Annotated in this window: 87 protein-coding genes, 4 tRNA genes, 1 pseudogene and 1 riboswitch; of the genes and pseudogenes, 47 read left to right on the top strand and 45 right to left on the bottom strand. The window is 64.4% G+C overall.

What is annotated here, in order from left to right:
* Window positions 1-1,392 (top strand): alpha-glucan family phosphorylase (gene glgP / locus L0B83_RS12570; RefSeq protein ID WP_234758797.1); only part of this gene is annotated, 1,392 nt, incomplete at its 5' end.
* A 44-nt stretch (window positions 1,393-1,436) separates the two neighbouring features.
* Here glgP and L0B83_RS12575 read toward each other — a convergent pair.
* Window positions 1,437-1,796: a barstar family protein gene (locus L0B83_RS12575; protein ID WP_234758798.1), complete on the bottom strand. Its 360-nt coding sequence runs from the start codon at window positions 1,794-1,796 to the stop codon at window positions 1,437-1,439.
* Window positions 1,797-1,801: 5 nt separating this feature from the next.
* Window positions 1,802-3,907: a glycogen debranching protein GlgX gene (glgX, locus tag L0B83_RS12580; RefSeq protein WP_234758799.1), complete on the bottom strand. Its 2,106-nt coding sequence runs from the start codon at window positions 3,905-3,907 to the stop codon at window positions 1,802-1,804.
* Window positions 3,908-4,189: 282 nt separating this feature from the next.
* Here glgX and L0B83_RS12585 point away from each other — a divergent pair, with 282 nt between their 5' ends.
* Entirely contained in the window at window positions 4,190-5,002 is an 813-nt protein-coding gene (locus tag L0B83_RS12585) for a carbon-nitrogen hydrolase family protein (protein ID WP_234758800.1), read from the top strand.
* Window positions 5,003-5,058: 56 nt separating this feature from the next.
* Here the strand turns inward: L0B83_RS12585 and rlmB are convergent, their stop codons facing one another.
* From rlmB to L0B83_RS12610, 5 genes are all read right to left on the bottom strand, one after another.
* Window positions 5,059-6,054 (bottom strand): 23S rRNA (guanosine(2251)-2'-O)-methyltransferase RlmB, encoded by a 996-nt coding sequence (gene rlmB / locus L0B83_RS12590; protein ID WP_234758801.1) that lies wholly within the window; start codon window positions 6,052-6,054, stop codon window positions 5,059-5,061.
* A 79-nt stretch (window positions 6,055-6,133) separates the two neighbouring features.
* A complete protein-coding gene (gene cysS, locus L0B83_RS12595; protein ID WP_234758802.1) occupies window positions 6,134-7,597 on the bottom strand; it encodes a cysteine--tRNA ligase in 1,464 nt (487 codons plus the stop codon).
* A gap of 57 nt (window positions 7,598-7,654) precedes the next feature.
* On the bottom strand, window positions 7,655-8,191 hold the full coding sequence (ispF, locus tag L0B83_RS12600; RefSeq protein WP_372461193.1) for a 2-C-methyl-D-erythritol 2,4-cyclodiphosphate synthase: 537 nt from the start codon (window positions 8,189-8,191) through the stop codon (window positions 7,655-7,657).
* Window positions 8,191-8,973: a 2-C-methyl-D-erythritol 4-phosphate cytidylyltransferase gene (gene ispD / locus L0B83_RS12605; protein WP_234758803.1), complete on the bottom strand. Its 783-nt coding sequence runs from the start codon at window positions 8,971-8,973 to the stop codon at window positions 8,191-8,193. The genes ispF and ispD overlap by 1 nt, the downstream gene beginning before the upstream one ends.
* Before the next feature lie 139 nt (window positions 8,974-9,112).
* Entirely contained in the window at window positions 9,113-9,595 is a 483-nt protein-coding gene (locus L0B83_RS12610) for a CarD family transcriptional regulator (protein WP_011690592.1), read from the bottom strand.
* 296 nt (window positions 9,596-9,891) lie between these two features.
* Between L0B83_RS12610 and L0B83_RS12615 the strand changes: the two genes are divergently transcribed.
* A complete protein-coding gene (locus tag L0B83_RS12615) occupies window positions 9,892-10,488 on the top strand; it encodes a hypothetical protein (RefSeq protein WP_234758873.1) in 597 nt (198 codons plus the stop codon).
* 117 nt (window positions 10,489-10,605) lie between these two features.
* On the opposite strand, the gene L0B83_RS12620 is transcribed toward L0B83_RS12615, so the two are convergent.
* Both L0B83_RS12620 and L0B83_RS12625 read right to left on the bottom strand, forming a co-directional pair.
* On the bottom strand, window positions 10,606-11,286 hold the full coding sequence (locus tag L0B83_RS12620; protein WP_059388662.1) for a winged helix-turn-helix domain-containing protein: 681 nt from the start codon (window positions 11,284-11,286) through the stop codon (window positions 10,606-10,608).
* Window positions 11,283-12,488 (bottom strand): sensor histidine kinase, encoded by a 1,206-nt coding sequence (locus L0B83_RS12625; protein ID WP_234758874.1) that lies wholly within the window; start codon window positions 12,486-12,488, stop codon window positions 11,283-11,285. The genes L0B83_RS12620 and L0B83_RS12625 overlap by 4 nt, the downstream gene beginning before the upstream one ends.
* Window positions 12,489-12,695: 207 nt before the next feature.
* On the opposite strand from L0B83_RS12625, the gene phoU reads away from it, so the two are divergent.
* Window positions 12,696-13,349, top strand: coding sequence for a phosphate signaling complex protein PhoU (gene phoU, locus L0B83_RS12630; protein WP_234758804.1), 654 nt, complete (start codon window positions 12,696-12,698; stop codon window positions 13,347-13,349).
* 164 nt (window positions 13,350-13,513) lie between these two features.
* Here phoU and L0B83_RS12635 read toward each other — a convergent pair whose 3' ends face one another.
* Window positions 13,514-14,260, bottom strand: a complete 747-nt coding sequence (locus tag L0B83_RS12635; protein WP_234758805.1) for a phosphoglyceromutase — start codon at window positions 14,258-14,260, stop codon at window positions 13,514-13,516.
* Window positions 14,261-14,388: 128 nt separating this feature from the next.
* Between L0B83_RS12635 and L0B83_RS12640 the strand changes: the two genes are divergently transcribed.
* Complete coding sequence (locus L0B83_RS12640) at window positions 14,389-15,201, top strand: class I SAM-dependent methyltransferase (RefSeq protein WP_372461194.1); 813 nt, start codon at window positions 14,389-14,391, stop codon at window positions 15,199-15,201.
* An 8-nt stretch (window positions 15,202-15,209) separates the two neighbouring features.
* On the opposite strand, the gene L0B83_RS12645 is transcribed toward L0B83_RS12640, so the two are convergent.
* Both L0B83_RS12645 and L0B83_RS12650 read right to left on the bottom strand, forming a co-directional pair.
* Complete coding sequence (locus L0B83_RS12645) at window positions 15,210-15,548, bottom strand: DUF2516 family protein (RefSeq protein WP_234758806.1); 339 nt, start codon at window positions 15,546-15,548, stop codon at window positions 15,210-15,212.
* Between the two features lie 10 nt (window positions 15,549-15,558).
* On the bottom strand, window positions 15,559-16,743 hold the full coding sequence (locus L0B83_RS12650; RefSeq protein ID WP_234758807.1) for a trans-sulfuration enzyme family protein: 1,185 nt from the start codon (window positions 16,741-16,743) through the stop codon (window positions 15,559-15,561).
* Window positions 16,744-16,942: 199 nt separating this feature from the next.
* Between L0B83_RS12650 and tmk the strand changes: the two genes are divergently transcribed.
* The 3 genes from tmk to L0B83_RS12665 are packed head-to-tail and all read left to right on the top strand — an operon-like array spanning window position 16,943 to window position 20,383.
* Window positions 16,943-17,587 carry a dTMP kinase gene (tmk, locus tag L0B83_RS12655; RefSeq protein ID WP_234758876.1) on the top strand — a complete coding sequence of 215 codons (645 nt, stop codon included), beginning with the start codon at window positions 16,943-16,945 and terminating at the stop codon, window positions 17,585-17,587.
* Window positions 17,584-18,732 (top strand): DNA polymerase III subunit delta', encoded by a 1,149-nt coding sequence (locus L0B83_RS12660; RefSeq protein WP_234758808.1) that lies wholly within the window; start codon window positions 17,584-17,586, stop codon window positions 18,730-18,732. The genes tmk and L0B83_RS12660 overlap by 4 nt, the downstream gene beginning before the upstream one ends.
* A gap of 49 nt (window positions 18,733-18,781) precedes the next feature.
* Window positions 18,782-20,383 carry an alpha/beta hydrolase gene (locus L0B83_RS12665; protein WP_234758809.1) on the top strand — a complete coding sequence of 534 codons (1,602 nt, stop codon included), beginning with the start codon at window positions 18,782-18,784 and terminating at the stop codon, window positions 20,381-20,383.
* A 223-nt stretch (window positions 20,384-20,606) separates the two neighbouring features.
* Here the strand turns inward: L0B83_RS12665 and L0B83_RS12670 are convergent, their stop codons facing one another.
* Entirely contained in the window at window positions 20,607-21,344 is a 738-nt protein-coding gene (locus tag L0B83_RS12670; protein ID WP_372461196.1) for an HAD-IA family hydrolase, read from the bottom strand.
* A 228-nt stretch (window positions 21,345-21,572) separates the two neighbouring features.
* Between L0B83_RS12670 and L0B83_RS12675 the strand changes: the two genes are divergently transcribed.
* The 5 genes from L0B83_RS12675 (at window position 21,573) to L0B83_RS12695 (ending at window position 25,144) form a co-directional block, all read left to right on the top strand.
* A tRNA-Thr gene (locus tag L0B83_RS12675) sits at window positions 21,573-21,645 on the top strand.
* Window positions 21,646-21,923: 278 nt separating this feature from the next.
* Entirely contained in the window at window positions 21,924-22,490 is a 567-nt protein-coding gene (locus L0B83_RS12680) for a hypothetical protein (protein ID WP_234758811.1), read from the top strand.
* Between the two features lie 355 nt (window positions 22,491-22,845).
* Window positions 22,846-23,328, top strand: coding sequence for a hypothetical protein (locus tag L0B83_RS12685; RefSeq protein ID WP_234758812.1), 483 nt, complete (start codon window positions 22,846-22,848; stop codon window positions 23,326-23,328).
* Window positions 23,325-24,290, top strand: coding sequence for a hypothetical protein (locus tag L0B83_RS12690; protein WP_234758813.1), 966 nt, complete (start codon window positions 23,325-23,327; stop codon window positions 24,288-24,290). Before L0B83_RS12685 ends, L0B83_RS12690 begins: the two co-directional genes overlap by 4 nt.
* Window positions 24,291-24,328: 38 nt before the next feature.
* Window positions 24,329-25,144 (top strand): oxygenase MpaB family protein, encoded by an 816-nt coding sequence (locus L0B83_RS12695; protein ID WP_234758814.1) that lies wholly within the window; start codon window positions 24,329-24,331, stop codon window positions 25,142-25,144.
* Between the two features lie 42 nt (window positions 25,145-25,186).
* Here L0B83_RS12695 and L0B83_RS12700 read toward each other — a convergent pair whose 3' ends face one another.
* Window positions 25,187-25,534, bottom strand: a complete 348-nt coding sequence (locus L0B83_RS12700; protein ID WP_234758815.1) for a hypothetical protein — start codon at window positions 25,532-25,534, stop codon at window positions 25,187-25,189.
* A 223-nt stretch (window positions 25,535-25,757) separates the two neighbouring features.
* Between L0B83_RS12700 and L0B83_RS12705 the strand changes: the two genes are divergently transcribed.
* The gene (locus tag L0B83_RS12705; protein WP_234758816.1) at window positions 25,758-26,471 is read left to right on the top strand and encodes a hypothetical protein; all 714 of its coding nucleotides are present in this window, start codon (window positions 25,758-25,760) and stop codon (window positions 26,469-26,471) included.
* A 39-nt stretch (window positions 26,472-26,510) separates the two neighbouring features.
* On the opposite strand, the gene L0B83_RS12710 is transcribed toward L0B83_RS12705, so the two are convergent.
* Window positions 26,511-27,062: a hypothetical protein gene (locus L0B83_RS12710; RefSeq protein WP_234758817.1), complete on the bottom strand. Its 552-nt coding sequence runs from the start codon at window positions 27,060-27,062 to the stop codon at window positions 26,511-26,513.
* Window positions 27,063-27,247: 185 nt separating this feature from the next.
* Here L0B83_RS12710 and L0B83_RS12715 point away from each other — a divergent pair, with 185 nt between their 5' ends.
* Both L0B83_RS12715 and L0B83_RS12720 read left to right on the top strand, forming a co-directional pair.
* The gene (locus tag L0B83_RS12715) at window positions 27,248-27,424 is read left to right on the top strand and encodes a CsbD family protein (protein ID WP_234758818.1); all 177 of its coding nucleotides are present in this window, start codon (window positions 27,248-27,250) and stop codon (window positions 27,422-27,424) included.
* 166 nt (window positions 27,425-27,590) lie between these two features.
* A complete protein-coding gene (locus tag L0B83_RS12720; protein WP_234758819.1) occupies window positions 27,591-28,082 on the top strand; it encodes a DUF7793 family protein in 492 nt (163 codons plus the stop codon).
* A 70-nt stretch (window positions 28,083-28,152) separates the two neighbouring features.
* On the opposite strand, the gene L0B83_RS12725 is transcribed toward L0B83_RS12720, so the two are convergent.
* From L0B83_RS12725 to L0B83_RS12745, 5 genes are all read right to left on the bottom strand, one after another.
* On the bottom strand, window positions 28,153-29,328 hold the full coding sequence (locus L0B83_RS12725) for a Gfo/Idh/MocA family protein (protein ID WP_234758820.1): 1,176 nt from the start codon (window positions 29,326-29,328) through the stop codon (window positions 28,153-28,155).
* Entirely contained in the window at window positions 29,325-30,170 is an 846-nt protein-coding gene (locus L0B83_RS12730; protein WP_234758821.1) for a sugar phosphate isomerase/epimerase family protein, read from the bottom strand. The genes L0B83_RS12725 and L0B83_RS12730 overlap by 4 nt, the downstream gene beginning before the upstream one ends.
* A 50-nt stretch (window positions 30,171-30,220) precedes the next feature.
* Window positions 30,221-31,009 carry a carbohydrate ABC transporter permease gene (locus L0B83_RS12735; RefSeq protein WP_234758877.1) on the bottom strand — a complete coding sequence of 263 codons (789 nt, stop codon included), beginning with the start codon at window positions 31,007-31,009 and terminating at the stop codon, window positions 30,221-30,223.
* Between the two features lie 161 nt (window positions 31,010-31,170).
* Window positions 31,171-32,142 (bottom strand): carbohydrate ABC transporter permease, encoded by a 972-nt coding sequence (locus tag L0B83_RS12740; RefSeq protein ID WP_308193990.1) that lies wholly within the window; start codon window positions 32,140-32,142, stop codon window positions 31,171-31,173.
* Window positions 32,139-33,506, bottom strand: coding sequence for an ABC transporter substrate-binding protein (locus L0B83_RS12745; protein WP_234758822.1), 1,368 nt, complete (start codon window positions 33,504-33,506; stop codon window positions 32,139-32,141). Before L0B83_RS12745 ends, L0B83_RS12740 begins: the two co-directional genes overlap by 4 nt.
* 229 nt (window positions 33,507-33,735) lie before the next feature.
* Here L0B83_RS12745 and L0B83_RS12750 point away from each other — a divergent pair, with 229 nt between their 5' ends.
* Window positions 33,736-34,773, top strand: a complete 1,038-nt coding sequence (locus L0B83_RS12750; protein ID WP_234758823.1) for a LacI family DNA-binding transcriptional regulator — start codon at window positions 33,736-33,738, stop codon at window positions 34,771-34,773.
* 140 nt (window positions 34,774-34,913) lie between these two features.
* Here L0B83_RS12750 and L0B83_RS12755 read toward each other — a convergent pair whose 3' ends face one another.
* The 5 genes from L0B83_RS12755 to L0B83_RS12775 all read right to left on the bottom strand — a co-directional run bounded on the left by L0B83_RS12755 (window position 34,914) and on the right by L0B83_RS12775 (window position 38,656).
* Window positions 34,914-35,753, bottom strand: coding sequence for an aldo/keto reductase (locus tag L0B83_RS12755; RefSeq protein ID WP_234758824.1), 840 nt, complete (start codon window positions 35,751-35,753; stop codon window positions 34,914-34,916).
* Window positions 35,754-35,865: 112 nt separating this feature from the next.
* A complete protein-coding gene (locus L0B83_RS12760; RefSeq protein ID WP_234758825.1) occupies window positions 35,866-36,318 on the bottom strand; it encodes a hypothetical protein in 453 nt (150 codons plus the stop codon).
* Between the two features lie 8 nt (window positions 36,319-36,326).
* Window positions 36,327-36,977: a bacterial proteasome activator family protein gene (locus L0B83_RS12765; protein ID WP_234758826.1), complete on the bottom strand. Its 651-nt coding sequence runs from the start codon at window positions 36,975-36,977 to the stop codon at window positions 36,327-36,329.
* 95 nt (window positions 36,978-37,072) lie between these two features.
* Entirely contained in the window at window positions 37,073-37,636 is a 564-nt protein-coding gene (locus tag L0B83_RS12770; protein WP_234758827.1) for a PadR family transcriptional regulator, read from the bottom strand.
* Window positions 37,637-37,672: 36 nt separating this feature from the next.
* Window positions 37,673-38,656: an NAD(P)H-quinone oxidoreductase gene (locus tag L0B83_RS12775; protein ID WP_234758828.1), complete on the bottom strand. Its 984-nt coding sequence runs from the start codon at window positions 38,654-38,656 to the stop codon at window positions 37,673-37,675.
* A gap of 112 nt (window positions 38,657-38,768) precedes the next feature.
* On the opposite strand from L0B83_RS12775, the gene L0B83_RS12780 reads away from it, so the two are divergent.
* From L0B83_RS12780 to L0B83_RS12790, 3 genes are all read left to right on the top strand, one after another.
* Window positions 38,769-38,859: transfer RNA gene (locus L0B83_RS12780), tRNA-Ser, on the top strand.
* Window positions 38,860-38,985: 126 nt separating this feature from the next.
* Window positions 38,986-39,417: a hypothetical protein gene (locus L0B83_RS12785; RefSeq protein ID WP_234758829.1), complete on the top strand. Its 432-nt coding sequence runs from the start codon at window positions 38,986-38,988 to the stop codon at window positions 39,415-39,417.
* A 23-nt stretch (window positions 39,418-39,440) separates the two neighbouring features.
* Complete coding sequence (locus L0B83_RS12790) at window positions 39,441-39,878, top strand: hypothetical protein (protein ID WP_234758830.1); 438 nt, start codon at window positions 39,441-39,443, stop codon at window positions 39,876-39,878.
* A gap of 15 nt (window positions 39,879-39,893) precedes the next feature.
* On the opposite strand, the gene L0B83_RS12795 is transcribed toward L0B83_RS12790, so the two are convergent.
* Complete coding sequence (locus L0B83_RS12795) at window positions 39,894-40,667, bottom strand: potassium channel family protein (RefSeq protein WP_234758831.1); 774 nt, start codon at window positions 40,665-40,667, stop codon at window positions 39,894-39,896.
* 109 nt (window positions 40,668-40,776) lie between these two features.
* On the opposite strand from L0B83_RS12795, the gene L0B83_RS12800 reads away from it, so the two are divergent.
* Window positions 40,777-41,661 (top strand): undecaprenyl-diphosphate phosphatase, encoded by an 885-nt coding sequence (locus L0B83_RS12800; RefSeq protein ID WP_234758832.1) that lies wholly within the window; start codon window positions 40,777-40,779, stop codon window positions 41,659-41,661.
* Window positions 41,662-41,773: 112 nt separating this feature from the next.
* A complete protein-coding gene (locus L0B83_RS12805) occupies window positions 41,774-42,553 on the top strand; it encodes a VOC family protein (RefSeq protein ID WP_234758833.1) in 780 nt (259 codons plus the stop codon).
* Between the two features lie 276 nt (window positions 42,554-42,829).
* Here L0B83_RS12805 and L0B83_RS12810 read toward each other — a convergent pair whose 3' ends face one another.
* Window positions 42,830-44,827 carry an FAD/NAD(P)-binding protein gene (locus L0B83_RS12810; protein ID WP_234758834.1) on the bottom strand — a complete coding sequence of 666 codons (1,998 nt, stop codon included), beginning with the start codon at window positions 44,825-44,827 and terminating at the stop codon, window positions 42,830-42,832.
* 59 nt (window positions 44,828-44,886) lie between these two features.
* Between L0B83_RS12810 and L0B83_RS12815 the strand changes: the two genes are divergently transcribed.
* Window positions 44,887-47,148, top strand: coding sequence for a prolyl oligopeptidase family serine peptidase (locus tag L0B83_RS12815; protein WP_234758835.1), 2,262 nt, complete (start codon window positions 44,887-44,889; stop codon window positions 47,146-47,148).
* A 97-nt stretch (window positions 47,149-47,245) separates the two neighbouring features.
* Window positions 47,246-47,333, top strand: a tRNA-Ser gene (locus L0B83_RS12820).
* Window positions 47,334-47,406: 73 nt separating this feature from the next.
* Here the strand turns inward: L0B83_RS12820 and L0B83_RS12825 are convergent.
* Both L0B83_RS12825 and L0B83_RS12830 read right to left on the bottom strand, forming a co-directional pair.
* Window positions 47,407-48,831: an MFS transporter gene (locus tag L0B83_RS12825; protein WP_234758836.1), complete on the bottom strand. Its 1,425-nt coding sequence runs from the start codon at window positions 48,829-48,831 to the stop codon at window positions 47,407-47,409.
* The gene (locus L0B83_RS12830; RefSeq protein ID WP_234758837.1) at window positions 48,828-50,999 is read right to left on the bottom strand and encodes a RecQ family ATP-dependent DNA helicase; all 2,172 of its coding nucleotides are present in this window, start codon (window positions 50,997-50,999) and stop codon (window positions 48,828-48,830) included. The genes L0B83_RS12825 and L0B83_RS12830 overlap by 4 nt, the downstream gene beginning before the upstream one ends.
* 125 nt (window positions 51,000-51,124) lie before the next feature.
* Between L0B83_RS12830 and L0B83_RS12835 the strand changes: the two genes are divergently transcribed.
* Genes L0B83_RS12835 through L0B83_RS12845 form a run of 3 tightly spaced genes read left to right on the top strand, consistent with a single transcriptional unit; the run spans window position 51,125 to window position 53,497 of the window.
* Entirely contained in the window at window positions 51,125-52,543 is a 1,419-nt protein-coding gene (locus tag L0B83_RS12835; RefSeq protein ID WP_234758838.1) for a phosphomannomutase/phosphoglucomutase, read from the top strand.
* A 27-nt stretch (window positions 52,544-52,570) separates the two neighbouring features.
* Complete coding sequence (locus L0B83_RS12840) at window positions 52,571-53,023, top strand: hypothetical protein (RefSeq protein ID WP_234758839.1); 453 nt, start codon at window positions 52,571-52,573, stop codon at window positions 53,021-53,023.
* Between the two features lie 24 nt (window positions 53,024-53,047).
* Complete coding sequence (locus L0B83_RS12845; protein WP_234758840.1) at window positions 53,048-53,497, top strand: RrF2 family transcriptional regulator; 450 nt, start codon at window positions 53,048-53,050, stop codon at window positions 53,495-53,497.
* Window positions 53,498-53,504: 7 nt separating this feature from the next.
* On the opposite strand, the gene L0B83_RS12850 is transcribed toward L0B83_RS12845, so the two are convergent.
* Window positions 53,505-56,108: a PEP/pyruvate-binding domain-containing protein gene (locus L0B83_RS12850; protein WP_234758841.1), complete on the bottom strand. Its 2,604-nt coding sequence runs from the start codon at window positions 56,106-56,108 to the stop codon at window positions 53,505-53,507.
* Between the two features lie 65 nt (window positions 56,109-56,173).
* Entirely contained in the window at window positions 56,174-58,000 is a 1,827-nt protein-coding gene (locus L0B83_RS12855) for a phosphoenolpyruvate carboxykinase (GTP) (protein WP_234758842.1), read from the bottom strand.
* A 283-nt stretch (window positions 58,001-58,283) separates the two neighbouring features.
* Here L0B83_RS12855 and L0B83_RS12860 point away from each other — a divergent pair.
* Window positions 58,284-58,357 (top strand) — tRNA-Arg (locus tag L0B83_RS12860).
* Window positions 58,358-58,909: 552 nt separating this feature from the next.
* Here L0B83_RS12860 and L0B83_RS12865 read toward each other — a convergent pair.
* Window positions 58,910-59,638 carry a FadR/GntR family transcriptional regulator gene (locus tag L0B83_RS12865; RefSeq protein WP_234758843.1) on the bottom strand — a complete coding sequence of 243 codons (729 nt, stop codon included), beginning with the start codon at window positions 59,636-59,638 and terminating at the stop codon, window positions 58,910-58,912.
* Between the two features lie 403 nt (window positions 59,639-60,041).
* Here L0B83_RS12865 and L0B83_RS12870 point away from each other — a divergent pair, with 403 nt between their 5' ends.
* The 7 genes and pseudogenes from L0B83_RS12870 (at window position 60,042) to L0B83_RS12900 (ending at window position 67,506) form a co-directional block, all read left to right on the top strand.
* Window positions 60,042-61,667: an ABC transporter substrate-binding protein gene (locus L0B83_RS12870; protein ID WP_234758844.1), complete on the top strand. Its 1,626-nt coding sequence runs from the start codon at window positions 60,042-60,044 to the stop codon at window positions 61,665-61,667.
* Window positions 61,667-61,795, top strand: a pseudogene (locus L0B83_RS12875) (N-acetylmannosamine-6-phosphate 2-epimerase); the annotation flags it as partial. The gene L0B83_RS12870 and the pseudogene L0B83_RS12875, both read left to right, overlap by 1 nt.
* 60 nt (window positions 61,796-61,855) lie before the next feature.
* Window positions 61,856-63,316 (top strand): dihydrolipoyl dehydrogenase family protein, encoded by a 1,461-nt coding sequence (locus L0B83_RS12880; protein WP_234758845.1) that lies wholly within the window; start codon window positions 61,856-61,858, stop codon window positions 63,314-63,316.
* A gap of 75 nt (window positions 63,317-63,391) precedes the next feature.
* The gene (locus L0B83_RS12885; protein ID WP_234758846.1) at window positions 63,392-64,126 is read left to right on the top strand and encodes a sugar ABC transporter ATP-binding protein; all 735 of its coding nucleotides are present in this window, start codon (window positions 63,392-63,394) and stop codon (window positions 64,124-64,126) included.
* Window positions 64,123-66,159, top strand: coding sequence for a YhgE/Pip domain-containing protein (locus L0B83_RS12890; RefSeq protein ID WP_234758847.1), 2,037 nt, complete (start codon window positions 64,123-64,125; stop codon window positions 66,157-66,159). The genes L0B83_RS12885 and L0B83_RS12890 overlap by 4 nt, the downstream gene beginning before the upstream one ends.
* A complete protein-coding gene (locus L0B83_RS12895) occupies window positions 66,156-66,806 on the top strand; it encodes a TetR/AcrR family transcriptional regulator (protein ID WP_372461195.1) in 651 nt (216 codons plus the stop codon). Before L0B83_RS12890 ends, L0B83_RS12895 begins: the two co-directional genes overlap by 4 nt.
* 73 nt (window positions 66,807-66,879) lie before the next feature.
* A complete protein-coding gene (locus L0B83_RS12900; RefSeq protein WP_234758848.1) occupies window positions 66,880-67,506 on the top strand; it encodes a hypothetical protein in 627 nt (208 codons plus the stop codon).
* Here the strand turns inward: L0B83_RS12900 and L0B83_RS12905 are convergent.
* Window positions 67,479-68,426 (bottom strand): EamA family transporter, encoded by a 948-nt coding sequence (locus tag L0B83_RS12905; RefSeq protein WP_234758849.1) that lies wholly within the window; start codon window positions 68,424-68,426, stop codon window positions 67,479-67,481. The two genes, L0B83_RS12900 and L0B83_RS12905, sit on opposite strands and share 28 nt — an antisense overlap.
* A gap of 72 nt (window positions 68,427-68,498) precedes the next feature.
* On the opposite strand from L0B83_RS12905, the gene L0B83_RS12910 reads away from it, so the two are divergent.
* Window positions 68,499-69,416, top strand: coding sequence for a LysR family transcriptional regulator (locus tag L0B83_RS12910; RefSeq protein WP_234758880.1), 918 nt, complete (start codon window positions 68,499-68,501; stop codon window positions 69,414-69,416).
* An 86-nt stretch (window positions 69,417-69,502) separates the two neighbouring features.
* Here L0B83_RS12910 and L0B83_RS12915 read toward each other — a convergent pair whose 3' ends face one another.
* The 5 genes from L0B83_RS12915 to L0B83_RS12935 all read right to left on the bottom strand — a co-directional run bounded on the left by L0B83_RS12915 (window position 69,503) and on the right by L0B83_RS12935 (window position 74,683).
* Entirely contained in the window at window positions 69,503-70,030 is a 528-nt protein-coding gene (locus L0B83_RS12915) for a SixA phosphatase family protein (protein WP_234758850.1), read from the bottom strand.
* Window positions 70,031-70,394: 364 nt separating this feature from the next.
* On the bottom strand, window positions 70,395-71,264 hold the full coding sequence (locus L0B83_RS12920; protein ID WP_234758851.1) for a winged helix-turn-helix domain-containing protein: 870 nt from the start codon (window positions 71,262-71,264) through the stop codon (window positions 70,395-70,397).
* 547 nt (window positions 71,265-71,811) lie between these two features.
* Window positions 71,812-72,804 (bottom strand): diguanylate cyclase domain-containing protein, encoded by a 993-nt coding sequence (locus L0B83_RS12925; protein ID WP_234758852.1) that lies wholly within the window; start codon window positions 72,802-72,804, stop codon window positions 71,812-71,814.
* Window positions 72,801-73,619: an alpha/beta fold hydrolase gene (locus L0B83_RS12930; protein ID WP_234758853.1), complete on the bottom strand. Its 819-nt coding sequence runs from the start codon at window positions 73,617-73,619 to the stop codon at window positions 72,801-72,803. The genes L0B83_RS12925 and L0B83_RS12930 overlap by 4 nt, the downstream gene beginning before the upstream one ends.
* A 245-nt stretch (window positions 73,620-73,864) precedes the next feature.
* Entirely contained in the window at window positions 73,865-74,683 is an 819-nt protein-coding gene (locus tag L0B83_RS12935) for a hypothetical protein (RefSeq protein ID WP_234758854.1), read from the bottom strand.
* 215 nt (window positions 74,684-74,898) lie between these two features.
* Between L0B83_RS12935 and L0B83_RS12940 the strand changes: the two genes are divergently transcribed.
* The 6 genes from L0B83_RS12940 (at window position 74,899) to L0B83_RS12965 (ending at window position 83,964) form a co-directional block, all read left to right on the top strand.
* Window positions 74,899-75,639, top strand: coding sequence for a response regulator transcription factor (locus tag L0B83_RS12940; protein WP_234758855.1), 741 nt, complete (start codon window positions 74,899-74,901; stop codon window positions 75,637-75,639).
* A gap of 13 nt (window positions 75,640-75,652) precedes the next feature.
* Window positions 75,653-77,131: a sensor histidine kinase gene (locus tag L0B83_RS12945; protein ID WP_234758856.1), complete on the top strand. Its 1,479-nt coding sequence runs from the start codon at window positions 75,653-75,655 to the stop codon at window positions 77,129-77,131.
* 179 nt (window positions 77,132-77,310) lie between these two features.
* Window positions 77,311-77,484: riboswitch (cyclic di-AMP (ydaO/yuaA leader) on the top strand.
* 2 nt (window positions 77,485-77,486) lie between these two features.
* Window positions 77,487-78,239 carry an aggregation-promoting factor C-terminal-like domain-containing protein gene (locus L0B83_RS12950; RefSeq protein ID WP_234758857.1) on the top strand — a complete coding sequence of 251 codons (753 nt, stop codon included), beginning with the start codon at window positions 77,487-77,489 and terminating at the stop codon, window positions 78,237-78,239.
* A 146-nt stretch (window positions 78,240-78,385) separates the two neighbouring features.
* Entirely contained in the window at window positions 78,386-79,771 is a 1,386-nt protein-coding gene (locus L0B83_RS12955) for a bifunctional glycosyltransferase family 2/GtrA family protein (RefSeq protein WP_234758858.1), read from the top strand.
* On the top strand, window positions 79,768-81,891 hold the full coding sequence (locus L0B83_RS19760; RefSeq protein WP_268820868.1) for a glycosyltransferase family 39 protein: 2,124 nt from the start codon (window positions 79,768-79,770) through the stop codon (window positions 81,889-81,891). Before L0B83_RS12955 ends, L0B83_RS19760 begins: the two co-directional genes overlap by 4 nt.
* Before the next feature lie 6 nt (window positions 81,892-81,897).
* A complete protein-coding gene (locus tag L0B83_RS12965) occupies window positions 81,898-83,964 on the top strand; it encodes an ArnT family glycosyltransferase (protein WP_234758859.1) in 2,067 nt (688 codons plus the stop codon).
* 24 nt (window positions 83,965-83,988) lie between these two features.
* Here L0B83_RS12965 and L0B83_RS12970 read toward each other — a convergent pair whose 3' ends face one another.
* Genes L0B83_RS12970 through L0B83_RS12980 form a run of 3 tightly spaced genes read right to left on the bottom strand, consistent with a single transcriptional unit; the run spans window position 83,989 to window position 86,625 of the window.
* Window positions 83,989-84,666, bottom strand: coding sequence for an HAD-IA family hydrolase (locus L0B83_RS12970; RefSeq protein WP_234758860.1), 678 nt, complete (start codon window positions 84,664-84,666; stop codon window positions 83,989-83,991).
* Between the two features lie 54 nt (window positions 84,667-84,720).
* Window positions 84,721-85,098, bottom strand: coding sequence for a VOC family protein (locus L0B83_RS12975; protein WP_234758861.1), 378 nt, complete (start codon window positions 85,096-85,098; stop codon window positions 84,721-84,723).
* 54 nt (window positions 85,099-85,152) lie between these two features.
* Window positions 85,153-86,625, bottom strand: coding sequence for an MFS transporter (locus L0B83_RS12980; RefSeq protein WP_234758862.1), 1,473 nt, complete (start codon window positions 86,623-86,625; stop codon window positions 85,153-85,155).
* Window positions 86,626-86,724: 99 nt separating this feature from the next.
* Between L0B83_RS12980 and L0B83_RS12985 the strand changes: the two genes are divergently transcribed.
* Together L0B83_RS12985 and L0B83_RS12990 are read left to right on the top strand one after the other, a co-directional pair.
* Entirely contained in the window at window positions 86,725-87,432 is a 708-nt protein-coding gene (locus L0B83_RS12985) for a TetR/AcrR family transcriptional regulator (protein ID WP_234758863.1), read from the top strand.
* 112 nt (window positions 87,433-87,544) lie between these two features.
* Window positions 87,545-87,775, top strand: a complete 231-nt coding sequence (locus tag L0B83_RS12990) for a hypothetical protein (RefSeq protein ID WP_234758864.1) — start codon at window positions 87,545-87,547, stop codon at window positions 87,773-87,775.
* A gap of 1 nt (window position 87,776) precedes the next feature.
* Here L0B83_RS12990 and upp read toward each other — a convergent pair whose 3' ends face one another.
* Window positions 87,777-88,412 carry a uracil phosphoribosyltransferase gene (upp, locus tag L0B83_RS12995; RefSeq protein ID WP_234758865.1) on the bottom strand — a complete coding sequence of 212 codons (636 nt, stop codon included), beginning with the start codon at window positions 88,410-88,412 and terminating at the stop codon, window positions 87,777-87,779.
* Window positions 88,413-88,435: 23 nt separating this feature from the next.
* On the opposite strand from upp, the gene tadA reads away from it, so the two are divergent.
* The 3 genes from tadA to L0B83_RS13010 all read left to right on the top strand — a co-directional run bounded on the left by tadA (window position 88,436) and on the right by L0B83_RS13010 (window position 89,787).
* Complete coding sequence (gene tadA, locus L0B83_RS13000; protein WP_234758866.1) at window positions 88,436-88,945, top strand: tRNA adenosine(34) deaminase TadA; 510 nt, start codon at window positions 88,436-88,438, stop codon at window positions 88,943-88,945.
* A gap of 183 nt (window positions 88,946-89,128) precedes the next feature.
* Window positions 89,129-89,515, top strand: a complete 387-nt coding sequence (locus tag L0B83_RS13005) for a VOC family protein (RefSeq protein WP_234758867.1) — start codon at window positions 89,129-89,131, stop codon at window positions 89,513-89,515.
* A complete protein-coding gene (locus L0B83_RS13010; RefSeq protein WP_234758868.1) occupies window positions 89,512-89,787 on the top strand; it encodes an acylphosphatase in 276 nt (91 codons plus the stop codon). The genes L0B83_RS13005 and L0B83_RS13010 overlap by 4 nt, the downstream gene beginning before the upstream one ends.
* A gap of 25 nt (window positions 89,788-89,812) precedes the next feature.
* Here L0B83_RS13010 and L0B83_RS13015 read toward each other — a convergent pair whose 3' ends face one another.
* The 3 genes from L0B83_RS13015 to L0B83_RS13025 form a co-directional block, all read right to left on the bottom strand.
* The gene (locus L0B83_RS13015; protein ID WP_234758869.1) at window positions 89,813-91,042 is read right to left on the bottom strand and encodes a DNA glycosylase AlkZ-like family protein; all 1,230 of its coding nucleotides are present in this window, start codon (window positions 91,040-91,042) and stop codon (window positions 89,813-89,815) included.
* Between the two features lie 48 nt (window positions 91,043-91,090).
* A complete protein-coding gene (locus L0B83_RS13020; RefSeq protein ID WP_234758870.1) occupies window positions 91,091-91,486 on the bottom strand; it encodes a 6-pyruvoyl trahydropterin synthase family protein in 396 nt (131 codons plus the stop codon).
* Window positions 91,487-91,488: 2 nt separating this feature from the next.
* Window positions 91,489-92,140, bottom strand: a 652-nt coding sequence (locus L0B83_RS13025) for a zinc-dependent alcohol dehydrogenase (RefSeq protein ID WP_234758871.1), incomplete at its 5' end; no start/stop codon positions are given.

Here is a 92,140-nt window from a genome sequence, read left to right on the forward strand (position 1 = left end):
TCCGAAGTCCCCATCACCTCCGTCACCAACGGCGTCCACGTGCCGACATGGGTGGATCCGCGTATTTCGGCCCTGGCACGCCAACAGTTTGGAACCGAGGCAGAAGCCTCGGGCCGTTGGGATCTTGCCTACAACGTCAGCGACGAGGACGTCTGGGCGCTCCGGCGGCAACTCCGCGTGTCCCTGGTTGAGGACGTCCGGCGCCGCCTCCGGGCGTCGTGGAAGATGCGCGGAGCGGCTGATGCGGAGCTGGGCTGGACTGATACGGTGCTGGACCCGGACGTGCTCACGATCGGGTTCGCCCGGCGCGTACCGACCTACAAGCGGCTGACCCTGATGCTGCGGGACCCCGCCCGGCTCAAGGCGCTGCTGCTGCACCCGAAGCACCCCATCCAGCTGGTCATCGCCGGCAAGTCCCACCCGGCCGATGACGCGGGCAAAAAAATGATCCAGGATCTGGTGAAGTTCACCGATGATCCCGCCGTGCGGCACCGGATCGTGTTCCTGCCCAATTACGACATTGCGATGGCCCGCACCCTGTTCCCGGGCTGCGACGTGTGGCTGAACAACCCGCTCCGGCCCCTGGAAGCCTGCGGGACCTCGGGGATGAAGGCGGCCATCAACGGGTCCCTGAACCTTTCGGTCCTGGATGGCTGGTGGGATGAGATGTACGACGGCGAGAACGGTTGGGCGATCCCGACTGCGAACAACGACGCGACCGCGACCGAACGCGATGACATCGAAGCCGCCGCGCTCTATGAGCTCCTGGAAACCCAGGTGGCTCCGCGTTTCTACGGCTCCACGGTCTCCGCGGACGCCGGCGCGGCCGGGCCCTCGCAGTCCGGCCCGGAAGCCGTACCGACGCACTGGGTGTCCATGATCAAGCACACCCTGGCCCACCTCGGCCCGGCCGTCTCGGCCGAGCGGATGCTCCAGGACTACGTCAACACCCTCTACCGCCCGGCGGCGGAGTCGGGACGGCGCGCCGAAGCTGGCTCGTTCAAGGAAGCCAAGGAACTGGCGGCCTGGATCACGAAGGTCCGCGACGCCTGGCCGCAACTGATGGTGGAACACGTCGATTCCATCGGCGTCTCCGAGGAACCGCAGATCGGCGACACCCTCCAGGTCAACGCCTACATCGCACTCCACACGCTGACACCGGACGATGTCTCGGTTGAGGTGGCCTACGGGCGGGCCGAAGAAAGCGATGAGCTGGAGGACATCACCAAGGCCGAGCTGAGCGCCTTCGAGGACCTCGGCAACGGCCGCCACCTGTTCACCGGGACCATCCTGATCAACCGCTCCGGATCCTTCGGCTACACCGTCCGGGTCTTCCCGAAGCACCCGGCCCTCGCCTCGAAGGCCGAACTCGGGCTGATCGTCAACGCGTAGCGGCAGGCTGGCCGGGCGGGCGATGCCCGGCCGGCCAATCCGCGCTACTGCTGGAACACTGCGATGACGGCGAGGTCCCGCCCTGAGTAGGACTCTGCGTCCTGGAGGATCTCGCACACCACTCCGAAAGACCGGTCCGTCCGGTACGCCGCCGGGACCTGCCAGATCAGGGTGACGGGTGGCTGGTCATCCTCGGACACGCTGTCTGCGAAATCGTGCAGTGAATCGTTGAGCGCATCCAGGTCCACCCCGTAGTACTCGGGGAAATCGAGCACCTGTCCGAACACTTCCAAGACGGCCTTCTTGCTTGCCGCCGGCGGCACCATCACGGTGCGGCGGCCGGCGTCGGACACCTGATCCTGCAATTCTTCCAGTGTCCACGTGTCTGCGGAATAGATCTTCATGGTTCCTAGGTGCGGTAGATGTTGAGGGTGTTGCCTTGGATGATTTCCCGCTCGCCTGCCGCGACCAGCGCGCCCTGCCTGCGGTCGTTGAGCTCGGAGGTCGTCAGGCGAAGCTCGAACATCCGGTGACCGGCACCGGAGTCGGCGAGAAGTTTGGGCAGGACGACCTTCTGGTCATCCTTCTTCCCGTTGATCACGACCAAGCCGCGGTAGGCGCCGCCCTCGGAACTCAGCAAGAGTTGCACGACCCGCAGCGAGGGATCGTTCCAACGGGCCGCCGTCATGGGCTTGCCTTCTTCATCAAACCAGTCCAGGCCCGTCCCCTTGTCCGGGAAGCCCGCGTCCTGGGCCTGCAGGAAGTCCTTCCGGAGCCGGATCACCCTTTTGGTGCTCCGGAGCATGTCATGCGATTCGGGTGTCTGGGTCCAGTCGATCCACGTCAGGGGGTTGTCTTGGCAGTAGGCGTTGTTGTTTCCCTGTTGCGTGCGCCCAAGCTCGTCGCCGGCGGTGATCATGGGCACGCCGATGGAGATCATCAACGTGGTCATGAGGTTCCGTTTCGACAGGGCACGGGCCGCGAGAATCCTCTCGTTCTCCGTTCGCCCTTCGAATCCGTGGTTGTAGCTGCAGTTGTCGCCGTGGCCGTCGCGGTTTTGTTCGCCGTTGGCCTCGTTGTGCTTACGGTCGTAGGACACCAAGTCGGCAAGCGTGAAACCGTCGTGGGCGGTGATGAAGTTGAGGGAGGCGAGCCTTGAGCGCCCCGAGGGTTCAAAGACCCGGGCGGAGCCGGTCAAAGCTTCCGCCAGCGCCCCCACGTTGCCTCCGGACTGCCCGGCGTCGGCAGCGCCCCGGTCCGAAAGCCAGAAACGGCGCACCCCGTCACGGAAGTGATCGTTCCAATCCACCCAGCCCTTGGGGAACCGCCCCGTCTGCCAGCCGCCATAGCCCACATCCCACGGCTCGGCAATGAGCTTGGTCTTGGAGATGACCGGGTCCTCCGCGATGCGCTTCAGGAAAGGATGCCCTGGATCGAACTCGTTGCCCGCATTGCGGCACAGGGTCACGGCAAGGTCGAAACGGAAACCGTCGATGTGGAATTCTTCAACCCAATAACGGAGCGACTCAATGGCCAGGTCCACCACCCTCGGCTCCGCGAAGTTGAGGGTATTGCCGCAGCCCGTCGTATCGAGGTACCGGCCGTGGGCATCGTGGCGGTAGTACCGCTCCTCGCCCAGGCCCCTGAAACTGAAGGTGTCGCCGTCGGGGCCGCCTTCAGCCGTGTGGTTGTAGACGACGTCGAGGATCACTTCGATCCCGGCGGCATGCAGGAGCTTCACCATGCCTTTGAATTCATCTTGGACGGCGTGGGGCCCGGCCTGCTGGGCGGCCTGGGTGGCGTAGTCCGAGTGGGGCGCAAAAAAGGCTGCCGTGTTGTAACCCCAATAGTTGGTCAGGCCCAGATTCTGCAGGTGCTGCTCGTCGACATGGAAGTGGACGGGAAGCAATTGGACAGCCGTGACTCCCAAGGACTGGAAGTGTTCGATCATGGCGGGGTGGGCCATGCCCGCGTAGGTGCCGCGAAGGTGTTCCGGAATATCCGGATGCAGCATGCTCTGGCCGCGGACGTGGGCCTCGTAAACAATGGTGTCCCGCCACGGTGTGCGCAGCGGACGGTCCCCGCCCCAATCGAAAGCCGAGTCCATCCGCACGGACGTCAGTAGTTCTCCGCGCTGGTGCACCGCGCGACCGTAAGGATCCAGCAACAGCTGCTCAGCGCCGTCGGTGTCGAAGTCCGGAGCAGGAACCGACAGCGGAAGCGCGTCCTCGTGGACTGCCGCCCGGAAGCCGTACCGGGTGCCGACCGGCAGCCCGTCCACGATCCCGTGGTGCACGCCGTCCTCAAGTTTGGGGAGGGTGTGGACTTTCCAGGAGTCGCCGGGGGCTTTATAGGCGATCTCGACCCGGGCGAGTCCTGGTGCCCATACAGCGACGTTGACCCGGTCCGGTGCGGACGTTTCGCGGTTCGATTTCCCGGGCAGCGGGACACTCAGCCCGAGCGGCGACGGCCGCGAGGCCACTGTGGACGCTGTGTCAAAAATCGGCATAACCATTAGTTGAGAGTTTAGTCTCCGGCGCCAATTCTCCCCTGCCCGCGGCCCATATGACAGTGCCCGCGCGCTGCGGCCGGACGCACACCGCCGGCCACAAGGGGCGCATACAAGGCGCTCACCTGCTGAAACGTCGCATCCCCGGGCTCGTTGCCCTTTTCGGGAAACCGGTTGTTCGGACGGATTATTTCGGTGGCGCCGAGGACGCCCGGACGCATGCGGATGAGTTCGTATCCTCGGCGCGGTCGTTGCATACTTTGGCTATACACCAATGCGGAGGTAATTGTGCGAATCGCTCTTGCTCAACTCATCAGTGGCCGCGAGCTGGAAGACAACCTGACCCTGTTGGAAGACTATGCGCGCCGGGCCAAGGAGGGTGGCGCAGACCTCGTGGTGTTCCCAGAAGCGACCATGCGTGCATTCGGAAATTCCCTGCTCGACATCGCCGAGCCCCTCGACGGCCCATGGGCCAGCAGGGTGCGGACGATTGCCCAGGATCTTGGGATCGTGATCGTGGCGGGAATGTTCACCCCCGGGGTGGCTTCCGACGGCAGCAGCAACGGCAAGGTCCGGAACACCCTGATCGCTACCGGGCCCGGGGTGGACACCAGCTACGACAAGATCCACCTCTTCGACGCATTCGGGTTTGCGGAATCGGACACCGTCGATGCCGGCACCGATCCGGTGACGTTCGACGCCGGAGGCCTCACCTTTGGCCTGGCCACGTGCTACGATATCCGCTTCCCGGCCCTCTTCACGGCCAACGCCGAGCGCGGAGCCGAGGTGAATATCGTGGCCGCATCGTGGGGAGCCGGACCCGGGAAGGCGGAGCAGTGGAAGCTGCTCGCGCGGGCCAGGGCGATCGACACAACAACCTTCGTGTTGGCGTGCGGCCAAGGCGATCCCGCCACCCAGGGGCGTGAACCCAGGGGCGCGGCGCCTACCGGAGTGGGGCACTCCGTGGTCGTGTCCCCCTTGGGAAGCGTGCTGGAGGAGCTCGACGCCGAACCCGGCCTTTTGTTCGCGGAACTGGACGCCGCAGCGGTCGAGGACGCAAGAGCCAAGCTCCCGGTCCTCGCCAACCGCCGCGATTTCTAAGCTGCGAGGTTAGCGGGACGGCGCCGAGGATGGCGGCTGCGCCGCCACCCTCTTTGCTATTTCGCCGCGCGCTGCCTTGAGACTTCATACAGGGAGATGCCCACGGCCATGGAGGCGTTGAGGGATTCCATGGCGGAGTCGATCGGGATGGAGATGATCTGGTCGCAGTTTTCGCGGACAAGGCGGCTCAGGCCCTTGCCCTCGGAACCCACAACAATGCACACCGGATCGGTGGCCAGGGAAAGATCCGGCAGCGAGACATCGCCGTCGCCGTCCAAGCCCAGAACGAAGATCCCCATCTGCTTGAACTGCTTGAGGGCGTTGTTCAGGTTGGCTGCGCGGGCCACGGGGACGCGGACTGCCGCGCCTGCGCTGGTCTTCCACGCCGAAGCGGTGACGCCGACGGAGCGGCGTTCCGGGACGATCACGCCGTGTCCGCTGAATGCCGACACCGAGCGGATGATGGCGCCCAGGTTGCGGGGATCGGTGATGCCGTCGAGGGCAACGAAGAGGGGCGCGTTGGCGATGTGGCCCTTCTTCCACTTCTCCACCGTTTCCTCGGCGAGCTCGTAGGCGTCCTCGTATTCGTACGGCGGAATCTGCAGCACGAGTCCTTGGTGGACGGCGTCGTCGGTCATGCGGTCCAGCTCGGGCTTGCCGGTTTCCAGCAGCGGGATGCCACGCTCAGCGGCGATCTTGAGGGACTCCTTGACGCGGTCATCCATCTCGATCCGGATGGCGACGTGCAGCGCCTTCGCGGGGATTCCGGCGCGGAGCGCCTCCACCACGGAGTTGCGTCCGGTGACTACTTCCTCGGTTGCCCGGCCCTTCGGGCCGGAGCGGGCACCCGTGGTAGAGCGGACGGCGCCGCCGGCGGCGCGCTTGGCCGCGGCGCGTTCAGCGAGCTGCTTGTTCTTGTAAGCCTTGTGGTACTCGCGGTCCTCGGCTTTGGGGGTCGGACCCCGGCCTTCCAGGGCCTTTCGACCGTGGCCACCAGTTCCGGTGGTGGGGCCCTTCTTCTTTTTGACAGCCCGGCGACCGTTGTTGGCCATGAATTCCACCCTTGATTGTGTTGAGTAAGTCTGCAATCAAGTCTACTGAATCAACTTAAACCGGTACGACGGCGCCAGTTCAGTCCCGCTTGAAGCTCCAGCTTGCGCCGTCAGAGCCATCCTCGACGGCGATACCGGCCGCCGCGAGAATGTCGCGGATCGCGTCGGACGCAGCCCAGTCCTTCTTGGCACGCGCCTCGGCGCGCGCCTGCAACTGTGCTTCCACGAGGACTTCCAGGGCCTGGGCAGTCCCGGAATTCTCCTGGACTTCGCCGCGGGCATCGTTCAGTCCGAGCACGGTGGTCATGGCCATCACGGCCTGCAGCGCGTTCCGGGCGGCTGCGTCATCCCCGGAGGCCAGCGCCGTATTTCCGGCGCGGACAGTTTCGTGCAGGGCGCCAAGTGCCTGCGGGACGTTGAGATCGTCATCCATGGCTGCGGCGAAAGCGTCCGGCACGGGACTCGACTCAGGATGTGCGGTGAACTCGCCACCGAACTTCTTCGAGGCTTTGGCAATGAATCCGTAGATGCGCTCCACGGCGGCCGCGGCCTCCTGGAGCGACGTGGGCCTGTAGTCCAGGACGGAGCGGTACTGCGCCTGGCCAAGGTAGTACCGGACGACCCGCGGGCTCGCGAGCTCCAGCATTTCCGCAGGGCTCACCGTGTTGCCCACCGACTTGGACATCTTTTCGCCCGCGTAGGTGACCATGCCGTTGTGCAGCCAGAAGTTGGCGAACCCGTCGCCCGCGGCCTGCGACTGTGCCATTTCGTTTTCGTGGTGCGGGAAGCGGAGGTCCAATCCGCCGCCGTGGATGTCGAACTGCTGGCCCAGGTATTTCGTTGCCATCGCGGAGCATTCAAGGTGCCAACCCGGCCGGCCGGTTCCCCACGGCGAAACCCAGCTCGCCGTCGTCGGCTCCCCTTCCTTGTAGCCCTTCCACAACGCAAAGTCGCGGGGATCGCGCTTCCTGTTGCTGAATTGCGGCTCGACGTCGGCGGCGCCCTGCATGTCGTCGATGTTCTGGCGCGTCAGGGAGCCGTATTTGCTCCAGGAGCGGACGTCGAAGTACACATCGCCGGAGTCGTCCTGCGCGGGGTAGGCGTGGCCGCGGTCGATGAGCCTTTGGATGAGCGCGTGCATCTCCGGGATGTGGCCGGTAGCGCGGGGTTCGTAGGTGGGGCGGGAGACGCCCAGGATGTCGTAGGCCTGTTCGAATTCCTGCTCGTAGCGGTAGGCCAGGGCCCACCATTCTTCCTCGGCTTTGGCGGTGGGTTCCTCGGCCCAATCCGGGCCGAACGACTGCGCCGACTTGGCCAGGATCTTGTCGTCGATGTCCGTGACGTTGCGGACAACGGTCACACGCAGGCCACGGTATTCGAGCCAACGCGTCAACTGGTCAAAGGCGATCGCGGAACGGACGTGTCCGACGTGCGGCATTCCCTGCACGGTGGCACCGCAGTAGTAGACGCTGGCCTTGCCGGCTTCAAGGGGAACGAAGTCGCGGACTTCGGCGGATGCGGTGTCGTAAAAGCGCAGGGTCACCGCTCCAGATTAGCGGATGCGGACCGCCTGCCTCCGTTGTGCGCCGTCCGTCCCGGCTCAGTCGCCGTCGCTTGGGGGCGCGGCCGGCACGGCATAGACAAGGGCCGTGGCGACGGCGGAAATGCCCTCACCTCGTCCCGTGAAGCCCAGGCCATCGCTGGTGGTCGCCGTCACGCTGACGGGAGCCCCCGCCGCGGCACTGAGGACACGCTGCGATTCTTCACGCCGCGGCCCGAACTTTGGCCGGTTGGCAACAAACTGCACCGCCACGTTTCCGATTTCAAAACCGGCGGCACGGACGATCCTGGCAGCCTCCCCCAGGAGTTTCACCCCGGATGCGCCCGCGAATTCGGGCCGGTCCGTGCCAAAGTGCGTGCCGAGATCACCGATGCCACAGGCTGAGAAGAGGGCGTCCGCAGCCGCGTGGGCGACGCAATCGCCGTCGGAATGCCCCGAAAGTCCGCGCTCCCCCTCCCAAAACAGCCCGCCGAGCCACAGTGGCTGCGGATCGTCCTCAGGTGCGTAGGCGTGCACGTCCACCCCGATGCCGGTGCGCGGCAGGTTCATCGGCGGGGTCCCGGCTGCCACGCCCATCAGCCTTCCACCCAACGGGCTCCGAGCGGCCCCTCCAGAAGGCCTTCGGCAATGATGAGATCCAACGGCGTGGTGATCTTGAGGGACTGGCTGGCACCCCGGACCGCGTGGACGGGGACGCCAAGGACCTCGACGAGCATGGCGTCATCCGTGACTGCCGCCGACTGCTTCTCGTCGAATGCCGCGGCCGCCGCGTGGGCACGAACCAGGGTCTCAAGGTCGAATCCCTGCGGAGTCTGCACGGCGCGCAGCTGCTCACGCGGGGCGGTGCCCGTGACGATCTCCGGCGCGATTCCGGCGTCGTCCCCATCGGTTTCCGCGACCATCTTGACTGTGTCCACCACTGGAATGGCGGGGATCACCGCTTTGGCGCCCGACGCGAGGGCGTCAGCGACGCGATGGAAGACCCGGTCTGGAGTCAGCGCACGCGCGGCGTCGTGGACAAGCACGGAGCGCGTTCCCTCAAGGACCGCCCCCAACGCGGCGCGGACTGAATCGGCACGGGTGGATCCGCCGTCGACCACTGTGATCAGCGGATCGTCCGCGCCCAGCTCCTGACGGAATTCTTCGCAAAGCCTGCGCAGCTCCAGGTCCCCGGCGGGGACGGCCACGCAGATCTGGCGGGCGACGTCTGCCGACGCGACGCCACGAAGCGCATGGGTCAAAATCGTGTCGCCGCCCAACGGCACTCTTGCCTTGGGCATGCCGTAGCCAAGCCGCTCACCGGAGCCTGCGGCGACGACGACGACGGCGGTAGCCTCGCGTCGGGATGGTGTAGTCATGGGCCCAAGCCTACGTGGTGCCCGCCCGGCCGGACACGCCCGGACACGGGCGGGAACGCCCGGACACGCCCGGACACCGGCGGGCAAAAGGAAACCCCGGCGGCAAGTCGCCACCGGGGTTCAAATCTTTGAATCTCTGTTAGGAAGCCAGAACTTCGTCGAGAACGCTTGCGGCCTTCTCTTCGTCGGTCTTCTCAGCCAATGCCAGTTCTGAAATCAGAATCTGGCGGGCCTTGGCCAGCATCCGCTTCTCGCCTGCGGAAAGGCCGCGATCGTGATCACGGCGCCAAAGATCGCGGACGACCTCCGCAACCTTGATGACGTCGCCGGAAGCAAGCTTCTCCAAGTTTGCCTTGTAGCGACGGGACCAGTTGGTGGGCTCTTCAGTGAACTCGGCACGGAGAACGTCAAATACGTGCTCCAAACCTTCCTTGCCCACTACGTCGCGAACCCCAACAAGGTCTACGTTTTCTGCTGGAACTTCAATGGTCAGATCACCCTGAGCCACCTTGAGCTTGAGATACATTTTCTCTTCGCCCTTGATGGTGCGCATCTTGATTTCTTCAATTTTTGCTGCACCGTGGTGAGGGTAAACTACTGTCTCGCCGACCTCAAAAACCATGTGGACTTTCCCCTTTCCCGCAGACCAGTTTATCACGCTTAAGGCATACGATTGGCACGGAAAGGGGTCCGGAACCCAGTAAATACGCGGAAATTGGCCTCTTCAGCCCTCCTGGACCCTCTTGACGGGAGGGGATAAAAGTGCATTGGAGGCAGCGTTGCGGGCGACCCTACTCCTTCTGGAAGGCCGCCACAATGGTGATCGGAATCCTTGTTCCTGCCAGTTTGCCGATAGGCTAAGGGCTGAAAAGTGTTCCAATGACTCTTAGAGGAGTACGTGTCGTGCGCATTACTGCGATGAACCGTGTCCAGCGCGGCAAACTGGCGATGGCGGCGGCCGCCATCAGCATCGGTCTCTTGTCCGTGACCGGCTGTGGCTATATCAACCCCCAGCAGACCAACGAGCAGTACTCTCCGTCTGACGGCGTCAGGGACGACCTCGGTCCGCTTCAGCTGCGCAACATGCTCATCGTCTCCAAGGACGCCAACAAGCCAGGACGCGTCATTGGCGCCGTGTTCAACACCTCCTCGAACGATGCAACCCTGACCATCAGCGGCTCCGGCGGGTCAACGGCGACCATTCCGGTCAAGGCCAAGTCCCAGACCTACCTCAACGAGAACTACGAAGCCGTGATCTTGAGCCCGAGCGGCGGAGCACCGGGTTCCCTGGTTCCGGTGACCATCAAGACCGGCTCCGAATCCCGCAACGTGCAGTTCCCGGTCCTGGATGCTTCGTTGAAGGAATACGAAAAGTACCTCCCCACGGTATCCGCGTCTCCTAGCCCGTCGGTCAGCGGTTCCGCTACCCCCAGCACCAGCGCGACGTCGAGCAGCAGCGCGACCCCGGGCACCAGCGCCACGCCGAAGCCGAGCGCAAGCGCCACGGGCCACTAGACCCTCAGCGGCCACAAGAAAGGGCTCCCGCCACGTAGAACGTGGCGGGAGCCCTTTCTTTGTCTTCGCTCTTGCAGCTTGCCCTGGCCATTCCGGGCGCTGCTGGCCGCGCGGCTCTTAGGGCTCGAACTTGTAGCCCAGGCCCCGGACCGTCACGAGGTAGCGGGGAACCGAGGGGTCCGGTTCGATCTTGCTGCGCAGGCGCTTCACATGGACATCCAAGGTCTTGGTGTCGCCCACGTAGTCGGAACCCCAGACGCGGTCGATCAGCTGCCCCCTGGTGAGGACGCGGCCCGAATTGCGAAGGAGCATCTCAAGGAGCTCGAATTCCTTCAGCGGAAGGGATACCTGTTCACCATTGACGCTCACCACGTGACGCTCGATGTCCATCCGGACAGGTCCGGCCTGCACGGTTGACGTGATGAGTTCCTCCGGTTCGCCTTGGCGGCGCAGCACGGCACGCACACGCGCCACGAGCTCCCTTGAGGAGTACGGCTTGGTGACGTAGTCATCCGCGCCGAGCTCCAGGCCAACTACCTTGTCGATTTCCGAGTCCTTGGCGGTCAGCATGATGACCGGGACGCTGGAACGCTGCCGCAGTTGCCTGCACACCTCGGTGCCGGGCGTTCCTGGAAGCTGCAGGTCCAGCAGTACGAGGTCTGCCCCGTTGCGGTCGAACTCCACCAATGCGTCGCTGCCGTTGTCCACAACCTGGACATCGAAGCCTTCCTTGCCCAACAGGTAGGACAGAGGGTCGCTGAAGGACTCTTCGTCCTCCACGATAAGAATCCTGCTCAAGCGCCAGCTCCTTGCTCTAGGGCGCGTACGGCGCCCGTCGTTTGAATCATGCTGCGGGGCTTCGCCCCGGCGTCGTCGTTCTCCTGGCCTTCCATCTCCGGAAGGCGGATGGTGAAAGTGGAACCTTGCCCGAGCTGGGACCAGACGGTGACCTCGCCGCCGTGGTTGGACACCACATGCTTGACGATACTCAGGCCCAAGCCCGTTCCGCCGGTCTGCCGGGACCTCGCCGCATCCACGCGGTAGAAGCGTTCGAAGATGCGCTCTTGGTCCTCGGGGCTGAGCCCGTCGCCCTGGTCTGTGACGGAAATGGCCACCACGCCCTCTTTGGCGCGGACGCCCACTCCCACGCGGGTGTTCTCCGGCGAATATCGGACGGCGTTGTCGATCAGGTTCCGCAAGGCTGTCACCAGCAGGTCCTGGTCGCCGAACACGGTTGTTTCCGAGCGCCCGCCGACCACTATCTTGATGTTCTTGAGTTCTGCCGGGAGTTGCGAACGATCCACGGCTTCGGCGATCACTGCATTGATATCCACGGCGTGCCCTTGTTGCGCCACGTTGGCGCCCTGGAGCCGGGAGAGCTCGATGATGTCCTGCACGAGCGCGGCGAGCCGCGTGGATTCTTTGTGCATCCGCTTGGCGAAGCGTCGGACGGCTTCTTCGTCGTCCGGGCTTGCCTCGAGCGCCTCGGCCAGCAGGGAGATGGCGCCCACCGGTGTTTTGAGTTCGTGGGAGACGTTCGCCACGAAGTCGTTGCGAATCTCTTCGGTCCTGGTGATTTCAGTGCGGTCATCGGCCAGCAGGACGATATATTCCCATCCGAGCATGGCTGCCCGCACCTGCACCACGATGGTTCCCTTGCCCAGCGGGCCGCGCGGCAACTCGTACGTTTCTTCCAGGATCACGCCGTCGCGCCGGACCTTGGCTGTCATGTCCAGCAGCTGCTTATGCACCACCGTGTGGCCCCTCACGAGGCCGTACGCATAGGCCGCCGGGCTGGCCCGGACCACGCCGTCGATCGCGTCCACGACGACGAAAGCACGCCCGACGACCGACAGCACCTCCGCGGCTCCCTCCGGAAGCAGCGGCTCGGTGACGTCCAGGTCCACGATCTTCCGCTGCCGCTCACTGAGCCTGAACGCGAGCACGCCAAAGACGCCGCACGCCAGGCCGACTAGACCTGCGATGACACCGATGAGCACTGGATCCACGGATCTAGCTTATGCGGTCCAAACACTGCAAAAATATGTAACAGTCATCAAACGGCCCCGATTCAGCTAACGTTCACCTAAAGATGCGCAACCGTTCATTGACCGCTGCAAGTCTTAGCAGTTGGACACGAGTTAGCTGTGATGATTTCCGCGCCGCCAGAGGGGCGCGGAGGAGATTTCCGAGGAGAGGACGCCACCATGCGCAAGGTTTTTCAGGAGGAGCTCATCCAGGTGGGTGAGGACCTTATCGAGATCTCAAAGCTGGTCACCGAGGCGATCCAGAACGCGACCACAGCCTTCGAAGGCGCCGACATCGATCTTGCCGAGGAAGTCATTGCGGCCGATGCGCGGATCGATTTCCTGCAGAACGGCCTGGACGAGCGGGCCATCGACATCCTGGCCCTCCAGGGTCCGGTGGCAAGCGATCTCCGGATGATTGTCGGCTCGCTGCGGATGAGCGCGTCCCTGGAGCGCATGGGTGACCTCGCCCGGCACGTGGCCCAGCTGGCCCGTTTGCGCTACCCGGCGATTGTGATCCCCGAGCAGCTGACCGCGACCTTCAAGGACATGGCGCGCCTCGACCTCGAAATCGTCCAGAAGGTCACGCTCCTCCTGGAATCCCGCGACCTGGAAGTTGCCCGCGACATCCTCAAGCTCAACCTCCGCGTGGACGACCTGCACTTGAGCGTCTTCCGGGCAATCGCGGATCCTGCCTGGGCCGAGACTGCCACCACCACCGTGGATGTGGCCCTCGCCAGCCGCTACTTCGAGCGTTTCGCCGACCACGGCGTCTCGGTTGCCCGCAAAGTGACCTACCTGGTCACCGGTGAATGGCAACCGGAAGGCTTCTAGCCAAGGTTTATCGAAGAACGACGCCGGCCGGCCCACCTCGCTAGGTGGGCCGGCCGGCGTCGTTCTGTCACAAGCTTGTTTCTTGCTACTTCTTGCCTTGCGCGGCTACAGCCTTGATGGACTCAGCCGCGGCCTCGGGGTCAANGTCACAAGCTTGTTTCTTGCTACTTCTTGCCTTGCGCGGCTACAGCCTTGATGGACTCAGCCGCGGCCTCGGGGTCAAGGTAGGTTCCGCCGGGGTTGATCGGCTGGAAGTCCTCGTCCAGCTCGTAGACCAGCGGAATGCCTGTGGGGATGTTGAGGCCCGCGATGTCGCCGTCGCTGATGCCGTCAAGGTGCTTCACGAGTGCCCGCAGCGAGTTGCCGTGCGCCGTGACCAGGACGGTCTTGCCCGACTTGAGGTCTTCCTTGATGTCGGATTCCCAGTACGGCAGGAGGCGTATGAGGACGTCCTTGAGGCACTCGGTACGCGGGAGGGCGTCCCCCAGGCCGGCGTAGCGGGGATCGTTGACCTGCGAGAACTCGCTGTCGTCCGGGAGCGGGGGCGGCGGGGTGTCGTAGCTGCGGCGCCATTCCATGAACTGCTCTTCACCGAACTCGGCGAGGGTCTGGGCCTTGTCCTTGCCCTGCAAGGCTCCGTAGTGGCGCTCGTTGAGGCGCCAGTCGCGCTTGACCGGGATCCAACCGCGGTCCGCCTTGTCCAGGGCGATGTTCGCGGTGTTGATGGCCCGCTTGAGCAGGGACGTGTACAGGATGTCCGGGAGAACGTTGTTCTCGACCAGAAGCTCTCCACCGCGCGCTGCTTCCTCGCGGCCTTGGTCGTTCAGGTCGACGTCCACCCAGCCGGTGAACAGGTTCTTGGCGTTCCAGTCGCTGTGGCCGTGGCGCAGCAGAATCAGCTTGTAAGTCATGGTCTTCATCCTAAGCGATCATGCACCGCCGTTGCCGGGCGTTACGCGCAACGCGGGGTCACTTAGCGCCCATGTTGGGGTTCCGGATGGGCCGTAAGTGACCCCGCGTTGGAAGATAAAGTGGGACGGTGGTGCAAAAAGCGGAGCGGGTGCAAGGAAGACGCGGCAAACCCGTCGGCAATGTCACCAGGGGCACCACCAACCCCAACCGCATGCGCCGCCTGGACCGATGGTTGGCAGGCCCGCAGGGATGGCGGCTACGCTCCGCCGTCGACCCCTTGGTGGTCGACCTCGGCTATGGCGCGTCCCCGGCCACCGCCGTCGAACTCTTCGAAAGGCTGCAGGCCGTCCGCGCCGACGTCCGCGTGTGCGGCATCGAGATCGAGCCCGAACGCGTCCGGATCGCCAAATCCTTGGAAAGGCCCGGGCTCAGCTTCCACGTAGGCGGTTTCGAGGTTCCTGTCCCAGGCAATCCCGTGTTGGTGCGGGCCTTCAACGTGCTGCGGCAATACGAGGAGTCCGACGTGGCCGGAATCTGGAGCCTGGTGCAGTCACGCCTGGCTCCCGGGGGGTTGTTCATCGACGGCACGTGCGACGAAATCGGCCGCAGGGTGACGTGGGTTGCATTGGATTCAAACGGGCCGTTGAGCCTGAGCCTGTCCATGCGGTTCGGCGGTTTCGACCTGCCCTCCGACGTCGCCGAACGCCTGCCGAAAGCACTCATCCACCGTAATGTCCCGGGTGAACGGATATATGCGTTCCTGAATGCCCTTGACCAGGCATGGCTGGAGGCTGCACCCCTTGCGTCGTTCGGCAACAGGCAGCGGTGGACGGCCATGTGCCAATCAATGCGCGACGCCGGTTGGCCCCTTCAGGACGGAACGTCGCGCTGGCGCTTGGGGGAAGTTACGGTCGACTGGTCAGCGGTGGCCCCGGCCTGAACTTGCGCCTACCAGGGACCGTACGGCCCTTGGTTGCGGCCACTGTTGCCGATTTCCTTCACTGCGGGACGGACGTCCGCCAAGTAGACACACGCCGCGGTGACGGCCGCAATGCCGAAGATGCCGAAGCCACCGCCGCCACCGAGGAGCGACAGCCCGCCGATGACCGCGGCTACGCCGGTCAGGGCCAGCCAAAACGTCTTGGTGCGCTTGGATGCGGCTTCAAAGGACGAGGGTTTGTGGCGCAAGCAATCGACCAGTGCCCACAGCTCCAAAGCGAAGGCAACCAGTCCCAGAATGAACCAAATCCCATTCTGGATGTTTGAAATCAAAATTTTTCCGTCCACGCCCACAAGCCTAGCGGTCAAGCGCCTTAAGCGCTTGCTCCAAGTCCGCCCAGAGGTCCTCGACGTTCTCGATCCCGACGCTCATCCGCACCAGGTTGTCAGGCACGCTGAGCGGCTCGCCGGTGTGCCGGCGTCGGCGTTCGATGAGGGATTCCACTCCGCCCAAAGACGTCGCCGGGAGCCACAACCGCAGGGCGCGGACCAGCTGGTCTGCCGCGTCGGCCCCGCTGCGGGTTCCGTCGCCGGCCAGCTGGATGCACAGGATCGAACCGAATCCTTTCATCTGGGACTTCGCCCGTTCATGGCCGGGGTCGGTGGGCAGGCCCGGGAAACGGATCGACTCGACGCGCGGGTGGGTGCCCAGCCGCTCGGCCAACACGGCGGCAGAGGCTTGGGAGCGCTCGATCCGCAGTGCCAGCGTGCGCAAGCCGCGCAGCGCGAGCCACGCCTCGAAAGGACCCGCAATTCCGCCGTGGATAATCCGGTGGTGCAGGAGTTCGGCTCGCAGCTCCGGCTTGGAAGTCACCAAGGCGCCAAGCACGACGTCGGAGTGCCCGGCCAGGTATTTGGTCACGGAATGGAGCACGACGTCGGAGCCCAGGCTGAGGGGCTGCTGAACCAGCGGCGTGGAGAAAGTATTGTCCGTGACGACGATGGCGCCGGCCTCGTGGGCCGCGGCGGTGAGGGCCCGGACGTCGGCGATGCCGAGCATGGGGTTCGTGGGGCTCTCGATCCAGAGCATGTCGGCGGGCTTTCCGTCCGCGGGGGCCAGCTGCGACTTGACCGCATCGGTGTCCGCGATGTCGACGGTGCGCAGTTCAAGGTTGCCCTTGGCCGCGAGTTCGGTGGCCATGGCGAGTGATCCTGCGTAGCTGTGCGTCGGCATGACGAGGACGCCCCCGGCGCGCACGAGCGACAACGCGGAGCTCACAGCGGCCAGGCCCGAGGCGTAGAGCAAGCCGGGCAGCTCGGCTCCTTCCAGCTGGGCCAGTGCTTCCTCGAAGGGATCCCACGTGGGGTTGGCATAGCGCCCGTAGCCGCGATCGCCGTCGCTCAATGCGCCCGTGCCGAAATACGTGGAGGACAGAACGATGGGCGGGTTGACGGGCTGGTCATGGCTTCGTTCTGGGCGGCCTGCCGCCACCACCACAGTGTCAGGGGACAGGTCTGCGGCATGTTCTCGGGAAAGACTCATTGCCCCAGCCTACGGCGCCGGGAGGGGGCGCTGGAAAGGTGTTACGGCCCGGGCTCGCCAAGCGGCAGGGTTGGTCCCCCGGGATCGGCGGGCACCGTCGTCGGGCACCGCCGTCGGGCACCGCCGTCGGGCACTGTCAGAGTTCCTCTGTACGCTTAGATCCGTGACTACAGAACGCCCCAAGCAGGACCAGAGCCCCATGCCGGACCGGCGCCCCGGACTCTTCATCGCTTTCGAGGGCGGGGACGGGGCCGGCAAGTCCACGCAGGCCGCCCGCTTGGCTGAGTCGCTCGAGTCCCTTGGCTTTTCCGTGCTGCGCACCCGCGAGCCCGGAGGCACCCCGATCGGCGAGAAGCTGCGTTCGCTGGTGCTGGACCACGGCCACGGCACTATCGATCCACGGACCGAGGCCCTCATGTTCGCGGCATCCCGTGCTGCCCACGCAAACCAGGTCATCCGGCCGGCCCTGGCGCAGGGTTCGATCGTCATCACGGACCGCTACATCGACTCTTCCGTGGCCTACCAGGGGGCGGGCCGCGACCTCGGAACCGTCGACGTCAGGCGGCTCAACGAATGGGCCACCGAAGGGCTCGAGCCGGACCTGACCGTACTCCTCGACGTCCACCCAGGCGATGGCCGGGACCGTAGGACCGCCGGAGACGCTGCCGAGGACCGGCTCGAGTCCGAACCGGACGACTTCCACGCCCGCATCCGTGCAGCCTTCCTGGAACTGGCACAGGCGCGCCCTGAGACATATCTCGTGCTGCCCGCCCAGGACGGCATCGAGGACCTCGCATCCCGGATACTACGGCGTGTGCGGGACTTGCTCGGGAGCCGAACATGAGCGTGTGGGACGAACTCCAGGGCCAAGCCCCCGTCGTGGCGCAATTGCGCGCCGCCGCCCAGGGCGAAGGCCTCACGCACGCCTGGTTGTTCACGGGACCACCCGGCTCCGGCCGCTCCAACGCGGCCAAGGCATTCGCCGCGGCGTTGAATTGCGAGCAGGACGACGTGGCACTTCGAGGATGCGGCGAGTGCGCATCGTGCCGGACCATCCTCGGCGAGACCCACTCCGACGTGACTTTCGTCCGTACTGAGAAAGTCACCATCACCATCGAAGAAGCCCGCCAGCTGGTGTCCAAGGCCGGCGACCGGCCGGCGTCGGGCCGTTGGCGCATCGTTGTGGTGGAGGACGCGGACCGCATGGCCGAACGCACCACCAACGTGCTCCTGAAGGCCATCGAGGAGCCCACGCCGCGAACCATTTGGATGCTGTGCGCGCCGTCGCCGGCGGATGTGTTGGTCACCATCCGTTCGCGTTGCCGCCCGGTGAACCTTCGGATTCCGCCCGCTGCCGACGTCGCCGCCCTGCTGGTGAGGCGCGACGGCGTCGATCCCGCCATTGCGGACCGTGCCGCCCGCGCTGCCCAAAGCCACATCGGAATCGCACGTCGGCTGGCCCGCGATCCGGAGGCCCGGGAGCGCCGAATGGAGACTGTCCGTTTCCCGCTGGGCCTGCGCGGCGTAACTGCCGCCGTGATGATGGCCGAAAAGCTCGTCAAGATCGCCACTGATGAGGCCAACAGTTCCAACGACGAGCGTGACGCCGCGGAGAAGGCCGCCCTGCTGGCGAGCCTGGGTGCTCCGGAGTCCGGCACCCTGCCGCCGTCGATGCGAAGCCAGGTGAAACAACTTGAAGACGACCAGAAACGGCGTGCCAAGCGTTCCATCACCGATTCCCTCGACCGCACGCTGACAGATCTGCTGTCCTTCTATCGGGACGTCCTGGTCATCCAACTGGGGAACGCCGTTGAGTTGGTCAACGTTGAACTCAGGAGTGAACTCGAGGCCTATGCGGCAGGGTCCACGCCTGAAACCACCTTGGCACGCATGGATGCCATCAACAATGCCCGTGTGCGGATCACCACCACCAACGTGGCGCCTCTACTCGCCGTCGAATCCATGGCGAGCAGCCTGATTCAGCAATAGCCGGATAGTTTAGAACCAGAGCACGCATCCCCAGCCTGAGGAGAGACGCATGACCCCCGCACGACGCCGGCCCGCCGGGTCCAGTTCCAGGACACGGTTCCCCTCCTTGCGGCGGGCAGTAGCGGCGGTCGCTGCCACGGTCTCCGCCAGCCTGCTCCTGAGCGGCTGCGTGTTCTCGGTGGCGGTGCCTAACGATGACGCCGGCAACGGGTCGGGCAACGCCAGTACCCCGGACGCGTCCATCGCCGCCGCGGCGCCGGCCGGATTGGAGAGTTTCTACTCCCAAAAAGTGAACTGGACATCCTGTGAGCAGGGCTTCCAATGCGCCAACATCAAAGTGCCCGTGGACTATGCCAAGCCCGATGGTGGCAGCATCTCCATCGCTGCCATCCGGCTCCAGAGCCAAGGCACAAAGAAGGGTTCACTCCTGGTGAACCCAGGAGGCCCGGGCGCCTCGGGCTATGACTTCGTCAAGGACGCGGCGAAAACCCACTTCACCGGCAAGCTGCGGTCCAGCTTCGACTTGGTGGGCTTCGACCCCCGCGGCGTCAAGCGGTCAGCGCCGGTGACGTGCCTCAGCGACGCCGAACGGGACGCGGCCCGAGAGAAGGTCTACAACTACGAAACCGACCAGGGCATCACCGCGGCGTTGGCAGACACCAAGGCGCTGAACGCCAAGTGCGTGGAGAAATCCGGGCCCGCATTGCCGCACATCGACACTGCCAGCTCCGCGAAGGACATGGACATCCTCCGTGCAGTGCTGAACGACGCGAAACTCAACTACCTGGGCTTCTCCTACGGAACGTCCCTCGGCGCCACCTATGCGTCCTTGTTCCCGAACAACGTCGCCAAGCTCGTTTTGGATGGCGCAGTGGATCCGGCCCTCAACAACGAGGACCTCACTGCAGGCCAGGCAGGAGCGTTTGAAAAGGAGCTCCGCACGTATGTGGCGGATTGCCAGGCAAAGTCCGGCTGCCCGATGACCGGCAGCGTCGATAGTGGCGTGCAGCAGCTCCAGGACCTTATTGCCGACGTCGAGCAGAATCCCAAGCGTGCCAAGGACGGCCGGTTGGTCACCGGGGCGGCGTTCGTCAGTGGTATTTTCACCCCGCTTTACGACAACGAATCGTGGCCTGTCCTGACGCAAGCCCTGACAGCCGCGTTCAAGGGCGACGTGTCGCTCATGCTTCGGATCGCCGACTTCGGCGCAGACCGGGACCCGAACGGCACCTACACGTCGAACACCCAGTTCGCGTTCAACGCCATCAACTGCCTTGACTACCCCATGGTGACGGACACACCCGGGATGCGCGCCGAGGAAGCCCGGCTGAAGCAGATCTCCCCGACCTTCGGTTACTACTTCGCCTACGGTGGCATCAACTGCAAGGATTGGCCCTACAAGCCTGTGCACTCGCCGGCTCCCGTGAAATACACGGGCTCGGCGCCGGTTGTGGTTATTGGCACCACCGGGGACCCCGCGACGCCTGTCGCCTGGGCTGGTTCGTTGCGGAAACAACTCAGCAACGCTTCCCTTGTGACATGGAAGGGCGAAGGCCACACCGCCTACGGCCGCTCGAACCAGTGCGTTTCCGATGCCGTGGACAACTACTTCGTGGACGGAAAGGCCCCCTCGGACGGGACCACATGCTGAGGGCTTAGGTTCGATGGCGCGGGGCGAGGTAACCCGTTGCCACAGGCCAAATGGAGCTCGTTGGCCGGATATAGTCGCCAGAGCCCGTGGTGTGGAGCCGCGGAGACGCAGGTGAGGAGCCCACCATGCCGGTACGCCTCAGCGAATTCCGGTGGTGCGCCTGCCAAGGCAACAACTGTGTGGCGCGGGTTCCAGGGGAAAAGTGGTAGATCGTTGCGGCGCGCTACAGCCGTGCCGCGCGGGGCTCGAGCAGAGCGGGAAGGTCCTTAACCGAGGGTACGACGGCGGTGGCGCCGGCCGCGCGCAATGCCGCCTCGGAGTGGAAGCCGGTGAGAACGCCGACGACGGCGGAGGCGCCGGAGCGGACGCCTGACAACATATCCGAACTTGTGTCGCCCACTACGACGACCTCGCGAACATCATCCAGGTCAAGCGCCAGCACGGCGGTAAGGATCATGTCCGGGTAAGGGCGGCCGCGGCCGGCGTCGGCGGGGCACAGGCTGAGATCCGCCTTGCCCATCCAGCCCAAGGACTCGAGCACCACGTTTTGGGTGTGCCGGCCGAAGCCCGTAGCCAGGCACACCTTCACGCCCGAGTCCCGCAGCCAGTCGATGGTTTCCTCGGCACCTGGGATTGCCCGGACACCGCCGTCGGCAATTAGATCGTCATAGGCGCGTTCGAAGGCCTTGTTGGCGCGCTCAGCCTGATGCACTTCCTCAAAAAGGTGGCTGAAAACGGTCAATTTGGAAACGCCCATGGTGTCCCGGGCGTAGCCAAGCATGCTTTCGAAACGGGGCGAACCGGGCTCGACGCCGGTCTCCTGCAGCGCGCGGGACATCGCTAGATCGGCACGGCCATCATCGGTAATCGTGGTTCCCACCATGTCCAGGACAGCAAGCCGGAGCCGCTGGGGGCGGTGGGCCCCGGCGTCGTCCGCGTTGATCCTCTTGCTGCTGTCCATGCTCATGGGGCCCCTTTGCTGGTTGATGGCCAAAATCGTGTGGCCAGGTTAGTTCGCCCAGCTTGCCCCCGGTCCGCGACGATGGCCTGAACCCGGCGCGACGAGCGGGTGAATTCCGCGCCAACGCCGCCGAGGGAGCCCCTCGCCGGGCTGTTTTGACCCGGACGAGGTGACTCTATTACAGTTGTATCTTGCGTGATTCAGCCGGTATCCGGCCGATAACGCGGTGCTTCCTTAGCTCAGTCGGTAGAGCGTTTCACTCGTAATGAAAAGGTCATCAGTTCGATTCTGATAGGAAGCTCTGACAAAAAGAGCCCCGCCATTCCGAGGATTTGGCGGGGCTTGCTTTTTCCATTCGAAGTTCGGGGCCCTCCTATGGCCCTCTTTGCGGGAGGCCATCCGCGCGACAACAACGGCCGGTGGATGGTTCCGCAGACTCCACCGTTCGTCCAGCCTGACAACGCTGCGGGATGCACGCCGGGCCATCACCGAAGCGAAAGCGGCTCTGGACCGCGCCGCCCGCTGATCAACTGACCGTGCTGTTACTGTGAACCATCCGCTGACGCAAAGGGGGATGTCATGCAGCTACGAGGCGCCGCTGTCCTCGCCGTCATCATGCTGTGCCTGTCCGGCTGCGCGCCTTGGCTGCCCACGAGCCAACCCAGGACCGCCCCCAGCCCAGATACGCCAGGGCCTTCGGGGAAGTTCCCCGTCACCGGTCAGCCCTCCGCGGCGTTCTGCGAGAACGCCGGAACCTACCTGGCCAAGTTCCCCGACCTCCCGCTGTACAAGCCCCAACCCGAGTCGCTGGACGCCAGTGGGTTCCTCAGTTGCATGTACACCGCGGCCAAGGGTGATTTCTATAAGCCGCGGGTCATCCTGGAGACGGATGGACTGAAGAATGACGCGGACCGGGCCGCCTTCACCGAACTCTGTGATGACGGAAAGCTGGGACCCGGCACCGTCAGGGTCACTGCTGATTGGGTCAAAAGCCACGGCTGGTCCGCGTGGATAGCAGCTCACGACAGCTCCTTTAGCGAGGCCGTCCTCTGCACCCACGACCACTTCTATCAGGCGTCGGTGACCTACGTCCCCGGCGCCACCGCCGACGATGCCCTGGCCACCATTATGGCCGCGATCAACTGAGCTGGTCGATTGTCTGCCGGCTGAGCTGGGTGTGGGCAAATTAAGAGAACTCGGGCTTCGCCCCTCGCCCTTCGCTTCCCAGGGGTGTCTCCCGTAACGAGGGGTTGATTGTTGGCGTCGTGTGCCGACACCTTCTTGTTTGACGTAGGGCCCCCTTTGGGGCCCTCTTTGAAAAGTGACGCGCCGTGCCCGTCGATCAATAGCCCCGCTGCACTGGCCTGGCCGCCCCCCAAATTGTGGACAGGCCAGTGCGGGGCTTCCGGTCGCGGCCGGAAGTTTTGTGACCGCGTCTCGTGCTTTGCGATAAGCTCCGGGGCGCGGGTCAGGATGCAAGTTGTACAAGGAACTTCTTTTCATGGACTATGGCGCTGCCCGGGAACGGGCCAGAACCGCAGAGCTAAATCTGAACCTCACCGAACCGGTGACCTTGCAGTCCACGCACCGACATCTCGAAAAGCTCCGGGGGCGCGAGATCGTCATTCAGCCCATGGATGGTCCCATTGTGGACAAGGCGTGCGGACTGTGGTTCGGACTTGACGATATGGATCTGATTCTCCACGCGCGTGCGGCATCGGATATGCACAGGCAGCAGATCGTGCTGCACGAGTTTGCCCACATGATCCTGCGCCACCAACAAGAAGAAGTTTCGCACGAGTACGCTGCCAAGTTTTTCCCGGACCTTGACCCTGACCGGGTCGTCAAGGCTCTTAAGCGGACCGATTTCTTGGATGAGTTCGAAGTGACTGCCGAGTTGCTTGCCGACAGGTTGGCTGCCAGGATCCGCCGGTCACAGCCCTCCGACAGCCAGCCGGCCCGCTTCGGGGATGTGTTCGGATGATCCAGATCATCATGGCAGGAGCATTGATGCTCCTGGCGATCGCCCGCGTCCCCGCCATGGCCAGGAACGGCAAAGACACCGTCTTCTACGCCGCCGTCTGTGAAACAGGCGCGATGATCCTCATCGACCCGGACGTCTACCTCGCGACCGACAAACTCCTGGGCGGGGTGAACCTGGTCAAACTGATCAACAGCATCCTGATGGTCCTCGGCCTATGGTTCTTACGCTCCGCTGTGCTGAACGCCATCTCCCCGAAGTACGCAAACCGAAACATCTGGGCGCGCCGCCTTCCTCTACTGGCAACGGTCACCTTGCAGGTCCTGTTCTTCTTCCTGACAGGCTTTCTGCCGTCAACGGCGACCTGGGGCCAATACCATTACATGCTGACGGCCGTTTTGTTTTCGCTGATGGTTATCAGCTTCGTCGGCTGGTCCTGCGACGAAGTCGCCTTGGCTTGCATCCGGTTCATTCCAAGAATGCGACGGTCCTTCAAGGTCGGATTCTCCATGGTGGGTCTGGGGTGCGCCGTCAGCGTCTTCACCGTCATCAACATGGCCGTTGAAGTTCTGCGCACCGCCGGGTTCCTCGCCGTTCTCGGCCCCCACGATTTCACCCCCCAGCCCTTTGCTGTGTACGAACTGTTCGCGATCGTCCTGGTCGGTGTCGGGCTCACGATTCCCGCTGTTGCCGGTCGCGGCGCCCGAAAACGCCAAAGGAACCGCATCCGGCAGATCATCTCGACTGTTGAGCCCATTCGTAAAAAGGCGCTGGCACACTCAAGGATGAACCAGGTCTTGGAGACTGACACCAATGCCAGCGATCAGGACCGCCTGCATCGCATGATCGTGGAAGTCTGGGACGCAGAGCTTGCCGTAGGGACCGGACCATCGGCTCTGACTGACGAGGAGCGGAGCTACCTGCTCGCCGTTGAAACCGAACTCGACAGCCTGGAACGAATCTAGCGAAACTGAGTCTTCCTACCCACCCGACACGTCGGTCAGTGCCCGAAGGTGAGGATCTGTTCGGCATCTACCGCAACATGGTCCTGTATGACTTCCAGAAAGAATTCCATTCCGGCTTCTTCGTCTCCTACTACCGCAACTTCACCATCCCCTCGACGGCCAGAACTTTGGCGGCACGTGGGGAAATGAAGCACCGACCCATGAAGCGGTCCTACGACACAGCCATCGTCATTCACGAGATCATCACCGGCGGCTTCGACAGCGATCGCGGCCAGGCCATGGTTGACCTTCTGCGCCGCGTCCACACAGGTGTGCCGGGAACGAGCGAAGATTTCATGTACGTTCTCATGACGCTCCTTGTGCTGCCGCTGCGTTGGATCGAGAAGCATGGCTGGCACAAGCTCACTCCCCTGGAGGAAAGTGCTGCCGTTGCCTTCTATGCGGAACTGGGACGCCGTATGGGTCTTGCCGACCCGGCCCCGGAAACTCTGGCGGCCGCGGGGCGCTTGCTGGACGAGGACGAGGACCGCAAGCTTGCCTCTAGCCCGGAGGGCAAAATGCTGCTGGAGTCGACGGTTGAGGCCATCAAAATCCGGCTCCCTAAGCCCCTGCAGCCCATGACCGTCAGGGTGCTGGCACTCATGATGGACAAGCCTCAGGTCACGATTGCCCTTGGGCTCAAGCGCTCCCCTAAATTGCTGCAGCTGATCTTCAACGCCGTCGTCCGGGCACGCGCCCTACGAGCACGGATGCAGCCTCTGCCTACCAACCCGGCCTTCGTCCCCGGCAAGATCGCCGTATCGGTCTACCCGAGCGGCTACACTCTGGATCAGATCGGGCCGCCCCAAAGCTAGACATAGAACTCCGGCTGTCCCTTCCCGGACCTCGAGAAAGACTCAGGTCCGGGAAACGCGCTCAGCGATCATGCGTTGAATCTCTTCCTCGGGAGGGCATTCCTGATTGTCGATAGGGCACTGCCTCGACCCCATTGGTGCCCCCATCTGTTCGACCGTCTCGACGCACATCGTGCAAATGTTCTCGAGCTCGGTCTTGAGGTTCGGTTCCTCCTCGACGTAGCCGCAGAGGGCCTTCCGCCAGTCCAGGTCCCGACAGCAAACCAGGTGGGTGAGTTCCTCAGGGTTATCGCTCAATTTGTACTTGGCTTCCCACGCCGGAACGCGGGTCTTTTCAGCGACAGCAGCGTCGTCGGTGGCCTTTGAATTGTTTGTTGCTGTTTCAGGCATTGTCCCCCCATTTTTGCTGCGTTAGACAGGAGAATACGCGCTGTTGCCGGCCTCCGTCTGCCAAGGCTGTGCAGAAGGCCTCGAAACGATTGGCTGCCCGGCGCGCCGAGCCCTGTGGCATTCAGACGACAGGATAGAAAAGACGGGCGGGAGTTTCCGGCTTCCGCTAGTCGTCCCGCTTTCCACGGGACAGACTTCCCGAGCCACCGAACACTTGAGGGTTATGAACTTCCGCAATCGCCTCGCCCTGCCCGCCGCTTTTCTCCTTGCTGCATTCGCCCTCGCAGGATGTCAGCAGGAAACCCACTCGGTCGGAGCGATGACCGGGTCCGCGTCGCCGGCAGTTGCCCAGGCTGCCGGGGCCGGTCCAGGGGCCATCCCCTCTGGTGGGGCCGCCCCCTCTGGTGGGGCCGCCCCCTCTGCTGTGGCCGCCGCAGCCGTTAAGTCCGTTCACTCCCCCGGCATTGTCACTGCCGACGAGGAGCTTGCCGCCGGACAGTGCTCCGCCAGAGCGGTCGACGCCGCTGCCGGCGAGTACCTCCCGGACCCCGCCTGCACTCCCGGGGCCGCAGATCCGGCGGTAACCCAAGAGAACATCGACTCCACGATTTGCATGAGCGGCTATACGGCCACGGTGCGACCGCCCGCTTCGAACACGGACAAGGTGAAGGCCGAGAGCTTGCGGGAGTATGGCCAGACCGCGGCAAAGACCACGGAATACGATCACCTCATCAGCCTTGAGCTCGGTGGCACCAACTCCGTGTCGAATCTGTGGCCCGAGCCGAACAAGGCGAGCGCCACGGGCACCACGAACCCGAAGGACGCGGTAGAGAACACGCTGCACAAAGCCGTCTGCACTCACAGGGTCACCCTGTCAGCTGCACAGAAGGCTATCGCCCACAATTGGGTCACCGCAGTCACAGACCTCGGTTTATAGCGGCGCGAGGCGCTCATCGCAGAGTAGAAGCAGGGTTTCTCAGCCCTTCACAATGGACATCGGCAAACCGCCCCCTTGCTCGGAAGGCTCGATGCTTTCGAGCTGCCATCCATCCGCCGATGGCAGGAACGTCGCGGTTTCCGGCAAGGAATAGCCTGACGGCACGTTGCTGGGCCCATTTGCTGTTGAGGCGAGGTATTGCTCGGTCTTTTCCTTGAAATGGACGATTGCCATCGAACCCGTCCCCTCGACGGACTCCACCGTCACCGTCGTCGAAAAGGACGTGTACCAGAAACCTGCTGACTTCAATCTGGCCTTCGAACGCTCCACCACCGGCAGGTCCCGAGCTCGCTTGGTCCGGTAAGTGGCCGTCGTCTGCCCCTCGGGGAGTCGCGGGGCGGGCGGAGTGTCAAGAACTGCGCCGTTGCGGTCCTCGACGGCGCTCTGGATGATGGCCGAAAGTGCGGCCGACGACGGGATAGCCACCGAGGGGATCGGCCCGGGCTCGAGCGAGCCGGCGGGCGTTTGACAGCCGGAGAGGACCAAACCAAGGAGCACGGCGACGGCTGCCGAAGCGCGTGGATTCTTCAACCTTGGTCCCCTCGCTGTGGTTGTCCTCACAGCCTCCACTGAACGCCGCAGACAGTCAACTGTGGGCACGGTCTGGGAGCTTGACCAGCGGCCCAGCCGCGCCGGACTTGAAATCCAATCCCGAAGCATGCTTAGTATGAGTAACGGCCGGATTGATCGGCTGCCGAACCAGAGGAGGAAACACCATGGGACTAGGCGACAAGATTGAGAACGCTGCTGAGAAGGCTGGCGGCAAGGGCAAGGAAGCTGCCGGCGACGTCACGGGCGATGACCGCCTGAAGGCGGAAGGCAAGGCCGACCAAGCCAAGGGCGATTTGAAGCAGGCCGGCGAGAAGGTCAAGGACGCCTTCAAAAAGGACTGACTTGACCCGTATGGCGAAGGGCGCATCCCAATCGGGTGCGCCCTTCGCTATTCCCGCAAAGTGATGGACTGCGGGCAACTTCGAAGAGTAGTCTAACCTGCACCGGTCACTAGCCGATCCGGGCTGCGTCAGTGGGGTCGCAGTGGAATCACATCTGGGGGATTTGATGACGACGCTGGTCCAACCCGAGGACGAACTAGACATTCCCGTCGGCGCGAACGCCTTTGCCGTTGCGAACGCCGTCTCCGACGCGGACTGCGGTGGAGAGTGGTTCAGCACGGAACATAAAAACGTCAGGGTTGAGGACACGGGCGAAGGGATCATCCGGATCACTTTGCGCCCAGGCGGCCGCATCACCGCAGAGGACGGAGTGCTCGTCCAGGAGCAGTACCTGGCGCTGACGGGCGGAGCGGGCGCCGCGGTGCTTCTTCAGGTGATCGGCGTCGAATCTGTCAGCCGCGACGCGGTCCGATTCTTCAGTGAAGCCTCGACCATCACGGCCTTTGCAATCCTGGGCAGTACACCGGTGGACCGTGTCATTGCCCACGGCAGGCGCGGCCTCCCCGCACCCCAGTGCCCCACCCAGTATTTCTCCGACGAACACCTTGCCTTGGGGTGGTTGCGCACCCTGCGCGACGAGCGCGTCCCAAAGGGCTAAGAGGTCCGGACGCCATCCGGCTGCCGGACTGATGCCGCAAAATACCGCACCAGCACGGCAGCCGAGCAGCCTAGGCGCCGCCGGTGTGGACGACGAGCTCGTCGTACTTTCCGGCGAGGACGTCTTCGAAGTACACGGCCGAGCCGAGGGTTGCTGACACGTAAAGCGCCCGCACTGTCGCCAGTGCCGCTGTGGCCTCCTCGACTCCGACCCTGGGAGCCTTTCCTGAACGGATCGATTCCACGACATCTGCGTACTGCTTTTGGTGTGCGGTCTGCAGGTCGTCCGCTCCGTCCATATTGGCCGAGGCATCATGGGCCCCGACCTCAAGTTCGGACTGGTTCCCGGCCCCGGCCATGCCGTAGGAAGATCCTCCTTCAGGCGCGTTGTCGGCCGCGTGGAAATACTGCAGCCGGTCGTTGTCGACAACGGCCGAGCCTTTTTCGCCATGGACCTGGATTCGGGCGGTGAGTCCCGGATAGGCCGCGGTGGTGCAGTGGATCACTGCCAGGGCGCCTGAGGCAAAACGGACCGTGGCCACCGCGGTGTCCTCCACTTCGATGCGCTCGTGGGCAAGGAGCGCGGTGTGGGCTTGGATCTGTACGGGGGTTCCGAGGAACCAAAGAAGCAGATCCACGCTGTGAACGCCTTGATTCATGACCGCGCCACCGCCGTCGAGCTCCCACGTGCCCCGCCACTGGCCGGAGTCGTAGTAGTTCTGGCCGCGCCACCAAGCCAGGGACGCGACTCCCGAGGTGATCCTGCCGAAGCGGCCCGACCGTACCGCGCGGGCCACTGCGACGCTGGCCGGATCGAAGCGGTGCTGGCTGATCACCGAGATGACCTGCCCTGTCGCGGCGGCCGCCGCATCCGCAACGCGCCTGGCGCTGGGCAAGTCCACATCGATGGGCTTCTCGATAATGACGTGCTTGCCGGCGTTCAGGGCCTCGACTGCCAGGTCGGCGTGCAGGCCACTGGGCGTGCAGACTGCGACAAGGTCGATCTGCGTGTCTTTGAGTGCATCAGCCAGCGACGAGTAGGCCGCCGGACGCGGCTTTTGCAGGTCCTTCTCTACCGAGTCGGCCAAGGAAATCGCCGCCGTCTCGATCGTGTCAACGAGGGCGACGAGCTCCAGATCCTCGTTGTTGGTGATGACTTGGGCGTGCTGGCGGCCGATGACTCCGCAGCCGACGACGGCGGTCCTCAGCTTACGCTTGGCCTGGGTTGCTGTGTTCAATGCGGTCATTTGGTACCAACTCCGGCTTCAGCGAGGAGGCGGTTGAAGGCGCGGCCCGCCACTCCGAACGCCGCGGGTCCGGAGAATCCTCCGAGGTGGTGGGTGTTTGCCAGGTGGGGCTCCAAGGAGGCGAAGCCCTCGAAGCCGTCCTCCTTCAATGCGTTGATGGTTTCGCGGAGCTGGCCGTCGCCCTCCCCCGCCGGCATCACCAGGCTGTCGTCCGCCCGGGCATCCTTGACCTGGAGATATTCGAGGTAAGGGCGGAGCATGCGGTATGCATCGCTGAAGGGTTTGACGCCCACCTGGACGAAGTTCGCGGCGTCCCAGGCAACCCGCAGCGCCGGGGAATTGACGGTCGTCATGATGTCCAGGACGCGTTCAGGCGTGTCGCCGTAGATGTCCTTTTCATTTTCGTGGAGGAGTACGACGTCGTGAGCCTGGGCCTCCGCGGCCAAGGCACGCATGCGCACCATGACGGCGTCGCGGATGTCTTCGGCGCTGACGCCTTCTTCCCGGTAGAAGGAGAAGATCCGGATGTAGCGGGTGCCGAGGACCTTGGCGGCCCGGATGGCCGCGTGCAGGCGGTCCACCTCGAAGGCGACGGGTGTGCTGATGTCGACCTTGCCGATGGGAGAGGCGATGGCGGACACGCCCATGTTTTGCCCGCGCAGGATCTGGTCCAACCGGGCGAGGTCCTTTTCGGACAGCTCCACGATATTGGTGTCCCAAGCGCTGCGGACTTCGATGTGGTTGGCGCCCAAGGCCTGCAGAACTGCGACCTGGATGAGCGGGTCCGGGCTTATTTCGTCGCCGAATCCAGAGAGGGTCCACTGGGTTTGCTTGACGGTCACGTCGTTTGCTCCTAGAGGTAATTCGTCGGGTGGCAGCCGGTCAGGCTGGCCTACTTGACACCGCCGGCGGTCATGCCGCCGACGAGGAAACGCTGGAAGATGAGGTAGAGGATGACCACCGGGGCTGCGCACACCAAGGATGCGGCCATCATTTGTCCGTAAAGGGGCAACGCCCCGCCTTCGGCGGAGGAACCGAAGATCTGCAGCACAACGGCAACGGTCTGGGTGTTTGGACGGGTCAGGACCGAGGCGAACATGACATCATTCCAGCCGAGCAGGAAGGAAAAGACGCCCGAGACCACCAAGCCCGGCCAGCTGAGCGGGAAGATAATCCGGAAAAGAACCCCGAGCGAGGAGGAGCCGTCAATGCGGGCTGCTTCCTCGAGTTCCTTGGGCAACCCCCGCAAGTAGGTGACCATGACCCAGGTGGAAAACGGCAGCGCAAAGGTCAGGTACGCGAGGAAAAGGCCCCAGTAGGTGCCAATGACCGTGATTCCCAGATAGTTGCCTGCCGAGGCGAAGAGCACAAACACCGGGAGCAGCAGCAAGCCGCCCGGAACACTTTGCAACCCTATGAGGCCGCGCAGAATGCTAAGCCGGCCCACGAACTCGAACCGGACCAGCACGTAGGCGGTGATGATGCCCAACAAGGAGGAAACGACGGCGACCGCCCCGGCGATCATGACGCTGTTGATCAGCCCGTTGCCCAGCGGCAGGGTGCGCCAGATCTTGGAGTAATTGTCCAGGGTGAATTCGGTCGGGAAGAATGCTCCCCTGGCCACTTCCACATCGGAGTTCATGGAAGAGAACACGATGTACAGCAAGGGAATCGCGACCATGGCGCACAGCACAATGGTGCCTCCGACCAGCAGGGGTGCAGGGAGCAGCCGGTAGACCGCGGCAGTCTGCCGCCCGGTCTTGCGGGCGGCACTTCCAGTGCGAAGCGCCGGCGAGGTCTCCAGCGGGACGTCCAGAACGACGTCGGGGGCCTGGTTGTTGCTCATTTCTTGCCTCCCGCGTCGGTTCCGGTGTCGAGTCGAACGGCCTTCAAATAGAAGTAGAGCGGGAGGGCGATCAGCAAAAGCGAAATCAGTGCCATCGCCGCGCCCATCCCGAACCGAAGGCTCGTGAAACTCATGCTGTATACGAGGGTCGGCAGCACTTGCACGTCAAAAGGAGCCGGGACGCCGAACAGCAGAAAGGCGAGCGAGAAGTTATTCATGTGATGGAGCGTAGCGATCAGGCAGGCCAGGGCGACCGGTCCGCGCAAATAGGGGAAGATCACGTAGCGCAGCTTCGTCCACCAGAGGGCGCCGTCAATGGCAGCGGCCTCATGGACTTCCTGGTCAACGGATTGCAGCCCCGACAATGCCATGAGGTAGATGAACGGCCACGCCGCCCATACCTCAACCAGGATCAATACCCAGAAGCTGGCCGGACCGGTGAGCCATTGGCCGGCAGGCAATCCGAGCCCGGTCAGCACCTTGTTGACGATACCGTCGTGCTGGAGCATGGTGCGCCAGAAGCTTCCCACTACGAACGACGGAAGCACGTAGGGAACCAGGAACAGCGAGCGCACCAGCGACCTGCCGCGATAGGCGTTCTGGGTCGCCAGTGCGGCGTAGACACCGATCGGCACCGTGATGAGGGTGGCGATCACCGAGAAACCTACGCTGTTGCCGAAGGCGTGGACCAGGTCGGTGGAGGTGAACGCTTCGATGAAGTTGTTCAGTCCCACGAAGGGGGCGCTGATCCACTTGCGGATGGTGTACTGATCGAGCTGAAGCATCGCGATGTAGATGCCCAGGATCAGGGGGACGATGATGATCAGGCCGATCAGGAGCGCACCCGGGGTGAGCATCCACAGGGGCCGGTTTTGTTCGCTAACAGTCCGCCGGCGCTTGGCGGACGGTTGCCCGCCAAGCCCCGGGGCGCGCCGCAGTGCGGCGTCTTTTTTCACCGTGATGCTCACTTGTTTGCCGACGCCCTGTCGAGGGAGGCCTGTGCGTCCTTCTGGGCTTTAGCCAGCGAAGCCTTGAGGGTGGTTTCGTTGATGCTGCCATTGCCGAGGTCGGGGCGGGCCTGGACGACGACATTGGTCAGTGCCAACTGAATGTCGCCCCATGCGCCGGTGAACGGCGTGGTCTTTGCCTTTGATGCCGAATCAATGATCGGCGACAACGACGGATCCGCGTCCTGGACCTTCTTGGCCGCCGATGCGTTCGTGGGAAGGTCCCCGAAGAGCTTGTTGTAGTTGATCTGCTCGTCGTCGCTGGTGAGCAGCTTGATGTATGCAGCCGCGAGGTCCTGGTTCTCCGAGTACTTGGCGATCACCAGGTTGTCACCGGAAATGATGGAGCTGACCGGCTGGCCACCGGACGGCGCGGAACTCTGTCCGGGCGGGACGGTCGGCATCACGGCGTAGGCGTATTTGCCCTTCACCGGTGAAGCGTCGAACGTGACCTTTGACGATGCGGTGGTCATGAGCATCATTGCGGACTTGCCCGAGGCGAAGTCGGCTGCGGCCTGGGTGTCGTTCCAGCCCACGGCGGCCGGGTTCACCACCTTGTCCTTGGTCAGCCAGCCGAAGTACGTTTCGTAGGCCTTGAGCACAGTCGGGTCATCGATGCGGGCAGTCTTTCCATCCACGAGGGGGTTTCCGGACTGGTTGGCCATGGCCCACGCGAACTTCCACGGAGTGTAGTTGTCCGCGTATCCGGTCGCGAACCCGTAGGTGGATCCCGTGGTCAGCTTCTTGGCCTGATCCAGCAGCCCATCCCAGGTGTTCGCAGGCTTGTCCAGCCCGGCATTCTTGAACATCTCGGTGTTGTAGGCAAGAACGTAGGGCCTTGAGGTGAAGGGGACGCCCACTTCGTTCTGGGCGTCGGGACCGGAAATTCCGAGTGTTGCCGGAACAAAGCGGTCGCGGCCGCCGACTTTGCTCCACATTTTTGAGTCGAACTTCACGAATGCGTCCGTTGAGTACGCGGTGGGAGTGAAGGTGGTACCCACTGCGTAGACGTCCGGACCCTGGCCTGCGACTACGGAGGTTTGAATCTTTGAGAGCTCATCGTTGGCGTTGGCGAACGTCTCGAATTTCAGGTCGGCGCCGGTCTGCTTCTTGAATGCCTCGGCAATGTGGGTCTGCCAAGCCTTGAACTGATCTGCCTTGTTTGTGTTGGCGCCGACGAGGACATCCAGTGTCTTGCCCTGCCCGTTGGGGGCGCCGTCGCTCGCACTTGTCGAACTGGCATCGGCACCGCAGCCGGTTACGCCCAGTGCTCCCAGCGAAACGAGAACGGCTGCGCCAATTAGTCGCGTCCTTGTGTTGTTCATGTCTTCTTAGTGCTCCTCGTTGAGTCGCCCCGAGATCTTCCGGGGGAAACCGGCCCGATAGACCGGATGTTAGCTGGAACACTATGCCAGTTGCTGCAACAAGTGCAACGGTTGCCATAAATTGCCATTCTTGTCTTGCGGGGGTTGGTCTGTCACAGATGGGAAGGGGCCTCTGAGATGAGAGAAGATGGACTCTCAGTACGCACAGCGGGCCGCAAGGGGGCAGCATATGAGCATAGGCGAGGCCAGCATTGGAGCCAGCCCCCTGGGGCGGGGACCGACTATCAGGGATGTCGCCGCCCTCAGCGGCGTGGCCGCCTCCACGGTCTCGCGGGCATTGACCCAGCCGCATCGCGTCAACCAAGCAACCAGGGAACGCATCGAAGCGGCTGCCAACGAACTGGGATACGTGCCCTCCGCACATCTACGGAGCACCGGCCCGGGCAGGTCCGGAGCCGTCGCCGTCCTGGTCCCGGATATCACGAATCCGTACTTTTTTGACTTCATCCGCAGCACCCAGCACCAACTCAAAACTGCCGGCTACACCCAGCTGCTCGTCGACACCGAAGAAGATGTCGAACTGGAAGCTACCTACTTGGACGAGTTCCGGAGCTCCGCCGTCGGCTTCATCCTTCCCGCGACCCGCCTCACCGACGAACAGCTCATCAGCGCCGCCGCCAAAACCCCCTTGGTGGCCATCAACCGCAGCACCCCGGGCGTCCCCAGCGTTGTCATCGATACCCCTTCTGGCGTGCAGCAGGCCATGGAGCATCTGTTCTCGCTCGGCCACCGGGACATCGCCTATCTCGCGGGGCCGCCGAATTCCTGGTCGGACGGCCGGCGATGGGACGCATTGCAGGAGAGAGCCGAGTTACTCGGCATCACCATCCGGCGCCTTGGACCCTATCACCCGAGCACGCGGTCGGGGGCCGCTGCCGCCGACACCTTGCTCAACAGCGGCGCAACCGCCTGCATTGCGTTCAACGACCTGGTCGCCATCGGAGTCCTCGTCCGGCTGAGGGAACGCGGCATCGACGTCCCGGATGAAATGAGCGTCGTAGGGTGCGATGACATTTTCGGAGCCGATTTCTGCCAACCGCCCCTGACCACCCTCGCCGCGCCGATCGACCAGGCGGGGCGGGTCGCCACGGACATGCTCGTCAGCAGGCTGCGGCCAGGCCGCGCGCAGCTGCGCATGAAAGCTGAGCTCCCCACCCATCTGACGATCCGCGCCTCCACCGGCCCACCCCTCCGGCCCGCGAGGTGACCCCTCCGGCCCCCTCTTGAACAACGCGGGGTCACTTACGGCCTATGTGGCGCCGCTGGATGGGCCGTAAGTGACCCCGCGATGCTGATACACGCAAGAAGGCCCCGCACCTATTAGGTGCGAGGCCTTCCCCAAACGAACTATGCGAAGTCTGAGACTGCCGGGTCCGGTCCGATCCGGCCTTCGGCGCCGCGGTCCAAGCCGTTGATAGCCTCGATGTCGGCGTCGTCCAGCGTGACGCCGAGGGCCGCGAAGTTCTCCTGGATCCGGGACTCAGTTACCGACTTGGGGATCACGACGTTGCCGATCGCCAGGTGCCAGGCAATAACCACCTGCGCCGGGGTGGCGTCGTGCTTGGCGGCAATCCGGGCGATGGTGGCGTCCTCAAGGAGCTCGCCGCCCTGGCCAAGAGGCGACCAGGCCTGGGTCAGGATGCCGCGGGCAGCGCCGAACTCGCGGAGTTCGGCCTGGTTGAAGAACGGGTGCAGCTCGATCTGGTGGATGGCAGGAACCACACCGGTCTCGTCGATCAGCCGCTGCAGGCCCTCCTTGCTGAAGTTGGAGACGCCGATGGACTTGACGCGGCCGCGCTTCTGCAGCTCGATGAGCGCCTTCCAGGTGTCCACGAACTTGTCCTGCTTGGGCTGCATCCAGTGGATCAGGTACAGGTCAAGGGTTTCCAAGCCAAGCCGGTTCATGGACTCTTCGAAAGCCGCGAGCGTGGACTCGTAGCCCTGGTCCGCGTTCCACAGCTTGGTGGTGATGAAGATTTCCTCGGCCTTGAGGCCCGAGGACGCGATGGCGCGTCCCACGCCGGCTTCGTTGCCGTAGATCTTGGCGGTATCGATGTGGCGGTAGCCGGCATCGAAGGCCTGACGCACTACTTTTTCGGCTACATCGTCCTCAACCTGCCACACCCCGTAGCCGAGCTGGGGGATGGAGTTGCCGTCATTAAAAGTAAGGTTCGGTGACGAAGTCATGGCTCCCATCCTGCCAGCGTCCACCAAGGATGGCTACGGATTCCGCGCCTCTAAGCTAGCCGCTTAATAGTTGTCACGAGGGAATAGACGCGTCTGCACCTAACCGGTGGCGCTATGAGGCGGCAGGGGTCTCCAGCAACCGTTCAGCTTCCTCGACGTGCTCATAAACGGCTTCGGCGCGTCGTCGTACCGAAGCCGCTCCGACAGGAACGGGCCCGACGGCGAGACGCAGCATCGCGGCCGCCTCCGCCGTCGTGGCAAGCGAGTTTCCCGCTTTGGACAGGGCGCGATGCACGCTTGCCAGGGATCCGGGAATATCCAGTCCCTCACTGGGCGCACGGCGCTGCGCCTCCATGCAGATGGCACGCACCTTGGACAACAAGTCCGCCAGTTCATTTGCGATGACTACGAGCTCGCCGTATAGCTGCTCGTCCTCGACGCCTTCCAGCACTTGGTGATACCGATCGAGGCCGCGCTGAAACCGGTCGTGGGCGCGTCGCCACAGTCCTTTGCCAAGTTCGGCGTCATCCTTCCGTCCCTGCCGGACGGCCCCAAAGAACCCCAACGCGGCGCTCAGAGGTACTGGCCCGGACCGTGGTCCGGTTCTTTGCGATCCGGTTTGCCAGGTTCCGCTTCCTTGCCGGGAAGGCGGGCCCGCTGGGGCTCACCGTTCTCACCAATAACGACTCCGGGGGCAATCATGGTTCCGGGCGGGAGCTGGCGGAGCTGCAACTGGGCAACAGCGTGCTCCCGGGCAGCCTGCTGGGCAGCCATTGCGGTCTGGATTCCATGGAACAACCCCTCGAGCCAACCGACAAGCTGCGCCTGCGCGATCCGAAGCTCGGCGTCGGAAGGGGTGGCGTTTTCCGGGAACGGGAGGCTGATGCGTTCCAGCTCTTCCACGAGTTCCGGAGCGAGGCCCTCCTCCAGCTCCCTGATGGAGCGCTCGTGGATTTCAGCAAGCCGTCCGCGCGCCGCGTCGTCCAAGGGGGCACTCTTCACTTCTTCAAGGAGTTGGCGGATCATCGTGCCGATCCGCATGACCTTGGCGGGTTCATCGACGAGGTCCTGCAGGCTGGCCCGTTTCTCGGCGCCAGGCTTCCCGTCGGCTGTGGGATCCGCTTCCGATGTGCTCTGTGCCGCGCCAGCGTCCAAGGTTGTGCCCTCCACCGGGATGTCGTCAAAACTCTCGTCATTGGGTTGAGTGTCGTCCTGATCGCTCATGCTTCATACTCTCATGGGCCGCAACTCAGCTCGGCGCCGTGACCAGTAATTAGGACGCCGCCCCCAGGGGGGCACCCTATGCGGCGGTTGACCCGTTACCCCGGACGGGTTCCGACCACGCTGTTGCCGGCACCATTGGACTGCTGGACCAACCTGGCTTCGCAAAGATCCAGCCAGCGGGCCTCCGCCTCGGCGTGGAAGATCAGGGAGTCCAGGACAAGCAGCTTGGCCGTATCCGTCGCCCGCTGGTTGGCGGCCAGGTCCTTGCGGTCCTGGGTGTACCCCTGAAGTTCCCGGAGGGATACCTGACGCTGGGCATGGATGAGCGCGTGCGCGTCGGTCCCTTCCGTCGCGACAGCCAACGCCAGTTTGATGGCCAATTCGTTCCTCGGCGGCGCCCCACGCTCCACCGCAGTTGAAAACCATCGGCGGATCTCCGCGGTCCCCTCGTCTGTGATGCTGAAAAGCACGTGGCCGCGGCCGTCGTCGTCCTCTTTGCGGACCAAAGCGTCGCGATCCAGCCGGTTCAGCGTGGTGTACACCTGTCCGATGTTGAGCGGCCAGACGGATCCTGTGCGTTCCTCGAACGCCGCCCTCAGTTGGTAACCGTAGCGTGGTTTCTCGTGAAGCAATGCGAGGATGCTGTACCGGATGGACAATCGTTCTCCTTCGTACTGCCTGGTTTCCGGGCGCCGCTAGAGCAGCAGCAGGACTTTGCCCATGTGCTCGCCGGAATCGAAGTACTCGTGGGCTTCGCGGACCTGCTCCAGGGGGAACGACTTGGCCACGAACGGCTTGATCCGCCCGTCGGCCAGCATCGGCCAGACCGTTTCGCGGACCGCGTTCATGATGACACCTTTTTCGGCGACCGGCCTTGGGCGCAGCGCTGTGCCGATGATTGCCGCCCGCTTGCTGACCAGCTGGCCGAGGTTGAGTTCGCCTTTGACGCCGCCCTGCAGCCCGATCACCACCAGCCGGCCGTAGTCCGCGAGCGCTTCCACGTTCTGCTCCAGGTATTTGGCACCGACGACGTCGAGAATCACATCCGCGCCTTTTCCGCCGTTTTGTGCCTTGAGGCTTTCGGCGAAGTTTTCTTCGGCGTAATTGATGGCGATGTCGGCTCCGAGGAAGGCTTTCGCGGTTCCGACTTTCTCAGCAGTTCCGGCCGTCGTGGCTACCTTGGCACCGTAAGCTTTGGCGAGTTGGATGGCCATGGTGCCGATGCCGCCGGTGGCGCCATGGATCAGCACAGTCTCGCCGGCTTGCAGTTGTGCAGTCATGATGAGGTTCGAATACACCGTGGCGGCTACCTCAGGCAAGGACGCGGCGGTGACCAGGTCCACGCCGTCGGGCAATCGCAAGACCTGCTCTGCCGGGACAGCAACCTGCTGCGCATAGCCGCCGCCCGAAAGCAGGGCCACTACCTTGTCACCGACGGAAAACGGCTTGCTCACCTCCGGTCCAAATGCGGCGATCCTGCCGGAGACCTCAAGGCCTGGAATCTCGGACGCACCGGGTGGCGGCGGGTAGAAACCGCGGCGCTGTTGGACATCGGCCCTGTTCAGGCCGGCGGCGACGACGTCGATGAGCACCTCGCCGGGGCCGGGAACCGGGGCAGGGACGTCGCGGATATCCAGAACCTCGGGTCCGCCCGGTTCGGAGATATAGACGGCTTTCATAGCGTGCTCCCGATCTTGCTCAGTGCAATTGGCCTTTCAGACACCTTAACCGCGTCCATCGCGGCCGCAGGTTTTTGGCGCAGGCAACTCCCTATGAAACACTACTAGGCAGGGAAGGTTGTCCGAGCGGCCTAAGGAGCTGGTCTTGAAAACCAGTGTGCGGTAACCCCGCACCAAGGGTTCAAATCCCTTACCTTCCGCCAAGTTAGTGGGACCCCCGGCAAGCGAGAGCTCGCCGGGGGTTTCTTTGCGTGGGACGCCACGGCCCGGGGCGGTCTGCCTAGATGGCCACCTTCGGCGGACCATTCCGCGCCGACTAAGTTGAAATCATGAAGTTTTATTCCATCGAACCCGCAGTAGATGGCAGCAGTGGCGAACTCACCGAATATGAGCCCGGCCATGAAGGCCGACGACTTGAGAGTTTTCACATGGTTCTCGATGCATGGCTGGGTGATGACTTGGTGACGCGCACCCCAGGGTTCGCAGTCTCCCGCAATCTTGCCAACAGGCTGGCGGGTTCCGGTCTCAGTGGATTCGAATTGCGAGACATGTATGTCAGCATTTCAGTCGAAGGAACTGAGTCCTTGAGACGGAATAACACTCCGATCCCAGACCTCGTCTGGCTCTATCTAACTGGCGAACCCGGGGTGTCGGACTTTGCCGAGGACAGAGACCTGTTACTGGTCATCAGCGAAGCCGCTCTGACCGTTCTGCATGAATTCGACATTAAGCGCGCTGCAATCGAACAGTACGGCGCATAGGACCGAAACGGGAAGATCGAATCATGAAGTATTACAGAATTGATCCCATCGTCGATGCCAGACAGGGCGACATGACGGAATACACACCCGGCTTTGAGAATCGAAAACTTGAGACTTTCCACATGGTCCTAGAGGACTGGAACAGCAACGACATCGTGACAACGTCCCCTGGCTTCGCAGTCACCCGGCGGCTAGCGGACAGCTTAGCCAAGAGCGAGCTATCTGGATTTAAGCTCAAGGACATGTACCTCAGTATCTCCGAGAATGGCACCAGAGCGATAAGGGAGAAGGGGGTGCCGATCCCCGAACTTATCTGGCTGGATATAGAGGGAACGGACGAACAAACAGACTTCTTCCTCACTACGACCTACCCGCCATTAGTGGTGAGCGAGCGGGCCTTGGAAGTTCTCCGCGAGTTCAATCTGGCGAACGCAGACATCGAAGAATATACGATTCAATAAACGAAGAAACGTCAGTTATACCGACGGCGAGTGGTCGCCGCCGGTTCCGGCCACGCCGCCCCGCATGCCGCCGTCGGCGTTTTCCAGAAGCGCGGTCAAGCGCTCGACCTGGCCGGCCAGCCTGCGAATCTCCTCCTTCATAGGTTCTTCGGCGACTGTCGCGGCGGCCGCGGCTCCGGAGGAGACCTGCTCGACCAGCCACGAGGCGACCGAAGCTGTCACGACGCCCAGGACAGCGATCCCACAGACCATCAGACCGCCGGCAACACAGCGGCCCACGACCGTCACCGGGTAGTGGTCTCCGTAGCCAACGGTGGTGATAGTGACCATCGCCCACCAGATGGCATCACCAAAATTGGTGATGTTGGCGCCCGCGGCGTTCTCCTCGGCATCAAGCACTGCGAGCGCACCGCAGTACGTCAAGAGGGCGGCGGACCCTAAAACAAAGGTGAGGATGCGGCCCCGCATGGCGTTCCCGGCGGTGCGATGAAGCAGCTTCAGCAGTGTCACCAGCCGCAACAACCTCAAGGGCCGGAGGACCGGGAGGGCCAGGATCAGCAATTCGTGCAGGTTCCGCACGAACCACCGGGCCCGACGCCGCGCCAGGACGAGGCACATCGCGTAGTCCAGGGCAAAGGCCAGCCACGTGACCCAGATGATGGTGTCAACTACCGTGGATTGGGCCTCGCTGAGATTGGCGATCACCTGGAACGAATAGGCAACCAGGAACACCACCGCTGCCGCCACCATGGGCCATTCGGAAACCTGCCGCCATCGCTCTTGGGTCATTCGTCGATATTAGCCAGCTAGCACGGTGACCGCGCTCACCGGCTGACACCCGGCTGCCTCCCAGCGAACGTTCACCTCCCAGTAACCGGTACTGGCTAGGATCGAACCCATGATTAATATGATCCAGGCCATCGTTATGGGCCTGCTGCAGGGAATCACCGAGCTCTTCCCGATTTCCAGCCTCGGCCACAGCGTCATCCTCCCCAAGCTCTTCGGTTGGGGCCTGGACCAGAAGGCGCCCGAATTCCTGAACTTCCTCATCGCCACCCACCTGGCAACAGCAATTGTGCTGTTCTTCTTCTTCCTCCGGGACTGGATTGAAGTCGCCAAGGGCCTTGGCCGTTCCATCCGGGACCGGAAGATCGCTCCCTCGGACACGTATGCAAAGCTCGGCTGGCTCCTCGTGGTCGGAACCGTGCCCGCCGGAATCATCGGTTTGGTCCTCGAAAAGCCCATTCGAAACCTCTTCGGTTCGCCTCTGATCGCCGCCGCATTCCTGGTGGTTAACGGTCTCCTGCTTTTCGGTGCCGAACGCCTGCGCTCGCGCGAAAGGCAGCTCACTTCCGCGCGCCACGTCAATACAACGGCAACGGCGTCCGACGAGGAGATCGCCACTTTGTCTTGGAAGCGCGCCTTCGGAATCGGAACCGCGCAGGCCGCGGCCCTCATACCCGGGATCTCCCGCTCTGGCTCGTCCATGGCTGGCGGCCTGCTCTCCGGGCTGAACAACGAGAACGCCGCGCGCTTCAGCTTCCTGCTCGCAACGCCGATCATCGGTGCCGCGGCCGTGCTCAAGCTGCCTGAGTTGTTCACCCCCGCCATGGCCGACGAGCGCGGCGTGTTCCTGGTGGGAGCGCTGTGCGCGGGTGTGGCCGCGTGGTTCGCCACCAAGTTCCTGCTTCGCTTCTTTGAGACCCGCACCCTGACGCCGTTCGCCATCTACTCGGTGGTCGGCGGGGCGATCTACTTCGTCCTGATGCTCGTCATGGGCTAGCCTCCACCGAAACCATTGAAACTGTCAGAGGCCCCGCATAGGGTTTTGACTGTCTCCACCGACCACTCATGAAACCGCGGCAAATTCCCGCGGTAACCACACAGGAGCAATCATGCCTACGCCTGATATCACCCCCGGCTCACCTTGCTGGATCGACCTCATGACCTCGGACACTGAGAAGGCAAAGTCCTTCTACAACACCCTCTTCGGCTGGACCTACGAGACCGGGGACCAGGAAAAGTACGGCGGCTACATCACGGCCTCGAAGGACGGCAAGCTGGTGGCCGGGATTATGCAGAAGCAGGAAGACATGGGCCAGATGCCCGATGTCTGGTCCACCTACCTGCGCACTGACGACATCAAGACCACCACGGAAGCGGCCCGCGCCAACGGCGGTCAGGTCTACATGGAACCCATGGAAGTACCGGAGCAGGGAACCATGGCCATGTACGCGGATTCATCCGGAGCGTCCATCGGCGCCTGGCAGTTCGGCGAGATGAAGGGCTACGAGTTGGCTGCCGAATCAGGCGCACCCGCCTGGCACGAGCTCTTTGCCAAAGAGTACGACTCGGCAGTGTCCTTCTACCAGAACGTCTTCGGCTGGGAAACCACCGTTGTGGGCGACTCCCCTGAGTTCCGCTACACCACGCTCGGGGCGGGCGACAACGCCAAGGCAGGCATCATGGACGCCTCCGGTTTCCTTCCTGCCGAGGTGCCGTCCTACTGGGGCGTCTACTTCGCCGTGGACAAGGTCGATGACACCATCGAGCAGGCCCTCTCCCTGGGTGCCACCATCGTCCAGCCGGCCGAGGACACCCCCTACGGCCGGATGGCCAGCCTGACCGACCCGACGGGTGCGATCTTCAAACTCATCGAAAACCAGGCTGCATAAGCGCACCCCCTAGGCGCAGCCCGCAAGGTGCAGGCCGCCAGAGAGCATGCTCTCCCCACGGCACGGGGAATGGACATATTGGGATTATGTCTACTCCATGCCTCAAAGGGAGGGCATGCTCTCTCGTTTGTGCTGTCACGAATGGGCATGCCCTCCCCTGGTCCCGCCGCCACGGATGAGCATGCTCGTCCCTAGTTCCCACGAGTGGACATATCAGCGGTATGTCCACTCGTGGGAACTAGCGGGGGGCATGCTCATTTTTTCAGGGGAGCATGCTCATTCTTGGAGGGGAAGGCCGAGCATGTCCCTGGCGATTTCGTCGGCATCGCGGAGTGTCCGTTGGCCGCTGCGGTAGCTGGGACCATCGGAAGGCCGGGCCTCCGCGGCGATGGCTGTCCCCCATTGGGTGGAAGAAAGTTGCAGGCCAAGGGCGTACATCCCAGGGGTCACCGAACCGTTGGCGCCCACCAAGCGGTAGGGGTGCGGCTGGACATCCAAGCCCGAGGTCTGCACCGGCACCCCCTCGGCAGTCATCATCATCTTGGGACGCACCAAGCCGTCATCAAGCAACTGCCGCAGGAACGGAGAAACACTCATGGCCACCCGGTTCGCCGGAGACATGGCTTCAATCAGCGTCCTGGCTTCCGCCGCGTCATCATGCACCCAGGCAGACACCGCGCGGAATGCGCGCTTGGAGCGGTCAACGCTATACCGCGGATCAGGGCCCATGAAACTGACGACGCCGGCACGCGCCAGGGCGGCCAATTGTTCAGCGCGTATGGCCGGAGGTCCGCTCGCGAGTCCCTCCACGAAAGATTCGAACCAGCCCCGGAGCTCACCGACCCACGATTCGTCCGTGATGCCGCCGTCGGCCACGGCGGTCTTCAGGATCGCCCGTCCGGTATGCAAGGCACCGATCGCCATCTTCACGGGGTCTGCCTCTCCGAGGGCGGAGCGGCGGGCGTCGTCGTCCAGATACTCCACGACGGCGGCGTCGAGTTCCTTCCTTGACGCGAAGGATTGTCCGGCCAAAGGCGCCGCGAGGCCCAGCAGGTCAAGGCGGCGAGACGCCGCAACATGGGAGGAGACCAACTCCGCGACCTGGTTCTCCCATCGCCCGGGAGCATGCGCATGGGGCTGCAGCAAGTCTTCGAGAGCGGCGAGGAACTCCGTGGCATCAGAGACGGCCATCGGCTCCGCCACGACCAGCGTCGAGTAGTAAGCCCACAACGCATCCCGATGCAGGAGGGGCCAAAGATCGTGGTCGAAGCCAGGCTGGATGCCGGCTGCGGCGAAGCGTTCCACCGCGTTCTCGGTCAGATAGCGCAAGCGCACGGACTTTGGATAATAGCCGTCCAATCCTGCCTTGGCCCGGTACGGGGTGCCGCGCCTGGATCCTGCGATGATCTTCGGTTCCCGGCCAGAAGGCAGGTACTTAAGCTTTCCATGGAGGCCGCCTTCGGCGGGCACGAACCGTCCGCCGCGGCCTTCGGTCAGCTGGCCCATGACGTCGAAGAAGTTCAGCCCCATGCCCCGGACCAGGACGGTCTCGTTCTCAGGGATCAACGCCCAGTCCACGTCGGCGGGTGCGGCCGGCGGCACATACAGCAGCCCGAGTTCCGCCGCCGTGTCCCTGAACGAGCGTTGCTCCGGGTTGAGCCGGGATTCAAGGTGGCCCAGCGCAAGCACGAGGGAGTCCACGGTGAGCCGTCCGCCGTCGTCGAGTTCGACGTCGAACCCTCCGTCCGCGGGATTGCCCGGCGAATCGTTTGGCTCGCCACCGCTCCCCGGAAGACGGCGCGCAGCCACGGCGTTGCTTCGATGGAAGGTTATCTCCACACCGGCTGGGACGCGCTCCAGCAGTTCCTCAAGCGTCGATTGGAGATACCGTCCGTAAAGGGCGCGGCTGGGAAAGTCGTGGGAGGAAAGTGCGGCCAGTTCTTCCCGTTCCTCGGGGCTCAGGCCCGGTCCGCCGATGGACTGCTGCTGCGCGCGCCACTTCTCAAAGGACCCCCCGGCCAGGGGCGGTGCGAGCCGCTCGTCCTCGGGGATGAGTGTGGGGTAGAACGACTGGGTGTTCATGAGGTACAGCCGGGACTGCCCAGGCTGCCAAACGTGCCCCGGACCGGCTGGATACGGGTCCACGACGTCGATGTGCAGTGAACGCGTTTGGGTGTCCGTCGCGGCCCAATTGGCGAGCAAACGCTCCAGCACACTGGTGCCGCGGGGACCTGCCCCGATCAGCCCAACCCGAATGTTCTGCGATTTACCCACGCCCAAGCCTAACTTCTTGTGACTTGCTTCCCGCTCAGACAGTCACTCTAGGATGGGGCATGACCACCACAGCAGCTGATCAAGCGCCCGCGCCCGACAACGAAACTGCCCAGGGAACCGCAGTCGCCCCCGAACCTGTCGACGAGAACATCTGGCTCGAAGACATTCACGGCGAGGAACAGCTGGCCTGGGTGCGGGAGCAAAATGCCCGCACCGAAGACTTGCTCGACGACGCCGACTACGCCGCGTTGGAGGCCGGAATCCTGGAGGTTCTGGACTCTACGGACAAGATCGCCATGGTCAACAAACGCGGCGAGCATTACTACAACTTCTGGAAGGACCAGCAGAACCCCAAGGGCCTCTGGCGCCGGACCACCTGGGAAAGCTACCTCAGCGACGCCCCGGAATGGGACGTGTTGCTCGACGTCGACGCACTGGCCGCTGCAGAGGGCCAGGAATGGGTCTTCCACGGGGCCAACTTCCTGCGCCCGGCCGAGGGCGAACCGCACCGCATCGCCATCATCGCCCTCTCCCCCGACGGCGGCGACGCCAACCGCCACCGCGAGTTCGACGTCGAGACCCGCACCTTCGTGGACCCTGCCGCAGGCGGTTTCGACCTTTCGACCGCGAAGGGTAACGTGAGCTGGCTCGACGCCGATACCTTGTTGGTTGCCACGACCGCCGACGGCCTGCCGAAAACCAGCTCCTCCTACGCGCGCACCGGAGTGAAGCTGCGTCGCGGCCAATCCCTGGCCGAAGCAGAGCGGATCTTCGAAATCCCCGAAGACCACATGATGGCGCTCGTCGCACACGACTCCACTCCCGGATTCGAACGTACCTTCGCCGTGGACTGGATCGATTTCTTCAACCGAACCACGTCCGTGCTGCGCGACGACGCCTGGCTCACCATTGATGTGCCCACTGACGTGAACCTCAGTTCCCACCGCGAATGGCTCATGTTCCGGCCGCGGCAGGACTGGAACGTCAACGGAACCAGCTACCCCGCCGGATCCCTGCTGGCCGCCGACTTCGAGGGCTACTTGTCCGGGGCGCGCGACTTCACCGTACTTTTCACTCCGGATGAGCACACATCCCTCCAATCGTGGAGTTGGACCCGGGACTATCTCCTCCTCAACCTGTTGCACGACGTCTCTTCAGAAATCAGGGTGCTCGACCCGGCCCGCAAGGACTCAACCGGCGGATGGGCCTCGACTTTGCTGGATGCGTGCCCTCCGCTCCACGATGTGAACGCCTACGCCGTCGACGACGAGGACGAAGCAGAAGGCGACGACGCCGGCAACGACTACTGGCTCATCGCGACGGGCTTCACCACCCCCACCACGCTCATGCGCGGCACCTTGTCGCCGGGAACCGCCGGTTACACGCTCGACGCGGGCCACGACGGCGGGGTGACGAGCACACACGCGGTGGTGAAGTCCTCGCCGTCGTTCTTCAATGAGGCGGACTACGAGGTCCAGCAGCACTTCGCAACCTCGGCGGACGGCACGCGCGTGCCCTATTTCCAAGTCGCGTCCAAAGACCTGGACCTCGACGGCGAGAACCCCACCCAGCTTTCCGGCTACGGCGGATTCGAGGTCTCAAGAACGCCGGCCTACAGCGGAGCGATCGGCAGGGCCTGGCTCGAGCGCCGGAGCGAAAGCATCGCGGCCGACGGCGGCTCGGCACCGCACTCACGCGGCGGCGTCTACGTCGTGGCCAACATCCGCGGAGGCGGCGAATACGGTCCCGCCTGGCACCGCGCAGCCCTGCAGGCCAATCGGCACCGCGCGTTCGAAGACTTCGCAGCCGTGGCACGGCACCTCATCTCGCGGGGAGTCACCAGTCCGCGGCGCCTCGGCTGCGTGGGCGGCTCCAACGGCGGCCTCCTGGTGGGCAACATGCTGACCCAGTATCCGGAGTTGTTCGGGGCAATCTCCTGCGGCGTCCCGTTGCTGGACATGCGCCGTTACACCAAGCTTTCGGCCGGCTACTCCTGGATTGCCGAATACGGCGATCCAGACGTTCCGGAACAGTGGGAGTACATCCGCACCTTTTCCCCGTATCACCTGCTCCGCGACGGCGTCGACTACCCCGAGACGTTCATCTGGACTGCCACCTCCGATGACCGTGTCGGCCCGGTCCAAGCGCGGAAGATGGCGGCCCGGATGCAGGCAATGGGCATCCCGAACGTCTGGTTCCACGAAGCACTCGAAGGCGGTCACGCCGGAGCCTCGGACAACCGCCAGGCGGCCTCGCTGCAAGCCCGCAGCCAACACTTCCTGTGGAGGGCGCTTGCGGGCAAGGAGGGGTCGGGGCACTAACGCTTTCAACGATGGAGCGTCCGACGGCGGAGCGCGTCCCCCGTTTTGCACTGGATGCCCGGTTCTGCGTATCCTTGGTTGGCTAGCAATAGCAACTGGAGACGTGCCAGAGCGGCCGAATGGGCTTCACTGCTAATGAAGTGTGGGGCACAACTCCACCGGGGGTTCAAATCCCCCCGTCTCCGCGTTCGGCCCCGGTCCTCGGACCGGGGCCTTTTGCGTTCCCGGTGCCTCAGCGGCCGGTCCCGGCGGGACGATTCATGTTTTGCCTACAGCACTGCGGCTGACTTCGGCTCCGGCATGCCGGTGCAACGTGAGGCTGTCCACTGTGCTCAACAGCATCAGCGCAGCCATGGCGACGAAGGCGCCACGGTACGCCGAAGAATGGCCGCCGCCGAAGAGCGACGCATGATCGAAGAGCCGCAAGAAGAGCGCACCCACCGCAATACCGCCACCAGTGGCAAGTTGCACCAAGGTTGCTGATACGGCATTCGCCGAAGGTAGCTCTGCGGGAACGATATCCGCATACTGAACGGAGGCGTACGCCGAGAATCCGATCGAACGGAAGGCCCCGCTGGCCAGCAGCAAGGCAAAAATCAACGGCTCCGGAGTCCCTGCGGTGAGCATCGCACAGGCGACAAAGGTGACGGCCGACGCGAATGAGGCGAAGACCAACACAGGCTTGAAGCCGAACCGGCGGATGAGGGGCGTCGTGGCGGGCTTGATGCCGATGTTACCGATGAACACCGCGGCCACCATGGCTCCGGATTTCAGCGGATCCCAGCCAAAGCCGTCCTGGAACAACAGCGGCAGCAGAAATGGCACCGAGCTGATGGTCAGGCGATAGACGAACCCTCCAGTGGACGTGGCCCGGAAGGTGCGCGTGGCGAAAACCCGAAGATCGAAGAGCGGAGCCTTGGCTTTGAGCATCCACCAAGCCGCTCCAGCCAAAGCCAACGCTCCGGCCACCAGCACTGCTGCGGGAACCACCCCTGCACCGTGACCTCCAACCACTTCAAGACCCACCACGAGCGATCCGACGCCGAACGTGGTGAGTCCAAGGCCCAACCAATCGAGCCGCCTGCCAGCATCTCCTCCCTTACGTGGAACCAGCCGCAGTGCCGCGATGAACGCAGCAAACCCAAGCGGCACATTGATGAGGAAGATCCAGTGCCATGAAAGGTAGTGGGTGAAAACTCCACCGACGAGCGGCGCCAAAACGGGTGCCAGCAACCCTGGCCAGACAAGGAACGCCGTGGCGCGGAGCAGCTCCGGCTTTGGCGTGCCCCGCAGCACAACGAGAGTCCCTACCGGCACCATCATCGCCCCGCCGGCCCCCTGTGCCACCCGGCTCGCGGTCAGGATGGTGAGGTCCTGGCTGGCCGCGCACAGCACCGACGCCACAGTGAAGACGGCGATCGCCAAGCAGAAGATCCGTCGGGCGCCGAAGCGTTCTGCGAGCCAACTGCTGAGGGGAATTCCCATGGCCACGGTCACCAAGTAGGCGGTCATCGTGATGTTGACATCGGCCGAGGCTACTTTGAAGTCGGCCGCGATGCTCGGTATAGCGGTTGTCAGGACTGTTGCGTCCAGGAACTCCATAAAGAAGGTTGCCGCAACCAGCAAAGCGAGCCGTGGCTGCCACTTGGACTCGGACGGGACGTCCGGGGCTGCGCCCGTCACGCTGCTTGGCCGAGGACGAGAGGAAGGACCGGTCCTGCTCCGGCTTGCCTAAGGGCCCGGCCTGCAACAGTAAGGGTCCAGCGGCTGTCGGCCAGGTCATCGACCAGGAGGACGCCTTGGCCGCCCAGCGACGCAAGGCTCTGTCCCAGTTCCGTACCCACGGCGAGACGATCCCAGACACCGGCCAGCCGGTAGGCACTGTTGCCACCGCGCCCGCCCGTGGGTCCGCCGTGTTGGAGTTCGAGGGCGCCCAGATAGGGCATCCGGCCGATACCGGCTATGCCGCGCGCCAAGGATTCGACCAGCGCCGGCCTGTTCCTGGACGGGATGCTCACCACGGCTGCCGGACGCCCTTGGCCGCTCCACCCGGTGGATCGGCCGTCTCCGGCAGACCATTCGCGCAAGACCTGCACGCAAGCCTGCAGCATGGCAGGTTCAACTTCGCGGTCAGCCGCGCCGGCTGCAAAAACCTCACGGAGGGCACCACCCCAGCCGAGGTCGGTCAAACGCGCCAACACGCGGCCTTCCGCGAGCAATTCGTCCGGTTTGATCTTGCCTTTCACCGGCACGCCCAGCCGATCCATCCCACTGGGCCATTGAAGGCGCGGCTCCAGCGCAAGGCCCGCCCGGCGAAGCGTCTGCCCGGCGGCGTCGGCGGCGGCTGCTGCGACGTCGGCGGGGAACCACCTGCCGGCGCAGTTGTCGCAGCGGCCGCATGCACGCGCGGACTCGTCGTCCAGGACCGCGGTGATGTATTCCATGCGGCATCCAGCGGTGTCCTGGTAGATCACCATGGAATCCTGCTCGTCCACCCGGGCCTCGGCGATGCGGGCGTAGCGCTCGGCGTCGTAAGTCCACGGACGTCCCGTGGACTTCCAACCACCGCCCACGCGCTCCACCGCACCATCCACGGCCAGTACCTTCAGCAGGAGTTCCAAGGGAGTTCGCCGCAGGTCCACCCGTGCTTCGAGGGCCACGGTGGACAAGGCGGAACCTGCTTCAGCCAAGACGTTGAGTACGGCGGCCGCCTTCTCCTCAGAGGGCATCGAGGCAGTGGCAAAGTACTGCCAGATCTCGCGGTCCTCGGATCCGGGAAGAAGGAGCACGTCGGCGTTGGCGGCACCACGGCCTGCACGGCCGACCTGCTGGTAGTAAGCCACCGGAGACGAGGGAGCGCCAAGGTGGATGACGAACCCGAGATCGGGTTTGTCGAAGCCCATGCCGAGCGCCGAGGTGGCAACGAGCGCCTTCACGTCATTGTCCTTGAGGAGTTGTTCGGCACGTTCACGGTCGGCGGGGTCTGTGCGGCCGGTGTAGGACAGGACGTTGTGGCCTGCCTCGGAGAGCAGGCGGGCTGTGTCTTCGGCGGCCGAAACAGTTAGGGTATAGATGATCCCACTGCCTGGCATATCTGCCAGATGGGTCAGCAGCCAACCAAGCCGGGCGCGCGAGTCTGCGAGCTTCAAGACACCGAGCCGCAAGGACTCCCGGCCAAGCTCTCCGCGGATGGTCAGTACTCCGGCGCCGAGCTGTTCTTCAATGTCGTGAACCACCCGGGAGTTGGCCGTGGCCGTGGTGGCCAGTACGGGCACACTCGCAGGCAGTTGCTCGATGAGATCCGAGATGCGCCGATAGTCGGGACGGAAATCGTGCCCCCAGTCCGAAATGCAATGGGCCTCGTCAATCACCAGGAGGCCAGTACGGCGGATGAGCTCGGGCAACTGGTTCTCCCGGAACGACGGATTGGTGAGCCGCTCCGGCGAAACGAGGAGAACGTCCACCTCGTCAGCGGCCAGTTGTTCGCGAACGTCGTCCCACTCAAGCTGGTTGGCGGAATTGATCGCTACGGCCCGCACCCCTGCACGTGCAGCAGCCGCAACTTGGTCCCGCATGAGCGCCAGCAGCGGCGAAACGATCAGCGTGGGACCCGCGCCCCGCCGCCTCAACAGCAATGATGAAACAAAGTAGACCGCCGACTTGCCCCAGCCCGTCCGCTGCACAACCAAAGCGCGCCGTCCGGCGTCGACGAGGGCCTCAATCGCCTCATACTGGCCGTCGTGGAATTCGGCGTCCCCACTTCCCACAAGCTCCCTCAGTACTTCGAGGGCCTGCAGCCGGGTGGTGGTCTGTTCTGCTGCGAGCAGGGCAGCGTCAGGGTTGTTGGGCATGGCTTCAGTATTCCAGCAGCCGCAGACAGCCATAACCCTGAACGTCATCTATGTGGACAAGCCCTTATCCACATAGTCTGCGTCGAGGCGCAGTGACCGCGTCGCGCCACAGTAAGATTGAGCGCGTGACTAGCGAGCAGAACAAGACATTTGACCTCTCGGCTTCCTTCAAGGCCTATGACGTCCGTGGAATCGTCGGCGAATCCATCACCTCCAACATCGTGGAATCCGTCGGCGCGGCCTTCGTCGACACCCTCGGCCTCGCCGGGGAAACTGTGCTTGTTGGCGGCGACATGCGCCCGTCCTCCCCGGAGTTCATCAAGGCATTCGCCACCGGCGCTGCCCGCCGCGGCGCCAACGTCCAGCTCCTGGACCTCATTTCCACCGACGAGCTCTACTACGCTTGCGGTGCCCTCAATGCTGCCGGCGTGACCTTCACCGCGAGCCACAACCCGGCCGAGTACAACGGCATCAAGATGTCCAAGGCCGGCGCCCAGCCGATCTCCTCCGAAACAGGCCTCAAGGAGATCCAGGCCCTGGCGGAGGAGTACCTCAACAGCGGGCTCATCCCGGCCGCCGATGTACAGGGCGAGATCGGCACGCGCGATGTCCTGAAGGACTACTCGGAATACTTGCGCAGCTTGGTCGACCTGAGGGGCTCGCGTCCGCTGAAGATCGTCGTCGACGCCGGAAACGGCATGGCGGGGCTGACCACTCCCGCGGTGCTTGGCGACCAACTGCTTCCGGCGCTGCCTTTCGAGATTGTTCCCTTGTACTTTGAGCTGGACGGTTCCTTCCCCAACCACCCGGCCAACCCGCTTGAACCCGAAAACCTACGCGACCTTCAGGCGGCAGTCATCGAGCACGGTGCCGATATTGGTTTGGCGTTCGACGGTGACGCCGACCGCTGCTTCGTGATCGACGAAAAGGGCCAGCCCGTCTCGCCGTCTGCCATTACCGGGATGGTGGCCCGCCGGGAAATCGCCCGCGCACAGGCCGCAGGCGAAGAGACCCCGGTGATCATCCACAACCTGCTTACCTCGCGAGCAGTCCCGGAACTCGTGGCGGCGGATGGTGGCAAGGCCGTGCGTACACGTGTGGGGCACTCGTTCATCAAGGCTGTCATGGCCGAAGAAGGAGCCGTCTTCGGCGGCGAACACTCCGCGCACTTCTACTTCCGCGATTTCTGGAACGCCGACACCGGCATGCTTGCGGCTATGCACGTCTTGGCTGCATTGGGCGAGCAGGACGGCCCGTTGTCCGAACTTGGCCGCCAGTACGAGCCGTATGTCTCCTCGGGTGAAATCAATTCCGAAATCGAGGATAAGGCAGGAGCCATCGAGCGGGTCCGCGCAGACTTTACGGGGGAAGACGTCGACGTGGACACCATGGACGGCAGCACCTTCACCGCTCAGGACGGCAGCTGGTGGTTCAACCTTCGTCCCTCCAACACGGAGCCTTTCCTGCGCTTGAACGCCGAGGCCAAGGACGTTGCCACCATGGAAAAGATCCGGGACCGCGTCCTGGCGCTGGTCCGGTCCTAGGCGGCAGCCTCTAAGGCGGTCAGCAGCATGAACTCCCGGACCAACGGCCTCGAAAGCACCAAGGAACACGAACTCCGCGAACTGCGTGAGACCCTTGGGGCTGCATTGGCAACAGCGCAGGAGCACCTGGAGCAAAACGGCGGATTCCTGCCCTTCGCCGTCACGCTCGCCAAGGACAGCGAACTTCGGATTGTTTTCGTAACGCCCGACGAGCCGGACCACGAGGGGAACGTCGACACGGATTCGATGCTGGCAGACATCCTCGAATTGCTACGCCAAAACCGTGACGAATACAGTGCGGTGGCTATCGCCAGCGACGTCATCCTTCCGGAACACGGCTCGGACGGGATTCATGCTGCGGCTGAGCATCGCGGCGGCGGTCTCCTCGCGGCCGTTGTCCCCTACGTCCGGACCGCCGAAGGCTTCGCCTTTGAGGACGCCGAAGCCGATACCGATGAAGCCCTCCTATGGGTGGACTAGACCTTACTCCGTAAGCTTGAGGGCATGAAGATCAATGCCTTCGCGGATGTGAGCCTGCGGGCGCTCCTGGTTTTGTCGTCCGCGCCAGCAGGTGAACTCCTGACGACCCAAAACATCGCAGACGCCGTGGGGACTCCTTATCACCACGTCAGCAAGGCTATTGTTCGGCTGCGGGAGCTGGGACTCATCGACGTCGAGCGTGGGCGCAAAGGCGGATCCCGGCTCAGCGCCGCCGGCCGGCAGGCCACCGTCGGCCATGTCCTGCGGAAGCTGAACACCAGGCTCGACCCCGCCGAGTGCCAATCCGCGAATGGCGACTGCCCGCTGATTACGGAGTGCGGCCTGCGCCTGGCCTTGGCCCGAGCGAGGGAAGCCTTCTACCGGGAGCTCGACGGCGTGGCCGTGTCCTCCCTGCCGCGACCGCGGCAAATGGCGCCGGCATTCCAAGCGATCGGGCTACCCCTCGGACTTTAGGCTCCGGTCAGGTGGTTGGCAGGACCACTCCCCGGGTTCCGTCCACGAGCACACGCTGCCCGTCAACCAAGGTGCTGGTGCCCGAACCAGTACCCATGACCGCAGGAATTCCGTACTCCCTCGCGACGATCGCCGCGTGCGAGCCGAGCCCACCGGCGTCCACTACCACCGCAGCTGCCCGCTGGAACAGCGGCGTCCAGGCGGGGTTGGTGTACGGGCAGACGAGGACCTCTCCGCCGCGCAACCGTCCGAACTCGTCCGGCGCGCGGATCACCCGAACCGGCCCGGCGGCTTGGCCGCGGCTTGCTCCCGTGCCGGAGACCAAGACTCCTTCCGCCTGGCGGCCCCGGTGGCCTTGGCCAAAGAGCAAAGCCGGATCGAGCAACGGAATGCCTTCGAGCCCGCGCCGCTTCGCTGCCCGAGCCAGCACCAACGGCCGGAAACGGTCACGGAGCGAAGCCGGCAGCGCGCCGCCGTCGTCGTCTGCAATGGACTCAAGCTCCTCGAACCGCAGGTGGTAGATTCCGTCCGGCTCGTCGAGCACCCCGGCGAGCATCAGCCGGTGGCCGAGTTCCCGATAGGCCCGGCGGAGCGGCGGGATGGCCTTGGTGGCGTAGAAATGGCTGTCCTCGCGGAACGCCATGCCGGCTTGGGCGGACTCGACGGCGGTGAGGACGCTCCGCCGCAACGGCCCGAACCGGAGAGCTGGGTGGCGTTTCAATTCCGCCAGCGCATTCCCGGCTTGGTCCACCGGTTGAGGCCGCTCTCCGGACATTGCCTTGACCAGCCCAAGAACAATTTCGGGGGCGTCGGACCAGGTGGGGGAACTGCTGAGGACAACGCTTGTGGTTTCACGGTTGCCATACTCGAGTTGGAATGCCTCGAAAGCATCACGGAAAGCACGATGTTCGGGATCGTTGTCCAGTAGCTCAAGGATTTCGCGGGGACTGCACTCACGTAGCGCGCGGGACAGACCGGGATCATCCGCCGCGATGGCAGCGAGCCGTTCAAGTGCCCGGTTCGCCTGGCTCGTCCGGGTTTCCACCCCCGCGATCAGTGCAGGCGCGAGCTTGACCTTGCCAAGGAGCAGGAGCATGACACGCATTTTCAGCACCGGCACCAGGATGCCCGGCAGGTAGGAAACCCTCAAATCCGTGATTCGCTGCATCGCAGCGAAACATTCTCGGGCAAATTCGACTACGGCACCCCACCGCAGCGGACCAAGGTCCTTCACGTTCAAGCGTTCAATGCTGTCGAGGAAGAGCGGGAAACGAGGATCCTTGGTCCACGCGCCGGGCTTGAATCGGCTGGCGCGACGCAGCAAAGACACGGGCGCGCCAATCGTTCGGAAGGTCGGGTGCGGCACGGGAGGAATGAACTGCACCACTACCCCGTCCTCCTCGGGCAACAACTCCTCTGCCGCGGGAAAGACCACGCCCACGCTGCCGGCCATGGCATGCAGCATGGCGAGGAGTCCACGGCTCAACCAGCCCGATACATCCAGAGGATACGGCCGCTCATGGAACATCTCCATGAGGAACGGCCCCACCCGCCGTTGGGCGGGGTTCAGGACGGGCGGTTGGGGCGGAAGTGCGGTCATCGGCCGTGACTGCAGGAGGTATAGCGTTCCCTCCGCCGCGGCCCACTCGATGTCCTGCGGCCTGCCGAAATGTTGTTGGGCCCTGTTTCCCAGTGCGGCCAGTTCCGCCAATGCCTCCGCGGCGAGGCCGGGCTCCGCTTCCTGGGCGCCGGGGGCTTCCAGCGTGCCGCCGTCCTCTGCCGCGCTGATCACCACTTCGCGGCCGCCCGGCGTGAAGCTGCGCACCTTTCCCGCACGGTCCAGCACATAGTGCTCGGGGGTCACCCTGCCGGAGACCACCGCCTCCCCCAGCCCGGGGTTCGCATCCACCACCATCTCGTCGCGCTCTCCCGTGACCGGGTTTGCGGTGAACAGGACGCCCGCCATGACGGCGGGCACCATTTTCTGCACGACGACGGCGATGGCCACCTCGCGCGAATCGATCCCCTGCCGCCGGCGATAGGCCATGGCCCGGTCGGTCCACAAGGATGCCCAGCAGTTGACGACTGCCTTGACTACGTCATCCCCGCCCAGCACGTTGAGGTACGTGTCCTGTTGACCGGCGAACGCGGCTCCCGGAAGATCCTCCGCCGTGGCACTGGACCGGACCGCCACTGCCCCGCCGCCAAGCCTCGAATATGCGTCGAGGATCTCCTCGCGCAGCCGGCCCGGCATTTCCGTCGCGGCGAAGAGGGCCCGAAGTGCGGCGCCGCCGGTGCCGTCGCCGCCGTCGGGGGCACCGCCGTCGGGGGCTTCTTCGGATGCGGATGACAGCAGGCTGCCCAGCCTTGTGCGCACGCTCGTTTCCGCAAGGAAGGACAAGTACGCGTCCGTGGTGACCACAAAGCCCGGCGGGACCGGGAACCCTTGACGCACCAGCTCCCCCAGGGAAGCACCCTTTCCACCGGCGGCAGCCACGTCCCCCACGCCGAAATCGGCCAGGGGCGCAGTGGCCTGCCCGGTGTTCCAGAGTGCTTCCTGGGGTCCTGGCGGCGGACTGGACTCTCGTGCGTGCTCCTGCGAATCGCCCATGGCCCGGCCCCATGGAGTGAGAGAACTGCTCGTTCTCTGAAGCTACCCTCCGAGACCCGGGTGGTCTAGGCCAGGCGGGCCTTCAGTCCCTCGAGCTCGGAGATGAGCGCCGCCGGCAGGGAGTCGCCGAACTTTGCGTACCATTCCTCGATGGATGCCAACTCGGCTTCCCACTCGGCGGCGTCGACGCGGACTGCTGCCTCGACTTCGGCGGGGGTCATGTCGAGGCCTTCGAGGTCGATGGACTCGCCGGTCGGCACGAAGCCGATGGGGGTCTCGACGGCGTCGGCCTTGCCTTCGAGGCGCTCGATGGCCCACTTGAGGACGCGGGCGTTGTCGCCGAAGCCGGGCCACGCAAAACCACCCTCGGCGGTACGGCGGAACCAGTTGACCAGGAAGATCTTGGGCAAGCGCTCCGGGTTGGCTTTGGCGGACAGGTTGACCCAGTGGTTCAGGTAGTCGCCAGCGTCGTAGCCGATGAACGGCAGCATGGCCATAGGGTCGCGGCGGACAACACCGACGGCACCGGCCGCGGCAGCCGTTGTCTCGGAAGACAGCGTCGAGCCCATGAAAATGCCGTTGGACCAGTCGCGGGCCTCGGTGACCAAGGGGATGGTGGTCTTGCGGCGGCCGCCGAAGAGGATCGCGGAGAGTTCCACGCCTTCCGGGCTGAAGTATTCCTCGGCGAGCATGTCGATCTGGTCGATCGGCGTGCAGAAGCGGGAGTTCGGGTGTGCTGCGGGCTTGTCCGACTCGGGAGTCCAGGAGTTGCCCTGCCAGTCGGTCAGGTGCGCCGGAGTTTCCTCGGTCATGCCTTCCCACCAGACGCCGCCGTCATCCGTCAATGCAACGTTGGTGAAGATGCTGTTGCCCTTGGCGATGGCGCGCATGGCGTTGGGGTTGGTGCCCCAACCGGTGCCGGGAGCGACGCCGAACAGGCCGGCTTCGGGGTTGACCGCGCGGAGTTCGCCCTCCTTGCCGAAGCGCATCCAGGTGATGTCGTCTCCGAGCGTCTCCACCTTCCAGCCCTTGATGGTGGGGTCGAGAAGCGCGAGGTTGGTCTTGCCGCAAGCGGAGGGGAATGCCGCGGAGATGTAGTAGGTCTTCTGCTCAGGAGAGGTCAGCTTCAGGATGAGCATGTGCTCGGCGAGCCAGCCTTCGTCCCGGGCCATGACGGACGCGATGCGCAGGGCGTAGCACTTCTTGCCGAGGAGGGCGTTGCCGCCGTAACCGGAACCGAAGGACCAGATGGAACGCTCTTCGGGGAAGTGCACGATCCACTTGTCCGGGTTGCAGGGCCACGCCACGTCTTCCTGGCCCGGTTCCAGCGGAGCGCCCAGGGAGTGCAATGCGGGGACGAAGAATGCGTCGGTCTGTGTGATGCGATCCAGGACGTCGGTGCCGATGCGGGCCATGATGCGCATCGAGGCAACAACGTAAGCGGAGTCCGTGATCTCGACGCCGAATTTCGGATCTTCGGCATCCAGGTGGCCCATGACGAACGGAATGACGTACATGGTGCGGCCGCGCATGGAGCCGGCGAACAGCCCGCGCAGCTTCTGCTTCATCTCGGCAGGTGCCATCCAGTTGTTGGTGAAGCCGGCGTCGTGTTCCTTCTCAGAGCAGATGTAGGTTTGCTCTTCCACACGGGCAACGTCCGCCGGGTCCGAGAATGCAGCGAAAGAGTTGGGGAAGAGCTCTTGGTTGAGCCTCTTCAGGGTGCCGGCCGCGACGAGTTCGTCGGTCAGCTTCTTGTTTTCCGCTTCACTGCCGTCGACCCAGTGGATGCGGTCCGGCTGTGTCAGCTCGGCAACTTCCTCCACCCAGGCCAACAGGCGTGCATGCGTAGTAGGTGCCTTCTCAAGCAACGGCAGTCGCGCCAGATCGCCCATCGTGGTTCCCTTCCTCGGGTTCAGTGGTGTGTCCTAAATGCTAGGGGTCGCGGAGTAGACCAATCCGGGTCCAGACATGGGCTCTCGAGGCCATTCAGAAGCAAAACCCCTAGAATTCAAGGATCAGCGTCCGCAACCGTTGCGATTTTGTGACGAAGGTCACATAGACCGGTCTAGTTAGACAGATTACGTTGCGTCGATTTGGCACGAGGGGGGATCTCGCGTAAAGTTTATTGAGGTTCGAGGGGGGAACGAGTTTGAAACTCTCCGGAATCATCAAGATGCGCCCATAGCTCAGCTGGATAGAGCGTCTGTCTACGGAACAGAAGGTCAGGGGTTCGAATCCCTTTGGGCGCACAAATGAAGACCCGCACCGGCCACGGTGCGGGTCTTTTTTCGTTAAGTTCCGAGTGGGTGGCTTGGGCGTGGGCCGTAGCATTTTCCCCGGTTTTGCTTCCCGACAGCCTCAAAATCAACCGAATCACCGTGTCGTAGGCGCAGTCCCCGTCCAAAGGTGGGGAAGATGCGGCGGCGACCCTTGAGTTTGGCCCGCCCCGGCTGCCGGCAGGGTCTGTCCGATTCTGCTCGCTCTTGGTTCCCGGAATGATCAAGCAGAATCCGACATCAGGCCGGGTTACGGCGGGATGGCATCATCCGTCAGGACGGTCACGCCTTCGTGACCCTGTTTGCCGCCGCCGTCGCCCTAAATGACGCGAGTCGCCGTGTCGCCGGCGCGTTCCGAATCCAAACAGGGGCAGGACGGCGCGTCAGGCTACGCACCGCCCGCCAGGGGGCACGTGGGCCGTAGCATTTTCCCCGGCTTTGCTACGCGAAAGCCTCGAAATCACGCGACTCGCCGTGTCGTCGGCGCATTCGCCGTCCAAAGATGGGGAAGACACGACGGTGGCCTTAGACGGCGACGGCCTCGCTGATGCGGCGGCGGATCCCGTCGAAGTGGCGGTTGAGCAATTCGGCGGCCGCGACCTTGTCGCCGGTTGCTACTGCCGTGTAGATGCTTTGGTGCATGGCTGCGGTGGCGACAAGATCCTCGTTGTCCGAGCCGATCTCCACATGGATCTTCCGGTAAACCTTCCAGAAAACGCCCATGAGATTGATGAGGAGCTCGTTGTTCAAGGGCTCGAACAGCCGACGGTGGAACTCGGCATCCGCGGCCGCGAAGTTCTGGCCGGTGTGGGCGAGCTCCTCCATCTGCTTGACCGCTTCTTCGATCAAGGCGAGCTGCTCTGCGGTCATCACGTCCATGGAGGATCCGATCAAGCCCGATTCGAGGGCCTGGCGCACGTCCACGAGTTGCAGCGCCTCAAGCCCCTGATGACGCAGCGACAAACGCCCCCGGAACGTCAGGCCGTCAGCGAGCGCATCGAAGTTGCTGGGCGCGACGAACATGCCAAAGCCGTGGCGGATCTCGATGACACCCAGCGCCTGCAGCACCTTCAAGGATTCGCGGAGGGTGTTGCGCCCCACCCCCAAGACCATGGAGAGTTCATTTTCCGTGGGCAAAGGATCGCCCGCCTCGAGCTCGCGCTCAAGGATCAATTCCATGATGTCCGACTGGAGGGCCCTGAGCCGGGCTTGCGCGCTGAACCGCGCCTGCGGAACGACACCGGAAGTGGTCATGGCTCTCCTTGCAAAGGCATCTATTCCTGGAACCGGATCCGCTCGGGACCGGGGACAAGGAATCAGTGCAGTGTTAACGTTGGGGTGAGCCTAGCGCCCACCACGCATAAAGTGCTTCGCAACATACAATATCGGATGTCCCATCTCCCGGATAGACATCCGGCTTTATTTTGACCGAGCCCGGGCCGGCTTTTCGCAACTGTGAACCGAGGCGCCCGCTCCCCCTCTGCCGCCCCAGCCCCTCGCCCAGGCTCGCGCCACAAGTATGCAGCCCCGCGGCCCCGCCGCCGCATAGTGACCTGAATCTCGCTTGACGACTTCCTGTGACCGCCCTTACAGTTTCTTTACGCGCATCAGATGTCCTACATCCGATAACCATAAAATTTGAATGGTGAGGCGTCTTATGGGCAACAGAACTAACACCCTGCCGCTGGTCAGCGACGCCAGCCGACGCAACTTCCTCAAGCTAACCGGAGCCATCGGAGCCACAGCAGCATTCACGGCCACCCTGTCCGCATGTGGCGGTCCTGCCTCCACCACCACGGGCGCAGCAAAGACCACGCCGACCGTCAACAAGGACCTCACCATCGAAGCAGGTATCTCCTATGCGCTGTCCACGGGTTTCGACCCGATGACGTCCTCCGGGGCCACGCCGACGGCCGCCAACCTGCACCTCTTCGAAGGCCTCGTGGAACTCCACCCCGCCACCCGCGAGCCATATAACGCACTGGCCGCCAGCGACCCCAAGAAGGTCAACGACACCACATACCAGGTGACCATCCGGGACGGTGCCAAGTTCCACAACGGCGCCCCTGTCACGGCGGACGATGTTGCATACTCCTTCACCCGAGTGATGGACCCGGCCAACAAGTCATTGTTTTCCCAGTTCATTCCCTTCATCAAGGACGTCAAGGCCCTCGACGCCAAGACTGTCGAGTTCTCGCTGAAGTACCCCTTCCCCGGTTTCGGGCCGCGAATCTCCGTGATCAAAGTGGTTCCCAAGGTGCTGGCCTCCACCGATCAGAAGGGGTTTGACGCCAAGCCCGTCGGTTCCGGCCCCTACAAGCTGATCTCGGCGGTCAAGGACGACAAGATCGTCTTCGAAGCATTCGCCGACTACAACGGCCCCAAGCCGGCGCTGGCCAAAGGCATGACGTGGCTGTTGCTCTCGGACGCGGCAGCCCGTGTCACAGCGGTCCAGTCGGGCCGCGTCCAGGCGATCGAAGACGTCCCGTATCTGGACATGGACGGACTCAAATCCAAGACCCGCGTTGAATCCGTGCAGTCCTTCGGCATGCTGTTCCTGATGTTCAACTGCGCCAAGGCTCCGTTCGACAACAAACTGGTGCGCCAGGCACTCCACTATGGACTGGACAAGGACGCCATCATCAAGAAGGCCTTGTTCGGCAACGCCAAGGCTGCGTCCTCGTACTTCCAAGAAGGCCACCCGGACTACGTCAAGGCCAAGAACGTCTACGGCTACGATCCGCAGAAGGCCGCGGACCTGCTCAAGCAGGCAGGCGTGAGCAACCTCGAATTCGAGCTGCTCACGACCGATACCGCCTGGGTCAAGGACGTTGCCCCGCTGATGCTTGAATCTTGGAACAAGATCCCGGGCGTCAAGGTGACGGCAAAGAACCTGCAGTCGGGCGCCCTGTACTCGGACAGGGTGGGCAAGGCCGACTTCTCCGTGGTCGCGGCCCCGGGCGACCCTTCCGTCTTCGGCAACGACGCAGACCTGCTCTTGAGCTGGTTCTACTCCGGCGCCACCTGGATGGCCAAGCGTGCCTACTGGACCACTCCGGAGAGCGCCACCCTCCAAAGCCTGATGGACAAGGGCTCGCAGGCAGCAGGCGCCGATGCCAAGAAGATCATCGGCCAAATAGTGGACCTCGTCTCCGACGAACTCCCGCTGTACCCGCTCTTCCACCGCCAGTTGCCCAGCGCATGGGACGAAAGGAAGCTCTCAGGCTTCAAGCCGCTGCCCACTACGGGACTGTCCTTCATCGGCGTGGGCCGCACAGCTTAGGCCGCATCTACACCCCCGCCCAGGGCCGCCAGGCCCTCGACGCCGGTGCGTTCGCCGTCGTCGTCGGTACCGCCATCACCCATCCGGCAAGCATCACGGGCTGGTTCAAGGACGCCCTGGGCGCCTGATCCAGCAGAATCCGACGCCACGCCCTCATTTCGGCCCGGGTCCGGGCGTAGGCTTCTGCCATGACAGAGGAGAACGTCCGGGAATTCGATGTAATTGTGATCGGCGCGGGGGCCGTGGGTGAAAACGTCGCAGACCGAGTGGTCCGGGGTGGCCTTACCGCGGCCATTGTGGAGGCTGAACTCGTTGGAGGGGAATGCTCCTACTGGGCGTGCATACCGTCCAAAGCCCTCCTGAGGCCCGGAACCGCGCTGCACACGGCACAATCAGTGCCCGGAGCGTCGGACTCCGTCACGAAGGTCCTGGATCCCGCACCGGTCCTGAAATACCGCGACTACTTCACAAACAAGTGGCAGGACGACGGCGCCGTCAAGTGGCTGGAAGATACGGGGATCGAGCTCCTCCGGGGTCGCGCACGCATCACCGGCCCTCGCGAAGTCCAGGTGGATGGCAACGACGGCAACAGCTACTCGCTCAAAGCCCATCACGCCGTGGTGGTGGCCACCGGATCCACGCCGCTCATCCCGAAAATCGACGGCTTGCGCGATGTCCCCTACTGGACAACCCGCGGCGCCACCTCCGCACGCCACATCCCCGAACGGTTCATAGTGCTCGGCGGCGGTGTCGCGAGTGTGGAACTTGCCCAAGCGTTCACCCGCTTGGGCTCGTCAGTTTCGATCGTTGCCCGTGGCAGGCTGCTCAGTGCTTTTCCAGAGGAAGCCGCCAATCTGGTTGCTGCAGGCTTGCGGGCCGATGGCGTCGATCTGCGCCTCGCGACAGACACAACGCGCGTCGAATACAGCCCGGACCATGGCTTCAGCGTCACCCTCGGCGACGGGACGGTCTTGAAAGGTGACGAGTTGCTCGTGGCAACGGGCAGGCGGCCGAACGTGGACAACCTGGGCCTCGAAAACGTAGGGCTCGACGCCGAAGAGGGCAAGGCTTTGCGCCTCACCACGGACCCGAGCGGCTTGGTGGAGGGCGTAGCGAGCGACGGCACGAGCGGGCTGTGGCTTTACGCGGCCGGCGATGCCGCGGGATCTGTCTTTCTCACCCATCAGGGCAAATACGAGGCCCGGGCGACCGGCGAGGCCATCGTGGCCCGCGCCAAGGGAACCCTGCAGGGCGCGCCGAAGCCGTGGAGCGCCCTCGCAAAGACTGCCGACGATTACGCCATCCCGAGCGTGGTCTTCACCGATCCGGAAGTGGCATCCGTGGGCCCAAGCCTGGAACAGGCGCTGCAGAAGGGCATCAACGCAAGCTCGGTGGAGCTCCCCATCAACGTCTCCGGCTCCCAGCTGCACTCGGAAAATTACGAAGGCTGGGCGCAACTGGTGGTGGACGAAGACCGGAAGGTGGTGGTGGGTGCGACGTTCGCGGGGCCGGGAGTGGCCGAGCTTTTGCATGGCGCCACCATCGCGATTGTGGGCGAAGTCCCGTTGGACCGGCTGTGGCACGCGGTGCCGTCGTTCCCAACCATCAGCGAGGTGTGGCTTCGCCTGTTGGAGAAATACGGACTGTGATGGAAGTCTATTTGAACTGACTGGTCAGTTCAGTTACGATTGGAGCAGACAACAGGTTCTGCGAAAGGTCCAATTGTGCTGTCTGCACAGCAACTCCAGATCGACGGCCGCCGGAACGATCTCCTGCCTCCCACTTCCCTCGAAGCCAGCCGCGGCGAGATCCTCCTGGTCAGCGGTGACGGCCAGGACCAGCGCACGGCATTGGCGCTTGCACTGAGCGGCCGGATGAAGCCCAGCAAAGGCCGCCTGAGCTGGGATAACTCGGTGAAGATCAAGAAGGTCCGGGCCGCGAGCGCCTTGATTGACGCTCCCGGCGTCAACGAGCCCGAGCAACACCTGAGCGTCCGCGACCTCGTCACCGAAGACCTCGCCCTCATCCCCCGCCGCTACCGCGGCGCGCTCCTCAGCACGCCGTGGCTCAAGGTCAACCGCTTCGAAGACATCGCCGGGCTGTGGATCGAGCAGCTCCCTGCGGACCGGCGCCTGGAGCTGCTGACCGCCCTGGCCCTCGCGGACCCTGCCCTCGACCTCCTGGTGCTCGATTCCCCGGACCGGCACAGCGCAGACCCTGCGGACTGGCTCCCCCGGCTTGAGCAGTTGGCGTACGACGCCGGGCGCCCGCTCGCCGTCGTCGCCGTCGTCTCAGCCCTCCCGGACAACTGGGACGGCCCTGCCGCGGTGATCGGCAACTCGGTGCAGCACGCGGCGCCGGCCGAAGGCACGGAGACCCTCGAAGCCGCGGAGCCCCTCGAAGAAGCGCAAGAAGATCCCGAAGAAGTGCCCGCAATTCTGCAAAGGACCGCAAAGTGACCGTTCTGCGGCTGGCCCGCTCCGAACTCAAGCGCATGACCGGCGGGCTCCTGCCCAAGCTGACCATCCTTGCCCTGACCATGGTGCCCCTGCTGTACGGAGCCGTGTACCTTTATGCGAACTGGGATCCGTACGGCAATCTCAACAAGATCGACGCCGCTTTGGTCGTCGAGGACGCGGGAGCCCAGCCGGCAAACGGCCCGGAACTGCAGGCAGGCCGGAAGGTTGCCGACAGCCTCGTGGAGAGCCACGTCTTCAACTGGCAGCGGGTAACCTCCACGGCGGAAGCAGACGCCGGTGTCGAATCCGGCAAGTACGCCTTCGCCTTGAAAATCCCGAAGGACTTCTCCGCAAACCTGGTCTCGCCCGGCAGCTTCAATGCGGCCAACCAGGCAATGCTCAACGTCACCACCAATGACGCGAACAACTACCTCCTGAGCACCATCGTCGACAAACTCACCACCGCGGTGCACTCCACGGTGGCCAAGGAAGTCGGCGAGGAAACCGCCAACCAGCTCCTCACAGGCTTCGGCACCATCCACGCCTCCATCGTCAAGGCGTCCGACGGCGCTTCACAGCTCGCCGACGGCGTCGGCAAGCTCAGCGACGGCGCGGCCAGCCTCCACGACGGCACCAGCAAGCTCAACAGCGGCGCCTCGGAGCTCCTGGCCGGTCAAACCAAGCTCCGCGACGGCGCGAACCAGCTGAACGACGGTGCAGGGCAGCTCAGCGGGGGACTCACGGAACTGAAGAACAAGACCGCATCCCTGCCCGCCGACACCCAGAAGCTGGCTGACGGCGCCGCCCAAGTAGCCGCCGGGAACGCGCAGCTGAACGCGAAGGTCCAGGACGCCGTCGGGCAGCTTGCAGCCTTCGACGCCGGGACGCGCGACCGCGTTGTGGGCAGCACACAGAGACTCGTGGCGAGCGGGGTCATCACCCAGGACCAGGCGAACAAGATCCTTGCCGACTTCGACTCCACTCCCGCACCCAGCCCCGTGACCGACGCCAAGGCCAAGATCTCGGCAGATGCCGCACAGATCCAGCAGCTTTCCAACGGATCAGCCGCGGTCAGTGCCGGCGCCACCAAGCTGGCGGGCGCCACCCCGGCGCTGACGGGTGCCATCGGCCAGGCCTCGGCAGGAGCGGACCAGCTCAGCTCGGGCGCTGCCGCGCTCGCCGCCGGCGAACAGTCCGCCGTCAACGGCACCGCGGCCCTAGCGGACGGCGCGGCAAAGCTCGACGACGGCGCGGCGCAGCTTGCGAGCGGCGCCGCAACTGCCGCGGACGGATCCCGTACCTTGGCGAGCGAGCTGGCGAAGGGCGCCGGCAAGGTCCCCAACCCGGACGACGCCCAAAAGAGCTCCGTTTCGAAGGTGATGGCCGATCCTGTCGCGGTCAACAACGTCTCGCAAGCCAAAGCAGGGTCCTACGGCGCGGGCCTCGCCCCGTTCTTCCTGACGCTGGCGCTGTGGATCGGGGTGTTCATGCTGGTCCAGGCCATGCGGCCGATTACCCAGCGGGCCTTGGCTTCGAACGCGGCGTCCTGGAAGATCGCTGTTGGCGGCTGGCTCCCGTTCTTCGCGGTGTCGGTGGTGCAGGCCAGCATCCTCACCCTCGTGGTGGATCTCGGGCTGGGCCTGAATGCGGCGCACCCCGTGTGGATGTGGTTGTTCATGCTGGCCGCGGCCATGGCGTTCACCGCCCTCATCCAGGGCATCGTGGCTTTGCTGGGAACCCCTGGAAAGTTCGTGGTGCTGATCCTGCTGGTCCTTCAGTTGGTGTCTTCCGGCGGTACCTTCCCGTGGCAGACCACGCCCATGCCGCTGCACGTGGTTCACGAGATCATGCCGATGGGCTACGTAGTGACCGGCATGCGGCACCTGATCTACGGCGGCGACTTGTCCATGATCTGGCCGACTGTCCTGGGCCTGCTTGGCTACACTGTGCTGGGAGCCGCGCTTTCCACGCTGGCTGTCCGCAAGCACAAGTTCTGGACACTCAAGACCCTGAAGCCGGAGATCGCGGTATGAGTATGCAAGAGCCCGGCCTCCCAGCCGCCAGCACGGAACCCGACAACCCCGAGAAGAAGCTCCGCCCGGCCCGCACCAACGCGACCAAGCAGCGCCTCTTCGACGCCTCGATGGAACTGATCGGCGAGCGCGGCGCAGCAGGGGTGACGGTGGACGAGATCGCCGCGGCAGCCGGGGTGTCCAAGGGCACGGTCTATTACAACTTCGGCAGCAAGTCCGATCTGATCGCCCAGTTGCTGCGCCACGGCGTCGACATCATGCTCGGGCGGCTCCAGGCAATTGAGGGCTTGCACACCGAGCCGCTTGAGGCGATGGAGGCCATGCTCGGCCAAGCCATGGACTTCATGGACGACTACCCGTCCTTCGCACGGCTCTGGATCAGCGAGAACTGGCGGACTCCCAGCGAATGGGGCAAGCTTTTCGTCGAACTCCGCAGCGAGTTGTTGGCGGTGATCGGCGCAGCGATCGAGAAGGTCGCCGCCGCCTACCCGGTGGATGCCGGCATTGCCCGGGGCAGCCTTGAAGCGGCCATGTTCGGAGCGATCTTCGTGGTGGGCCTTGACCGGCAGACGTACAACCCGGAGCGCACCCGTGAACAGAGCATTGCCGCCATCATGACCATCATGCGCGGCTACGTGCTGCGGTAACGGTATGGCAACTGCCGCGTCTTGAGGGCGTGGCGCCGCCGGCCGGTCAGGGATGATTAATCCCATGCGTCACATGGGGAACAGCGGAAAGCTTGCGATCATCTCTGCCGTGGTGTCCGCCGGCTTGCTGGTACTCCTCGCCATAACCCTCGACGAAACCGTGATGTACATCTTCCTCGGGGTTGTGGCGATCGGCTACCTCGCGTGCGTCGCCGAGGTTTTCACCCGTCGCAGGTACTTCATGCTGGTTCTCGGAGCCATCGCGACCATCCTGTTCATCGGCTTCGGAATCGCGTTCCTGCGCATGTGGGGACTCGCCTTCAACCAAGACGAAAACGCCCTCGGCAGCGCAGTCAGCACCAAGGATTCGGATATCTACTTCTACCTCGCAGCGGCTGCCGGATGCGGGTCCTTGCTCGTCCTCTTCCTGGGCGCGGTATGGCCGTCACGCCGCGCGAAGTCGCCGGTCCGTCCGGCTTCCCGGCGTCCGGCGGCCCGCCCTGCACTTCGGCAGGCACCGGCATCTGCCAGGCCCGCCCCGCGACCGGCGACCCGCCCGGCGTCGGGAGCTGCCAAACGCCCCGTACCGCGCACCCCCGCACCCCGCACTCCGGCGCCGCGCACCTCCGCCAAGCGCCCGACGTCGGGCTCGCCTAAACCAGCGCCGGCGGCTCAGCGCAAGGCCGCCCCCAAGCGCTGACGTTCGCCGGAAACCACCGGAACCCCGGGCCTCACGCGCCGCTGCAGCACCGCCGTCGCCACGCCGCCCAGCAGGAGCAGGCCGCCGGCCAGTTCCGCCGTCGTCGGGACCTCTGAGATAAGCAGCCATGCCGCGGTCATGCCCACCACCGGGACCAACAACGTGAAGGGCACCACGGCCGAGCTCGGGTAGAGGCTGAGCAGCCGGTTCCAAATTCCAAAGCCCACCAGGGAGGCGAATACCGCCGTATAGAGGGCGCTGAGGATGGTCGCCGGCTGAAGGTTGGCAAGGGTCCCGCCCACGGCCGCCGGTCCGTCCACGATCAGCGACAGGCCTGCGAGCGGCAACGGGACCACGGCCCCGGACCAGACCACCAGACCCAGGCCCGAGGTGGCTTTGGCCTTGCGCGCGATGATGTTGCCTGCTGCCCAAGACAATGCAGCTGCGAGCACAATCATGAGGGGCACCACCGGGGCCACGAGGCTGCGCCCCACCGCCACGAGGGCCAGTCCGGCGACACCGAGGACCACCCCGGTCAGCTGCCGCCTGCTCGGCCGCTCCCCCAGGAACCTGGCCGCCAAAAGCACGGTGAGGAGCACCTGCGCCTGCAGCACCAGCGAAGCAAGGCCCGCCGGCATTCCGAGCGCCATGCCCAGGTAAAGCAGGCCGAACTGCCCTGCACTCATGAAGAGTCCGACGCCGACGATTGCCTTCCAGCCGATGTCCGGTTTGCGGACGAAGAAGATGCCAGGGAACACCACAAGGACGAAGCGGATGGCCACGAAAAGCAGCGGGGGCACGTCTGCTGCTCCACCGCTCCCATTCCCGTTTGCGGGATGGAGGCCAAAGTCGATGGCAACGAAATTCAGGCCCCAAAGGACGGCGACGAGGACGGCGAGTGCTGAGTGTCGGATATTCACGATTCAACTCTGGCAGCGTTGTTGATGAAGCACCAGCGTTGAATTCTGCATCACATCATGTACGTTTACTTCATGATTGAAATCGCGGCTCTCCGGGCCCTTGTAGCAGTGGAACAGCAAGGCTCGGTGGTGGCGGCCTCGGAGGCCATGGGCTTCAGCCCCTCTGCGGTGTCGCAGCAGATCAAAAAGCTCGAAAAGCAGAGCGGCGTGACGGTCCTCGAGCGCCACGGCCGCGGCGTTCTGCTGACGGACCGGGGCATGGCGCTGGCAGAGTACGGACGTCGAATCCTGGGCGAGTTGGAGGAGCTGCAGGCCACCCTCCTCGCCGACCCAGCCAAGCCGAGCGGCGTGCTTCGGCTCATGGCATTCTCCACTGCTTGCCGCGGGCTAGTGGGGCCGATGCTCGGGAAACTGGGCCCGACTCTGGCTGGTACCGGGCTTGAGGTGCGCGTTGTGGCCGAGGACCCGCGCGAGGCCGTCCAAAGGGTCGCCACCGGTGAAGCCGATCTCGGCGTCGTGCACAACTGGCATTCAGTACCATTGGTCATTCCGGAGAACATGGTCCACGAGGACCTGTGCCTGGACACCGCCGACGTCCTGCTGAATTCAGCGCATCCGCTTGCCGGCCGGACCGCCGTCGAGCCTTCCGACCTCGTGGACGAAAGCTGGATCAGCACCCCTGCAGGCGCCATTTGCAATGAGGCGTTGCTGGCAATCCTCGCGGGACTTGGGCGGGTGCCGGACATCCGCATCTACGACCCCGACTTTTCCACCCATATCGGTATGGTCCAGCAGGGTGTGGCGGTGGCGCTTGTGCCCCGGCTCGGCAGGCCCGAGCTCCCCGCTGGAGTGGTGGCGGTGCCCGTGGTCAACCCGATGCAGCAACGCCAGGTGGGAATCGTGTACCGGAAGACCATGACGGCGAGCCCCAGCATCCGCCATGTGGTTGGCCTGTTGCGCGAGGTAGCCGGCGGACTCGACGTGGGCTAACGGCCGGGGCCACGAACTGGCACCAAATGCCCGCAAAATTCGATACTGGGGGCATCTGCTGCCAGTTCGCTCGCTCGGGATACGACTTACTTGGGACGCGGCACGGCGAAGTGGGTCAGGCGGGCGTCCTGGCCGTCCAACTCGGCCCAGGGCTTTTCCAATTCCATCACCGTCATGGCACTCGTGGGGTAGCGCGTCGCTGCATCCATGTAGGCATCGTGGTCCGAATCTCGGGATGCCAAGTGCATCGCGAGGTCCTGTACACCGGGCATGTGCGAAAAGATCATGAGCGTGGTGACGGTTTCCGGCACATGGTTGATGACTGCCAACATGCGCGACGCTGGCGCCGCATACAGACCGTCCTCGAGTTTCGGCGTGGGCGCCTTGTCCCCCAGCTCGCTGCACACCCACGTGCAGGTCTGCCGGGTCCGCAGCGCGGACGAACACAGGATGAAGTCCGGAATCACATGGTGCTTGAGGAGCCATTTCCCGGCAAGCGGCGCTTCACGGTGGCCGCGTTCGGCGAGGGGCCGCTCATGATCGGGCACCCCCATCGGCCAGTCCGACTTGGCATGCCGCATGATCACCAGGCGCTTGATGTGATGCTCGCTCATTCCCCCAGCCTATAGCCGCGGAGGCACATGCTTACTGGACTAGGGAAGCCAAAAGGCGGCACATCCCGAAAGCGCCCGCCGAAACTAGACGGGCGCTGTAGCGTGAGCGGAATATCCCGAAAGCGCCCGCCCAAACTGCAAGGGCGCTGTAGCGCGAGCGGAATATCCCGAAAGCGCCGTTGTTGCGTGAGGTACGAGCGCAGGCGCCGAGGGATGTTCCGCGGAAGCGAAAGTGCCCGCCCCAGCAAAGGGACGAGCGCAGGCACCGAGGGATGTCCCGCGGAAGCGCAAGCGCCCGCCCCCAGAGAAGGAGCGAGCGCAGGCGCGGAGGGATTGTGCCGCCTTCTGGCGGTTCCGAACCTAGTTAGATCGAGTATTCCGGAGCGGCCCAGACAATGACCTCGGGGTGCTCGTAGAAGCGGTAGCCCTGGCCCCGAACGGTGCGCACCGTGTTGGCGAGACGGCCGAGCTTGGAGCGGAGGCGGCGGATGTGGACGTCGATCGTGCGCTCATTGGGCACCTCTTCGGCATTGCGCCACAGGCCCTCGAGGAGTTCGTCGCGGCCCACGGTCCGGGTGCCGTTCTCGACGAGGTAGTTGAGGAGCTCGAATTCCTTGAACGTGAGGTTCAGGGATTCGCCGTCGAGGTGCACCTCACGACGGGCAAGGTCGATCAGGACGCCGGACGGGCGGGCTTCCTGCGCAGGCTGCTGGCGAAGCGACTCGGAGCGAGGGCGGTTGCCGACGGTGGGGTCGCCGAATGTCGAGCGGACAACGTCGAGCGCGGAACCGGGCGCGTTGGCCGGGGCTACCGCGACGGCGGCATAGCTCTCGGCACCGGAAACCAAAGACTGCGCGTAGGCCCGGATCTCCTGTGCAAGCTTGGCGATGGAGGTTCCGGCGGCCGCGGCCGTGTCTTCGTCGATGCCCATGTAAAGCACAAAGCCGCGGGCCACATTGTCATTTGCAACGGGACGGATGGAGCGGTCCGCTGGAGCCAGGACAGGCGTCGGAGCGGTCATCGGCGAGGCCTCGTTGGCGGGAACCGCGCGGAGCTGGCCATAGGAGTTGGGGTTGTAGCCCTGGGGGACGTACCCGGGCACCTGGCTGCTACCCTGCGGTGCGGGCTGGGCGTGGGCCGGGCGGTTGCCGAAGCCTGGACGCAGGCCGGCGTTCGACGCGGCCTTATTGGCATTACGGACGGAGATGTGGACGTATCCGGATGCAACTGACATGGATTGCTTACCTCAAAGTGAATAGCCGTCATCGCGGCTTCGAATGCTGGTCTGGTCCCCGCAATGAAATGGGGAGGGGCGCCCGACGCTGGGCAGGGGGCGAATGCCTGAAACTTCCTAGGGTCTGAAGTTAGGCGTGCATTCGACAACAGCCCATCGAAACACCAGCGGGTGTGCTGGTCTCGATCGCTGCGGCTGCAGAAGCTGTTGAGTTCTTGTTCACATTTGAAGTGTGCAACGTAATAAAGCGAACTTGCAAGTAACAAAGCACCAAAACGTCCACATTTTGAGACGAATCGGACTATTGTGCCGCAGATCACAATTCAGACATGTCCAAATGTGACCCCTTTGCGTTCGTCACACTGACGTTTATCGACGAAATAATCGAATAAAATTTGATTAAGCCTCAAGCATCTGAATCTCGGACGACGTCACGCGCTTGCCCTTGAATCTCGAGATATGAAACAACCGTTGTCCAATCGAGGGTTTGCGTCCCGCGAAAATTCTTTGGCAAATCCCCTGCCAAGCCCTTGCAAACCCTTCGGCGTCACGCCGCGTCAGTGGTTTCCCGCTTCGGCTCATGCCGTGGCTTGCACCGATACATGTCTGCGTCGGCCTGGGTGAGGAGTTGCCGCGCCAATTCTTCCCGCGCGTCGGGGAGCATCGGCCTCATCTTTGCGGTCACCGCTTGGCCGACGGCGAGCTCGACGCGCAGCTTCGACTCCCCCACGAGGCACCCCGGATCGACGTTGCTCAAGATGCGGGCGGCGATGACGGCAATTTCTTCGGGTGATTCCAAGTCCGGGAGGAGGACGACGAATTCGTCACCGCTGTATCGCGCGACTGTATCGACCTCGCGGACCGCCCCGGCCAAGCGTCCGCCGACATGGCGCAGGACCTGGTCCCCCGCTGCGTGGCCATAGGTGTCATTGATGTCCTTGAAGCTATTGATGTCACAGAACAAGAGACCGACATACAGTCCATGGATCCCGGCCCGCTCCAAGGCCTCGTCAAGGCGCGACGTAAACAACGTCCGGTTCGGCAAACGGGTCAGGGCATCATGCATGGCTTGATGCCTAGCTTCTTCAAGGAGCTTGGCGCGTTCGGATTCCGATTCTTCAAGCCTGCGCAACGTGGCGGCAAGTTCCCGCTCATAAAGGCGCCTCTCGTGGACGCCGAACACGACGACGACGTTGAGTTCGGACTCGGAGGCGGTCGGTCCTTCCGTGGAAAGCGATGTCCGGGACACCGCAAGCAATACCGGCGCTCTTTCGCCGTTGACGGCGAGAATCTCCACCGCAAGCTCTTTCACCGAACCTTTGGATTCGATGGCCGGCATGGCATGGGTCAGGAACATGATCCTGTCGCCGGCGGGCAAGAGGGCGAGCAGGTTCAGCCCGAGCAGCTCTTCCTGGCCACGTCCGGTCCACTCGTACATCGTCCGGTTCGCATCGACGATCGTGCCGTCCGGCCGGGTAAGCAGGTAACCGGCAGGGGCTGCGTCGAATATTTGCCGGTACCCCGCCGTTCCGTCGCTCATGCAGCGGCGCCGAGGTAGTCGAGTATGGCGCTGACTGTTTCTTCCGGGGCGCTCGTCTGTGGGAAATGTCCCGTCGCGGTAAGTGTGACAAGGACACTCCTTGGCATGCGTTCCTGAAGGTAGGTACCGATGTGTTCAGGAGTGAGGACGTCGTTGGTGCTCTGCAGAATAAGCACCGGCAGTTCGACGCTGGACAACAAATGCCGCACGTCGGAACAGAACGCGACGCGGGCAAAGTCACGGGCAACCGTTGGGTTGATCCGGCGGAAGCTGCCCTGCAATTCCTGCTCCAAGTGGGGAGATGAGGGGACATTCATGAACACGGGGGCCATGGCTTCGGCCCAGACGAGGTAGTTGGCGTCCAAGGATTCAAAGAGCTCGTCCAGCTCATCGCTGGAATAGCCGCCGAAGTAGCCGTCAGCCGGGTGATTCATATAGCTGGGCGAAGCCGTTACCAGAACGAGCCGGGCGATTCGTGAATGCTGGTCGGCGGCGGCTGCCGAAATGGCCATCATGGCCCCAACGCTGTGGCCGATGAGCGTCACGTCCGTGAGGTCCAGCTCGGCGCAGATCTCCAGGAGGTCGGAAACGTAGGCATCGAGGCTTGAGTACCGCGACGAATCATAGAATGCCGGATCGGATCCTCCGGAGCCCATGTGGTCGAAGAGAACCAAACGATATTGTTCCGACAAGGACGGCAGAATCCGGTCCCACATCTTCTGGTCCGACCCAAAGCCGTGGGCGAACATCAGGACCTGGCTGTCGGTGGCCCCCCAGACCGTGACGTTGTGCCGCTCGACCATCGACGCGGTCATCGGATTCCTCACCTTTCATGTGCTACCGGGCTAACCCGCGTTCGCACTATCCGCGCCGGGATCGTCCTTGAGCCCGCGTCCGCGCCTTGTCTTCCCCCCGGGGCATGTTGCCCACAGCAAGCACAGGCTCCAAGGGCCTGTGGACAATGCAAGTCACATCGTATCCGGCGTCACACCTTCCCGCACACAGCCTCGCTGGCCGCCGCCGAAACACTGCCAACTAGCCCTCGTCCGGACCCGCAGGATTAGTTGGTGGTGCCCGTTCCTTGGGTGCTCGATGCCGTGGCAGTGACGATCTGGATCGATTGCGCGGTGTACTTGTCGGATTCCTTGAGCGCAGTGACCCTCACGCTGGATCCGGATTTCACGTCAGCGAGGGTCAGGGTGTTCCCGGCGCTTCCGTTTCCACCTCCGCGTTGCCGCAGGCCCTCCGCTACCACAACGTCGGTTCCTAGCGCGTAGGTTTTCATGAACCCGTCCTCGCTCTTGACGGTCATCGAGCTCGCCGAGATGTCGGTGACCGTACCCAGTTGGCCAGCCATGGTGACGTAGCTTCCGTTCTGGAGGACCACATATTCCGAGTGGACCGCGGCATTCAGGCCGCCCATCCCGACCCCAAACCCGCCCGGACCCGCGTTCGACCCGCCCGGACCTGGATTCGTGCCGCCCTGGCTGCCGAATCCGCCCTGGCCATTCGGTCCGGCACCGGTGCGCGTGTTGGCCGTATCCGCCGCCGAGGTACTGCTTCCGGCAGCATATGCACCAGCTCCTGCCGCAGCAGCGACCACCACCGCCACGCCGCCAACAATAAGCCCCTTCTTCAGGCTCCAATCCTTGAAGAACGACGGTCGGGTCTGTCCTGCGCTGTAGGCCTGCGAAGCACCCCATCCGGCGGCAGGCTGCTGGTTCACCGGAGCCTGAGGAGCACCCCACCCGGCGGTTTGATTCGCGGGTGGCTGCGGGGCAAAAGGCTGCGCGGGCTCGTCCACGGGCCGGATCACCGGCTGGGGCTGCCCGTTTTCGGGCGTGGATCCGGGTACGGAGGGGTTGTTGCGCTGTTCCATGGTTCTCTCCATCGAAGTCAAGGCCGTTGCGGTTGTTGTCCTTGTCCAAAACAGCGTCAGCCGCCTTGCTGTGAGTGGGCTGTGTCGAACGGCAGGGCTGCCTGTGACCTTCGGCGGGCATACCCTGCCTCCGGACAGCTGGCTAGGCTGAGACTCACAGGGTGCTCACAGCATCGGCAAAGCGTCGGCTAACCGGCAGATTGGAGAGTTGTCTTATGGCATCCCCGCACTCCATGACCAACAACCTTCCCCAGCTCAGCCACCCGGACGGTTCCCCGATCCGCGCCCTCGTGGTGGACGACGAACCGAGCCTTGCCGAGCTCATGAGCATGGGCCTGCGCATGGCGGGCTGGTCGGTGGCGGTGGCCGGCGACGGTCCGGCTGCGGTCAAGCTCGCCAAGGACTTCCGGCCGGACGTCCTGGTGTTGGACGTGATGCTTCCAGGGTTCGACGGCGTTGAGCTGCTGGGCAGGATCCGCGCGTTTGCGCCGGAGGTGCCCGCGCTCTTCCTGACCGCCAAGGATGAGGTGCAGGACCGCATTGTCGGGTTGGCCGCAGGCGGGGACGACTATGTCACCAAGCCCTTCAGCATGGAGGAGGTCCTGTTGCGCCTGCACCGCCTGGTCCAGCGCTCGGGAGTGGCCGCGATGGACACGGCCGAGCTGGTGGTGGGTGACCTGATCTTAAATGTTGACACGCGTGAAGTTACCCGCGGCGGCGAAGACATCCCGCTCACGGCGACCCAGTTCGAGCTCCTGCGGTACCTCATGGAGAATCCCAAGCGCGTGGTCAGCAAGGCTCAGATCCTGGACCGCGTGTGGGATTACGATTTCGGCGGGCAAGCCAACATCGTGGAACTTTACATCTCATACCTGCGCAAGAAGATCGAGGCCAACCACCCGCCCATGATCCACACAGTCCGCGGAGCAGGCTACGTCATCAAGCCTGCCGAATAGCCGGGGCGCCGAAATGTCCGCACTCTCCGGTATCCCCCGGCAACCCGGCCATAGCTGGTTCAATCCTTCAACCTGGCACTTGCGCACGCGCCTGATCCTGCTCTCCATGGCACTGCTTGTGGCCATTTGCGGCGCCGTCGGGGTGGTCAGCTATGCCTCCATGGACGTATTCCTGACAAAGCAGCTCGACCAGCGATTGATGCAAGCCTCCCGTGGCCGTCCGCCGCTAGGCAACCCTGGCGGCCGACCGGATCCCTTGGACGCCCGGGGCCAGAGCATCGGCACTCTGAATGCGCGCATCTTTGCGGGCCAAGTGAGCAGCGATGCCGGCTTCTTGTCCTCCGATGCCACACGCACGCCGTTGTCGCCCAGCGACGCCCGGGTCCTGCTGGCTCTCCCCCCGGATGGCCAGCCCGTTGATCGCGACCTGTCCAACGGCGGCTACCGGCTGGTGGCCACCCAAAGCCCTTACGGCGACGTTGTCATCACCGGGTTGCCCCTCGCCTCGAAAGAGGACACCGAGGCCTCGCTCGTCTGGACCATGGTGCTCGTGTCCTTGGGCGGGCTCGCCTTGATCGGGCTGGCCGGAACCGTGCTGATCCGGCGCACCATGCGGCCCTTGGAGCAACTCTCCGATGTCGCCACCAAGGTGTCGAAACTTCCGCTCGACGCCGGTGAGGTGGCCCTCGCGGTCCGCGTTCCGGCGTCCGCGGCCCATCCAGGAACCGAAGTGGGAAGCGTCGGACATGCTTTGAACCTGATGCTGGACAACGTCTCGAACGCCCTCGAGGCCCGCCAGCAAAGCGAAACAAAGGTGCGCCAGTTCGTGGCCGACGCATCCCACGAACTACGGACCCCCTTGACCGCCATCCGCGGATATACCGAGCTCTTGCGCATGACGGAGACGCTCACCGAAGACGGGCGCAAGTCGTTGGGCCGGGTGCAGAGCCAGTCGGAGCGCATGACCGCCCTCGTGGAGGACCTCCTTCTCCTGGCGCGGCTGGACGAAGGGAAGGCTCCCGAATTCACCGATGTGGACCTGACGCAGTTGGTGATTGAGACCGTCAACGACGAGAAAGTCATGGCGCCCGACCACATCTGGCAGCTCAAGCTCCCGGATGAGCCCCTGATTGTCCGCGGCGACACCACCCAACTCCACCAGGTTTTGGCGAACCTGCTCTCCAACGCCCGCAAGCACACCGAGGCGGGAACCACCGTGGTCACGGGCGTCATGCGGTCCGCCGATGGCAGCGCCGTAGTGACCGTTACCGACAACGGCCCGGGCATTCCGCCTGAATTCCAGGGCAGGATCTTCGCCCGCTTTGCCCGGGCCGACGCCGCCCGTTCCGGCTCCGAGGGCACGTCCGGGCTCGGCTTGTCGATTGTGGAATCCATTGTTCAGGCGCATGGCGGCACGGTCGAAGTTGCATCGAGGCCCGGCCGGACGGAATTCGCAGTGCGGCTCCCGGCGCTCAAGACCGCGGCGGCCTGACAAGACGCGGCCTGACAAAGAAACCAAAAATCTACCCCTCCGGGTTGCGGCGAGCGCAAGTCGACGCACCGGCGTCGTGACCTCCGTTACCTAAATGTGACTTAAGCCGGATCCTCCTGTACCGTCGAATAGGTGGGCAGGACCCGTTCCGCCACCGCCGGGTAGACGCCGAGCTCTGCCACTCCCCGGCGCCCATCACTCCAGGCAGAGACGGGGGACCCAGGTCTCCGGGCAAGCGCTCTGTTGAGCCAGCCCTAGGGGTGAAGCCGTGACGCCGCGATTCGCAAGTGGCCACGGCCGGATGACCTCATCCGAATCCGACAGCTAACTCCGCAGGCGTCGAGAGGCAATCACCATGTCTGATTCCAAGGATCAGTCGCGCCCTGTTGCGCGCCACCGAGGCGAACCCGCCCGCAATAAGAAGTCACGTTCCGCGATGAGGCGAGCCGCCTCGAACCTCGGCACCGGCCAGCGCATGGCAGTGGTTGCCGGCGTCGTTGCCGTTTTCCTCGGTGCAGGCGCTGCCAGCCAGGCCGCCGGACAAGCCATCAATGCCCAGGACATCAGCCGCGCGTCCGATTCCCGCACGGCGAGCCAAGCAGCCACGCCGTCGGCCACCGCCACACCTTCGGCAAGCGCGAGCGCCAGTGCAAGCGCCACGCCGAGCGCTACGTCGACGCCGAGCCAGGCAGCCGCCCCGGCTCCGGCCGCCGTCGCGGCCCAGGCTGCCGTACCGGCCGCACCTGCCGCACCGCCCGCACCCCCGGCTCCGGTGGCGCCAGCCGCACCCGTCGCCGTTGATGACCCCTCCGCTGCCCAGGCTTACGCCGCGAGCCTTCTTCCCTCCTACGGTTGGGGCCAAGGCGAAATGTCAGCCCTGATCACCTTGTGGAACAAGGAATCGGATTGGCGCACGACCGCCACCAACGCTTCAAGTGGCGCCTACGGCATTGGACAATCACTGCCGGGCGACAAGATGGCAACAGAGGGCGCCGACTGGCAGACCAACTTCCAGACGCAGATCCGCTGGGGTCTGAACTACATCAAGGAACGCTACGGATCGCCGTCCGCAGCGTGGTCCTTCCACTTGGCCCACAACTGGTACTGAGCCAAGAGCCGAGTACGTCGAGGTCCGTCCCTTCCGGGGCGGACCTCGACGTTTCTTGGCGTCTGATCCGCGTCCGGTCGGAGATCCACAGCTACGTCACAGGTTCCGCCTAAAGCCTTCATATTCGGTGACGGCACTCTGGATACATGACGCTCACCGAATCCACCTCCGGAACCCTGAAGGACCCCGCCGTGGTGCCGCCGGGCCTCCCCGCCCAAGCGGCGACGCTCGACCAACTGGGCGCGGGGCGCTTGGGCACGGCCCGGCGCACCCCCGTGGATACCCGCACCGCCACCCCCGTCCTCGACGTCACGATCCCCGTCTTCAACGAGGAACGCGACCTCGAAGAGTGCCTGCGCAGGCTTCACAGCCACTTGAGCGAGTCCTTCCCGCATAGCTTCCGCATCACCGTGGCTGACAACGCGAGCACGGACGACACTTTGAAAATCGCGGAACGCATGGCCAGGGAACTGCCTGAACTCGCGGTTGTCCATCTCGAGGAGAAGGGACGCGGCAACGCCCTGCGCAAGGTGTGGCTCGCATCGCCGTCCCCGGTGCTGGCCTACATGGACGTGGACCTTTCAACGGATCTCGCCGCACTGGCACCGCTTTTGGCACCGCTGATCTCCGGCCATTCGGACCTCGCCATCGGTACACGGCTCACCCGCAACTCACGGGTTGTCCGCGGTCCCAAGCGGGAGTTCATTTCGCGCAGCTACAACCTGATGTTGCACTCGTTCATGGGCGCCCGCTTCAGCGATGCCCAGTGCGGCTTCAAAGCGATCCGGGCCGACGTCGCCCAGCAGATCCTCCCGCACACCTTGGACAACTCGTGGTTTTTCGATACTGAACTCCTGGTCCTCGCCGAACGCTGCGGCCTCCGGGTCCATGAAGTTCCCGTTGACTGGATCGACGATCCCGATTCCAGCGTCGACGTGATGCGCACCGCACTCGCCGACATCCGCGGCATGGCCCGGCTCACCCGCGATCTCGTCTCAGGACGCATTCCCGTCCCGGAGCTGCGGGCGGCACTTGCACGCGGGCCGCTCCCGGCATCGTCCCGCACAGCCGAGCAGGGCCGGCGCAGCAGCCTCTTCGGCCAGCTGGTCCGCTTTGCCGCGATCGGCGCCGCATCCACCCTCGCCTATGTGCTCATCTTCCTGCTCTGCCGCGGATTCATGGATCCCCAGATGGCCAACTTCCTGGCGCTGCTCCTCACAGCCATCGCCAACACCGGCGCCAACCGTCGCTTCACCTTCGGCATCCAAGGCGGCAACCCCGTTCGGCACCATTTCGAGGGACTGATCGTCTTCGGGATCGGCCTCGCCCTCACCTCCGCGGCCCTCGCCCTGGTGCACAGTACGACGACGCCGGACCGCTGGGGTGAGCTCCTCACCGTGGTCGCAGCGAACCTCGCCGCCACGGCAGTCCGCTTCCTGCTCTTCCGCCTTTGGGTCTTCCGGCAGCCCGCCGCGCAGTCGGCTGAACCCACGACACAAGCCAAATCACACACAGAAACGGCAGCATCATGACCTCCACGATCACTCCCGCAACCCCAGGTCCGGGCGGAGCTGAGGTTCCTGCCGCCGCGACTGCCGCTGGCGGGGCTACCGCCGTCGGGACTGCCCAGGACCGGCACCCGGCCGCCGCATCAACCCCGGACGCCGCGCGTTGGAAAGGGTACGTCTTTGGCCGGCAGCCCCGCTGGGTCCGGCCGTCCGCGGCCGGGCTCCTCGTAGCCACCGCGTTCCTGTATCTCTGGAACCTCGCTGCCACCGGCTATGGGAACTCCTTCTACGCCGCGGCGATCCAGGCCGGAACCAAGGACTGGACGGCGTTGCTGTTCGGTTCGCTCGACGCCGGCAATGCCATCACCGTGGACAAGCCTCCGGCCTCCTTCTGGATCCCCGCTTTGGCAGGCCGGATCTTCGGCTTCTCACCCCTGAGCATGCTGGTACCCGAGGCGCTCATGGGCGTGGCCGCCGTCGGGCTCTTGTATCTGACGGTCAAGCGGGTGTCCGGACCGGCCGCCGGCTTGGTGGCCGGTGGAGCTCTGGCGCTCACCCCGGTGGCCGCTCTCATGTTCCGCTTCAACAATCCAGACGCCATGCTGACCTTGTGCTTGGTCGTCGCCGCCTACTTCACCACACGCGCCATCGAACGCGCGGGCTGGAAGTGGCTGGTCGCGGCAGGCGCGGTGGTGGGGCTCGCGTTCCTGAGCAAGATGCTGCAGGGTTTCCTGATTGTTCCCGGCCTGGGACTCGCATACCTTTGGGCCGCGCCTACCCCGTTGCGGCGGAGGCTATTGCACTTGCTCGGCGCTTTGGCCGCAATCGCGGTGGTCGCCGGAAGCTATGTTGCCCTGTTCCAGCTGACTCCGGCTTCGGCGCGGCCATACATGGCTGGCTCGCAAACCAACAGCTTCCTTGAGCTGACCTTCGGCTACAACGGGCTGTCCCGCATCACCGGTTCGGGTGAAGGAAGGCCCGGCGGAGGCGGAGCCGGCGCGCCTGATGGTGGCAATTTCAGCGGCTTAGGCGCCTTCGGCGGCGGTGGCGGTGGGAACACCGGCTTCGGCGGGGCGGCCGGGATCGCCCGCATGTTTGGCGCGAGCTTCGGTGCTGAGGTCTCCTGGCTTCTCCCGGCGGCGCTGATCCTCCTCGCGGCAGGCCTCTGGTTCACCCGCCGGGAAGCGCGGGCCTCCCGTACCCGTGCCGCGCTTATCCTCTGGGGTGGCTGGCTTTTGGTCACGGCGGGCATCTTCAGCTTCATGAGCGGAATAGTCCACGCCTACTACGCGGTAGCGCTCGCTCCGGCCATCGCGGCCTTGGTCGGCATTGGCAGCGTTGAACTGTGGCGTGGCCGCGGATATTGGCCGGCCCGGATCGTCCTGGCCGTGGTCGTCCTCAGTAGTTCAATCTGGTCCGCTGTCCTCCTGGGCCGCGACGCCTCGTGGCTTCCGTGGTTGCGGATCGTGATCGTCGTCTTCGGCGTCATCGCGGCTGCGGCAATCCTGCTCCGCCTCGAGTCATTGCGCTTTGCCGGCCAAAAAACGGTGGGCCGGTTCGGGAACGCGGCGGCCGCCGCCGTCGTCGTGGTTTCGCTCCTGGCTGGCGGGCTCGGTACCGCAGCCTGGACGCTCGCGACCGCGGCCACGGCGCACTCCGGTTCCATCCCGTCGTCCGGACCCGCGGGCTCCGCCATGGGCGGCTTCGGAAACCGCGCCGGGGAATTCGGCGCAGCCGGTGGTGCCGGTGCCGGTGGTTCCGGTGCTGCTGGTCCGCGTCAGGCGGGCGGGCCCGGTTCCGAGGGAACAGCCGACGCAGGACTGACCGCATTGCTTACGTCGACGCACACGAAGTGGTCGGCGATCGTATCCGGCGCCACCCAGGCCGCAAGCCTCGAACTCGCCACCAACACCAACGTGATCGCACTCGGTGGCTGGAACGGCGGCGACCCCTACCCCACCCTGGCACAATTCCAGGACATGGTGGCCAAGGGACAGATCGGTTACTACATCGCAGGCGGAGGCATGCGCGGCGGCGGCGGATTCGGAGGCCAAGGCGGCAATTCCGAGGTAGCCTCCTGGGTGCAGGCCAACTTCCAAGCCCAGACGGTGGGTACCTCCACGGTCTACAAGCTGACAAAGTAGATTCCGATGACCACTTCCTATTCCACCGACACGGACTCCGAGGCAGGGCCTCCCGGCCGGCAGGACCAACCCGGGCCGTTACGGAAGCCACGCACGAGCAGGATCGCAAGGGAACCACAGACCCTCCGGCACCGCGTGGAGCTCGGCATTGCACTTCTCGCAACTGCGGTCCTGTATCTCTGGAACCTCGGCGCGTCCGGGTGGGCCAACCCGTTCTATTCCGCGGCAGCCCAGGCCGGTTCGCAGGATTGGACCGCGTGGTTCTTCGGATCCTCCGACGCCGCCAACTCCATTACCGTGGACAAGCCGCCCGCGTCGCTCTGGATCATGGGCCTCTCGGTCCGGATCTTCGGGCTGAACTCCTGGAGCATCCTGGTTCCCGAAGCGCTCATGGGCGTGGCGACGGCGTGGCTGCTGTATCTGGCGGTCCGGCGGGCCGCAGCCCCAGCCACCGGTGATCCGCGGGTCGCCCACCGGGCAGGCTTGCTGGCCGTCGTCGTCGTGGCGATCACCCCCGTAGCGACACTCATGTTCCGGTTCAACAACCCGGATGCCCTGCTGGTGCTGCTCATGACGGCCGCCGGGTACGCCACGCTGCGGTCCATCCAGGACCACAAGCTGCGTTGGCTCCTGCTGGCCGGCGTGTTCCTGGGCTTCGGCTTCCTCACCAAGCAACTCCAGGTCCTGCTGGTGGTTCCCGGCTTTGCCGTCGCGTACCTGGTTGCCGCACAGGATGGTGTGGGCCGGCGCCTGCTTCGGTTGCTTGCGGCCGGCGCAGCCATGGTGGCCTCGGCCGGGTGGTGGCTCGCGGTTGTCGAACTCGTTCCGGCAAACATGCGCCCGTACATCGGCGGCTCGCAGAACAACTCCATCCTGGAACTGACGCTCGGCTACAACGGCTTGGGCCGGCTCAGCGGCGACGAGACCGGGAGCGTAGGGGGCGGCAACGGCTGGGGCGTTCCCGGGCTGTTCCGGATGTTCAACAGCGAGTTCGGCGGCCAGATCGCGTGGTTGCTGCCGTCCGTCCTGATCCTCGGTGCGGGGCTCTTGTGCCTCGGCCGGCGTGCTCCGCGCACCGATTCCGTCCGCGCTTCAGTGATCGTGTGGGGTTCCTGGGTGGTGGTCACCGGGCTGGTTTTCAGCTTCATGGCCGGCATCATCCATCCGTACTACGCAGTGGCTTTGGCCCCGGGAATCGCAGGGCTCGCAGGCCTGGGCGGCGCGCTTTTGTGGCAGCACCGCGCGCAGCTCGTCGCCGCGGTCATGCTCGCCGCAGCTGTAGCCGCAGCGGGATTCACGGCGTTCGGTGTCCTGGGCAGCACCAACGCGTATGGTCCGCTGTTACGTTGGGCGGTGCTCTTGGGCGCGTTGGTGGCCGCGGCCGGAGTTGTGCTCTCCGGACGTTTCCCCTCCCGTTTCCTCAAGCGCACGACGGCGGTGCTTGCCCTCGCGGCCTCCCTCGCCGGTCCGCTGGCATACTCGATCTCCACCGCTTCCGTGACGCACAGCGGAGCAATCCCCAGCGCCGGTCCGACGCCGGCGTTCGGCGGCTTCGGTGCCGGCGTCTTCGGCCGGGGCGGCTTCGGACAAAACGGCCAGAACACGGGCCAAAACAACGCAGGCCAAAACAACGCAGCCCAGCGCACTCCCCCGCAGGCCCTCCAGCAGCCGGGTACCCTGGGCGGCGGCTTCAGCGGGAACCGGCAAGGCGGCATGGGCGGCCTGCTCGGCGCCAGCACGCCGTCGTCGGCCATGGTTGCCGCGCTCACATCCGGGGCCTCGAACTACACGTGGGCCGCCGCCGTCGTAGGCTCCAACAACGCCGCCGGCTACCAGTTGGCCACCGGGCTGCCCGTCATGGCCGTGGGCGGCTTCAACGGCACGGACCCATCCCCCACGCTTGAACAGTTCCAGCAGTTCGTGGCGCAGGGCAAGATCCATTACTTCATCGCCGGCGGGACCATGCGGTCGAACAGCGGATCGGAAGCTCCTGCGCAGATCGCCCAGTGGGTGGCTGCGAACTTCCAGGCGCAGACCATCGGTGGGACCACGGTGTACGCACTGGCGCGCTGAGCGTGCGGTGCCGGCGTTGGCCGCCTAGAAGCGGAGCTCGATTACCCGGCGGCCTTCGGCGTCGGCGGTGACTGTGGCAGTGACCCCGGAGTAGTCCGGTATCTGCCACAGCCCGTCCGCCGTCGGCCCGCCGTTGCCACCCACCACGATGGTGGTCATTCCGGCGGCGATGGCGGCCGCGATACCCGCCGGCGCATCCTCGAACACCACTACATCTGCAGGCTCGGCGCCCAACAGGGCCGCGGCCTTGAGGTAGCCTTCGGGATCGGGTTTGCCGCGGGTGACCGCCTCGGACGTAAGGGTGGTCGGAGGCATCCCGAGTCCGGCTGCTTGCATGCGCACCCCGGCAAGGATCCGATCGGCCGAGGTCACCATCGCGACGGCATCGGCAGGCAAGGACCGCAACAGTTCGTCAGCCCCGGGCAATGCCACGATCCCTTCGGTACGGGTCCGCTCCATCTCGCCGAGCTCCTCGGCGAGCGCGTCGACGTCGGCTCCGGGCGGGGCGAACCGGCGCACTGTGTCCTTGGCCTGGACTCCGTGCGAAGTCCGCAGAATCTCATCGATATCCAGTCCGTACCGGCCGGCGAACTCGCCCCACACTTGCTCCACGATCGCGGTGGAATCCACCAAGGTGCCGTCCATATCGAAGAGGACAGCCCGGACAGTGAGGGTCTTCACGGCTTCAGCAGGCAGGTTCATGCATCCATCCTGCCTGCGCGGGCGGCCCGGGGCCTAACTCTTACGGCAGGAGTCCTAGCCGTTGGGCCGGTGTGGAATGTACTGAACGGCCCACTTATTGCCGTCGGGATCAGCGAAGTACACAAAGTGGCCCCAGTCCTGGACGTCGATGTCGCTGACTTCGACGCCGTTGGCCTTGAGCTGATCGTGCGCTTCCTGGATGTCGCTGACCACGATCTGCAGGCTGGGGGCGGTGCCTGGAGGGGCATCGTTGAGGCCCTCGCCAATAGCGATAGAGCAGGCCGAACCGGGCGGAGTCAGCTGGACGAAGCGGAGACCGTCCATGGGCCGCTCGTCGTAGTCGGCGTTGAAGCCCACCTTGTTGACGTAGAAATCCTTGGCGCGGTCAACGTCGGACACAGGCACATACACAAGTTCGAGTTTCCAGTCCATGCGCCACAGGCTATCCGCGGAGGCAGCCAAGCACAACGCACAACGAGGGGTCACTTACAGCCCATGTTGCTGCTCGTAATGGGCCGTAAGTGACCCCGCGTTGATGAGTTCGACGGCGGAACCTGCCCGGGTGCCCACGCCGGCTTCGGTTTCAGCTTGCGCCTGGGCGCGGGATGGAAGAAGCCAGGCCACCAGGGTCGCGAGGACCAGGACAGCCGCACCAACGTAGATGGCGGGAATTGCCGCGTCCACATAGCCCGTGGGCGTGAGTTTGCCGCCGGCTCCGGTGAAGACCGCCGTCAGGACGGCTACGCCCAGCGCGACGCCGATCTCCCGGAGCGTGGAATTGGTCCCGCTCGCCTTCGCGTGGTCCTCAGGGCGCATATTGGCGAGCACCGCCGTCGACATCGGGGCGAAGACGAGGCCCATGCCGATACCCGCTGCGACGAAGCCCGGGACCAACGTTTCGTACGGGACGGTGGCGGAGAGGACCCCGGCCAGCCAGAACATGCCGGCGGCGAGCAGCACGAGGCCCGCGATAATCAGGGCCCTGGTGCCAAGCCGCGGAGCCAGCAGGCCGGCGAGCGGTGCAACGAACATGGGAGCCAAGGTCCAGGGCATGGTCATGACGCCTGCAGCGAGTGGTCCGTGCCCCTGCACCACCTGCAGGAACTGGATGAGGATGAAGACGGAGCCGAAGATCCCAAAACTGAAGGTCAATCCGACCAGGTTGGCCACCGTGAAGCTGCGGTCGCGGAAAAGCCGGAGGGGAAGCAGCGGCGCGGCGGCGCGGGATTCCCACAGGACGAAGGCGAGCAGCAGGACGCCGCCGCCGATCAAGGCGCCGAGGACTTCGGCGCTGGACCAGCCGGCGTCGTTCCCCCGGACAATCCCGAACACGAGCGCCAGGAGCCCAAGCCCGGAGAGAAGAAGACCAACGAGGTCGGCGCGGACGCGGGCGCCGAAGCTGTTCGGCAGCGCGAAGAGCGCCAGCGGGACCGACAAGACGCCGATGGGCACATTGAGCCAGAAGATCGCTTCCCAGCTCCAGCCTTCCACCACGGCGCCGCCGATCAGCGGACCAAGGGCGACACCCAGCCCGGAAACTCCGCCCCAAATGCCGATCGCGAGCGGGCGCATTTTGTCGCTGACCGAGCCCACCAGAAGGGTGAGCGAAAGGGGCATGAGCGCCGCGGAACCAACGCCTTGGACCGCGCGGGCGGCGATGAGCTGCCACGGTTCCGTGCTGAGCGCGGCCGCTGCGGACGCGAGGGTGAAGATCGTGAGGCCTGCGATGAAGACGCGCCGGCGGCCGAAGCGGTCCCCCAGGCCGACAGCCAGCAACATGAACGCCGCGAAGCTCAGGGCGTAGGCGTTGACGATCCACTGCAATTCCTCGACCGTCGCGCCGAGGGCCTTATGCATCACAGGGAGCGCGTTGGTGACCACCAGGTTGTCCAAGGTAGCCATGAATACAGGAAGGGAGGCCGCCACAATGGCCAACCAGACGGGAATGGTGCGTTTCATGATGACTCCACGGGTTCGCTGGGGGTTGTGGATTCCGGTTGTTGTAATCGAATGATTACTTAAATCCAAAGTTAGTTATCGACTGATAACATGTCAAGTGTGGTGAAGAAAACAGAGGGCGCCGGGGCCCCGGAAGCAGGCGCGAGCCGCCAAGCAACGGCCGAGCGGATTCCTGCCGCCCAGAGACGTGAACTGATCTTGGACGCCGCCTCCGGCGTCTTCGCCGAGCGCGGCTACGCCGGTTCCACGACCGACCGGGTGGCCAAGGCGGCAGGCATCAGCCAGCCATACGTCGTGCGCATGTTCGGAACCAAGGAGACCCTCTTCCTGGAAGCCTTGGATCGCGCGCACGGCAAGTTGCTGGGCAGGTTCCGCGAAGTCATCGCAGCCTACGACGCCGGAGAACTCACCGAGCAACTGCAGCAGCTTGATCCTGCTGTTGGGAGCGGACGGCCCGAACAGCTCAAACAGCTGATGGCCATCGCGTACGCGGACCTGGTGGAGGACCGCGGAATCCTCATGATGCTGATGCAGGCGTTCGTCTCAGGCCACGAGCCCGCGATCGGTGCGCGGGCCAGGGAAGGGTTCCTGAGCATCTACCGCCTGGTCCGGGACGAAGCCGGGCTGTCCCCCGAGGCCGCCCGCGACTTCCTTGCACAGGGCATGCTCATGAACACTTTGATCGGCATCCGCCTGCCCGACCTCTACGAACAGGACCCCACCGCCGACGAGCTGCTTGAGTGCACCCTGCGGTCCAAGTTGCCCATCGTACTCAAGGCGAGCAAAGCGCAGCTCCGGGCAGGTTAAGGCCCCCTACGGCATCCACAAGCCTGACCCTCCGTGTTAGCTTTGAGATTCCTTTCAGCTCAACGGCGATCGGCCCCGGCCACGAGAACCACGGAGATCCAGGAGGCGCGGCATGTCCCTTTACCAGCCCGAACCAGTTGAAATCTCGACCAGGATGCGTCCGGGCGAGTGGAGCGAAGAGAGCCTCAGTGCGCTGGTCGCCAAGTACCGTGAGGATCTTCTCGGCATGGGGGCAACAGCTTCCGAGATTGAAATCGAGACGGAACGGGACGTGCACGGCGGTGTCCGTGTGGTCGCCACCTGGTTCAAGTCCCCCACCGCCGCTTCGGACGGCGAGGACTGAGCTAGCCTGCCACGCCGTACAGGCGGTCTCCGGCGTCGCCCAGGCCGGGAACGATGTAGGCCTTGTCGTTGAGCCTCTCGTCGATCGAGGCTAGGACAACCTTGACGTTGGCCTCGGAAAGCTCTTCTTCCAGCTTGCTCAGGCCCTCCGGGGCGGCCAGCAGGCAGATGCACGTGACGTCAGAAGCGCCGCGTTTGAACAGGAACTTAATGGCTTCGCGCAGGGTGCCGCCGGTGGCAAGCATGGGGTCCAGCACGAAGATCTGGCGGCCGGTCAGGTCCTCGGGGAGCCGCTCGGCGTAGGTGATGATGTCCAGGGTCTCTTCGTCGCGGGCCATGCCCAGGAAGCCCACCTCGGCGGTGGGGACGAGCTTGGTCATGCCTTCGAGCATGCCGAGGCCTGCGCGCAGGATGGGGACCACCAGCGGCGTCGGCTTCGTGAAGGCGGTGCCGATTGCCTTGGTGACGGGGGTTTCGATCTCTACCGCCTCGGTCTTGACCTCGCGGGTGGCCTCGTAGGCCAGCAGGGTGACGAGTTCTTCGGTGAGTTGCCGGAAGACCGGTGAAGGAGTGTTCTTATCCCGCAGAACGGTGAGCTTGTGAGCGACCAGCGGGTGGTCCACGACGAGTGTGCGCATGACTCCAAAACTATCATTGAGGCATGAGCACCAACGAGCCGTATCACGCCGAGCACTCGGCCTGGATGGGCCTTGCCCTCGATGAGGCCCGGCGTGCGCTGGATACGGAGGATGTCCCGATCGGCGCCGTCGTTTTAGGGCCCGACGGCGGCGTGCTGGGTGCCGGGCGGAACGAACGGGAAGCGCAAGGCGACCCGACGGCACACGCCGAGATCGTCGCCATCCGCGCTGCAGCCGCCACACTGCAACGCCACGCCCTTGAGCTCGGCGAAGGCGGAGACGGCTGGCGGCTCGAAGACTGCACCCTCGTGGTGACGTTGGAGCCATGCGCGATGTGCGCCGGAGCCGTTGTCCTGGCCCGGATTCCCCGCGTGGTCTTCGGCGCCTGGGATGAGAAGGCCGGCGCCGCCGGATCCGTTTTCGATATCCTGCGGGAACGCCGGCTCAACCACTGGGTGGAGGTCTACGCGGGCGTGCGCGAAGAGGAGTGCTCGGCCCTGTTGCGCGATTTCTTCGCAGCCCACCGGAAATAGCGCTTCACATTCTGCTCAATCATTCGAAGGGCCAATTCCCCGCACCCCCGGAATCACGCGGCAGCGGACCCGAGGAGCAACGAATGATCGAGCAGAATGTGTCGCGAAGTGGTCAAAAGGGCCTTGCAATTGCCGATCCGTTGGACGTCAGATGGTCTCAGAACGCACACCACGGAGGACCTCATGACCGTCTCGTTCAACCACACCATCGTCTACGCGACGGACAAGCGCCGTTCCGCGGAGTTCCTGGCCCAGGTGTTTGGACTGGCGAAGCCGCAAGCCATGTGGTCCTTCGTGACCGTGTCCCTCGACCAGGGGGTGGCCCTTGATTTTGCGACGGCAGACCGGCCCATCTCCCCGCAGCACTATGCCTTCCTGGTCAGCGAAGACGACTTCGACGGGATCTTCGCCCGGATCCAGGCCGAGGACATCCCTTACTGGGCGGACCCTGCACGGTCCCGCCCGCAGCAGATCAACCACAACGACGGCGGTCGTGGCGTCTACTTCGCGGATCCGGACGGGCATTTCCTGGAGGCGATCACGCGACCGTATGGATCGGGTGCCGCATGAGCCAAGTGCGCCTCACCGCCATCGTGACCGGCCGCGTCCAAGGCGTCGGTTTCCGCTATTCCACGATGCACCAAGCCCGATCGCTGGGACTGAGCGGGGAGGCGGCCAACCAGTCGGACGGCTCGGTGCAGGTGATCGCTGAGGGGGACCGCGAATCCGTCGATTCCCTAGTGGAATGGCTGCAATCCCGGGATGCCCCGGGCCGCGTGAAAAACGTGGATGCCACCTTCACGCCTGCCACCGGCGAGTTCTCCGGATTCTGGGTGGACTGAACCAGACCCCAAACCGCGCCCGGGCTCAGGCGTTCGCGGCGTTCGCCGCGTTCGCCTTGTCAAGCGCGTCAATGCGCTTCTGGCGCGATGCCGGCGAGTCCAGGCTGAACGAGCGGAAATCGCCGAGATCCTCGCGGATCCAACTCTCCACCTCGCTGATTCGCCGCGTGACGGCCGCGGTGGGCCTGTCGAAGGTCCAGGCGGCGATCCGTTCCTTGCCGGTATCGTACTGCCACAATCCGATGATGCGTCCCCGGTCCAGGATCGGGTGGTCCGACAGGTCCGCCTGCAACGCCAGCATGGTGTCCAGGATCTTCCGGCCCCGATCCCCCTCAGCCAGCATGTCCGCGGAATTCCTGCGCAACAGCACCAGGGAATCCGTACCGGCGAGAAGCTGGATCTGTTCCTCCTGCGGCGGCGTGAACGCGGAAAGCTGCTCGACGTCGTCGGGCAGCATCCAGAGCTGCTCGCCTGCCGCGGTGGTCACTTCGACGGCATTGACGGCGGCCAGCGCCGCCTTGCTCCGCGTCACCGTGAGCCCGCTTAGCCACTGGCTCTGCTTGAACGTCGCTCCGCCGGTCCACCGCAGGTACCGTTCGATCAAGCGCGCGCGGGCGCCGTCGTCGTCCAGGCCGCTGGGCGGCAGCGTCCACGATGTGTAGGCGTAGCGCTGCTGGTCGAGGCGGCCGTTGACGGGAACCCGGCGGATGCGGCCGTCGGCTTGCAAGAGGCCCAGAGCCGTGGGGAGGGTGGTGGACGCGCCCTTCTTTTTGCCTTCTTCACCGAGGCTGCGGACGGATTCGCCGAGCTCGTCCCTGAGCTGCTTGGGATCCATGGGTTCGCCGGATTCCATGAGGAGGTGCAGAACTTGTTCTTCGAGCAGGGTGATCTCACCGCGTTCGACGCCGAGCCGGGCCAGGACCTTGAACGGCGCCATAGCGGCCTCCCGGCCGACTTGGAGTCCCCAGGCGAAGTCCTTCCGGCCGAGGACATATGTGCATCCGCGGGCTGTGGGGAGCTCATGGATTCTCAGCCCGGCGACGTCCCGGTCCACCTGTTCGCGTCGGATTCCAGCCCGCGCGAAGAGGGTCAGGTAAGGGTTGGCGCCGCCCACGGAACGTGCCCAGCCGGCGCGGTCCAGGACGTCCTCGGACGTCTTGCCGGAGAGCGAGCCGTCAAGTCCTTGCCGGTGCCACGCCCAGGCGCGGAGGAGTTCCGGGGTGAGCGTTTGGGTGGAAAGCACGGCGGACGTCATGGCCCCATTCTGCACTGTTGCCGGCAAAACGGGGCATGTCCGCGCGGGCTACCGATCGAAATCCAGCGAGTAGCCGGCCCAGGCGTCGGGATGTTCGCGGAGGACGACGTCGACGCCGGCGAGCGCACCGCCGTCGTCGCTCGGGCGGACTTTCTCCGCGACAGCCTGGGCGATGAAGCGGGCCAGCACTTCCGTCGTCGTGAGCTGTCCGGCGAAGTCCGGGTGCTCGTCGAGGTTCCTGTAGTTGAGGCCCGCCAGTACTTCGTCCAGGATGGTCCCGGCTGCGCCGATGTCGAGCACGATGGCATCGTCGTTCAACTGGGCCCGGCGGAACGTCACCTCGGCCACAAACGTGGCTCCGTGGAGGCCCTGGGCCGGTCCGAACGCCTCCCGCGGAAGGCTGTGGGCGATCATGAAGTGCTGGCGGACGGTGAGGCTGAACATCGTTAGGCCTTCCTGGTTACTGGGTAGTTGATGACGCGGCAAAGAACATCCGGCTCGCCGTTTTCCAAGGCGTGGAAGACCTCCGGGAGCTCCTCGAACTGCGACTCTCCGGTGAGGAAGGCGTCGAACACGGGATCGCGCAGGAGGGACACGGCAAGCTCCAGCCGTTCGCTTGAGGTGCGGCGGTGCCGGCGCGAACGTGCAACTACTCCAACCTGGCTGGCGCGGATGGAGAGGCGCCGGGCATGGAAGTCTTCTCCCAATGGCAGGGAGACTGCCCGGTCCCCGTACCAGGACAGCTCGATGATCTCGCCCTCGTCCCCGGCCAATTGCAAGCTTTGAGCCAGGCCGCCGTCGGTGGCTGAACAGTGGAACACGATGTCGCAGTCCTGCTTTGCGTCGTCGGGAAAGGCGAATTCCACGCCCAGGGACTCCACGAACCCGCGCTTCCCCGGATCGGTCTCCACTAGTTGCAGCCGCTCCAGCGGGAAGCTGCGCAACAGCGCCGCGGTCATGCCGCCTACCAATCCGGCGCCGACGACGGCGATCCTGTCACCGAGCCGGGGGCCGGCCTCCCACAGGGCATTGAGGGCAATCTCCGCGATGCCGGTGAGTGATTGTGTCAAGTATTTTTGGCCCCAGAGGGGCGATTGA

It is taken from the genome of Arthrobacter alkaliphilus, assembly GCF_021483235.1.
Taxonomy (GTDB): Bacteria; Actinomycetota; Actinomycetes; order Actinomycetales; family Micrococcaceae; genus Arthrobacter; species Arthrobacter alkaliphilus.

What these genes read in the sequence shown, in the direction of transcription:
- L0B83_RS12575 (WP_234758798.1), bottom strand. Translation starts at nt 1,796, where the DNA reads ATGAAGATCTATTCCGCAGACACGTGGACACTGGAAGAATTGCAGGAT.
- glgX (WP_234758799.1), bottom strand. Translation starts at nt 3,907, where the DNA reads ATGGTTATGCCGATTTTTGACACAGCGTCCACAGTGGCCTCGCGGCCG.
- rlmB (WP_234758801.1), bottom strand. Translation starts at nt 6,054, where the DNA reads ATGGCCAACAACGGTCGCCGGGCTGTCAAAAAGAAGAAGGGCCCCACC.
- ispF (WP_372461193.1), bottom strand. Translation starts at nt 8,191, where the DNA reads ATGGGCGTGGCAGCCGGGACCCCGCCGATGAACCTGCCGCGCACCGGC.
- ispD (WP_234758803.1), bottom strand. Translation starts at nt 8,973, where the DNA reads ATGACTACACCATCCCGACGCGAGGCTACCGCCGTCGTCGTCGTCGCC.
- L0B83_RS12610 (WP_011690592.1), bottom strand. Translation starts at nt 9,595, where the DNA reads ATGGTTTTTGAGGTCGGCGAGACAGTAGTTTACCCTCACCACGGTGCA.
- L0B83_RS12615 (WP_234758873.1), top strand. Translation starts at nt 9,892, where the DNA reads ATGAACCGTGTCCAGCGCGGCAAACTGGCGATGGCGGCGGCCGCCATC.
- phoU (WP_234758804.1), top strand. Translation starts at nt 12,696, where the DNA reads ATGCGCAAGGTTTTTCAGGAGGAGCTCATCCAGGTGGGTGAGGACCTT.
- L0B83_RS12635 (WP_234758805.1), bottom strand. Translation starts at nt 14,260, where the DNA reads ATGACTTACAAGCTGATTCTGCTGCGCCACGGCCACAGCGACTGGAAC.
- L0B83_RS12650 (WP_234758807.1), bottom strand. Translation starts at nt 16,743, where the DNA reads ATGAGTCTTTCCCGAGAACATGCCGCAGACCTGTCCCCTGACACTGTG.
- tmk (WP_234758876.1), top strand. Translation starts at nt 16,943, where the DNA reads ATGCCGGACCGGCGCCCCGGACTCTTCATCGCTTTCGAGGGCGGGGAC.
- L0B83_RS12660 (WP_234758808.1), top strand. Translation starts at nt 17,584, where the DNA reads ATGAGCGTGTGGGACGAACTCCAGGGCCAAGCCCCCGTCGTGGCGCAA.
- L0B83_RS12665 (WP_234758809.1), top strand. Translation starts at nt 18,782, where the DNA reads ATGACCCCCGCACGACGCCGGCCCGCCGGGTCCAGTTCCAGGACACGG.
- L0B83_RS12670 (WP_372461196.1), bottom strand. Translation starts at nt 21,344, where the DNA reads ATGGACAGCAGCAAGAGGATCAACGCGGACGACGCCGGGGCCCACCGC.
- L0B83_RS12680 (WP_234758811.1), top strand. Translation starts at nt 21,924, where the DNA reads ATGCAGCTACGAGGCGCCGCTGTCCTCGCCGTCATCATGCTGTGCCTG.
- L0B83_RS12685 (WP_234758812.1), top strand. Translation starts at nt 22,846, where the DNA reads ATGGACTATGGCGCTGCCCGGGAACGGGCCAGAACCGCAGAGCTAAAT.
- L0B83_RS12690 (WP_234758813.1), top strand. Translation starts at nt 23,325, where the DNA reads ATGATCCAGATCATCATGGCAGGAGCATTGATGCTCCTGGCGATCGCC.
- L0B83_RS12700 (WP_234758815.1), bottom strand. Translation starts at nt 25,534, where the DNA reads ATGCCTGAAACAGCAACAAACAATTCAAAGGCCACCGACGACGCTGCT.
- L0B83_RS12705 (WP_234758816.1), top strand. Translation starts at nt 25,758, where the DNA reads ATGAACTTCCGCAATCGCCTCGCCCTGCCCGCCGCTTTTCTCCTTGCT.
- L0B83_RS12715 (WP_234758818.1), top strand. Translation starts at nt 27,248, where the DNA reads ATGGGACTAGGCGACAAGATTGAGAACGCTGCTGAGAAGGCTGGCGGC.
- L0B83_RS12720 (WP_234758819.1), top strand. Translation starts at nt 27,591, where the DNA reads ATGACGACGCTGGTCCAACCCGAGGACGAACTAGACATTCCCGTCGGC.
- L0B83_RS12725 (WP_234758820.1), bottom strand. Translation starts at nt 29,328, where the DNA reads ATGACCGCATTGAACACAGCAACCCAGGCCAAGCGTAAGCTGAGGACC.
- L0B83_RS12735 (WP_234758877.1), bottom strand. Translation starts at nt 31,009, where the DNA reads ATGGTCGCGATTCCCTTGCTGTACATCGTGTTCTCTTCCATGAACTCC.
- L0B83_RS12745 (WP_234758822.1), bottom strand. Translation starts at nt 33,506, where the DNA reads ATGAACAACACAAGGACGCGACTAATTGGCGCAGCCGTTCTCGTTTCG.
- L0B83_RS12750 (WP_234758823.1), top strand. Translation starts at nt 33,736, where the DNA reads ATGAGCATAGGCGAGGCCAGCATTGGAGCCAGCCCCCTGGGGCGGGGA.
- L0B83_RS12755 (WP_234758824.1), bottom strand. Translation starts at nt 35,753, where the DNA reads ATGACTTCGTCACCGAACCTTACTTTTAATGACGGCAACTCCATCCCC.
- L0B83_RS12765 (WP_234758826.1), bottom strand. Translation starts at nt 36,977, where the DNA reads ATGAGCGATCAGGACGACACTCAACCCAATGACGAGAGTTTTGACGAC.
- L0B83_RS12775 (WP_234758828.1), bottom strand. Translation starts at nt 38,656, where the DNA reads ATGAAAGCCGTCTATATCTCCGAACCGGGCGGACCCGAGGTTCTGGAT.
- L0B83_RS12785 (WP_234758829.1), top strand. Translation starts at nt 38,986, where the DNA reads ATGAAGTTTTATTCCATCGAACCCGCAGTAGATGGCAGCAGTGGCGAA.
- L0B83_RS12790 (WP_234758830.1), top strand. Translation starts at nt 39,441, where the DNA reads ATGAAGTATTACAGAATTGATCCCATCGTCGATGCCAGACAGGGCGAC.
- L0B83_RS12795 (WP_234758831.1), bottom strand. Translation starts at nt 40,667, where the DNA reads ATGACCCAAGAGCGATGGCGGCAGGTTTCCGAATGGCCCATGGTGGCG.
- L0B83_RS12800 (WP_234758832.1), top strand. Translation starts at nt 40,777, where the DNA reads ATGATTAATATGATCCAGGCCATCGTTATGGGCCTGCTGCAGGGAATC.
- L0B83_RS12805 (WP_234758833.1), top strand. Translation starts at nt 41,774, where the DNA reads ATGCCTACGCCTGATATCACCCCCGGCTCACCTTGCTGGATCGACCTC.
- L0B83_RS12815 (WP_234758835.1), top strand. Translation starts at nt 44,887, where the DNA reads ATGACCACCACAGCAGCTGATCAAGCGCCCGCGCCCGACAACGAAACT.
- L0B83_RS12830 (WP_234758837.1), bottom strand. Translation starts at nt 50,999, where the DNA reads ATGCCCAACAACCCTGACGCTGCCCTGCTCGCAGCAGAACAGACCACC.
- L0B83_RS12840 (WP_234758839.1), top strand. Translation starts at nt 52,571, where the DNA reads ATGAACTCCCGGACCAACGGCCTCGAAAGCACCAAGGAACACGAACTC.
- L0B83_RS12845 (WP_234758840.1), top strand. Translation starts at nt 53,048, where the DNA reads ATGAAGATCAATGCCTTCGCGGATGTGAGCCTGCGGGCGCTCCTGGTT.
- L0B83_RS12850 (WP_234758841.1), bottom strand. Translation starts at nt 56,108, where the DNA reads ATGGGCGATTCGCAGGAGCACGCACGAGAGTCCAGTCCGCCGCCAGGA.
- L0B83_RS12855 (WP_234758842.1), bottom strand. Translation starts at nt 58,000, where the DNA reads ATGGGCGATCTGGCGCGACTGCCGTTGCTTGAGAAGGCACCTACTACG.
- L0B83_RS12865 (WP_234758843.1), bottom strand. Translation starts at nt 59,638, where the DNA reads ATGACCACTTCCGGTGTCGTTCCGCAGGCGCGGTTCAGCGCGCAAGCC.
- L0B83_RS12870 (WP_234758844.1), top strand. Translation starts at nt 60,042, where the DNA reads ATGGGCAACAGAACTAACACCCTGCCGCTGGTCAGCGACGCCAGCCGA.
- L0B83_RS12880 (WP_234758845.1), top strand. Translation starts at nt 61,856, where the DNA reads ATGACAGAGGAGAACGTCCGGGAATTCGATGTAATTGTGATCGGCGCG.
- L0B83_RS12895 (WP_372461195.1), top strand. Translation starts at nt 66,156, where the DNA reads ATGAGTATGCAAGAGCCCGGCCTCCCAGCCGCCAGCACGGAACCCGAC.
- L0B83_RS12900 (WP_234758848.1), top strand. Translation starts at nt 66,880, where the DNA reads ATGGGGAACAGCGGAAAGCTTGCGATCATCTCTGCCGTGGTGTCCGCC.
- L0B83_RS12910 (WP_234758880.1), top strand. Translation starts at nt 68,499, where the DNA reads ATGATTGAAATCGCGGCTCTCCGGGCCCTTGTAGCAGTGGAACAGCAA.
- L0B83_RS12915 (WP_234758850.1), bottom strand. Translation starts at nt 70,030, where the DNA reads ATGAGCGAGCATCACATCAAGCGCCTGGTGATCATGCGGCATGCCAAG.
- L0B83_RS12920 (WP_234758851.1), bottom strand. Translation starts at nt 71,264, where the DNA reads ATGTCAGTTGCATCCGGATACGTCCACATCTCCGTCCGTAATGCCAAT.
- L0B83_RS12925 (WP_234758852.1), bottom strand. Translation starts at nt 72,804, where the DNA reads ATGAGCGACGGAACGGCGGGGTACCGGCAAATATTCGACGCAGCCCCT.
- L0B83_RS12930 (WP_234758853.1), bottom strand. Translation starts at nt 73,619, where the DNA reads ATGACCGCGTCGATGGTCGAGCGGCACAACGTCACGGTCTGGGGGGCC.
- L0B83_RS12935 (WP_234758854.1), bottom strand. Translation starts at nt 74,683, where the DNA reads ATGGAACAGCGCAACAACCCCTCCGTACCCGGATCCACGCCCGAAAAC.
- L0B83_RS12940 (WP_234758855.1), top strand. Translation starts at nt 74,899, where the DNA reads ATGGCATCCCCGCACTCCATGACCAACAACCTTCCCCAGCTCAGCCAC.
- L0B83_RS12945 (WP_234758856.1), top strand. Translation starts at nt 75,653, where the DNA reads ATGTCCGCACTCTCCGGTATCCCCCGGCAACCCGGCCATAGCTGGTTC.
- L0B83_RS12950 (WP_234758857.1), top strand. Translation starts at nt 77,487, where the DNA reads ATGTCTGATTCCAAGGATCAGTCGCGCCCTGTTGCGCGCCACCGAGGC.
- L0B83_RS12955 (WP_234758858.1), top strand. Translation starts at nt 78,386, where the DNA reads ATGACGCTCACCGAATCCACCTCCGGAACCCTGAAGGACCCCGCCGTG.
- L0B83_RS19760 (WP_268820868.1), top strand. Translation starts at nt 79,768, where the DNA reads ATGACCTCCACGATCACTCCCGCAACCCCAGGTCCGGGCGGAGCTGAG.
- L0B83_RS12965 (WP_234758859.1), top strand. Translation starts at nt 81,898, where the DNA reads ATGACCACTTCCTATTCCACCGACACGGACTCCGAGGCAGGGCCTCCC.
- L0B83_RS12970 (WP_234758860.1), bottom strand. Translation starts at nt 84,666, where the DNA reads ATGAACCTGCCTGCTGAAGCCGTGAAGACCCTCACTGTCCGGGCTGTC.
- L0B83_RS12975 (WP_234758861.1), bottom strand. Translation starts at nt 85,098, where the DNA reads ATGGACTGGAAACTCGAACTTGTGTATGTGCCTGTGTCCGACGTTGAC.
- L0B83_RS12980 (WP_234758862.1), bottom strand. Translation starts at nt 86,625, where the DNA reads ATGAAACGCACCATTCCCGTCTGGTTGGCCATTGTGGCGGCCTCCCTT.
- L0B83_RS12990 (WP_234758864.1), top strand. Translation starts at nt 87,545, where the DNA reads ATGTCCCTTTACCAGCCCGAACCAGTTGAAATCTCGACCAGGATGCGT.
- upp (WP_234758865.1), bottom strand. Translation starts at nt 88,412, where the DNA reads ATGCGCACACTCGTCGTGGACCACCCGCTGGTCGCTCACAAGCTCACC.
- tadA (WP_234758866.1), top strand. Translation starts at nt 88,436, where the DNA reads ATGAGCACCAACGAGCCGTATCACGCCGAGCACTCGGCCTGGATGGGC.
- L0B83_RS13005 (WP_234758867.1), top strand. Translation starts at nt 89,129, where the DNA reads ATGACCGTCTCGTTCAACCACACCATCGTCTACGCGACGGACAAGCGC.
- L0B83_RS13010 (WP_234758868.1), top strand. Translation starts at nt 89,512, where the DNA reads ATGAGCCAAGTGCGCCTCACCGCCATCGTGACCGGCCGCGTCCAAGGC.
- L0B83_RS13015 (WP_234758869.1), bottom strand. Translation starts at nt 91,042, where the DNA reads ATGACGTCCGCCGTGCTTTCCACCCAAACGCTCACCCCGGAACTCCTC.
- L0B83_RS13020 (WP_234758870.1), bottom strand. Translation starts at nt 91,486, where the DNA reads ATGTTCAGCCTCACCGTCCGCCAGCACTTCATGATCGCCCACAGCCTT.